Annotated in this window: 85 protein-coding genes, 2 tRNA genes and 1 riboswitch; of the genes, 52 read left to right on the top strand and 35 right to left on the bottom strand. The window is 69.9% G+C overall.

The genetic code is table 11. The features are described from left to right. The first annotated feature begins 162 nt into the window (after positions 1 to 162). Positions 163 to 1,461, top strand: coding sequence for a hypothetical protein (locus AB0J58_RS17075; protein WP_364216354.1), 1,299 nt, complete (start codon positions 163 to 165; stop codon positions 1,459 to 1,461). 74 nt (positions 1,462 to 1,535) lie between these two features. Further along, complete coding sequence (locus AB0J58_RS17070; RefSeq protein ID WP_364216352.1) at positions 1,536 to 1,997, top strand: hypothetical protein; 462 nt, start codon at positions 1,536 to 1,538, stop codon at positions 1,995 to 1,997. 90 nt (positions 1,998 to 2,087) lie between these two features. Here the strand turns inward: AB0J58_RS17070 and AB0J58_RS17065 are convergent, their stop codons facing one another. Beyond that, positions 2,088 to 2,396, bottom strand: a complete 309-nt coding sequence (locus AB0J58_RS17065; RefSeq protein WP_343976451.1) for a YtxH domain-containing protein — start codon at positions 2,394 to 2,396, stop codon at positions 2,088 to 2,090. Between the two features lie 172 nt (positions 2,397 to 2,568). On the opposite strand from AB0J58_RS17065, the gene AB0J58_RS17060 reads away from it, so the two are divergent. The 3 genes from AB0J58_RS17060 to AB0J58_RS17050 all read left to right on the top strand — a co-directional run bounded on the left by AB0J58_RS17060 (position 2,569) and on the right by AB0J58_RS17050 (position 5,073). Then, positions 2,569 to 2,641 (top strand) — tRNA-Asn (locus tag AB0J58_RS17060). A 350-nt stretch (positions 2,642 to 2,991) separates the two neighbouring features. After that, complete coding sequence (locus AB0J58_RS17055) at positions 2,992 to 4,116, top strand: nitric oxide synthase oxygenase (RefSeq protein WP_364216349.1); 1,125 nt, start codon at positions 2,992 to 2,994, stop codon at positions 4,114 to 4,116. Between the two features lie 183 nt (positions 4,117 to 4,299). Further along, positions 4,300 to 5,073, top strand: a complete 774-nt coding sequence (locus tag AB0J58_RS17050) for an enoyl-CoA hydratase-related protein (protein ID WP_364216346.1) — start codon at positions 4,300 to 4,302, stop codon at positions 5,071 to 5,073. Between the two features lie 25 nt (positions 5,074 to 5,098). On the opposite strand, the gene AB0J58_RS17045 is transcribed toward AB0J58_RS17050, so the two are convergent. Next, positions 5,099 to 5,620, bottom strand: a complete 522-nt coding sequence (locus tag AB0J58_RS17045; RefSeq protein ID WP_364216343.1) for a DUF402 domain-containing protein — start codon at positions 5,618 to 5,620, stop codon at positions 5,099 to 5,101. A gap of 52 nt (positions 5,621 to 5,672) precedes the next feature. Next, a riboswitch (SAM riboswitch) is annotated at positions 5,673 to 5,785 on the top strand. A gap of 125 nt (positions 5,786 to 5,910) precedes the next feature. On the opposite strand from AB0J58_RS17045, the gene AB0J58_RS17040 reads away from it, so the two are divergent. The 5 genes from AB0J58_RS17040 to AB0J58_RS17020 are packed head-to-tail and all read left to right on the top strand — an operon-like array spanning position 5,911 to position 12,874. Then, a complete protein-coding gene (locus tag AB0J58_RS17040) occupies positions 5,911 to 7,668 on the top strand; it encodes an FAD/NAD(P)-binding protein (RefSeq protein ID WP_364216340.1) in 1,758 nt (585 codons plus the stop codon). Positions 7,669 to 7,694: 26 nt separating this feature from the next. Continuing rightward, a complete protein-coding gene (locus AB0J58_RS17035) occupies positions 7,695 to 9,320 on the top strand; it encodes an ABC transporter substrate-binding protein (RefSeq protein ID WP_364216337.1) in 1,626 nt (541 codons plus the stop codon). After that, positions 9,317 to 10,288, top strand: coding sequence for an ABC transporter permease (locus tag AB0J58_RS17030; RefSeq protein ID WP_364149117.1), 972 nt, complete (start codon positions 9,317 to 9,319; stop codon positions 10,286 to 10,288). The genes AB0J58_RS17035 and AB0J58_RS17030 overlap by 4 nt, the downstream gene beginning before the upstream one ends. Positions 10,289 to 10,334: 46 nt before the next feature. Beyond that, complete coding sequence (locus tag AB0J58_RS17025) at positions 10,335 to 11,204, top strand: ABC transporter permease (protein ID WP_343976433.1); 870 nt, start codon at positions 10,335 to 10,337, stop codon at positions 11,202 to 11,204. Continuing rightward, on the top strand, positions 11,201 to 12,874 hold the full coding sequence (locus tag AB0J58_RS17020) for an ABC transporter ATP-binding protein (protein ID WP_364216334.1): 1,674 nt from the start codon (positions 11,201 to 11,203) through the stop codon (positions 12,872 to 12,874). Before AB0J58_RS17025 ends, AB0J58_RS17020 begins: the two co-directional genes overlap by 4 nt. On the opposite strand, the gene AB0J58_RS17015 is transcribed toward AB0J58_RS17020, so the two are convergent. Continuing rightward, entirely contained in the window at positions 12,820 to 14,076 is a 1,257-nt protein-coding gene (locus tag AB0J58_RS17015) for an MFS transporter (protein WP_364216331.1), read from the bottom strand. The two genes, AB0J58_RS17020 and AB0J58_RS17015, sit on opposite strands and share 55 nt — an antisense overlap. A 157-nt stretch (positions 14,077 to 14,233) precedes the next feature. On the opposite strand from AB0J58_RS17015, the gene AB0J58_RS17010 reads away from it, so the two are divergent. Together AB0J58_RS17010 and metG are read left to right on the top strand one after the other, a co-directional pair. Then, positions 14,234 to 14,806 carry a MarR family winged helix-turn-helix transcriptional regulator gene (locus AB0J58_RS17010; RefSeq protein WP_364216328.1) on the top strand — a complete coding sequence of 191 codons (573 nt, stop codon included), beginning with the start codon at positions 14,234 to 14,236 and terminating at the stop codon, positions 14,804 to 14,806. Positions 14,807 to 14,921: 115 nt separating this feature from the next. Then, the gene (gene metG, locus AB0J58_RS17005) at positions 14,922 to 16,505 is read left to right on the top strand and encodes a methionine--tRNA ligase (protein WP_364216325.1); all 1,584 of its coding nucleotides are present in this window, start codon (positions 14,922 to 14,924) and stop codon (positions 16,503 to 16,505) included. Between the two features lie 10 nt (positions 16,506 to 16,515). Here metG and galK read toward each other — a convergent pair whose 3' ends face one another. Then, positions 16,516 to 17,634, bottom strand: a complete 1,119-nt coding sequence (galK, locus tag AB0J58_RS17000) for a galactokinase (RefSeq protein ID WP_364216322.1) — start codon at positions 17,632 to 17,634, stop codon at positions 16,516 to 16,518. Between the two features lie 149 nt (positions 17,635 to 17,783). Here galK and AB0J58_RS16995 point away from each other — a divergent pair. Next, positions 17,784 to 17,857, top strand: a tRNA-Ile gene (locus AB0J58_RS16995). Positions 17,858 to 18,113: 256 nt separating this feature from the next. Here the strand turns inward: AB0J58_RS16995 and AB0J58_RS16990 are convergent. Continuing rightward, on the bottom strand, positions 18,114 to 24,758 hold the full coding sequence (locus AB0J58_RS16990; protein WP_364216319.1) for a PKD domain-containing protein: 6,645 nt from the start codon (positions 24,756 to 24,758) through the stop codon (positions 18,114 to 18,116). 1,254 nt (positions 24,759 to 26,012) lie between these two features. Between AB0J58_RS16990 and AB0J58_RS16985 the strand changes: the two genes are divergently transcribed. Further along, positions 26,013 to 26,438 (top strand): cellulose binding domain-containing protein, encoded by a 426-nt coding sequence (locus AB0J58_RS16985; RefSeq protein ID WP_364216316.1) that lies wholly within the window; start codon positions 26,013 to 26,015, stop codon positions 26,436 to 26,438. 146 nt (positions 26,439 to 26,584) lie between these two features. Here AB0J58_RS16985 and AB0J58_RS16980 read toward each other — a convergent pair whose 3' ends face one another. From AB0J58_RS16980 to AB0J58_RS16950, 7 genes are all read right to left on the bottom strand, one after another. Next, positions 26,585 to 29,320 carry a PQQ-binding-like beta-propeller repeat protein gene (locus AB0J58_RS16980; protein WP_364216313.1) on the bottom strand — a complete coding sequence of 912 codons (2,736 nt, stop codon included), beginning with the start codon at positions 29,318 to 29,320 and terminating at the stop codon, positions 26,585 to 26,587. Then, positions 29,314 to 30,093, bottom strand: a complete 780-nt coding sequence (locus AB0J58_RS16975) for a hypothetical protein (RefSeq protein WP_364216310.1) — start codon at positions 30,091 to 30,093, stop codon at positions 29,314 to 29,316. The genes AB0J58_RS16980 and AB0J58_RS16975 overlap by 7 nt, the downstream gene beginning before the upstream one ends. Before the next feature lie 638 nt (positions 30,094 to 30,731). Beyond that, on the bottom strand, positions 30,732 to 33,785 hold the full coding sequence (locus AB0J58_RS16970) for an AAA domain-containing protein (protein WP_364216307.1): 3,054 nt from the start codon (positions 33,783 to 33,785) through the stop codon (positions 30,732 to 30,734). Positions 33,786 to 33,964: 179 nt separating this feature from the next. Then, positions 33,965 to 35,065 carry a hypothetical protein gene (locus AB0J58_RS16965; protein ID WP_364216304.1) on the bottom strand — a complete coding sequence of 367 codons (1,101 nt, stop codon included), beginning with the start codon at positions 35,063 to 35,065 and terminating at the stop codon, positions 33,965 to 33,967. A gap of 9 nt (positions 35,066 to 35,074) precedes the next feature. Next, positions 35,075 to 37,021, bottom strand: coding sequence for a hypothetical protein (locus AB0J58_RS16960; RefSeq protein WP_364216301.1), 1,947 nt, complete (start codon positions 37,019 to 37,021; stop codon positions 35,075 to 35,077). Continuing rightward, on the bottom strand, positions 37,018 to 37,734 hold the full coding sequence (locus AB0J58_RS16955; protein WP_364216299.1) for a TIR domain-containing protein: 717 nt from the start codon (positions 37,732 to 37,734) through the stop codon (positions 37,018 to 37,020). Before AB0J58_RS16955 ends, AB0J58_RS16960 begins: the two co-directional genes overlap by 4 nt. A 23-nt stretch (positions 37,735 to 37,757) precedes the next feature. Then, positions 37,758 to 39,050, bottom strand: a complete 1,293-nt coding sequence (locus AB0J58_RS16950) for a helix-turn-helix transcriptional regulator (protein ID WP_364216296.1) — start codon at positions 39,048 to 39,050, stop codon at positions 37,758 to 37,760. A gap of 423 nt (positions 39,051 to 39,473) precedes the next feature. Here AB0J58_RS16950 and AB0J58_RS16945 point away from each other — a divergent pair, with 423 nt between their 5' ends. From AB0J58_RS16945 to AB0J58_RS16930, 4 genes are all read left to right on the top strand, one after another. Next, the gene (locus AB0J58_RS16945; RefSeq protein ID WP_364216293.1) at positions 39,474 to 39,902 is read left to right on the top strand and encodes a hypothetical protein; all 429 of its coding nucleotides are present in this window, start codon (positions 39,474 to 39,476) and stop codon (positions 39,900 to 39,902) included. Positions 39,903 to 40,189: 287 nt separating this feature from the next. Beyond that, positions 40,190 to 40,363 (top strand): hypothetical protein, encoded by a 174-nt coding sequence (locus AB0J58_RS16940; RefSeq protein WP_364216290.1) that lies wholly within the window; start codon positions 40,190 to 40,192, stop codon positions 40,361 to 40,363. Between the two features lie 333 nt (positions 40,364 to 40,696). Then, on the top strand, positions 40,697 to 41,158 hold the full coding sequence (locus AB0J58_RS16935) for a hypothetical protein (RefSeq protein ID WP_364216287.1): 462 nt from the start codon (positions 40,697 to 40,699) through the stop codon (positions 41,156 to 41,158). Beyond that, a complete protein-coding gene (locus tag AB0J58_RS16930) occupies positions 41,155 to 41,511 on the top strand; it encodes a hypothetical protein (RefSeq protein ID WP_364216284.1) in 357 nt (118 codons plus the stop codon). Before AB0J58_RS16935 ends, AB0J58_RS16930 begins: the two co-directional genes overlap by 4 nt. Before the next feature lie 44 nt (positions 41,512 to 41,555). Here the strand turns inward: AB0J58_RS16930 and AB0J58_RS16925 are convergent, their stop codons facing one another. Beyond that, a complete protein-coding gene (locus tag AB0J58_RS16925) occupies positions 41,556 to 41,756 on the bottom strand; it encodes a DUF397 domain-containing protein (RefSeq protein WP_364216281.1) in 201 nt (66 codons plus the stop codon). Continuing rightward, a complete protein-coding gene (locus AB0J58_RS16920) occupies positions 41,747 to 42,574 on the bottom strand; it encodes a helix-turn-helix transcriptional regulator (protein WP_364216278.1) in 828 nt (275 codons plus the stop codon). Before AB0J58_RS16920 ends, AB0J58_RS16925 begins: the two co-directional genes overlap by 10 nt. Positions 42,575 to 43,065: 491 nt before the next feature. Between AB0J58_RS16920 and AB0J58_RS16915 the strand changes: the two genes are divergently transcribed. After that, positions 43,066 to 43,542, top strand: coding sequence for a hypothetical protein (locus AB0J58_RS16915; RefSeq protein WP_364216275.1), 477 nt, complete (start codon positions 43,066 to 43,068; stop codon positions 43,540 to 43,542). Between the two features lie 11 nt (positions 43,543 to 43,553). Here AB0J58_RS16915 and AB0J58_RS16910 read toward each other — a convergent pair whose 3' ends face one another. Next, positions 43,554 to 45,581 (bottom strand): hypothetical protein, encoded by a 2,028-nt coding sequence (locus AB0J58_RS16910; RefSeq protein ID WP_364216273.1) that lies wholly within the window; start codon positions 45,579 to 45,581, stop codon positions 43,554 to 43,556. A 28-nt stretch (positions 45,582 to 45,609) separates the two neighbouring features. Continuing rightward, positions 45,610 to 45,918: a hypothetical protein gene (locus AB0J58_RS16905; protein ID WP_364216270.1), complete on the bottom strand. Its 309-nt coding sequence runs from the start codon at positions 45,916 to 45,918 to the stop codon at positions 45,610 to 45,612. A gap of 210 nt (positions 45,919 to 46,128) precedes the next feature. Here AB0J58_RS16905 and AB0J58_RS16900 point away from each other — a divergent pair, with 210 nt between their 5' ends. Next, a complete protein-coding gene (locus AB0J58_RS16900) occupies positions 46,129 to 46,440 on the top strand; it encodes a hypothetical protein (protein ID WP_364216267.1) in 312 nt (103 codons plus the stop codon). 139 nt (positions 46,441 to 46,579) lie between these two features. Here AB0J58_RS16900 and AB0J58_RS16895 read toward each other — a convergent pair whose 3' ends face one another. From AB0J58_RS16895 to AB0J58_RS16880, 4 genes are all read right to left on the bottom strand, one after another. Next, positions 46,580 to 47,164 carry an NADAR family protein gene (locus AB0J58_RS16895; RefSeq protein WP_364216264.1) on the bottom strand — a complete coding sequence of 195 codons (585 nt, stop codon included), beginning with the start codon at positions 47,162 to 47,164 and terminating at the stop codon, positions 46,580 to 46,582. A gap of 62 nt (positions 47,165 to 47,226) precedes the next feature. Then, positions 47,227 to 48,000: a hypothetical protein gene (locus AB0J58_RS16890; RefSeq protein WP_364216261.1), complete on the bottom strand. Its 774-nt coding sequence runs from the start codon at positions 47,998 to 48,000 to the stop codon at positions 47,227 to 47,229. 135 nt (positions 48,001 to 48,135) lie between these two features. Beyond that, a complete protein-coding gene (locus tag AB0J58_RS16885; protein ID WP_364216258.1) occupies positions 48,136 to 49,095 on the bottom strand; it encodes a hypothetical protein in 960 nt (319 codons plus the stop codon). Then, positions 49,092 to 49,640 carry an RNA polymerase sigma factor gene (locus AB0J58_RS16880; protein ID WP_364216255.1) on the bottom strand — a complete coding sequence of 183 codons (549 nt, stop codon included), beginning with the start codon at positions 49,638 to 49,640 and terminating at the stop codon, positions 49,092 to 49,094. The genes AB0J58_RS16885 and AB0J58_RS16880 overlap by 4 nt, the downstream gene beginning before the upstream one ends. A gap of 231 nt (positions 49,641 to 49,871) precedes the next feature. On the opposite strand from AB0J58_RS16880, the gene AB0J58_RS16875 reads away from it, so the two are divergent. Then, the gene (locus AB0J58_RS16875) at positions 49,872 to 50,228 is read left to right on the top strand and encodes an MmcQ/YjbR family DNA-binding protein (RefSeq protein ID WP_364216252.1); all 357 of its coding nucleotides are present in this window, start codon (positions 49,872 to 49,874) and stop codon (positions 50,226 to 50,228) included. Between the two features lie 173 nt (positions 50,229 to 50,401). Next, positions 50,402 to 51,190, top strand: coding sequence for a DUF4184 family protein (locus AB0J58_RS16870; RefSeq protein ID WP_364216249.1), 789 nt, complete (start codon positions 50,402 to 50,404; stop codon positions 51,188 to 51,190). On the opposite strand, the gene AB0J58_RS16865 is transcribed toward AB0J58_RS16870, so the two are convergent. Both AB0J58_RS16865 and AB0J58_RS16860 read right to left on the bottom strand, forming a co-directional pair. Then, the gene (locus tag AB0J58_RS16865) at positions 51,181 to 51,534 is read right to left on the bottom strand and encodes a glutaredoxin domain-containing protein (protein WP_364216246.1); all 354 of its coding nucleotides are present in this window, start codon (positions 51,532 to 51,534) and stop codon (positions 51,181 to 51,183) included. The genes AB0J58_RS16870 and AB0J58_RS16865 overlap by 10 nt on opposite strands. 52 nt (positions 51,535 to 51,586) lie before the next feature. Then, a complete protein-coding gene (locus AB0J58_RS16860; protein WP_364216244.1) occupies positions 51,587 to 52,510 on the bottom strand; it encodes a TIGR03620 family F420-dependent LLM class oxidoreductase in 924 nt (307 codons plus the stop codon). A gap of 217 nt (positions 52,511 to 52,727) precedes the next feature. Between AB0J58_RS16860 and AB0J58_RS16855 the strand changes: the two genes are divergently transcribed. Next, on the top strand, positions 52,728 to 53,099 hold the full coding sequence (locus tag AB0J58_RS16855) for a hypothetical protein (RefSeq protein WP_343976357.1): 372 nt from the start codon (positions 52,728 to 52,730) through the stop codon (positions 53,097 to 53,099). A 43-nt stretch (positions 53,100 to 53,142) separates the two neighbouring features. Next, a complete protein-coding gene (locus AB0J58_RS16850) occupies positions 53,143 to 53,349 on the top strand; it encodes a hypothetical protein (RefSeq protein ID WP_364216241.1) in 207 nt (68 codons plus the stop codon). 118 nt (positions 53,350 to 53,467) lie between these two features. Here AB0J58_RS16850 and AB0J58_RS16845 read toward each other — a convergent pair whose 3' ends face one another. The 4 genes from AB0J58_RS16845 to AB0J58_RS16830 are packed head-to-tail and all read right to left on the bottom strand — an operon-like array spanning position 53,468 to position 61,483. After that, the gene (locus AB0J58_RS16845; protein ID WP_364216238.1) at positions 53,468 to 54,700 is read right to left on the bottom strand and encodes a TIGR02679 family protein; all 1,233 of its coding nucleotides are present in this window, start codon (positions 54,698 to 54,700) and stop codon (positions 53,468 to 53,470) included. Further along, on the bottom strand, positions 54,697 to 58,776 hold the full coding sequence (locus tag AB0J58_RS16840) for a TIGR02680 family protein (RefSeq protein WP_364216235.1): 4,080 nt from the start codon (positions 58,774 to 58,776) through the stop codon (positions 54,697 to 54,699). The genes AB0J58_RS16845 and AB0J58_RS16840 overlap by 4 nt, the downstream gene beginning before the upstream one ends. Continuing rightward, the gene (locus AB0J58_RS16835) at positions 58,773 to 59,939 is read right to left on the bottom strand and encodes a TIGR02678 family protein (protein WP_364216232.1); all 1,167 of its coding nucleotides are present in this window, start codon (positions 59,937 to 59,939) and stop codon (positions 58,773 to 58,775) included. Before AB0J58_RS16835 ends, AB0J58_RS16840 begins: the two co-directional genes overlap by 4 nt. Further along, positions 59,936 to 61,483: a TIGR02677 family protein gene (locus AB0J58_RS16830; protein WP_364216230.1), complete on the bottom strand. Its 1,548-nt coding sequence runs from the start codon at positions 61,481 to 61,483 to the stop codon at positions 59,936 to 59,938. Before AB0J58_RS16830 ends, AB0J58_RS16835 begins: the two co-directional genes overlap by 4 nt. 306 nt (positions 61,484 to 61,789) lie before the next feature. Here AB0J58_RS16830 and AB0J58_RS16825 point away from each other — a divergent pair, with 306 nt between their 5' ends. Then, positions 61,790 to 62,332 carry a hypothetical protein gene (locus AB0J58_RS16825; protein ID WP_364216228.1) on the top strand — a complete coding sequence of 181 codons (543 nt, stop codon included), beginning with the start codon at positions 61,790 to 61,792 and terminating at the stop codon, positions 62,330 to 62,332. An 85-nt stretch (positions 62,333 to 62,417) separates the two neighbouring features. On the opposite strand, the gene AB0J58_RS16820 is transcribed toward AB0J58_RS16825, so the two are convergent. Continuing rightward, positions 62,418 to 63,638: a cytochrome P450 gene (locus AB0J58_RS16820; protein WP_364216224.1), complete on the bottom strand. Its 1,221-nt coding sequence runs from the start codon at positions 63,636 to 63,638 to the stop codon at positions 62,418 to 62,420. 458 nt (positions 63,639 to 64,096) lie between these two features. Between AB0J58_RS16820 and AB0J58_RS16815 the strand changes: the two genes are divergently transcribed. From AB0J58_RS16815 to AB0J58_RS16785, 7 genes are read left to right on the top strand one after another with little or no spacing between them, the layout of a single operon-like run. Next, positions 64,097 to 64,915, top strand: coding sequence for a class I SAM-dependent methyltransferase (locus AB0J58_RS16815; RefSeq protein WP_364216221.1), 819 nt, complete (start codon positions 64,097 to 64,099; stop codon positions 64,913 to 64,915). Positions 64,916 to 64,925: 10 nt separating this feature from the next. After that, positions 64,926 to 65,801: an NAD(P)-binding domain-containing protein gene (locus AB0J58_RS16810; protein WP_364216218.1), complete on the top strand. Its 876-nt coding sequence runs from the start codon at positions 64,926 to 64,928 to the stop codon at positions 65,799 to 65,801. 8 nt (positions 65,802 to 65,809) lie between these two features. Beyond that, entirely contained in the window at positions 65,810 to 67,696 is a 1,887-nt protein-coding gene (locus tag AB0J58_RS16805) for a non-ribosomal peptide synthetase (protein ID WP_364216215.1), read from the top strand. Continuing rightward, positions 67,693 to 72,225: an SDR family NAD(P)-dependent oxidoreductase gene (locus AB0J58_RS16800; RefSeq protein WP_364216212.1), complete on the top strand. Its 4,533-nt coding sequence runs from the start codon at positions 67,693 to 67,695 to the stop codon at positions 72,223 to 72,225. Before AB0J58_RS16805 ends, AB0J58_RS16800 begins: the two co-directional genes overlap by 4 nt. Next, positions 72,222 to 73,007 carry an alpha/beta fold hydrolase gene (locus AB0J58_RS16795; RefSeq protein WP_364216209.1) on the top strand — a complete coding sequence of 262 codons (786 nt, stop codon included), beginning with the start codon at positions 72,222 to 72,224 and terminating at the stop codon, positions 73,005 to 73,007. Before AB0J58_RS16800 ends, AB0J58_RS16795 begins: the two co-directional genes overlap by 4 nt. Continuing rightward, a complete protein-coding gene (locus AB0J58_RS16790) occupies positions 73,004 to 74,221 on the top strand; it encodes a cytochrome P450 (RefSeq protein ID WP_364216206.1) in 1,218 nt (405 codons plus the stop codon). Before AB0J58_RS16795 ends, AB0J58_RS16790 begins: the two co-directional genes overlap by 4 nt. Before the next feature lie 31 nt (positions 74,222 to 74,252). Continuing rightward, positions 74,253 to 75,101, top strand: a complete 849-nt coding sequence (locus AB0J58_RS16785; protein WP_364216203.1) for a methyltransferase domain-containing protein — start codon at positions 74,253 to 74,255, stop codon at positions 75,099 to 75,101. Here AB0J58_RS16785 and AB0J58_RS16780 read toward each other — a convergent pair. Both AB0J58_RS16780 and AB0J58_RS16775 read right to left on the bottom strand, forming a co-directional pair. Then, entirely contained in the window at positions 75,075 to 76,325 is a 1,251-nt protein-coding gene (locus tag AB0J58_RS16780; RefSeq protein ID WP_364216200.1) for an FAD-dependent oxidoreductase, read from the bottom strand. The genes AB0J58_RS16785 and AB0J58_RS16780 overlap by 27 nt on opposite strands. A gap of 205 nt (positions 76,326 to 76,530) precedes the next feature. Beyond that, the gene (locus tag AB0J58_RS16775) at positions 76,531 to 78,060 is read right to left on the bottom strand and encodes a helix-turn-helix domain-containing protein (RefSeq protein WP_364216197.1); all 1,530 of its coding nucleotides are present in this window, start codon (positions 78,058 to 78,060) and stop codon (positions 76,531 to 76,533) included. Between the two features lie 346 nt (positions 78,061 to 78,406). On the opposite strand from AB0J58_RS16775, the gene AB0J58_RS16770 reads away from it, so the two are divergent. Further along, positions 78,407 to 80,905 (top strand): glycoside hydrolase family 3 N-terminal domain-containing protein, encoded by a 2,499-nt coding sequence (locus tag AB0J58_RS16770; RefSeq protein WP_364216194.1) that lies wholly within the window; start codon positions 78,407 to 78,409, stop codon positions 80,903 to 80,905. A 65-nt stretch (positions 80,906 to 80,970) separates the two neighbouring features. On the opposite strand, the gene AB0J58_RS16765 is transcribed toward AB0J58_RS16770, so the two are convergent. After that, a complete protein-coding gene (locus AB0J58_RS16765) occupies positions 80,971 to 81,495 on the bottom strand; it encodes a hypothetical protein (RefSeq protein ID WP_364216191.1) in 525 nt (174 codons plus the stop codon). An 86-nt stretch (positions 81,496 to 81,581) separates the two neighbouring features. Between AB0J58_RS16765 and AB0J58_RS16760 the strand changes: the two genes are divergently transcribed. Further along, a complete protein-coding gene (locus AB0J58_RS16760) occupies positions 81,582 to 81,794 on the top strand; it encodes a hypothetical protein (protein ID WP_364216188.1) in 213 nt (70 codons plus the stop codon). A 23-nt stretch (positions 81,795 to 81,817) separates the two neighbouring features. Here the strand turns inward: AB0J58_RS16760 and AB0J58_RS16755 are convergent, their stop codons facing one another. Further along, complete coding sequence (locus AB0J58_RS16755) at positions 81,818 to 82,318, bottom strand: ATP-binding protein (protein WP_364216186.1); 501 nt, start codon at positions 82,316 to 82,318, stop codon at positions 81,818 to 81,820. A 237-nt stretch (positions 82,319 to 82,555) separates the two neighbouring features. Between AB0J58_RS16755 and AB0J58_RS16750 the strand changes: the two genes are divergently transcribed. From AB0J58_RS16750 to AB0J58_RS16735, 4 genes are all read left to right on the top strand, one after another. After that, complete coding sequence (locus AB0J58_RS16750) at positions 82,556 to 83,920, top strand: helix-turn-helix transcriptional regulator (RefSeq protein WP_364216183.1); 1,365 nt, start codon at positions 82,556 to 82,558, stop codon at positions 83,918 to 83,920. Beyond that, positions 83,917 to 84,849 carry an aminoglycoside phosphotransferase family protein gene (locus AB0J58_RS16745; RefSeq protein WP_364216180.1) on the top strand — a complete coding sequence of 311 codons (933 nt, stop codon included), beginning with the start codon at positions 83,917 to 83,919 and terminating at the stop codon, positions 84,847 to 84,849. The genes AB0J58_RS16750 and AB0J58_RS16745 overlap by 4 nt, the downstream gene beginning before the upstream one ends. Positions 84,850 to 84,959: 110 nt before the next feature. Next, entirely contained in the window at positions 84,960 to 86,384 is a 1,425-nt protein-coding gene (locus AB0J58_RS16740; RefSeq protein WP_364216177.1) for a glutamate decarboxylase, read from the top strand. 56 nt (positions 86,385 to 86,440) lie between these two features. Beyond that, positions 86,441 to 87,310 carry a class II glutamine amidotransferase gene (locus AB0J58_RS16735; protein WP_364216174.1) on the top strand — a complete coding sequence of 290 codons (870 nt, stop codon included), beginning with the start codon at positions 86,441 to 86,443 and terminating at the stop codon, positions 87,308 to 87,310. Between the two features lie 173 nt (positions 87,311 to 87,483). Here the strand turns inward: AB0J58_RS16735 and AB0J58_RS16730 are convergent, their stop codons facing one another. After that, positions 87,484 to 88,521: a LacI family DNA-binding transcriptional regulator gene (locus tag AB0J58_RS16730; protein ID WP_364216171.1), complete on the bottom strand. Its 1,038-nt coding sequence runs from the start codon at positions 88,519 to 88,521 to the stop codon at positions 87,484 to 87,486. 159 nt (positions 88,522 to 88,680) lie between these two features. Here AB0J58_RS16730 and AB0J58_RS16725 point away from each other — a divergent pair, with 159 nt between their 5' ends. The 14 genes from AB0J58_RS16725 to hydA all read left to right on the top strand — a co-directional run bounded on the left by AB0J58_RS16725 (position 88,681) and on the right by hydA (position 104,833). Next, positions 88,681 to 89,688: a dihydrodipicolinate synthase family protein gene (locus AB0J58_RS16725; protein ID WP_364216169.1), complete on the top strand. Its 1,008-nt coding sequence runs from the start codon at positions 88,681 to 88,683 to the stop codon at positions 89,686 to 89,688. Beyond that, positions 89,685 to 90,005 (top strand): (2Fe-2S)-binding protein, encoded by a 321-nt coding sequence (locus AB0J58_RS16720; protein ID WP_364216167.1) that lies wholly within the window; start codon positions 89,685 to 89,687, stop codon positions 90,003 to 90,005. Before AB0J58_RS16725 ends, AB0J58_RS16720 begins: the two co-directional genes overlap by 4 nt. Beyond that, the gene (locus AB0J58_RS16715; protein ID WP_364216165.1) at positions 89,995 to 91,458 is read left to right on the top strand and encodes an NAD(P)/FAD-dependent oxidoreductase; all 1,464 of its coding nucleotides are present in this window, start codon (positions 89,995 to 89,997) and stop codon (positions 91,456 to 91,458) included. Before AB0J58_RS16720 ends, AB0J58_RS16715 begins: the two co-directional genes overlap by 11 nt. Continuing rightward, a complete protein-coding gene (locus tag AB0J58_RS16710; protein WP_364216162.1) occupies positions 91,455 to 92,675 on the top strand; it encodes an FAD-binding oxidoreductase in 1,221 nt (406 codons plus the stop codon). Before AB0J58_RS16715 ends, AB0J58_RS16710 begins: the two co-directional genes overlap by 4 nt. Beyond that, the gene (locus AB0J58_RS16705; protein WP_364216159.1) at positions 92,669 to 93,967 is read left to right on the top strand and encodes an amidohydrolase family protein; all 1,299 of its coding nucleotides are present in this window, start codon (positions 92,669 to 92,671) and stop codon (positions 93,965 to 93,967) included. The genes AB0J58_RS16710 and AB0J58_RS16705 overlap by 7 nt, the downstream gene beginning before the upstream one ends. Continuing rightward, positions 93,964 to 96,030, top strand: coding sequence for a hydantoinase/oxoprolinase family protein (locus AB0J58_RS16700; protein ID WP_364216156.1), 2,067 nt, complete (start codon positions 93,964 to 93,966; stop codon positions 96,028 to 96,030). The genes AB0J58_RS16705 and AB0J58_RS16700 overlap by 4 nt, the downstream gene beginning before the upstream one ends. Further along, positions 96,027 to 97,754: a hydantoinase B/oxoprolinase family protein gene (locus AB0J58_RS16695; RefSeq protein ID WP_364216153.1), complete on the top strand. Its 1,728-nt coding sequence runs from the start codon at positions 96,027 to 96,029 to the stop codon at positions 97,752 to 97,754. The genes AB0J58_RS16700 and AB0J58_RS16695 overlap by 4 nt, the downstream gene beginning before the upstream one ends. A gap of 6 nt (positions 97,755 to 97,760) precedes the next feature. After that, positions 97,761 to 99,359 carry an ABC transporter substrate-binding protein gene (locus AB0J58_RS16690; RefSeq protein ID WP_364216150.1) on the top strand — a complete coding sequence of 533 codons (1,599 nt, stop codon included), beginning with the start codon at positions 97,761 to 97,763 and terminating at the stop codon, positions 99,357 to 99,359. Positions 99,360 to 99,433: 74 nt separating this feature from the next. Continuing rightward, on the top strand, positions 99,434 to 100,489 hold the full coding sequence (locus AB0J58_RS16685) for an ABC transporter permease (RefSeq protein WP_364216147.1): 1,056 nt from the start codon (positions 99,434 to 99,436) through the stop codon (positions 100,487 to 100,489). Next, positions 100,486 to 101,355: an ABC transporter permease gene (locus tag AB0J58_RS16680; RefSeq protein ID WP_364216144.1), complete on the top strand. Its 870-nt coding sequence runs from the start codon at positions 100,486 to 100,488 to the stop codon at positions 101,353 to 101,355. Before AB0J58_RS16685 ends, AB0J58_RS16680 begins: the two co-directional genes overlap by 4 nt. Beyond that, on the top strand, positions 101,352 to 102,212 hold the full coding sequence (locus tag AB0J58_RS16675; RefSeq protein ID WP_364216141.1) for an ABC transporter ATP-binding protein: 861 nt from the start codon (positions 101,352 to 101,354) through the stop codon (positions 102,210 to 102,212). The genes AB0J58_RS16680 and AB0J58_RS16675 overlap by 4 nt, the downstream gene beginning before the upstream one ends. Continuing rightward, positions 102,209 to 103,012, top strand: a complete 804-nt coding sequence (locus tag AB0J58_RS16670) for an ATP-binding cassette domain-containing protein (protein ID WP_364216138.1) — start codon at positions 102,209 to 102,211, stop codon at positions 103,010 to 103,012. Before AB0J58_RS16675 ends, AB0J58_RS16670 begins: the two co-directional genes overlap by 4 nt. Positions 103,013 to 103,022: 10 nt before the next feature. Beyond that, the gene (locus AB0J58_RS16665) at positions 103,023 to 103,427 is read left to right on the top strand and encodes a gamma-glutamylcyclotransferase (RefSeq protein ID WP_364216135.1); all 405 of its coding nucleotides are present in this window, start codon (positions 103,023 to 103,025) and stop codon (positions 103,425 to 103,427) included. Next, positions 103,424 to 104,833 carry a dihydropyrimidinase gene (hydA, locus tag AB0J58_RS16660; RefSeq protein WP_364216132.1) on the top strand — a complete coding sequence of 470 codons (1,410 nt, stop codon included), beginning with the start codon at positions 103,424 to 103,426 and terminating at the stop codon, positions 104,831 to 104,833. Before AB0J58_RS16665 ends, hydA begins: the two co-directional genes overlap by 4 nt. A 51-nt stretch (positions 104,834 to 104,884) precedes the next feature. Here the strand turns inward: hydA and ccrA are convergent, their stop codons facing one another. From ccrA to AB0J58_RS16645, 3 genes are read right to left on the bottom strand one after another with little or no spacing between them, the layout of a single operon-like run. Next, positions 104,885 to 106,144, bottom strand: a complete 1,260-nt coding sequence (ccrA, locus tag AB0J58_RS16655) for a crotonyl-CoA carboxylase/reductase (protein WP_364216129.1) — start codon at positions 106,142 to 106,144, stop codon at positions 104,885 to 104,887. Positions 106,145 to 106,193: 49 nt separating this feature from the next. Further along, positions 106,194 to 107,564: an aminotransferase class III-fold pyridoxal phosphate-dependent enzyme gene (locus tag AB0J58_RS16650; RefSeq protein ID WP_364216126.1), complete on the bottom strand. Its 1,371-nt coding sequence runs from the start codon at positions 107,562 to 107,564 to the stop codon at positions 106,194 to 106,196. 6 nt (positions 107,565 to 107,570) lie between these two features. After that, positions 107,571 to 108,134 (bottom strand): amino acid synthesis family protein, encoded by a 564-nt coding sequence (locus AB0J58_RS16645; RefSeq protein ID WP_364216123.1) that lies wholly within the window; start codon positions 108,132 to 108,134, stop codon positions 107,571 to 107,573. Between the last annotated feature and the right edge of the window lie 120 nt (positions 108,135 to 108,254).

Raw genomic sequence — 108,254 nt, 5'->3', positions numbered from 1 at the left:
CCGTGGGGGGCTCTTTTGCTCGGCTAATACCACTCCTGGGGCCCCTCCGGGGGCGGGCCCCGGGAACCTGGCTTCCCGGGGCCCGCGCCGTTTCACCGCCCTTTTTCCCTCGTCCGGAAAGGCGGGCTGTTCTCCCGGCCGATACAGGCGCAGACTGGGCGGATGGAGTCGCGAGCGGCGGTCGACGATGCCGCGCTCGGGCGCGAGGCGTGGTCCGTGCTCGACGCGAACTCGACGGGTGCCGCGACCGTGCCCGCGCCGGGCCTCTATCCGCACCAGTGGAACTGGGACTCCACCTTCGTCGCGATCGGCCTGGCCCGCTGGGACACCCGCAGAGCCGGAACCGAACTGCTCAGCCTGCTGGCGGGGCAGTGGCACACCGGGATGGTGCCGCACATCGTCTTCCAGCCCGCCCACGAGGAGGTCTACTTCCCCGGCCCGGCCATCTGGCGCTCGACGGAGCACCGGGCCGCTCCCCACGGCGTGTGCACCTCCGGGCTGACCCAGCCGCCGCTGCAGGCGCTGGCCCTGTGGTGGGTGTGGCGGCACGCGGCCGACCGCGACACGGCCGCGGCCCTCGTACGGCGGATCTACCCGATGCTGGTCGCCCAGCACGGCTACCTCGCCAGGTCCAGGGACCTGGGCGGGGGAGGGCTGGCCGCGATCGTGCATCCATGGGAGTCGGGGATGGACGACAGTCCCGTCTGGGACGCCCCGCTGGAGGCGCTGCCCCCGGTCCGCCGCGCCTACCGGCGCGAGGAGCCCTCCCAGTGGCAACCCGACAGCCACCACGACCGCTACATGGCGCTGGTCCTGGGCTACCGGGACTCCGGCTACGACCCGGCCTACCTGAGAGACGAGCACCCGTTCGCGGTCGAGGACCCGATGTTCAACGGGATCTGGCTCGCCTCCTGCCAGGCGCTCGCCGAGCTGGCGCCGGTGGCCGGCGCGGACGCGGGTCCGCACCGGGAGGCGGCGGAGCGGATCCGCGCCGCGCTGCTGGACCGGCTCTGGGCCGACGGCGCCTTCCGCGTCCGTGATCTGCGCGCGGGGCGGCTCAGTTCCATTCGTACGGTCGGCTCCTTCGGGCCGATGCTCGACGAGGGGCTGCCGGCCGACAGGATCGCGGAGCTGGTGGTGACGTTGGAGTCGGCGAGCTTCATGGGAGCCGCGGGATACCCGGTGCCGAGCTGTGAGATCCGCGCTCCGCAGTTCGACCGGTCCTGCTACTGGCGCGGGCCGTCCTGGGTGAACACCAACTGGCTGCTGCGGCGGGCGGCGGCGGTGCACGGCCTGGCGGGGTTGGTGCGGGTGCTGGGCTCGCAGACCCTGCGCCTCGTACGGCAGGCGGGTTTCCGCGAGTGCTTCGACCCCTTCGACGGCAGCGGACGAGGCAGCCGGGACTTCTCCTGGTCGGCCGCGCTCACCCTCGACCTGCTCGCGGATACCGTGGAGTGTTGAGGTACGGCCATCGCCGGACACGACACCGAACCATGCGGGGCCGCGCCGCGCCTGTCCACGCCGTGAGGATTCACATGAAGCTCTTCCGCCGCCTGCCCGCCGAGGTCCGCGAGGCCATCGATCCCGGTGACCGGGTGCTCACCTATGCCGAGGGCCCGGACGGTTACGTGATCGCCGCGGACAGGGCGCTTTACCTGGGCGGCGAGCGCCTGCCCTGGTTCTGTGTGGACCGCGGCGCCTGGGACGAGGAGGGCCTGACCGTCGTCACCACCGACGGGCGGTCGTACCGGGCGCTGCTGCCCGAGCCCGGCCGGATCCCCGAGGCCGTGCGGGAGCGGGTGACCGCCTCGATCGTGGTCAACCACTATGTCCCGCTGGACGCGCGAGGGGGAGTGCGGCTGGTGGCGAGGAAGGCCGACGCCGACCGGCTGGTCTGGGAGTTCGTCTTCGACGCGGGTCTCGACCCGGACGACGCCGGGCTGCGCGCCCTCGCGGAGCAGGCGCTTGAGGAGACCCGCAGGAGCTTCGGCGTCTGAGCCGCGGCCCGAGGGGGCCGGACACGCGAAAGGCCCCTGAAGGGGCCTTTCGCGGGATTCTCGGGTGCCGACAGGGCGGCACCCGTGAGATCAGTAGGGCGTGTCGGTCCGCTGTTTCTCCGGCCAGCCGGTGCCCGTGTCGTCGTGCTCGTCGTGCCAGCCGTTCGCCGACTGCAGGAAGGGCAGCCGGTTTCTGGCCGCGTCGCTCACCTTGGTCCTCGCCACGCCGGTGGCCTTGGAGACCTTCGCGCCCATCAGGCCGGCCGTCTCCTGCACGGTGGGGTTGTCGATGACCCGCTGGGCCATCCTCTTGATCTGCTCGTAACGCTCCCGACCGGCGCGGCTCCCCAGGATGTAGCCGGCCGCGAAGCCGATCCCGAACATCAACCGATAACGCATGTCCACCTCCACAAGCATGTTCCGCAGGTCCCTGTCCTGTGATCACCTGCGGATAGCCATTCGTCTCGCACCTACCCCGGACTATCGATGCGACACACACCCATGGAGTGCGCTAATCTATTCCTGCGCCGCAAGGAACGGGGACACCCGATCCGACCAGCGCAAAGCGCAATCCCGTGTAGCTCAATCGGCAGAGCAGCCGGCTGTTAACCGGCAGGTTATAGGTTCGAGTCCTATCGCGGGAGCCGACACCGGAGCCCCGGAAGCCCAGCTTCCGGGGCTTTTGGCATCTCATACCTCGGTTTGGTGGCCTGTTCGTGCCCCGATTCAGCGGACAAACCACGGTGAATCACAGAAAATGAGTGAGGCCCTGCCCGGTGTCGCCGCGATCGCGGCGATGAGCCGGCGCACGGTCGCCGCGGACCAACAGTGATCGCAGCGGGGAAGGGCCGCCGCGTTCAGGGCACCACGCCGCCCGGAACGGCAGTCGTGCCCGTGAGCCACAATGGGTGGTTTTTCTGTGCTGACCTGGCGAAGGTCCCGGCGTGCGCCGGATCCGTTCCCCGAGCCTCCCAAGGCCCCCGGGGTCCCCGAGGTGCCTCCAGCCGACGTGATGGCGGCGGCCGAGGACTACCTGAGGCTGTTTCACGCGGAGAATCCCGGCGCGGGGGTCCTGCGGGAGCGCCTGCGCGAGATCCGGCAGGAGATCGCCGACACGGGAACGTACACGCACACCAGCGGTGAGCTGGTCTTCGGCGCCAGGGTGGCCTGGCGCAACAGCGGCAGATGCATCGGGCGGCTGTACTGGCGCTCGCTGCGGGTGCGCGACCGGCGGCATGTCACCACGGCCGAGGGCGTCGCCGTCGAGTGTGTGAACCACCTGCGGGACGCGGCGCCCGGCCGCCGGATCCGCCCGACGATCACCGTGTTCCCCCAGGACCGGCCGGGGGCGCCGGGACCGCGGATCTGGAACGAGCAGCTCATCCGGTACGCCGGGTACGCGACGGCGGACGGTTCGGTCGTCGGGGATCCCCGCTACGTCGGCTTCACCGCGATGCTGCGCGAGCTGGGCTGGTCCGGCGGTCCCGGAAGCCCCTTCGACGTCCTCCCACTGGCGATCTCGGTCGGGAGCGGGCCGCCGCTGCTGTCCACGATTCCCGGCGACGCCGTGCTGGAGGTCGCGCTTTCGCACCCCCGTCACCCGTGGTTCGAGCAGCTGGGGCTGCGCTGGCACGCGGTACCGGTCATCTCGAACATGTGCCTGGAGATCGGCGGCGTCTGCTATCGGGCGGCGCCGTTCAACGGCTGGTACATGGGCACCGAGATCGGCGCCCGCAACCTGGCCGACGCCGACCGCTACGACCTGATGCCGTTGATCGCCCGGCGTCTGGGCCTGAACACCGGCACCGACCGCTCGCTCTGGCGGGACCGGGCGCTGGTGGAGTTGAACGTGGCGGTCCTGCACTCCTTCGAGCGGGCGGGGGTGACGATGACGGACCACCACACCGAGGCCAGGCACTTCCTGATCCACCTGGAGCGCGAGGAGCGGGCAGGACGGGTCTGCCCCGCGGACTGGACCTGGATCGTGCCGCCCATGTCGGCCTCGGCCACGCCGGTCTTCCACCGCTACTACGAGGACAGGCGGCTGTCGCCGAACTTCGTCCACCACGCCGACTCCCTGGAGCGTGCGCTCGGTCACCGGACCGCGCCGGGAGGTTGATTCAGAGGAGACGTACCGCGTGGTGGGGCGCGCCCCGGCCCGCTCCCGCGGGCCTCCCTCTCCCCGGTCCGCTCGCACCTGCTGACACCGGGAAGGGAAAAGGTGTAGAACGATATTCTGTAGCTCTCCGGGTGGGGAGCTCCTGTGCGGGAGCGCCTCGGGGGCTTCCGGGAGGGAGATGCGATGGTCGACCTGGTGCTGCCGTCGATCGAGCGGGGCGTGCTGACGTTGACGTTCAACCGGCCGGACCGGCTCAACGCCTGGACCGACGAGATGGGCCGCCGCTACTTCGACCAGCTGGCCGAGGCGGAGAAGAACCCCGAGGTCCGGGTGATCGTGGTCACCGGTGCGGGGAAGGGCTTCTGCGCCGGGGCGGACTTCAGGACGCTCACCGCCATCCAGGACGGCTCGTACGCGGGGGAGCCCGACCGGCGCCCCAACACCTTCCCGACCACGATCCGCAAGCCGATCATCGCCGCGGTCAACGGCGCCTGCGCCGGGCTCGGCATGGTCCACGCCCTGGTCTGCGACCTGGTCTTCACCGCCGCCGAGGCCAAGTGGACCACCGCCTTCGCCCGGCGCGGCCTGGTCGCGGAGTACGGCCTGTCGTGGATCCTGCCCCGCCTGGCCGGGCAGGCCAGGGCCATGGACCTGCTGCTCTCCGGGCGCACCTTCACCGGCGCCGAGGCCTGCGATCTGGGCCTGGCCAACCGGGCGGTGCCGGGAGAGCGGCTGATCGAGGAGACCCTGGCCTACGCCCGCGAGCTGGCGACGTACAGCTCTCCGGCCTCGATGGCCGTGATCAAGCGTCAGATCTGGGGCGACTGGCAGCAGACCCTGGAGGCGTCGGAGTCGGCCGCGGCACGCCTGATGGTCGACTCCTTCACCCGGCCGGACTTCGCCGAGGGCGTCGCCAGCTTCGTCGAGCGCCGCGCCCCCGGCTTCCCGCCGCTGTAGTCACGTCGTAGTCACTCCGGCGCTCTCAGCTGACCAGGGCGAGCCAGCGCGGAGCGGTGTCGAAGGGGGCCGTGCGGGCGGTGACGGCCTCCATCAGCCAGGCGGCCGAGGCGCGGGCGCTCCGGACGACCTCGGGCGGGTAGGCGTACCTGACCCGGTGCTCCTCGAACTCGTCCTCGTCGTCCAGGAAGACCCGGCAGGTGCGGCCCTTCGCCGGGTTGCGGCGCGTCCGGATCACGTCGAGGTCCAGGTCGACCATGGTGACCTCGCCGTCGCTCCACCGTGGCACGGTGGAGATGTCGCAGTAGATCTCGTGTTTGTGCGGGGCGGAGTTGAAGGCGGCGGTCCACCAGGCGTCGCGGGGGAAGAGCATCACGAAGGCATGCGGGGAGGCCACCTCGGGTCCGTGGCCCTTGCGGCCGACGGAGTTGGCCGCGCAGCCGGTCCACACCCCGTGCTCGTCCTCGCCGAGCAGGAGACCGCTGTGGTTCCAGTGCAATGACCCGTCGTATTTGCGGTAGACCACCTTCACCGTCTCATAGGACATTCCCCAACATTAAGCCTTGACAGAGATCTATGTATTTCCTACCTTCTAAATAGGTTAAGAGTGTCAGTGCGAAGCCCCGGCTGGCTGACCGGCAACCCTCGCACCGCGGCGGGGTGCCTCCGGGGGAGACCTGGTGGCACGGTCGGCGTGCCGCAAGCGCGGACCCCCTCACCGGGGTCACCGAGACATGTCCGGGAGTGCCACATGTCGAAGACCAGCACACTGAACTGCGCGAGCCCCGTCGCCCCCGACGCCCACGGCCACTACCGGCCGCATCGCAGAGCCGCCGCATGAGCGCCTCGATCGCCGTCGTCGGTGCCGGCCCGACGGGCACCTGCCTGGTGGAACGCATCTGCGCCAACGCCGCCGACCTGCTCGGCTGGCCCTCGCTCGACGTTCACGTGATCGACCCCCACCCGCCGGGTGGCGGCCGCGTCTGGCGCCGTGACCAGCCCGAGCTGCTCTGGATGAACTCCGTGGCCGCCGACGTGACGCTCTTCACCGACGAGTCGGTGCGCTGTGAGGGGCCGATCCGTCCAGGCCCCACGCTGGCCGAGTGGCTCGGCGGGGACCCAGGCACCTTCGCCTCCCGCCCGGCGCAGAACGGCTACCTCTCCCACGTCTTCGGGCACGCGGTGGAGACCGCCCCGCGCGGGGTCCGGGTGCACGTGCATCCGGCCCGCGCCGTCGACCTCGCCGACATCCCCGGCGGCCAGGCGGTGCGGCTGGAGGACGGCCGGACGATCGAGGTCGACGCGGTGATCCTGGCCCAGGGGCACGGCGACGTGACCCCGAACGGGGAGGAACGGGCGCTGGCCGACCTGGCCGTGCGCGGCGGGCTGCGCTACCTGCCCACCGGATACGCGGCCGACCTCGACCTGGACGGCATCCCCGCCGGAGAACCGGTGATCGTGCGGGGGATGGGGCTGGCCTTCGTCGACCTGATGGTGCTGCTCACCTCGGGCCGGGGCGGCCGGTTCGTCCGCGAGTACGACGGGGAACTGGTCTACCTGCCCGGCGGGCGGGAGCCCCTGCTGCACGTGGGATCACGGCGCGGCGTGCCGTACCACTCCAAGACCGGCTACCCCTTCGGGGGAGCACGCCCGCCGGTGCCGCGCTTCCTCACCCGCGAGGCGCTGGGCGAGGGCCCGTGGAACTTCCGCCGGGACGTGTGGCCGCTGGTCGCCAAGGAGCTCGCCTTCGCGTACTACCACGAGCTCCTCACCGCCCACCCCGAGCGCGCCAGGCTGGACTGGGCGGCGTTCGCGGCGGCGTTCGCCGGCGAGGAGTGGCGCAGCCCGGGCATCCGCAAGCTGATCCGTACGGCCGTGCCCCGGCACCTGGACCGGCTCGACCTCGACCGGCTCGACCGGCCGCTGGCGGGCATCGGGTTCGGCGACCGGGCGGGGCTGCAGAAGTGGATGCACGGCTACCTCGCGGCCGACCTGGAGCGGCGCGCCGACCCGGCACACAGCGCCGACCACGCCCTGATCCTCGGGCTGCTCTCCGTCTACGGCGTCCTGGCCGAGCTGGGCGTCTCCGACCCGTGGTTCCACGGGTTCTTCAGCTACCTCGCCAGCGGCCCGCCCGGCCCCCGTCTTGAGGAGTTGCGCGCCCTGGCCAGGGCGGGGGTGGTCACCTTCCTCGGCGCCGACCTCAAGGTCGACCAGCACGACGGGCGCTGGCGGGCGCAGAGCCCCACCGTGCCCGGCGGCGTGACGGCCACGACCCTCGTCGAGGCCAGGCTGCCCGCGCCCAGCGTGAGCCGGGCCACCGACCCGCTCATCGGCGCGCTCCGCGACCGGGGCGAGCTCGACGAGAAGTCGGGGCTGGTGAACGTGCGGGCCGCGGACCGCCGCCTGGTCGACAGGTCCGGCACCCCGCACCCGCGCAGGTTCGCCTTCGGTCCCTGGGTCGTCGGCGGCCAGGCCACCGGCGGCTTCGCCAGACCCCGTCTCAACGCCCCGCTCTTCCGCCACGCCGACGCCCTCGCGCGGATCGTCCTGTCCGAGGCGGTCGGCACCCAGACAAGAAGGCACGTCGCATGAACCGCCAGGTCTCGAAGGAGCAGAGAGTGAAGTTGCGATGGGGCGCCCTGACCCTCGCCGGGGTGCTGGCGCTGGCGGCGTGCGGAGCCGAGAGCGGGGCTCCGGCCGCGGCGGCCGGCGGCGACGGAGGGTCGCTCGTCTGGGCCGTCGAGACGCAGCCGATCACCTTCAACCCGCACCAGTGGGGCCAGAACAAGGCGCGCCTGCTGGTCCACAACCAGTTCGACGCGTTGATCGCCCGAGGCGGGAACGGCGATTTCCTGCCGTGGCTGGCCACCTCCTGGCAGGTCTCCAAGGACGGCCTGACCTACACCTTCGAGCTCCGCGACGACGTGACCTTCCACGACGGTGAGAGGTTCGACGCCGCCTCGGTGAAGGCGAACCTCGACCAGCTCGTCTCGCCCGGCTACAACGCGGCGGTCAGCGCCATCCAGCTGCGCAACTTCGACCACGCCGAGGTGAGCGCCCCGTACACCCTGAAGGTCACGCTGAAGGCCCCGGACGGACTGTTCCTGGACTTCCTCTCCTCCCCGCTCGCCGGCCAGGTCTCCCCGAAGTCGCTGAAGAACGCCAAGGACCTCAAGGCGGGCGGGGTCGACGTGGTCGGCACCGGGCCGTTCATCCTCGACCGGTTCACCCCCGGCCAGGAGGTCCACTACCGGCGCAACCCGAACTACGACTGGCCGCCCGCCGGCGCCGCCCACCAGGGGCCGGCACACCTGGCCGAGGTCACCTACCGCTTCCTGCCCGAGGCGGCGGTGCGGGTCGGCGCGCTCACCTCCGGGCAGGTACAGGTGATCGAGGGCGTGCCCGCCACCGAGATCGGCCTCATCAAGGGCGACCCGGAGCTGACGCTGGAGACCAGCCTCAACTCCGGCAGCGCGTTCTCCTACTACTTCAACGTCTCCCGCCCCCCGTTCGACGACAAGCGGGTCCGCGAGGCGTTCCGCGACGCCGTCGACGTGGACGCCGTGCTCGACTCCGTCTACCAGGGCACCGCCAAGCGAGCCTGGAGCGTCATCGGCCAGGGCAGCCCGCGGTTCTACGACCCCTCGCTGGAGAACACCTTCGGCAACGACCCGGCGCGGGCCAACAGGCTGCTCGACGAGGCCGGCTGGAACGGACGTGACGCCGAGGGCTACCGGGTCAAGGACGGCAGGCGGCTGACGGTCCGCACGGTCAGCGCCGCGCCGTTCGTCCGCGACCGCCGTGACGTCCTCGCCCAGGCCGTCCAGGCGGCGGTCAAACGACACGCGGGGATCGACCTCCAGATCAAGCTCGTGGACCAGGGCACCGCGCAGAAGGCCGCCGACGAGAACGAGTACGAGATCTTCGAGAACTCGCGCGGCGACACCGACGCCGGGGCGGCGCTCAACCTGATCCTGCCGAAGGGCGCCGCGATCAACCGTACGAGGTACGAGAGCGCGGAGCTGGACCGGCTGCTCGCCGACGCGTCGGCGACCTCCGACCTTGCCGAGCGCAAGGAGCTCTACGCCAAGGTACAGAAGATCGTGGTCACGGACGAGGCGCTGCTGCTCCCGCTGTACGTGCCCGCCGACCAGATCGCCTACGGCGCGGGTGTCACCGGCGTCACCTTCGAGCCGGTCTCCGGCACCCCCAACAGTGCCTACGACGTCCGGATCGGGACATGAGCACCCTCACACTCACCCGGCGGCGGGGGCTGGCCGCCGCCGGGTGGCTCGGCCCGGTGGCCAGGCGACTCGGAGCGGGCGTCGCCGTGCTCTGGGCCGCCGCCACCGCGGCCTACCTCGCGCTGATGCTCGCCCCCGGCGACACGATCGACGTGCTGATCGGCGACGGCCTCGACACCCCCGAGCGGCGGGCGCAGATCATCGCCGAGTGGGGACTGGACCGCTCACCGCTCCAGCAGTACGGCGACTACCTGCTCCGCCTCCTCCAGGGTGACCTGGGCCACTCCTACGTCCTGCAGCGCGGTGTGGGGGAGATCCTGGCCTCCCAGATCTGGCCGACGGTCCAGCTGGCGCTCACCGCCGCGGCCTTCGGGGTGCTGCTCGCCCTGGTGCTCGCCCTGGCCACCGCCGGGCGCCGGTCCTGGCTCGGCGGCCTGGTCGGGCTCTCCGAACTGGCCGTCGTCTCGGTCCCGCCGTTCCTCGTCGGCATCCTGCTGCTCGCCGTCTTCTCCTTCACCCTCGGCTGGTTCCCCGTCTCCGGTGACCGGGGGTTCGTCTCGCTCGTACTGCCGGGACTGGCGCTCGGCCTGCAGATCGCGGGGGTGCTCGGGCAGGTGCTCCGCGAGGGCCTGGAACGCGCGCTGGAGGAGCCGTTCGCGGTGACCGCGCGCTCGCGCGGCATCACCGAGTGGCGGCTCGTCGCCGGGCACGCTCTGCGGCACGCGCTGCTCCCCGCCGTCACCCTCACCGGCTGGTTCACCGGCGCCCTGCTCGGCGGCGCGATCATCGTGGAGGCCGTGTTCGGCCGCCCCGGGCTCGGCCAGGTCACCGTCGGCGCGGTGAACAGCAAGGACCTGCCCCTGGTGATGGCGGTCGTGCTGATCTCCGCCCTCGTCTACGTGACGGCCAGCACGATCGTCGACCTCGCCTACCTCGCGATCGACCCCCGCCTGAGGAGGAGCAGATGAAGGTGCCGATGGTGACCCGGCCGCCGTACCGTCCGGGGAGGAGCCGATGACGACGGTCGCCGAGATTCCCGGTGTCGTGACCGCGGCCCCCGTTCCGGTGCGGCGCAGGTACGCCTTCAGGGTGCCGTCGGCGGTGCCGCTGCTGTTCCTGGCGGTGGCCGCGGTCGCCGCCGTCGCGCCCGGCCTGCTGACCGGCGTCGACCCGCTGGCCGCCGACCCGCTGCACGCGCTCGCCGGGCCGAGCGCCGAGCACTGGTTCGGCACCGACCACCTCGGCCGTGACGTGCTGTCGCGCGTCGTCCACGGGGCCGGGCACTCGTTGAGCATCGGCGCCGCGGCCATCGGCCTCGCAGCCGGGGCGGGTGCCCTACTGGGTGTCCTGGCCGGGCTGTCCCCCCGCTACCTCGACGAGCTGCTCGGCCGCCTGTTCGACGTGGTGGCCACCTTTCCGGAGCTGCTGCTCGCCCTGCTGGTCATCGCCGTCACCGGTCCGGGAACCGGCAACGTGATCCTCGCGATCGGCATCGCGCAGATCCCCAACTACGCCCGGGTGATCCGTGCCCAGACGTTCGTGGTGCGCCGCTCCGGCTACGTCGAGCAGGCGGTCACCTTCGGCCTGGCCAGGCCGGTGCTGGTCGCGCGCCATGTGCTGCCCAACGTGCTGGGTCCGCTGCCGGTGCTCGCCACGATCGGCATGGGCACCGCCATCATCGCCACCTCCGGTCTCAGTTTCCTCGGCATGGGGCCGCAGCCGCCCAGCCCCGAGTGGGGCTCGATGCTGTCGGAGGCCCGTGACTACCTGCGCGTCGCCTGGTGGACCGTGCTCTTCCCCGGGCTCTCCGTCACCCTGACCGTCATCAGCCTGACGCTCGTCGGGCGCCGCCTGCAGCGCCGTTTCGAAGGGAGAGACCGATGAGCCTCATCGACATCGAGGACCTGCGGGTCGGCTTCCCCGGGGCCGGGGTGGAGGCCGTACGGGGGGTGAGCCTGTCGATCGAGGCCGGCGAGTGCGTGGCGATCGTCGGGGAGTCGGGTTCGGGCAAGAGCGTCACGGCCAGGACACTGGTCGGGCTGACCGGCCCCGGCGCCTCGGTCACCGCCTCCCGGTTCACGGTCGACGGCCGGGACGCGCTCGGGTTCGGCGCCCGCGACTGGCGGCGGCTGCGCGGCCGGTTCGCCGGGTTGGTGCTCCAGGACGCGCTGACCTCGCTGGACCCGCTCCGCACCGTCGGCGACGAGATCGCCGAGGTGCTCGCCACCCACGACGTCGTACCTCGCGCGGCCAGGAGGAAAAGGGTGATCGAGCTGCTGGACGCGGTCGGGGTGCCGGAACCGGAGGTGCGCGCCCGGCAGTACGCCCACCAGCTGTCCGGGGGGCTGCGCCAGCGGGCCCTGATCGCCTCCGCCATCGCCGCCGACCCACCACTGATCATCGCCGACGAGCCGACGACGGCGCTCGACGTCACCGTACAGGCCCAGATCCTGCGCCTGCTCGCCGCCCGCAAGGCCACCGGGACCGCACTGCTCATGATCAGTCACGACCTCGCCGTGGTCTCCGCCATCGCCGACCGGGTACTGGTCATGAAGGACGGGGTGATCGTCGAGGAGGGGAAGACGGGGCGGGTGCTGGCGCTGCCCCGGCACGACTACACCAGGCTGCTGCTCGCGGCCGTACCCTCCGCGATCTCGCGTGGCACCCGGCTGTCCGCCATCGCCGCCGGGGGCGTCGCGCTGCGCACCCCGCTGCCGGAGCGGACCGTGGACCACGCCGCGCCGATTCTGGAGGCCTCGGGGCTCTCCGCCGCGTACGGCTCGCGCACCGTGGTCGACGACGTGTCCTTCGAGGTCTTCCCCGGCGAGACGCTCGGCATCGTGGGGGAGTCCGGTTCCGGCAAGACCACGGTGGCCCGGCTCGTCCTCGGCCTGCTCGAACCCACCTCGGGAGAGGTGCTGCTGGGAGGTGAGCCCTGGTCGGGCATCCCCGAGCGCGGACGACGCACCCGCAGGCCCCGGATCCAGGTGATCTCCCAGAACCCGCTCGGGTCGTTCGACCCCCGCTACACGGTGGGCCGCCTGGTCGCCGAACCGCTCCGCGGCGCCTCCTCCGGGAGCGGATCCCACCGCGGGGCCTCTTTCGGGAGCGGTTCCCGTCGCGGGGCCCCGGCCTCGTGGCGGAAGGACCGGGTGGCCGAGTTGCTCGACCGGGTCGGGCTACCGGCCGACGTCGCGGGACACCATCCCCGGCGCCTGTCGGGCGGCCAGCGTCAGCGGGTGGCCATCGCCAGGGCGCTGGCCACCCGCCCCGACGTGCTCGTCTGCGACGAACCGGTCTCCGCGCTGGACGTGTCGATCCAGGCACAGGTCCTCGATCTGCTCGCGGAGATCCAGGCGGCGGACGGGACCGCGATGATCTTCATCTCGCACGACCTGGGGGTGGTCCACCACGTCGCGGACCGGGTGCTGGTCATGCGCGCCGGGTGGGTCGTGGAGGAGGGGTACGTGGACGAGGTGTTCTTCCTGCCCCAGCACGACTACACCCGCGAGCTGCTCGGCGCGGTGCCCAAGCTGGTCTCCGCCGGCCCCTGACCAAGGCCGCGGACGTCGGGCAGGAGCAGCACGCCCAGGCAGGAGACGGCCAGCAGCGCCGCCGCCCCGTAGAGGGTGGTCGCCGCTCCCGTCACGCCGGCCAACGGTCCGGCCAGGGCCATGCCGAGGGGCGTCAGCCCGAGGGAGAGCAGCCAGTCGTACGCGGACACCCGGGAGATCGCCTCGGTGGGGATGTGTTCCTGCACGGCCGTCTCCCAGAGCGGGGACATGAACGCCAGGCCACCGGTCGCCAGCCCGTAGGCCACCGCGACGGCGAGCGCGGGCGCGCCGGCGGCGAGCAGGACCAGAGGGAGTGCGCCGAGCGCGAGCGCGATGTTGGCCACCACCAGGGGGCGCCGGGGCCTCGCCCGGAGTGCCAGCAGCGCGCCGCAGAGGGCGCCGACCGTGCCGCCCTGCACGATCGTGCCCCAGGCGAGCTCGCCGCCGAGGCTCGTGACGGCGATCACCGGCCCGATCGTGATCAGGGCGCAGCGGGCCAGGTTCCACAGCGAGTGGCCGATGAGGTTCGTCCAGTACCACCGGTGGCCGCGCAGCAGTGCCCAGCCCTCGGCGAGCTGCCTGACGAACCGCTCGTGCGGCACTGGCGGGATCGGCCCGAGCCGGAGGCGGCCGAGCAGCACCGCGCTGGCGGCGAAGGTCGCGGCGTCCAGCAGCAACGCCCAGCCGGGTCCGGCGGTCAGCGCGAGGGCGGTGGCGATTCCGGGGCCGAGCAGTATGGACCCGCGCTGGGCGATCGCCATGAGCGCGTTGGCCCCGGGGAGGTGCTCGGCCGCCACGGTGGCGGGCACCAGACCGGTCGTGGCGGGCCGGAAGAACGCGGAACCGGCACCGGAGATCGCGGCCAGCGCCGCCAGGTGGACGATGTCGACGGTGCCGGTGACCAGCTCGAAGCCCATGGCGGCGTGGGCGAGGCCGCAGACCACGTCCGCGCCGATCATCACGCGACGGCGTGGCAGCCGGTCGGCCCAGACGCCGCCGGGCAGCATCAGCGTCACCATGGCGATCGACTGGGCGGCCAGCACCACCCCGAGGTCGGTGACCGAGCCGGTCGCGGTGACGATCGCCAGCGCGAGGGCCACCGAGGTGACGGAGTCGCCGAGGCTCGACAGGGTTTGGCCGGCCCACAGCAGGCGGAAGCGGGGGTCCCGTAAGGGGGCCCAGGAGTCTCTCAGGGGGGTCATGGGGGCGAAATTACTACGAAATCAAAATATATGCATCCGTATAAATGAGGGCTCGGCGGAGCGCCGCGTGATGCCGGGGAGGCATCGGTGCACCGGCCCGCCAGGGCCGCCGGGGCCGAGCCGGTCGCCGCGGCGAGGACCGCGTTACCCTGTGGGCATGTCAGAGCCTGACTCCGTCGATCGGCACATCACGCACTGGTCCAGGGAGCTGTCCGACCTCGATCCGCAGATCGAGGGGATCTTCACCCGGATGCAGATGATCGTGCGGCTGCTCAGGCGCAACAAGGACAGGTGGCTGGCCGCCGGAGGGCTCAAGCACTGGGAGTTCCAGGTCCTGCACCACCTGGTCGCGGCCGGGCCGCCCTACCGGGCGACCCCGTCGCTGCTGGCCGAGTGGCTCGACACCCACCCGGCCACGATGACCAACCGGCTCGACCGGCTGGAGCAGGCCGGATACGTCGGCCGCGTGCACGACCCCGGCGACCGCCGCCGCCTGCTCGTCGCGCTGACCCCGGCCGGGCGCGCGATCTGGCAGGAGCGGATGGACGACGGCGGCCTGGAGGAGCAGGCCCTGCTCGCCCCGCTCGACCCCGGCGACCGTGAGCTCCTCGACGACCTGCTGCGCCGGATGGTCCGCGCGGCGGAGGCGGACGGACCGCCGCTCATGCCCGACTGGCCGTCAGGCCCGGACGCGGAAAACCGCATGTCGAAGCGGGGAACGGGTGGTTAGCATGAGAGCATGACCTTCCTGGTGATGCTCTTCCCCGCAGCCGGGGTCACCTGACGTCTTCTTGAGGCCCTGAAACGGGGCCTCGATCTGTTTTCGGGCTCCAGCGGAGGTTCCGATGTCCCGAATCCTGCTCACCACGACCATCCCGTACGTCAACGCCCGTCCCCACCTGGGCTTCGCCCTGGAGCTCGTTCAGGTGGACGTGCTCGCCAGGCACCACCGCCTGCTCGGCGACGAGGTCAGGTTCCAGACGGGCACCGACGACAACTCGCTCAAGAACGTGCGGGCCGCCGAGGCCGAGGGGGTCGCCGTACGGGATCTCGTCGACCGCAACGCCGCCGAGTTCGCCCGCCTGGCGGGACCGCTCTCGCTCTCCTACGACGACTTCATCCGTACCAGCGCCGACCCCCGGCACCGGCCCGGCGTCGAGCGGTTCTGGCGGGCCTGCTCCGCCGACCTGTATCGCAGGCACTACGAGGGCCTCTACTGCGTCGGCTGCGAGCAGTTCTATCCGTCCGACGAGCAGTGCCCCGAGCACGACGCCCCGCTCCAGCGGGTGTCCGAGGAGAACTGGTTCTTCCGCCTGTCCCGCTACCGCGACGAGCTGTACGGCCTGATCGACAGCGGCCGCATTCGCGTCGAGCCCGCCGAGCGCCGCAACGAGATCCTGGCCTTCATCGCCGCGGGGCTGTCCGACTTCAGCGTCTCCCGCTCCCAGGCGCGGGCGCGCGGCTGGGGCATCCCGGTGCCGGGCGATCCCGGACAGGTGATCTACGTGTGGTGGGACGCGCTCGGCAACTACCTGACCGCGCTGGACTACGCGAGGGGAGAGCACGGCCACTGGTGGCCCGGCGCCGACCGGCGGATCCACGTGCTCGGCAAGGGCGTCCTGCGCTTCCACGCGGTCTACTGGCCGGCGATGCTGCTCTCGGCGGGGGAGGTGCCGCCGACGGACATCCTGGTCCACGACTACCTGACCGTGGACGGCCGGAAGATCAGCAAATCGGCACTCTCCGGCGGTCCCGGCCACTCCGGTGACGGCCCTACGGGAACCGAGCTCTCGGCCGTCGACCCGATCGGGCTCGTCGAGGCGTACGGCGTGGACGCGGTCAGGTGGTGGCTGCTGCGGGAGGTGCCCAGGGTCGGCGACGTCGACTTCACCGCGAGGCGGCTCATCGCCCGCCACGACGGCGAGCTGGCCGACGGGCTGGGCAACCTCGTCAACCGGGTGGTCAGCATGGTCCACCGCTACCGGGGCGGGATCGTGCCCGAGGAGCGTGAGACGGCTCTGGAGGAGGTCAGAGGCAAGGCCCGAGACGCGGTGCACGAGGCCCTGGAGGCGTTCGACTTCCGCGCGGCCACCGCCGCCGTCTACGCGGTCGCCGAGGAGGCCAACCGGTACGTCAACCGCACCGAGCCGTGGCGCCTCGCCCGCGAGGGCTCGCCCCGGCTCGACGCGGTCCTCGGCACCCTGGTCGCCACCTGCCGGGAACTGGCGGACCTGCTGGCCCCCTTCCTGCCGGACGCCTCGGCGCGGATCGCCGGCCAGTGCCGGGGAGAGCGGCTCGCCGACCCGGTCCCGCTCTTCCCGCACCACCGCCCCCGGGGTCCCGCCCCGGCCCGCGCGGAACAGCGGCTGACGTCATCCGTACCCTCGCCGCACTCCGACACCGTTCCCGCGAGGAGGTCCGGCGGGTGAGGCGGGTCGCTCAGATCAGTCGCCGTGCTCCCGCCGCCGGGGGCGCCGGATAGATCTCCGGTGCGGCCCAGCCGTGTTCGGCGTAGGCATGGGTGACGGCCTCCCGCACGGACTCCACCCGCTCGTCGGTGACCAGTGCGATCGCCGAGCCGCCGAACCCGCCGCCGGTCATCCGGGCCCCCCGGGCACCGCCCCTGACCGCCGACTCCACGGCCACGTCCAGCTCGGCGCAGGACACCTCGAACTGATCGCGCAGCGACAGGTGGGAGGCGTTCAGCAGGGCACCGATCTCCCGTACCGCCCCGGCCCGCAGCAGCCCGATCACCGCCTCGACCCGGTGGTTCTCCGTCACCACGTGCTGGGTGCGCCTGCGCTCGTCGCCGCTCAGCCTGGCGAGGGCGCCACCCAGGTCGATGATGTCGCGCAGCGCGTCCAGGCCCAGGTGCCTCGCGGCGTTCTCGCAGTCACGGCGGCGGCTGGCGTACTGCCCATCGGCGAGTTCGTGACGCACCCCGGTGTTGATGATGAGCAACTGGAGGCCGTGGCTCGCCAGGTCGAACGGGATGTTCCTGGTACTGAGGCTCCGGCAGTCCATGAACAGGGCCTTTCCCTCCTCAGCGAGGGCCGAGGCCGCCTGGTCCATGATTCCGCACGGCATGCCCACGAAGTCGTTCTCGGCCTTCTGCGCGGCCAGTGCGATCTCCATCTTGGTGAGGCCGAGCTCGTACAGCTCGTTCAGCGCGATACCGACGACCACCTCAAGCGCCGCGCTCGACGACAGCCCCGCCCCCTGGGGCACGTCCCCGTCGATCACCACATCCGCGCCCCCGACCTGGTGCCCGGCCCCGCGGAGCACCCAGAACATCCCGGCCACGTAACGGGTCCAGCCCTCGGCCTGGTCGGGCGTCGCGAGCGCGACCGGCTCGTCCGCCTGCAACGACCGCAGCCGGATCACCCCGTCCTCGCGCGGCGAGACCGCCGCGGTCACCCCCCACGGCACCGCGAACGGCAGCACGAATCCGTCGTTGTAGTCGGTATGCTCCCCGATCAGGTTGACCCGCCCCGGCGCGTGCCACACTCCGGCGGGCTCCGTTCCGTACGACTCCCGGAAAGCTTCAACAACGCGCATGATCCAACACTCCTCAACAAGGCCCACCGTCAGGGTAGCGAGTCCCCGGAGCCGGGTTCCGCCAAAGGTCACATCTTGAACCCGTCCCGCCCGGCAAGTGTGCGAACAGCGCCCACGTTTGGTTGAATGCCGCAGTACGGTGTGCACGAGGGGCGGTAGCTCAGCCGGTTAGAGCAGGGGACTCATAATCCCTGGGTCGCGGGTTCGAGTCCCGCCCGCCCTACCCCTTGTGACCATGACGAAAGCGCCCCTGACCTGCGTGTTCGCGGTCGAGGGCGCTTTTGTCATGTCCGGCTGTCCACGGCTGTCACCGATCGTTTGCGGCCAACCGCGCCGAATACGTGCCGACCGCGCGGCCCCGGTGTACGCGGTGGAAACCGTGGACGATCACGACCCGCCTGCTCGCGGCGACGGCCGGGCTGAAACCGGTGTGGGCCGGCCGGGTGACCGGCCGGCCCACAGGTTCTGTGGTTAACGGGTCAGCCGCTGATACGGATGACGCCGTTCACCGGTGCTGGTTTGCCGCTGTTGTCGTAGATCAGTTCACCCTTCTTCTTCTTCCATACCTTGATCGTCAGCTGGTCGGTGCGGTCGGCCGGCTTGCCGGCGTCGACCGCGGTGATCTCGTAGCTGACCTCGATGGTGCCGTTGACCTTCCCGTTTCCGCGCAGGACAGCGGTACCGCCGTCGGCGACCAGCGCCGTGGCGGAAGTACCGCGCATCGTGAATCCGGGGGCGTTGAAGGTCAGGCCGGTGGTGGGCTTGCCGGCCTTGCGCGGGTAGTGGGCCGAGAGGGCGAAGGTGGCGGTGCCCTCCTTGCCGCAGGCACCCTCCAGCCGGCAGGAACCGGCGGGCACCACGACGGTGCCGTCACCGACCACGGCCGTGGCCGGGGCGTAGACCTCGATGTAGACCTGCTCCCCGTTGACCGTGTCGGCGGTGGCACTACCACCGTGGTTGTCGGTCACGGTCAGCGAGATCGGGTAACGGCCAGGCTTGGTGAACACGTGCGACCCGGTGACCATGCCCGTGCTCTTACCTGCCTTCTTGCCCGCGTTCTTGCCCGTGCTCTTGGCGGGGCCGGCCAGGGCCGCGGGCACCGGCGTGCCGCCGACGCTCCACACAGCGGTGTGGACATCGGCGCCACCCGGATCGGTGAAGGTGGCGTTCAGCCTGACCTCGGCCCCCACCGCCACAGCCGTGACCGGCTGCTCGAAGGTCACCTCGGGGGCGGCGTTGGTGACGTGGACGGTGACCTGGGCACTGCCCGCGGCCCCCTTGTCGTCGGTGACCGTCAGCACGACCGTGTACTCCCCGGCCGACTGATACACGTGCTGGAGCTTGATCTGCCCCGCGGTCAAGGTCAGCGGCTGCGGACCCGCCCCGTCCCCGTAGTCCACCGTGTAGGTCCAGGCGGTGGAGTCGGGATCGGTGAAGGAGCCCGGCGTGGCCCAGACGCTGCCCGCCTCGACGGGGTACGGCGTCTCATCCACCGTGACCTGGGGAGCCTGGTTCGGCGTCGACTCGGTGACCACGGTGGCGGTGAACGTCGCCGTGGACGAAAGGCCGCCGTCGTCGCGGACCGTCACCGTGACCGGGTAGGTCCCGGTGGCGCCCCAGGTGTGCTCCAGCGCGATCTCCTGACCGGTGACGGTCACCGGCTTGACGCCCGAACCGTCGCCGTAGTCGACGGTCGCCGTCCACGAGGTGGAACCGGGGTCGGAGAACGATACGACGCGCTGGAACTTCTTCCCGGTCGCGATCTCGACGTCCGGCCCGGCCGTCACCACCGGCGCCGTGTTCGGCGCCTCCTCCTCGATGACATACGGCACGCCGGCCGCCCCGAGGGCGCCACCGCTGTCGTAGACCATCACCATCGCGGTGCCGGTGCGCGGGGCGGTGAACGTGCGGGTCACTTCGACGGTGCCGCCACCGGGCCGCTGGGTCACCACGGCCTCCACCGGGGGCCCGTCTCCCCACGCCACCTTCGCGGTGTGGGTGTCCTCGGCGTCGGCGTCGGTGAAGGGGATCTTCAGGGTGAACGGCTTGCCCACCGTGGCCTTCAACGGCTCCGCGGGGACCTCGACGACCGGTTCGGCGTTGGTCTTGAGGACGCCGCGACCGGCCAATGTCATCGTGTAGACGACCTCGGTGCCACCCTCCTCGGGGTCTTCCTCGGTTCCCGTGGTTTTCCCGGTGCCCGAGGCGCCTGCGCCGGGCAGGGGGAAGGGGTCTTCGGGATATCCGGTGTCGGGACGGTCGGAGTCACCGGGCATGGTGACGGTGGTGAAGGTCAGCTTCCCAGCCGCGTCCCCTTCCTTGTCCGGGGTGAAGGTCATATCAACAGAGCACGTGGCGCCCACTGCCAGCTCGACCGGGCAGCGCTCGCCCTGCCCGAACGGGCCCTCGGCCGTGATCGTCTTGATCTGCATCGGCTCGCTGCCCCGGTTGGTCAGCGTCGCCTTGATCGGCTGGCTGGTCGATCCGACCTGTACCGGATCCGTCCAGACGATCCCGGTCCTGTCCAGCCAGGGCCGGACCGTCGCCGCCGCCGACGCGCTGTTGCCGTCCGGCTTGGGGTCGGTCACCTCCAGGCTGTAGCCGTGGGCACCGGCCTTGAGCTCGGTCCCGTCGGCGGCATCCGCCGGCACAGTGGCACTCACCTTCACCGTGGCCGACCAGCCAGGCTCCAACACCTTGACCGTGTTGCGGTGCCCACCCTTGATCGGCGTGCACAGACCCCGGTAGGTCTCACACGTGCTCGCACCGGCAGTGTTGGGGGCGGCCACATCCAGCCGCACATCGGTCGCGGCCTCCGGCCCCTTGTTGGTCACCGTGGCCGTCCAGGTCACCGTCGACCCCGGCCCCGGCTCGGCCGGCGACACGCTGTGCGTGACCTCCAGATCCGCCCGGGCGGGACTGGGAGTCAGCAGCAACGACCGCTCCTGCTGGACGAACCCGTCCCCGTCCGGCGAGCGGTCACGCACAAACCCCTGTACCAGGATCTGCCCCGAGGAATTGACATCCCGTACGTTCCACATGCCCACACACGGCGAGGTCGTCTCCAAGGCGTCCTCCGGGCACCACGGCCGAGACAGCTTGTCCGTCAGCGGATACCGCGTGCCGTCCACCCACATCACCAGCGACCGCTTCGAGTCGAGGAACTTGCCCGGCTCGAAACCGACGATCACCCCGTTGTCGTTGACCGCGTTCGCCTCACCCGAACCCAGATCGACCGGCTTGCCGTCCTTCCACACCATGGCGCGCTTGATCGTCTTGTTCTCGGAGCTGCCGCACCGCAACGTGCCGACCACCAGACCGGTGTTGTTCAGATCGCTCGCCTTGCCACCGGTCACGGCGCATCCCTCGACCGTGCCCGGGAGCCTGGTCAGCACACCGTCGGCGTAGACCGCCGGCGCCGTGTCCTTGGGAAGACCGTTGGCATCCCGGCTGAACGTGTACGCACCCGCGATCGCACCAGCGGCGTTGATACGCGAGGTAAAGTCCTGCATGGTCTCGGGTATGTAGCCGACGCCATGATCGAACTCGGAAGGCAGCGCGACCGCGGCCCCCCCGTACCACGTCACGTAATCGCGCAGACCGGCATCGCCGAACACCTCACCGTTGTCGTTCAACGCGATGGCGGTGGCGTTCGATCTCGACGAGCTGTGGCCCGGTTGCAGATCGGTGATGGAACCGTCGTCGGACCAGACCACGGCGTGCCGGGTGTTGCGTCCGTTCACCGAGGTCACGGCCGAGCCGGACACATCCCCAGCCTCGTTGATGCCAAGGGCGCCGGTCTCGCACCTGACCGCGTCGTCGCTACAGGCCAGGCCGCTCAGCTCGGTGGCCTTGCCGTCCTGCCAGCGCACCGCGCGCGACTTGCCGTCCTCGCCGCGCACCCTGCCCGCGACCTGGCCGCGGTCGTTGAGCGCCCACGCCTCGGTCCTGGAGGGGTCCTGGTCGGGCAGCGTGCCGAGCTCGGTCACCTTGAAGGTGCCGAACCGCGCCGTCACGGTGTGCGCCCGGTCCATCGTCAGCGTCAGCGCACCCGGACCCCGCACCTCACCGTCGACCTCCCAGCCGATCGGGACACGCCCGGCCTCGGGAGTCGCGGTCACCTTCACCTTGGTCCCGGCCCGGTAGGTCGGCTGGGCCGGCGACGCCGACACCGAACCTCCCGGCTCGGCCGACAGCGACAGCTCGAACTCCCGCAGGTCCGGCTTCTTCACCTCGACCAGCGACTGCGCCGTGCGCGGTCCCTTGACGGTGTCGGCCTTCACCACGATGGAGTACACATCATCGGGAAGCGCATCGGACCTGGCGCCGTACACACCGTCACCGGCCGCACCGTCATCACTGTCGCCGTCGTCATTCAACGCCAGCTCGTGACGCGCACCGTCCTTACCGATCGCGACGGCCCGCACCGGCACACCGGTGACCGGGCGACTCTCGTCGGTCACCTCGGCGACCACCCGCACCCGGCCGTCATCAGAGGCGTCAGCCTTGACCACCGACACCCGGACCGGGTTCTCGGCGACCCAGGCACCCAGATCGGCCGTCACCGGCGCAGCCGCCGTATTCGTGACCTCCAGCTTCCACGCGCCTGCCTGCGGGGCGCCCACACGCAGCCCCTGGATCGGCTGCTTGGCCGCGTCGCTGCCCGCCGCGTACTGCGCCACCGCCTTACCGGACGGATCCCGCAGCAGCAACCCAACCGTCGACGGCAGGACAGCCGTGACACCGAACGCCGAACCCTGCGGCACCTCCAACGGCACGGCCACCGTCTTCCCCGGCTCCACCGAGGTCGACGGCGTGGCGAACATCGAAACCGGGTCCGTGCCGCCATCGGCGGAGGCCCCGGCCTTCGCGGTCGCCTTGGCGTCCGATCCGGTAGCCGCCTCCTTCTGCAGCTCGAGGAGCTCCCCGTCCTCGGGCGAGCCCGGCTCCGTTGCCAGCCGCGGCTTGACAAAGGAATCGAAGTCCGACTGGGACCCGGTCATCAACGTGTGAATCGTGCCGGTTGTCGGCATGTCGTTGTAGTACCGCGCGCTCCACTTCGGCACGATCAGGTCACCGTCGGGGAACGTAGTGGAGCCCGTGACGCTGGGCGGGGTGCAGGGCACGGGCCAGCCCACACCCACCAGGTTCGAGGGCGCCACGCCCTTGAGGTTGACGTACGCCTCGTTCAAGACCTCTTGCACGTATGTCGTGGTGTTCTCCCGCGTGGCCGGCCAGTAAGGAACCCCCAGCGGGTTCCACCCGTACAGCAAAACGAGCATGTCCGCGCACGGGGTCCCCCTGTTCGGGGTGCCCATCTGCAGCATCCGGTTGATCACCGGCTTCTTGTCCGGCGTTTGCGGCATGCCGTCCTGGATGTATCCCCGGCTGATCAGCCCGCCCATCGAATGCGCGATGACATCGACGCGAAACGCGCCGGTTTCCTTGCGCACGTTTTCGACGTACTTTGCCATTTCGGCGACGTTCTCGGGGAAATCCTTGGTGCGCTCGAACGGCTCCGGCAGGTTACCGGTGCTAAGCGTGCCGCCGTCGCTGCCGAATGCGCCGTCACCGACCGCGTACACCCCCAGTTTGGGGTGCATACCGGTCAGAATCGACTTGGTGGAATCCCATGAACTCTTCGCGTCGGACTTCCAGCCATGCGCCAGGACAACGGGCTTCGGCAGGACATTGAAGCTTTTCTCCTGGAAGTCCTCGGTAGAGTTTTCGACCTCCAGAAACGCCTTCAGATAGCGTTCTATTTTTGGTGCCTTTTTTTCCCAGGCAATCCCCGATGTCGACCAGTAGCGGTAGACGGTGGCTGTTTCCTTCGGGGCGAGCTTAAGCTTGGTCGTCTTACCAGGCAGCATGGCGGCGCTTTTGCCACTCTCAACCCCATGGCCGAAGTTGAGCTTCGCATCCAAGGGGAAAGAGCTGGGGTTGCTCACCTTTGCCGTGATGCGCATCTGATTGCCGTCGATCACGCTATCGGCTGGGACCCACTCCTCGGACGGGTACTTCTGCGTCTCAAGAGTGAGCGATTCGATGACGGGGTCCCCTCCCACATCAAGCAGGTAGAGGTGGTAGTTAACCCCCGGATCTTCTGACCCGGTATAGCCGACCAGGACGACCTGGTTATGGTCGTTGATGGCGACGGCATACTTGAAGTGTATCGTCTGCGACAGGTAGCTCAGGTTGATAGACCCATTGTTGTAAAAGAGAGCCGCCTCACTCTGGTCTTTTTCGTTGAACAGTACCCCGACGCCGACGCCGCTGTTGTTGATCGCGAACATCCTGCCCCCGGCGGTGGTGGACTGCACACGGGGTTCGCCTTTCGCATCCCAGATGACGGGGACAGCGTTACGGGGAATGCCGTTCTCTATCTTTGTCGCCCAGCCGGCTACCTCGCCCCTGTCGTTGACATCGTAGGCCATGGTAGGCCAATCCTCGTAATACAGCATGTCCCGCTCGAGATTTACGGGTTCACCAGGCTTGGTCCGGAAGGCATTCGCCGACCATATGTCATCTCTTTTATTGAGGTAACCGACGACCGAACCCTGGTTGTTCATCCCCTCTGCCTGGAACATCTTCAGGTCAGGGGGTTCCAGTCGTAGCTTCGAGCCATCGGAGTCCACTATCGATTCCGCATGCAGAATCTGCTCCTTATTGTTTACCGCCACCACGCCATAAAGGCGTTTGTCTCCTTTCTTGACCGTACCGTCTTTGTAAGAGAATTCGAGGTTGGGAGAGTCTCCCCGCCTCTCCTTCTTGTACCAGCCGAGCACCTTGCCGTCGCTGTTCACGGCCTCGGCGTAGCTGGGGAGATCCTTGTTGCCGAGGAGCGTGCTGACGTCGGTTCTCGTCCCGTCAGGTGAGATGACGATGGCCTTCTGACTGATGCCAAGCCCGGAAGGCGAACCCAGGTTCGCGACGACCCGGCCAGAGTTGTCGATTCCCGCGACACTCCAGCGCCAGCTGCCCCAGTGGGCGTCGAGGCTGCCCAGATCGGTGATCTTGAAGGGCTCGTCCGCCATCGCGGGCTTCGGGTCCGGAGCCGGCGCCGAGGTGGAGGCCTGCGCGGGCAAGGGGATGGCGAGAGCGCCGCCGACCACCGCGGCGATCACAGGGAGCGCGATCCGCCGAATGGAAGCGGGATTGAATAACTTGAGCAAAGATAGCTCCGAAACTATGGCCGTACCCGACAGGTATGGCCAGGGGGGTGTTGAGTACACGACGCGTAGCGAATCGAATACTCGATAACGACATGATCGCGGCCGGTGCCGGAGCACTCAGCCGTCTTGGCAGAAAAAACGGTTTCCCTAACCGCGTACAGGTTCAACCGGACTCGGCCCGCCGGCTCGTGTCGCTCTGCTTTGCGCACCCGGGACAACAAAAACCAGACGGACGGTTCCAGCTCTACGTGCGCCCTCGGCGCAAACACGGTTCGAAACTTCGTGACAGGTGTTCTCCTGATATAGGGGTAGGTTGATTCAACGCTCATCATGAGTGGCCGGACTTGTGAGTGACATGTGAAGTCTTGTGGCCCGTGGACACCGCCGCGCATCGCACATGACCAGGCCCAGGGCGGGCCGGGCCTGGTCCGAGGACCTACCCGGTGGTTGTCCGAGCTTTCGGCGATTCCAGGCCGGGTGTTCGCGGGCCTCGTCGTCGTTTCCGAGGCTCGTGGGGGTCCAGGTCAGCCGTTGACGTAGAGGACGCCGGTCATCGGCGCGGGTTCACCGCTGTTGTCGTAGATCCGCACCTTGACCATCGGGTGGTCGATGCGGTCGGCTGCTCTGCCCGCGTCCACCGCGATGATCTCGTACGTGACCTGGATGGTGCCGTTGACCTTCCCGTGCCCGCGCAGGCCCGCGTGTGCCCGCCTTCTGCAGGTGCTGTCCGGTAGGTCCAGGAAAGTGAGTCGGGGGAATCGAGGTGGGTGAAGTCGGGGTGCCGGGTGAAGGGGCCCACACCGACGACAGCGCTTCACGGGTCCGTGGTTCCGCACATCCGAAGCGGATGATGTCCGGGATCCACCTACGGCGAAAGATACGCCGACGACTTGTGAACAACTTGCGATGACTTGCCGGAGCATCACAAGCCCCCGGAGGGGCAGTGGGAACCGCGCCCGGCCGGAGATCCGGGCGGTACGAAACCCCTCGACCGTATTGCTGAATCCTCCCCGCCGGAGCAGGCCACGGGGAGGTCCGTGCTGTCCCGCGAAGGTGGTCGCGGGGGCTCCGGCCTGGGAGATCGGCTCTGTGATCAACTCTTGGTAAAGAAGTCGAGGGGAGTGTGAGCAGGCCAACACCCCTCTTGACCAAAACTATAAGGATTCTGTAGAAAACTCGGTAAACCTAGTTGGGGGGAGCTCGAACATGCGACATCGGCGGATCGGCGTCCTGGCCGCGGCGGTTCTGGTGCCGGTGATCATCGCGATCCCGGGGATCGCGACCGCCGAGGCGGTCGGGGCCTCCGCGTGCGAGGCGACGTACAGGGAGGTCAACTCCTGGTCCTACCGGGAGGACGGGTCCCGGGTGACCGACAACATGGTCAAGATATCGATCAGGAACACCGGCACCTCGACCATCGACGAGTGGCGGCTGGACTGGACGTGGCCGGGCAAGCAGAAGGTCACCGTCTCACTGGCCGGCCGGATGGACCAGTCAGGGGCCCATGTCACCGTGCACAGCAACGGGTCGTGGAATCCCGTGAAGCCGAACGCCGTGGTCCGGCAGGCCTTCATCCAACGAGGGGCCTCCGCCGTCCCTGTCCCGGTCGTGACCTGCACCCCCGTCCAGTAACACCTCGGGTACGGACAGCCTCCGGCGGGAAGCGCCGTCCGCACCCGACCTCCACCCGTGGAGACGGGCGGCATCATCCCCCGAGACGAGCCGGCAGGGTCAGGCGACCTTCGAGGCGGGAGCCTTCCAAGATCTTCAGCGCACTTCTATCCGCCTGCCGCGGGCAACGCGTACACGTTGCCGTTCGAGCCGCCGACGTACACGAGGCCACCTGCCACCACAGGTCTGGTTTCGATGGTGCCGCCGGTCTGGAAGCTCCATCGCACCGTGCCGGTGGCGGCGTCGAGCACGTGAAGCGTTCCCTCGTTGTCTCCGACGTGAATGGTCCCGCCTTCCGCCACGGGGCCGGAGGTGAGGCCCTTTCCCAACGGGAAGCTCCATCGCACCGTGCCGGTGACGGCGTCGAGCGCGTACAGCCTGCTGTCGTCGCCGGCGTATACGAGTCCCTGGGCCACCGCGACGTCCCACTTGAAGCCGGGCCTGTCGCCCTCGGTCTGGAAGCTCCACAGCCGCGTGCCGGTGGCGGCGTCCAATGCGTATGTCGTGCCGTCCTTGTTGCCGAGGTACACGGCCCCGCCGGCCACCACCGGACGGAAATCGACGGGACCGTCGAGCCCTGAGCTCCATCGGACTTTCCCGGAGGAGCCTTCCAGCGCGTGCACCTCGCCATCGGTGCTCGCGGCATAGACGACCCCGCCGGCTCGCACCAGATGAGTGTGGTCTTGTCCTCCGCCGGCCCGGAGACGCCACTTCTGGGCTCCCGAGGTGGCGTCCAGCGCATACACCATGCCATGGTCGCTGCCGACATGGACGACTTCGCCGACCAGCACGGGATCGGGGTTGAGGACGTCGCCCTCCGGCTGGAAGCTCCACAGCCTCTTACCGGAGGCACCGTTCAGCGCGACGACCTCGGCACTCACGGACCAGGCGGGGTTCCTGGTCCAGACGTAGAGGCGGCCCGCCGCGACCACGAGGTCGCTGTACACATCGATCCTGCGGCTCCACCTCATGCGGCCGGTGGCGGCGTCCAACGCGACCAGCCTGCCGGAAGTGTTCGCCGCGAACACGGTGCCATCCACCACCACGTGATCGAACAGCAGGGAACCGCCCGTCTGGAAACGCCACCGCATCGCGCCGGTGGCGGCGTCCAGCGCGGACACCGTGCCATCGCCACTTGTGGCGTAGACGACACCGTCGACCACCACCGGCTCGGCATGGACGACCGCGTCGGTCGGATGGTTCCAGCCGCCCTCGCGCGCGGGGCCGGGAGCGCGGACGCCTGGCTGATAATGTGCGAGCAGATTGCCCTGTAGCAACGGGGAGATGAGCCGCACCGCCTGTCGGGAGAGCGAGCTCAGCCGGACGATGACGGGGCCCACGTTGATGATCGTCGCGCCGTAGAACCCGTTCGTCTCGGCCACGGTATAGGAGAGGAAGCCCGGGCTCTCCGTGGTGGGATCGAAGGCGTTGGCCTCTTTGATAACGCCGACCTCGGCGGTGAACAGCTTTCGCGCGCCCGCGTTCGACGAGGACACCCATTCCACGGAGAGCGAGACGACGACGCCGTCGTCAGTGGGCGGTATCCAGTCGCATCTCTCCGGCTTCGGCGGTTCTGTTCCCACAGAATCGTCCGCTCCGGGAACCGCGCGGTAGCCGTCAGCGAGGACGGACAGATCATGGCCGGTAAGCAGGGCGCAGGCATCCGGCCAGGCGCTCGCCGAGACACCGCCGAAGCGGGTGGGCTCGCGGGAAAGCCCGTAGCTCAGCTTGTACGCGGTGATCCGGCCGTCATCGGGGACATCGCTGTGCACGAAGGCCATACCCCGGATCGACCCGACAAGGGACACACGATGGTAGGGCAGGTCGAGCGGCAATCCGCTGAGCCGTCCGGTGCCGGAGTCGACGGAGAACAGGTAGGCGGGCAACGGCCATCCGTTGTCCAGGAGGGCCCCGCGGTGGCCGGCTGCCCCGGAGTACGAGCCGGCGAGCAAGGGCGGGCTCCAGCGGCTCGGGTTCATGACGCCCGCAGCCTCCGGGCCGGTGGACAGCAGGCGGCCGTCCGCCCCGTAGAAGAAATCATCGTTCCCCACCGAGGCGTGAACGTATCCCTCCGCATTGGCCGTAACGCGAATCGCAGCGTCTCCGCCCGGCGGCGAGGAGAACGACGACAGCAGGCGCGTCCAACCGTGCCGCAGTGTGCGCGGATCCATCGAGGTGAGCCGCAGCTTGTTTCCCGCGCAAGAGCTGAGCAGCGCCACCGATCGGGCGGTTGCCGCACCTCGCAGGTGGCAGCCTCGCGGATACGTCACCCGTGTCGTGGTCGCCCCGGTCCGGAGATCAAGAGCACGGATGTCGAGGGGCTCGGCCGACCGCTCCAACACCACGATGCCGCGCTCGGTCACCATGATCCGCGGACCCCGGTACGCGCCGATACCTTCCGTCCGGGGCTGATGACTGGAGACGGCGATCGTGCGCCGCCACAGCGCGGCGCCCGTGGTCAGATCATGGCCGTCCAGGGCGTGGTCGACTATGTCCGGCGTTCCTCTCGACACGACCAGCGTGTCCGCCGCGATCCACACGCCGGTGATGGGCGCGGTGAGAGCCGGGTCGGCGGGGACGGTGCGCCGGAGCTCACCGGTGCGCGGATCGTGGATCCGCACGGTGCCCTGGCGCGTCGCCACGGCGACCGCGTGGTCGGACACGGCGTAGCGCGGAGTCTCGAAGAACGGCTCGCCGGTGTCGGTGTCCGCAGGCACCGACCACGCCGCACGCCACTCGACAGGCACGAGCGGGAGCCGCGGAGCGGACGCGGCCGGGCAGGCCACCAGGACCACCGCGAGCAGGACCCCTGCCGCGCGGCGACGCCCGCGCACGGTCAGCATCCCTTGGTCTTTTGGATCTTCCGCTCGATCACGCATGCCTGGCCACGAGGGATCGGCTGCCAGACACGGAGCGGGGAGAGGGTGTAGTAGGTGCGGTAGGCGTCGGCAGTGCCGGTCACCCGGAACGGGTTCTTGTCCGGCCCCTCGATCGTAATCTGCTCGGTTCGGTCCTCCGCGAGCACGGTGACCAGGAGATCGAACTCGTAGTACGCCGCCGTGCCCTTGATCGACATGGAGAGCGTGACCCGCTCGCCCCGTTTCAGGTCTATCTGCTTCTTCCTGAAGTACGAGGTGTCAGGGTCCTTGGCGGTGGCAAAACGGGGAGCCGGCTCATCGAGATCGGCGGAGAGTTCGATGGTGTCGACCTCTCCGCCGGAGGTGTAGACCAGCACCGCGCCGTCCGAGACCGACTTGCGGTCGAGGACGCGCGGCTTGATGTCGATGATGCGCAGGCTGCTGCGGTTCCCGATGAGGACGACGGTGACGTCCACCTTTTCGAGGGGGGCCCGGTGATGGCGCGCCATGACGGCGTCATGGCGCGAGCCGGACGCGCTGCTCAACAGAACCGCTCGCTCTCCCGGATCGGTCACCGGCTCCCTCAGGGCAGTGTCCTGCGTGGAGTAGTCGACGGCTACGTGGCCGACCTTGATCGGAGGCTCTCCGCTGATCCGGTCGACCGCGTCGGGTCCGCGTGCGTTGAACCAAGTGGTGAACACGACACCGATCACTGCGATGATCACAGCGCTGAGGATTCCCGCCAGCCACGTCCGCATGGCTTTCCATCGCCCGGATCCGGCCGGCTCAGCCTCCTTGGATCGAGGGGCGGGAGCCGCATTGGCTCGACCGGATTTGGCACGCCTGTTCTGGCGTGCTTTGACCATGGGACGCCCCCTATCAACAGCGAACGGCAGCTGACTCTCCCTCGCTATAGCTATATACTCATGAGGCTGCGCGATGTTGAGCTATTTGGGAATTTCTCATGCGAGAGGCCTGGTTCTGGAGGGCCTCGCGACGGCTCAGACCCGCAACGCCCTCTTTATGCGCCGGACGACCTCGCCGGGATTATTCATGCAAAGCCCGCCCGATCGCCTCGTGGGCGAAAAGGTCTTTGTTCGAGCTCGGACGGGCCCTTACTTCGTCTTCCACGGGGCAGCACCATGAATTCAAAGACGGCCTGTTACGAGCGGTCAAGGTCGTCGCGGTCGATGACTGATGCGGTCGTGTCGCGGTATCTCGACCGAGCTTCGAAGTTGAGGTTCTCCTGAGCGGTGCGGTAGCTGATCTTTAGCCGAACAACGTTGAAGATTCCTCGTGACCGCTGTTGAAGTATCCTCATGCTGCCACCGGGCCACTTGCGGCTGGGGCGCAGTCCCGCCCGGCGGTGCCGGGTCGATCGAGTTCGTCAACACTGTCAGTGCGTAGCCGGAGGAAGCCAGCGCTGGACCAGGTGCCGTGGGACAGCGGCATCGACATGCCACAGCTTCCTTGACCCGTGCCACTGGGGACGTATCCCGGCGGTCTGTAGCGCGTGTTTGAACTCGTCTTTCTTGTCGAAAGAGACCTGTATGTAAAGGCGTCCGTCCAGCACATCGCCAGATCTGACATCGGGGGCCGAATTCGGCTCCGGCGATGTCTGCTTCCAGGTACGGGCAGGACGTTCCATTCGTGCGCGGTCGACGATGTGACGGACTTGCCTGCAGGAGAACGGGTCGGTGATCCGTATCATCAGGTCGGTGGCGCCGGTGTTGGCGAGAAGGTTGAGCGAGCCGTGCCACAGCACGGTGTCGTCGACGATCATGACCTTCTCGTGCATGCGCTCGCGTACTGCGACCAGACAACCGGCGGCCTCAAGGTCTCGTACCAGAGCACGCTTGCGCGGATCGTCGCTCTGGTCCCGAGTGTGGACGGTGACCTGCACTCCGCTGTTGATGCGCGGGGTGAGATGCCGCAGCCATCTGCTGACGGGGGCAGGGTCCAGGAAGGCACAGTAGATCTCGATGCTGCGCTGAGCTTGTCCGATGTCCCATGCGATGGCGCGGGGCACCTCGTCGGCGGGAAAGAACGCAGGCCGGGCCAGCTCGTCCTTGTCCAGCCCGGCCAGGTCGGCCGCGGAACGGAACGGGACGAGGTCGTCCACCGAGAGCAACCGCGCATGGCGCTCCAAGTGGGTGAGCATCCGTGCGGCCTCACTACCTGGACTGAGGTTCTCGTGCAGGAACCGGGTGTCGGCGACGACGACGAGATGGTCCTGCGCCCGGCTGAGGGCCACGTTGAGCAACCGGGATGTTGAAGACGACAGGCCGGAGCCCTCGTAGAAGTAGCCGAGTCTGTCGCCCGCTCCTGCCACGGTATCGATCACCACAAGGGGACGCTGACTGCCCTGGAATCGGTGGACGGTGTCCACCAGCCCTTCGTAGCTCTCGCCGAACCGGTAGGTCAGGCTGTTCCGCAGTGCTTTTACCTGGTCTCTGAACGGAGCGATCACAGCCAGCCGGTCGGCCGGTCGCTCCCCGGTGGCCAGGCCCGCCCACTTGCGAGCGGGCAGGACCTCGTCGTACTGCAGGCCTCGGACAAGCTCGTGAATGACCGCTTCGTGCACCGGGTTGGTCTTGTGCCCGTTGCGGCGGCCTTTCGGGTTGGGCAGGCGGCGCGGGGTGGTGTCGACAAGGATCAGCGGGCCGTCGATCAATGGCGAGTGCGGGAGACGGCTGCGGTCACCGCGCCCGGTGCGCAAGGGCGCGTCGGGGTAGGCGACGACATTGACCACCTCGCAGATCGACGGGCGCATACGGTACTGCGTGTCCAGGCAGACCATCCGCCGGTCCTGACGGGCCGATCCCGCCGAGTCCACCAGCCCGGCCGTGGCGAAGACATCGCGGTCCATCCAGAGCTCGGCGTGCTGCCTGTCCTCGAGGGAGGCGTCCCGGTCGCCGGAGGACCTGGTCACGGCGGGCAGCTGCCGGAAGTCACCGGCGACGACGACCCGCCGGGCGGCGAGCCCGGCGGCACACCAGGCCGAAGGGGTGTTCACCATCCCGGCCTCGTCGATGACCACCACGTCGATCGAGTCGAGCAACTTGCGGGACTGCACCGCCTTGGCGACGGTAGTGCCCATGACGTGGCAGTTGCCCCGGACCACTTCGGTGATCTTCTGCTGTTCCTGCTCCAAAGCGGTGAGTTGCTGTTGAAGCCGCTCGATGGCGTCCCGAAGAGGACCGGGCGGGGGAACTCCCCGCAGGCGGCCATGCAGCACGGCCAGCTCCGGCTCAAGTTTGGCGACCTCGGTGGCACGGTTTCGCTGTACGGTCAGCGCGGCGTGCAGCTGCTGGTCGAGCGCGGCGACGGCGTTCCGATGTGTCCAGTGCACGCGGCCGAGGTCGTCAAGCTTGGCCTGCTTCTTCTTGGCGAAAAGCCCGGAAGGGGAGCCGATCTCATGGATCTGTTGCTCGATCCTGGCGAGGGCGGCCTGCTCGGCCTGGATCTGCTGTCGTAGGGCGACGGCGTGCCGCCCGGCCTCGTCGTGTCGCGTGCTCAGGTCCCGCAGCTCGCCTGAGACGCGCTCGGCCTCGGTGTGGAGCGCGAGGTCCTGACGCGCCGCGTTCAACAGTTCGCGCGTTTCGGTGATCCGCGCGGTGATGGCGGTGGCCATCCGTCCGGCGACCCGTCCGGCGTTGATCTGGTCGCCGAACCTGGTGGCCAGGGAGGCGAGCTCGATGTCTCCGGCGCGCTGTACGAGCCCCGTGTCGAAGCCCTCCTCACCGGAGAGCAGGTCACAGATCCGCTCCAGCGCCTGGTCCACGGCGACCTTGGTCGGGGCGACGAAGAGCACCCGCATCCCCTGCCGGTAACAGCCCTCGACGATGGAGGCGACAACGTCGGTCTTGCCGGTTCCCGGCGGTCCCCAGATGAAGGTGAGCTCGCTGTCGAGGGCCTGCTCGATCGCCTGTCGCTGCCGGGGATTGAGTTCGCGTTCGCGATACCCTCGGATGAAACGTTCCGGGGTGGCACAGCGGCTGACACGCGGACTTCCCTGGCCGATCATCCAGCCCGCCGTGGTGAGATTGACCAGACCGTCGCTCCCCCCGGCGGACTCCAGCCGCTCGGCGAGGGTCTCCATGCCCGCCGACTCGTCCTTGCGTAGCTGAGCGTTGCCCGGCTGGCTGCCCAGATCGGCCGCGGTGCGGACCGTGACCTTGCCGTCGGGCATCCGCACGGCCTCGGCACTCACCCACGGGGCGCGGGAACGCGAGAGCCGGACGAGCAGTTTCTCTCCGGAGAACGCGTCCTTCCAGCTCCTGCAGGAGAACAGGTACTCCCAGATCTCCCCGTCGCCTCCGACCCTGCGCCCGGCGGTCAGCGAGACCTTCTCCCCGTCGCCGTCGCTGCGAAGCTCGGCAGCGATCTCCAGACGTACGGCCTGCAAGAGATCCTCGACGGGAAAGGGTCTTTGCTGAGTGCCTGTCATCGCGCTCCCTCTGGGGGTAAGGAGATCGGCGTGCCGGTACAGATCAGAAACGTACCCGTGCTGAACAGGAGTTGAGGAGTGTCCGGGTCAGTCCGGTAGCGGACAGAAAGATCTGCCGTGTCCTCGATCTGCCTTCAAGAAAGGTATTAGGGATCACTGTGGTGAACATCACGGCTCGCTCATCCGGGATCGTCGGTGTACGGTCCTTCGTCTAGCTGGTCGGGGGGAGGAGTCGCATCGTCGGGGACGAAGGCGCTGGGCGCGTCGAACCGGCGTACCAGGTCGTCAGCCGCGTCCTTCCTGCCGTGCTTGACGAGATAGTCGGCCACCTGCCGGGTGAACAGGGCACGCTGCGGGTCACCGTCTGGAAAGTCCGTCACCTCCAGGAACGCCTCGAAGTGGTCGACGACGGATGATCCGTGTCCCGGATCAGGTGTGGGCGGCTCGTCGTCCACTGGCTGTGAGGGGGGCGGCAGCAGATACCGGAAACATTCGGGGATGTCCTCGTTGTTCGCGGCGGAGGAGAGCTGGGCGAGGATGCCCAGGTCCTGCACCACCTTCTCCACGCGATCGTCGTTCCTGGCGAGCCACCAGACCACGGCGCTACCGGGGTCTTTCAGCACCTCCTCCCCAAGATACTCCCGCTTGCTCTGCTCGTACTTCCTCTCGTGCTCCCAGACCGCCTTGTTCTTACGCACCTCGGCGAGCTTTTCCAGTCGTTGCCGATCGTGATCGGAGAGAGTGAGCGTGACCGACTCGGCCATCACCCGCACGCATCCGCCGTCGTCCGACCGCATCCTGCTCAGTGCACCGTTCAACTCGTGCTGAACGAGCGAGGCCCTGCCGGGGAGCCGGTTCTTCGTGATGTTCATGGCACGATCCAGGATCGTGTCGACCGCCAGGCCGCCGAGGTTGGCGACCGGCTCATCCATTGCCCTGCCCTCCGAAGACCACCGCACCGTCGCCGAGAAGAGGAAGTCGTAGTCCTCCTCCATGCTCGGCAGCGCGACTTCGACGATCCGCCGCTCCCGAGGCTCTATCGGTGGCGGTGGAAGGTAGGTCGTCTCCACCGATCGCGCGGAATCCGTTCCGCGGCCGGTTACCCTCATGGTCAGGACCACGACGATTCCGGCTACCACGACAACCATCACCCACGCCCAGGGCGGTAGTGGGGCGAACAGAATGAGCCCGGCGAGAATCAATCCCGCGAAGGCGACAAAGTAGATCGTGACCGTCCTGCGGCCGGAACCCATGGTGTTGTCTCCCTGATCTGTTGTCACGATGGCGGCTCACACGGCCCCGATAGCCATGGAAAAGTTGATCTTCCGTAGCACGCGATCGGTGAGAAAGGCCTGGCGTTCCTGTCCGTCCGTCCCGGGGCGGGCCAAGTCTCGGGTGATGACATGCAGGCGGGCCAGGAGGTCCGCACGTTGCCCGCAGCCGGCGACGAGCGTGTCGAGGAGATGCTCGCGATGTGGTTCATCGTCGAAGGCTGTCCGGATCCAGCGCTCCACCTGCGTGCGCCAGACCTCGTACGGACGCCGGTGAAGGGCGATGCTCCAGCCGGTGATCAGCCGCTCCCTCAGGTCGGGGTCGGACAGAGGTGCGCGCATGCGTGGCCCGGTGGCTGTGAGCGGTGCCGGATCGGCGAACTCCACGAACAGGTCGGTGTCGATCGGCCATTCCTCCAGTTGGAGCCGCTCAACCAACCGCTCCAGCATCCGGACCCGGAGTTGGGCGTCGGCGCCCACCAACTGCACGAGCGCGTTGTGGGCATGTGTGGTTCCGCGCTCCCTACGCGCCAGGTGATGGAGCCGGACCATGGCCTGGTCCGGGTGGCGCACGGCCATCACCTGCCAGCACGCCACGACGAGCACCTCGGTGAGCCCCCTGGGCAGGTTCGCCTCACGCGACCATTCGTAGATCTTCTGCCGGAAGAACCGGCCGTGCTCTTCGTGCTGGAGCCCGTGCCGCAGTGCCTGAATGGCCGCGCCCATCCGGAAGCTGTTCCCGGTGTCCTTCGCGCACTGTGATACGAGGGTCGGCAGGAGGTCCCGGTACCTGTCGTGCAGGCACAGCTCGGCGAACCGCTTGATCAGTTTGTCGCGGTCGTCCGTCTCCAGGCCCGTCAGGCCCACGACGTCACCGACCCATTTCTGGATGGGCTCCCGTAGTTCCGGTCGGTGGGTCCAGAAATGGGTACGGACCGCCGAGTCGTATCCGAGTTTGTCGAACCGCACCTGGCCGGAGGCGTCGGGTGCCGCCCCGATCTTCTGAAAACGGGCGGCGAGGTCCGTCCACTCCAGCAGAGGGCGTTCGTCCTGCGGGTACTTCACCCCTTCCAACATCGCGGCGGTGGCTCGGTGGATGACGTCGATATGAGCTCCGTGCAGCATGGCCGTGGCCAGCAGCAGCGCTCGCTGTGGTCCCTTGCGCAGTTTGACGAGATCGTCGGCGACGAGCTTGCCCTGGTGGTTGTCCAATGCGGCCAGGGCGCTCTCACACCAGGCGGCGAATCCGCCCGCTGATCCCGCCGTTGCCCGTGCCTCGACGACGAGGGCGGCGAAGTCGGCGATCTCCTGCATCGAGGGGTTCTTGAGCAGGAAGTCCGTGGTGGCCTGAGGCGCCGAATCGGTTTCGGCTACCGGGATACCCTCCATGCGCAGATAGCGCTGGAGCACCCCTATGCCTGCTGGGCGGGTGATCTCGACGCGGTAGGCGCCGAGATCCGCCCCGAGCCGCTCAACTCTCCTGGTCGGGAGTACCGCCACCAGGTGGGCACCACGCTCGTGCACGACCTTGCGGAGGTCGGGAAGCTCGCCTTGGACCTCGGTCCAGACCTGCTCACTGGTGATCGCTGACAGGTCCACCAGCACCAAGGCGCCTTCGCCGACCTGGCTGGTTTTCAGATAGGGGGGTTTGTCCTTCAGTAGGAGCTCGTGGAACGTCTCGCTTCCGGAGTACAGCTCACCCAGGAGAATCCACGCGGCGGTCCTTCTTCCGGTGCCCGGCGTTCCATCCAGGAATACGGTGCCGTTGGATTCCAGGACCGCACCCGCCCTGGTGAAGCCTCCGGGAGAAAGGAAACGTTGCCGGAACCATAACAACTGGTCATCGGCAATGCGCCGGGGATCCTTGCCCGTGGCTTCGCCCAGCGAGATGATCTGGTTGCCGTTACCCGTGTGCACCGCCGCTTCACGGCCGATGAAGACGGAGGATCTGATCTGGTCGCTCAACGGCCGTTCTCCTCATTCTTGTGGGAGTCGCCGAACTGGTGACCGATTCCTCCGTGGTTGTCTCCGGCGACGTATGCCGCCCTGTCTCCGGAGAAGTGCTGGATGTTGCCCTTACCGGTGTGGAACATCCCGTGGTCGCCCTTGATGACCGTGCCGACATCGCCGGTGGTGATGTCGCGGCCCTGGATGGCCGTGCCATGAACGTCGCCCGCCGAGTTGGCGACGGAGCCGGGGGGCGGCGGCTGAGGGGCCGGGCGTTTCGTTGTCCTGAAGGACGGCACCCAATCGGCGAGCCTGGCGACGAGGCGGGTGAGGTCCGCCTGGAGGTCCTCCAGATCCACGTGCACCGACTGAATCTCGGTGAGCCAGGCCAGCTCCACCGGCAACTCCGCCCGGCCTATCCGTTTTGTCCTGTGTCCTTCGAGAACCGGCACGACCGGTATGCCGAGGGCGAACGCCTCAAGGAGCTCCCGGCGGACCCAGTCGCCCTCGTCACGAAGTCTGGGGGACTGGGTCCAGTTGGGGCCGATGACGGCGAGAAGGACGGTACTGCGCCGCACGTTGCCGAGCAGTTCCTCGGGAAAGCGTTGGCCAGGTTTGATGGACCTGGTGGCACGGAAGATCCGTTCCTCTCCTCCGAGAATTGCGGACAGTTCCTTTTCGAGGAGAAGAGCAGTCTTCTCTCCGTCTCCGGTGCGATAGTTGATGAACACGTCGGGCATGGTGAGTTCTCTCTCTACGGGACGATGATCTGCAGGGTCGTGCTGAGTTCAGGAGTGAGATCGCGCACCGACCGGTTCCGTCGGTGACGAGCCAGGGCGCGGGCGAGGTTGCGCAGGTCCGCGGCGATGGTGGCCGAACGCACCGTGACAGCACTGTCGAGTAGTCGGCCGGCCACGTCGCACGCATGGTCGATCTCCCCGGCAGCGGCGTGGGCGAGCGCGCAGCGCACTCCGTAACGGACCTGCGTGCGCAGTGCCTGGGGCGGCACCTGCGCCAGCTGCGTTTCCATGATTTCGGCGGCTTCGGCCGGCCACCCCAGGTCGTAGAGGCACCAGCCGGTGATCATCGCGACCGGGTCGGACAGGTTGGTGGTGCCGATGACGGGCGCGTCAGAGTCGGATGCGTGTCCGACGAGCAGTGCACGCGCCCGGTCCAGGCTGTGCATGCAGGCGTCGTAGTCGCCCGCGAGCGCGTGGCCCTGCGCCTCCCGTTGCGCTGCCAGACCACGGATCCGCGGCGGGACCTTGCCGTTCTGTGCTTGCTGGGCCAGTTCAACGGTCTGGGGAGCATCCTCGCGGTAGAGGGTGACCAGTGCCCGGCGGACCAGTCCGTAGGCGGCAAGGTCATGATCACCACCGACGGCCGCCAGGTCAACGGCGCGTTGTGTCCACCACAGCGCCGCCTGTTCGTTTCCCGTCTCCTGCACCAGCCAGCCGACATACTCGGCGTACCGGGAACCGAGCCTCAGCAACCCCTGACGGGTCTGAGAACCGGCATGGGCGGACAGCTCCCGGAGTGTATGGGTCTGCGCGATGAGCGCAGGGAGTAGGAGTCCTGGACTGACTGTCTGACCGAGCTGCCGATACTGGTCGAACAGAGATCGGGATACTCCCAGGAGCGTCGTGTCCTCGGCGCCGGATGGGGTTGCCGGGCCGCCGATGCTCATTCCCGCGATCGAAGCCGCCCCCGCTGCCAGTGCCTGTCTCCGGCTCATGGGCTGGAACCGGTTCTGCCCGTCTGAGGACAACCGCATCAGCCACACCTCATCCTCGTCACTGCTCTTCTCCTGTACGAGTTCTTCTTTGGGAGGCCGTTCGCGGACCAGGGCGGCGAGCTCGCCTCCGGCGTCAAGCGCGACGTCGCAGAGGCGGCCCAACTCGCGGCTCGGTGCTTTGATACCTCGTTCGACCTTGCTGAGCTGGCCTTTGCTGTAATGAGCCAGCCTGGATAAATCGGTAAGGGTGAGATCGGCGGCGATACGCCGTCTCCGAAGTTCCCTGCCGAAGGTGATTGGCTGCTGGACCACATGAACCTCCGTCACCGCCTGTCCGAGCAGCCGTGAATCACCGCTTGCAAGACTGTGTTAGCCGATGTCGGACAGACAAGACCTGTTCCGGTGTTTCCCGTTTCCAACTCCGAAGGCAATAGGAAACGGCCGCTCTTGTCCAGGCTGCTTCAAGTGCTTCTCTGGGAGCCGTCCCTGCTCACGAACATCGGTCAACCTGCGGGATCCGCATCGGCTGTCGGCCCGGAATCGGTCACTGGAAAACCGTAAATAGAACTTACCGAAAGGGGTGATTTGGTCACTATTTGAGTAGATTTATCACTACAAGAAAGGAAAAATGACTCGCTGACCGTAGCGAAATAGCTGTCATGGAGGTGGTCTGTCGGAGGAGGAACCCTTTGAAATCTCTACGCGCGTTTCGTCTGGGCCTCGTAGAGTCTGATCATGATCGAGTCGACTCCTCCCCTCGGGGCATTTCGTTTCCTTCCCGTCCCCTGGCCCGACTCGGGTGCCGGCACGTGGGCGAATGACCTGGAAGAACGTCTGGTAGCGCTGGCGGGCGAGCATGGCTTCCAGCCCTCACATGCCACCAAGGGCGACCTTGAACTCGTCCACTCCGGTCGCCGCCAGATCGTCTACCTCAACCGCAAGAGACTTCGGCGACAGACCATCGCCGTGATTGTGTCGCCCTGGGTGGGGCTGGACGAACTGCGTGCCATCTCAGGAGTGACCTTCCCGGGGAAGTTCTTCCACAGCTCCAACATGCGGACGTTTCCCAGACGGCTGAACCACGGGGAGGATGAGATCCCGTACGGATACTCGCTGGAGTGCGTGGACCTCACCGTTTTCAGCCGCCTACTTGACCAGCTCTGACGATCGTCATACGGGCAAACGAGGTCGCGGCGTCGGTTCTGCCTGATCTGGCCGGTACTGACCTGGGAGAGCTCGGCAGACCGTTGGCGTGCGAGGACAGGTCCTCTGCCCGGAGCGACGCGTTAAGGCAGTACCGGGCGACGGATTCTGCCGGTGGCGCGGTGCACACTGGGCGTGGTTCTCCCCGTTTCCTGGAGGTCTCAATGGCGAGGCGCAGATCACCAGCACGGAGGCGCAGCACCCGCCGGAGCCGGAAGAGGAGCGAGGGGAGCACCTGGTGGCTCCTTGTGCCGCTGGCCGCGGTTTTCGCGGTGCCCGTGGTGCTCGACATTTCAGCATCCACCTGGATGGTGCTGCTCGGCGTCGTGATGATGCTCGCGGTTCTGCTGGCCGCCGTCGTTCTGGCGATCGCCGTATGGGCGCGGCCTATCGTGAGGAGGCCTTACGGCGGGCCGGAGTGAAACGGCTGGACGCACGCCGGTTCGAGGAATTGGCGGCCGAGCTGCTGCGCCGTGACGGCTTCGGCCGGGTCCGCGTTGTCGGCGGTGCCGGTGACGGGGCGTGGACGTCCTCGGTGTCGCACCGGACGGTCAGACGCACGCGATCCAGTGCGAGTACTACACGCGACCGGTCGGTCTCGGCGCGGTGCGTGACTTCGTGGGCGCTCTGCAGGCGAGGAAGTACCTCGGTCACCAGGGCATCCTCGACCGGGAGGCGGAGCCTGATGAACTTGCTGGTCTGCTTGGAGGAATGGCAGCGTTTACTTCGGAACGTGTTCCGAAGTATGGTTGGGTATGGCCATGCCGACCGTGCCGTTCTCCGACCTGTCGAAGCACTCCAAACGGGTCGCCGAGATCATCGACCGCTTCCATCGCGTGCGCGTCACACGCCGCGACGGAGAGGACCTGTTCATCTCGGTAGCCCGGCATGACCATCAGCGAGAAGAGACCGCGGACATCGCGGCCCGCATGATCGCCGCGCTGCTGGCCAGCGATGAAGGCACCCGCGCCGTCCTGCACGCGCTGCCCGAGGTCTTCCCATGGGTCCGGCATCTCTCCGCGGCGGAGACGCAGGAGTTCGTCCGGGAGCTCGTCGACGCCACCCGGGACTCGGTTGATCTGGACGTCCACTCCACGCTGCACCGGGTCATCGTCGAGTGGCGCGCCACCGCCCGCATCCTGGCCGATCCCGAGCTGACCGCGCGGCTCACCCGCGCGCTGCCGGACGAGGATCACGGTGAGGTGGCCGCGCCGTGAGCCCCAAGCGCGGCGACGCCGTGGCTCCACCACCGATCGGCGACGAGTGGCACCTACGGTTCGCCACCGGTGAGGCGGCCAAGGGATGGATCGATCTGTGCGCGGAGGCGGCCGGTAACACCCGGCGCTGTTTCGAGGCGTTGCGCGATGATCCGCTGTCGCAGCGGGATCCGGACCGCCAGCACCGGCTGCGTGGCCGCCTCGCCACCGGGACGCTGGGAGGCCGCGAATACCCGCAGTGGGAGTACGAGGTCACCGCGGGCGGCAGGGTGCGCTACCTCGTCGACGAGTCCCGGAGAACCGTCCATCTCGTCTACGCCTCACCCCGCCATCCCAAGGACACCGACACTTGAACTCATTCGGGGCACCTAACGCCTCGATCTGGGCCGAGATCAGATCAGCGGTCGAAGTCGCCGGTTTTGATACCGCGGATGAAGGTGCCCCATCCGGTGGGGGTGAGGAGTAGTTTGGGGCCGTCCGGGTCTTTGCTGTCGCGGACCGCGATGACTTCGGGCAGGTTGGCGGCCACCTCGACACACTGGCCGCCGTTGTCCGAGGAACGCGATGATTTCCGCCAGATGGCAGCGCTCAGGTCCATTCCCGCTTCACTTCCTCGATTTTTTTGAGGGATATGTGCTCAGGATAAGCCCATAGCCGTATCGCCTCATAGCGCTTCCAAATGGAAGCCACAAGATCTTGGTTGTTCGTGATGTGTCCCTGAGCGGGTGAGTCTGAATGGACAACGTCCGGTTCCCCGTTCGGAAGCTCGGCGATCATGAAGGCTCCCGCCAGGCCCGCCACGCACTCCGAATCGACGACCTGGATGGAGATGGCGGACCGACGTGCGGTCTCCAGTAGATGACCAAATTGCTCTTGCATCAACTCGGGGTTACCGATCCGACGACGCAGCACACCCTCATCGATAAGAGCGAGGAGCGTGGGCGCATCTTCCTGATCAAGGATCCGTTGCCGCTGCATGCGGGCTTCGACACGCTGCTCCAGCTCTTCGGACGTGATTTGGGGCCCTCGGCTGAAGAGATACCTGGCGTATGCCTCCGTCTGGAGCAGGCCGGGCACCAGGAGGGGATCCCAGGAGCGGATGACGAGAGCTCTGGGTTCGATCTCTTCGGCCCAGTTCCAGAACCAGGCTGGTCCTCCGGGCTGGGCGATGATGTGCTCGCGTATCCCCGTGAAGGAGATGCCGTTGGCCTTCCCATAGAGCTGGTCCAGTCTCTCGGCGTCGGACTTGGACGGTGTTCGGCTGGCGCTCTCCAGGCGGCTGATCTGGGTCTGGGTGCAGCCGAGGCGTCTGGCCACCGCGGTCTGCGAGAGCTGTGCGGCCAGACGCAAGCGGCGCATCTCGGCGCCGAACCGTACCCGGGGGGATCCAGGGTCGAGAGATGGCGCATTATCCATTGCATTTCCTCCCGAATTAGGAAAAACGGACCTAATGTCCAGCCGGTGATATTGAATCCAGTCCGGGTAAACCAACGGCTGTCATCATCCGCTCTAGCCTGGGCTGCCGATCCGGTAGCAGGCCGACTACTGGTAAGGCATTCTAAGCACAGAAATCCTGCTCGCGAAAGTTTTATAAGGAAGCGGTAATCCACTTTCTTGGCCGGAGGTGAATCGAGTCGGACATGAATGAGATAGCTCTCTTTCGGTCTCCCGTCGTGGGCGCAGGAAAACATTCGGAAGGTGAAAGTATGACGACGAGCGAGCTGTCGGCCGAACGGATCGTGGCTCTGAACCGCGAGGGCATGCCTCTGCCCTGGCTAATGGCAGCGGTCGGCGTGACCTGGCAACTCCCCTTGGCTGACGAACGAGTATGGGAAGGGTGTGGCGAAGGCGGGCCGGGTAGGTAAAGATTGGTAGGTCCCGGCGTTCACTGTCCCTGGAGGTCCTGAATGCGCTTCACCCGGTTACTCGCCGTCGCTCTGGCGCTGGTGATGGTGGCCTCGGGATGTACTTCCACCCCTTCCCTGAAGGACGCAGCAGCGGAGCTACAGAAGGACACCCAACGCCTGGAAACCGACGACGTCTTTAAGAGCCCGAGCAAGAAACTGCGTATCCTGCAACGCCCCGACAAGGACATCCCTTGCGACAAGGACAAATTCAAAAGAGTGCTTCGAGCCACGGCAGACTACGAGCGTAAGACCTCTGATGTGGACGGCCATCTTGATTTGGCTCAAGGGCTGATGGAGAACACGCTTGTGCAAGTGCTCGGATATGAACTTGATTTTGATTTCAGTCAGACAGATGCAGCGGATGGACGATTCATCTACGGCACGAAGAAGGATCCGGAGATCAAGGTGACTGTGTATGTGGCTCCTGATGCCCCTACTTGGCGGCTACATGCGATGACCGCTTGCCTACCGCGGTAAGGGATATTTGCTTACTTCCAGATCCTTATCTGTTCCTTGGCGTGCTCGCTCGTATGGAATCGCGTTGCATCCTCGATCTTGTCATCAAGCTTGCCATTGCCGTCCATCCAGCGTTCATAAGGCACTAGTTTTCCCCGCAGTACTTGCTCCCACTCTTTACTGCCTCCCTTGGCTTCTAGCTTTGCCTCTGCAAGAAGTTCGTCGTAGGTCTTGAGATCACCGGTGCTCTTGCTAATGAGCTCGGCAGGAGGTTCGCTCGCCGGGTAACCGGCTTGGTGAAGGAGATGTGCTATGTCGTACTTCTGGCGCAGGACAAAGTCCGATCGTGCCCCGGTGGCCTCCTCGACTCGCGTCCCGAGACTCTCTACCCAGTCGTCGAGCAGAGTACTGACACCGTACGCCTTGGTCAGTTCCCATCCTGTCTCGATAGCATGATGGGCGAGGGGCCCCGCCAATGGAATGCTGTCGACTCCAAGGGAGACAGTGTTTTTGGCGATGTCGCGAACCAGATCGTAGGTGGCGTCTATCTCACCGCGCACGTCCAGTGTGGCCTTGAACTCCAGACCCGCGAGGTCGCCGAACATCTTTGCAATTTTTTCGAAGCGGGCATCTTCTGCTTGTGCATCAAGTTGAGCGGCGGCTATCAGCGTGTCGTATCGGAACTTACCGGCGGCCGTGTCGAAATCGTCCGTGAGTTGCTTTTCTCCGACAAAGGTCTGCATGAAGCGATAGGTGTCGCCGGGGCTGAGGTAGAAGGACGGGTTCACATTGGGAAGGGGAGTCCAGTTTGCCGGGGCGCCCATTCCGGAGGTCCGGTCCACGGCTTTGTCGAACCGGGCGCCCGAGGCCAGTTCATGGACATACGACTTTGCTATCACGCTCATGGAGTCCATGGCCGGTCTCGGAAGGTCGGAGCCGAAGGCGGCGGCGGCACGGATGGCGTCGAAGGCGAAGGCGGCGGCCTCCAGGCTGTGCTGGCCTGTCTTCTCGGTCTTGGCCTCGGTGCCCGCTTCCATCGCCCGGCCGAAGGCGTCGGCCACCTCGTCCCCGGTGCCCACGCCTTTGGCGTAGTCGAGAAACAGCTTCATCTTGTCGACCTGGCTGAGCTTGACGTCGGCCCCGCCCATCTTGGCGAAGGCGTCCCGTACGGCCGTGCCGTCTCCGTCGAGCACCTCCAGCCCCATGGCGACCAGGTCGTCAGGCAGGTCGTACTTCTTGCCGCCCAGGGATCCGGCGCGCCACTCCTGCCCGGGTCTCTTCGCGAACTCGTCCAGGACCAGGGAACGGGCCGCCGCGCTGCGGATGGACGAGGGGGCGTTCGCACCCTTGAGCAGCGCGAGCCGGTTCCACGCGACGATCTTGCCGTCGACCGGTTTGACCAGGTCGTCTCTGACCTTGGCGAAGGCCGGAACGAGAGTGGGAGCGTTCAGGGCTGCGCCGAGGGCCTTGCTGAAGGCGGCCAGGTCCTTCTGGGCGGTCCTACTGCCGGTGACCGCGATGATGCTGGGCAGCGCGTCCCGGACCTTCGGGGACAGCAGGGCGAAGAAGGCTGCGGCGGCCTGGGGGTTGTCGGCGAGTTTGGCGACGTCGTCGATGTGCTCGTGGATGAGCTTGGCCTGCGACTCACCGTGGAAGTTCACCAGGATGTCCTCGCCGTACACCCTGGCCAGGCCCTGGGCGATGTCAAAGTCCTTCAGCTCGTCGGGGAGCCGGATGAGCCCCTGTCCGCCCGCAGCCATCGAGATCGCGCCGCCCGCCGCGCCGCCCGTCGTGTCCCCCGCCCCGCCCAGCTCTGGGGCACCGTTGCCCAGGGTTTTGATCAGGTCGATCCGGCCGTGCAGCATGGAGACCTGCCTCCCGCCCCAGTCGGCGATGTCGGTGATCTCCCGGAGCGCGGGGGTGCTGATCCCGTACCGGCCGAGTTTCTCCTCGAACTCCCTGCTGAACGCGGTCAGCCGGTCGGCGGCGCCGCGCAGGGAGGTGGCGAGCTGACCCAGCTGTTCGGGGTCGATGCCGCAGAACTCGGCGGTCGGTGCCATGGAACGCTCCCCCTCATGGTCATGGCGGTCACGTGCGTCCGGCCAGCTCTCGGCGCATGGCGTCCGCCTCCGCCTCGGTCACCAGCGGGGGAGAGCGGCGCAGCTCCTCCTCGACCGCGTCCACCACGTTCTGGGCGAGCCGCCCGAGCCGTTGATGCCGGTCTTCCAGCTCGGTGGTCCAGGTGGTGGCCGTCGGCCCCGTCCACACCTGTCCCGACCGCATCGCCGAGGAGGCGTGCTGGTACGCCTGCCGCACCTCATGAGCCCGGTATTCGGCTTCGACGAGCAATTGCCTCAGCCGTTCGTGCCGGGGACTGGGCACCATCCGCTCGGCCACGCCACCCCGTCCTTTTCATGACCCCGTGCTGAAGGAAAAAAGTCGCATACCAGATTAGGTATTGATCATCTAAATCGGCAAGTCCGGTACCCGGCCGGCATCGCACTTCCGCCAGGGAAGCCATGGCCACCCGAGCGGGCGAAATCGATATTTCGGTCATTCCCCCTCGTGCTGGAGCGACTACTCCACCCGACACCATCGGAGTAAAGGATGACGCTGTTCGAAAAGCACATCGATACGATAGAAATCGCCGTCAAGGCCGCGTACTGGATGTGTTTCGTCGCCGGTTTCGTGCTGCTCTTCGCCGGTCACATGACCGTGCTCATGGCCATCGCGATCGGCGTCATGTGGCTGTCCCGCGCCACCCTGCGTCATATCAAGGAGACTCGGACACGCTGGGACGACGCGACCGCCGAAGAACTGGAACTACGGCGTGAACAGCAGCACGCGCATCGTGAACGAGAGCTGCGCCTCCAGATCCGGCGGCTACAGCGGCCGGAGGGGCGTGGCGATGGCCCGTGAGTCCTGTCTCCCGCCTTTCGGGGAGCGCCTGTGGAATGTCCCCGGCATGGGCGATGACGAGGCCCGGATCCGACGCGAGCCTGAGAGCCGAGTGAGGTGGCCGGGTTCCACCGAACCACCGGTGACAGTGCCGCGAGTGTCAGGCCCTGTTTCGCGACATGCTCTCCAGGGCGTCGCGGGTGTCCATGAGGGCGAAGCCGAGCAGGTTCAGGCCTCGCCAGGTGGTGGCGGAGGTGGCGCGTTCGTTGTCGGCGGTCAGGCCGATGCCCCAGATCCGGTCGACGGGGCTGGCCTCGACCAGCACGCGGGCCCGGGTGCCGAGCAGGAAGTCCTTCAGCTCGGGGTGTGCGCCGAACTTGGCGATGTTGCCGCGCACCACGATCTCGTAGCGGTGCTCGTTCCAGATCGCCTCGTCGAAGCCGCGAACCTCGCGGCCGAGTCTCTTCGCCTCGCCGGGGTGCTCGGCGGCGAGGACCCGCGCCGCGGTCTCGTCGTCGCCGAACAGCCACGCCTTGTGCGCCATCATGTAGTGCTCGGCGGACCGGAAGAGGTGCCCCTCCGTGGTGAAGGCGACCTCCCACCACTGGCTGAGGCATCCGGCGCCGACCCCGCCGTCACGTGGCGGCCGATGGCCCCAGAAGAACAGGTAACGCAGCCGCTCGCCGTCTTGCTCGGCGGTGACGGCTTCGGCGACCGAGCGGGGAAGTCTGCTGAGATCGGACACCGGTACACCGTGTCATGGTCGATCATTGTCCGGCTAGCCGGTTTTCCGTACGCGAGTGATCTTCAGAGGAGTTTCGGGGGACGGCGGATGGCGACCGGCAGGAGCCTTCGGATGGCGTCGGCGATCACGGTGTCGACGGCGAACCGCTCCTCCAGCCAGGCCAGGGTGACCCCGGCGGCCCGCCTGTTGTGCTCGTATCCGGGAACCATCTCGGCCAGCGGCAACACGTCCGGCGAGTACGCCTGCTCCACGCGCCGGCTCGGCTCGAACGGGTCGCGGCGGTGGTGCGTCCGAGCGGAGGTGAGGTGCAGCAGGGCGATCACCCGATCGACGGCGAACGACTGGATGAAGCGGGCCGCGGCCAGCCGCTCGCCGCGCAGTTCACGGTGCAGGCCGACGTAGAGGTTGGTCAGGGCCTCGTTCAGGTGGAACTCGACCGTGTCGTGCCACGGGCCGGCGGGTGGCGTTCCGTAACCCGCCAGGTCGGCGGGTGCGTCGTCGCGCCGCCAGACGACCCGCGCGCCGTGCAAGGGGAGCAGGGCCAGCTCATCAAGCGTGAAGATCGCGTACTCGACGAAGATCCCGTCGGTGAACAGAGCCTTGCGCCCGTTGCGGTCGTTGCTGAAGCTGTACGCCACCGGGCAGGGCGCCTGCAACCAGTCGATGGACTCCAGGTAGCGGGGCTTGGCGGCGCCCTCGACGACGACGAAGAAGTCCAGGTCGGAGTGTTCGTCGAGCCGGTCGTGCTCGGCGCCGGCCGAGCCGAGGCCGAGCAGCGCGAGAGCGTCCCCGCGGGTGGCCAGGTGGGCGGCGAGGTCGTCCAGCCGTCGCAGCATGGGGTGCATCCACGTCGTCCCTTCGTGAGAGTCGACGTTTCAGCCCGTACAGCCCCTGTGGCCGCCGAGGTCGCGACACCTGCTCCTGCGAGCGTCGGCGAGGCGGCACATGGATGTCAAGTGACGGCGCACGACTCAGGAGGCGGGCGGTGGTGCGCTTCCGTTGTGGAACGGATTCTCGGGCAGACGCTCTGGCGTGACGAGCAACCGGATCACGCCGGCCTTCACCTGCCACGCGTGCCAGACGATCCAGCCGCGTCCGACCCGGTCCGCGGGTAGCGGCTCGAAGGACAGGCCGCCCGTCTCCCCGTCCGCCCGGATGAGGCTGAACACCGCGGTCAGCTCGCGCTTGCGCGCCTCGGCCAGCATGTCGTGCACGGAGCGGCCGTCTCTCAGCCGGACCCCGGCGAACATCTCACCCGGGGCCAGGGCCGCGTCGAAATTCGCGTACTCCTCTCCCGGCTTCGCCTGGCGCCCCAGCCTGACATTCACCCCGCCGGCGAAACCGGCGGGGATCCGCATCACCATGACGCAGTGGCTGCTCCGTCCCGGATGGCATCCCCTGGGCGCCGTCTCCACCGAGAGGGCGACACCCCCGAATCGGGGGCCGGAGGGGTCTGGTGTGCCCCGCGGGTCGGGGTCGGGAGAGTCCTTGCCGGTGATGACCATCCCCAGGGTCTTTCCCACCGTGCCCGGCGAGACGGGCACCGGGCGCAGATCGACGTTCAGGCCGACCGCGTGGAACGCCTCGGTGTACCTGTCGTAGTCGGCGAACGGATCCTTGATGCGGGCGACGTAATGGTCACCTTCCCGGTGGATCTCCACCGCGGAGTTGGCGTAGGAGGTGGCCGCGCCGCCCCCGTCCTCCAGCAGGCTCGGCCCCACGACGATGCCTGCCGCGAGCACGGCCGCGGCGGCCAGGAGTGGCACGAGACGACGCGGGCCGCGCCGGAGAGGGGTACGTCCCGGCTCCCGGGCCGTGATCGAGGTCAGCAGCGCCCGTGCCCCCGCACCGGACGCGTGGCCGTCCGGCTGCCCGGGTTCGATCCGGGACAGCGGCCTCAGCAGCTCACTGATCTCATCGGCGTTCCTCACAGCGACCTCCCCGCCGGAACCATCCGGCTTTCCGTGGTGGACCGGACACCGGCTTCGTCGAGCGCGCGGGAGAAACGCCTGCGGGCACGGTGCAGCCTGATGCGTACGGCGTTGCGTGACAGACCCAGCATCGTGGCGATCTCCTCGCGTCCCAGCCCCTCCCAGGCGACCAGCGAGAGGAGCTCACGGTCGTCATCGGACAGGCTCCCGAACACCTGGGCGATCACGCTCAGCTCGACGCCGTTGTCGGGTGAACTCCCGTAGAGGTCGGCCATCTCGGTGTCGAGCTCGACGCTGCGCTGCCGGCGCCGGGCCGCGCTCCGGCGGTGGCCGGCCAGCACCTTGCGCGCCACGCCGTACAGCCAGAGCCTGGCCTCCTGCCCCGGTGGCAGCTCGCTCACCCGGCGCCAGGCGATGGTGAAGGTCTCCGCCACGACGTCCGCCGCGTCCTGCGGCGAGTCACAGCGGCGCACGGCGTAGGCCGTGATCTGGTGGTATGTCTCCCGGTAGACGGCCTCGAATCTGGCCAGCCAGTCGTCATCCATGGGCGCTTCCCAAGGCAGGTCTCCTTCGCGGGTACGAAAAGTGGACACTCCCTACATGGCGCGGACGGTCCCATCATTTCGCGCGGATTCCAGAAATCTGATGAACGCGATCGTCGGCGAGGACCGGCTGACGGTGGAGCAGTTCATTCCAGTCGTGCGGTGAGGTTTCGGAACCCACCGCTCAGATCGGTCACAGCTCGTGATCCTCCCATCGTGAAGTACCGTCTGGTCGTGACCGATGATCCGCTGGAGTCGCTGCGCCGGCTCTGTCTCGCGCTCCCCGAGAGCACCGAACGAATCAGCCACGGTGGGCCGGCCTGGTTCGTCCGGGGCAAGAAGATGTTCGTGACGTACACCGACCGTAACCACGACGACCGGACCACCTGCTGGTGCGCCGCTCCGCCCGGTGTCCAGGAGGCGCTGCTGGCCGAGGACCCCCAGCGCTTCTTCCGTCCGCCGTACGTCGGTCATCGTGGCTGGCTGGGGGTCTATCTCGACGTCCCCCAGGACTGGACCGAGCTCGCCGAGATCGTCACCGACGCCTACCGAACCGTCGCGCCCAAGCACCTGGTCGCCCGCCTGGAGTGAGCGCGGCCTGGGCGGTCACGCACGGGCGCTTTCCACGGCAGGTCTCCTTCGTGGGTACGAGAAGTGGACACTCCCTACGTGGCGCGGATTTCTTGCGGATCCCGGAGATCCTCGAAGCCTCGCGCGTCCGGCGGACGCGCGTGGTTCACAGTCGCGGACGTCGAGAATGGGGCATGCCTTTCACGCTGAGCCATACCGTTGCGATCCTGCCGCTGCGGCGCCGGCTGCCCCCCTCGGCGTTGGCGGTCGGTGCGATGGTGCCCGATCTGCCGTACTACCTGCCGTTGCCCTTCTCCGCCAACACCACCCACGGCTTGGTGGCTCTGCCGGTCGGAGTCGCGGTGCTCGTGGTGTTCCAGTTGCTGCTCCGTGCGCCGTTGACGGCGCTGGCCCCGGAAGGGGTACGTGACCGGCTGCCCGATCGGGCGCCCCTCGGGAACGGGGTCGCGGTGTCGGCCGCGCTGCTGATCGGGATCGCCACGCACCTGGTGTGGGACGGGTTCACCCAGGTGGGCGGCTTCGCCGTGGTGCACTGGCCGGCGATGCGCGTCTCGGTCGTCGGGGCGCACCGGGTGTTCAACGTGGTGATGTACGTCAGCTCGCTGGGCGGGCTGGTGGTCCTGGCCGGTTGGTTCGCGCTGTGGTACCGGCGTGCCGTCGTCAGGCCGGGGCGCCTGCCCGGGGTGCCGGGACGGGTGCGCGGATGGGTCCTGGCCGCCGGGGTGGGCGCCGCGGTCCTCGGCGCCGCCGTACTGGGGAGTGGCGACCGTGCCGCGGTGAGCCTGTACGACCTGGTGCGCTGTGTGATTCTGGGCGGGGTCGGTGGGTTCGGCGCGGTACTGGTCGGCTACACGGTCGCGTGGTACGCGTGGTCGGTGTCGCGCTCCCGTCGGGGCACGCCGACACGAAGCGGGGGCAGATCCGAGGGGCCGGGCGCGTCCATGAAGCGGGGTCAGACCTGAGGGTCCAGGCGCGTCCTGACCGCTTCGAGCACCTGGCTCTTCGACGGGTTCACCATCGCCTTTCCGGCCACGGTCACGGTCGGTACCGTCTCGTTCCCGTCCGCGACCGAGCGGACGAACGCCGCCGCCTCGGGATCTCCCCAGATGTTGACCTCGCTGTAGCGCAGCCGGGTGAGACGCAGGCGGGTGCGCAGCCGCATGCAGTACATGCAACCAGGCCGCCAGTAGACGACCACGCCCTGGTGGTCGGCGTCCTGGTACGACGTGGCCCGGCCACGGCGAGGCAGGTTCGTGATGACCAGCACAACGAACACGATGATGAGGACGAAGGTCGTGGGGGACATGGGAGCAGTATCTCAAGTCCCCCCGATCTCACCTCCGGCAGACGGGTGGTGGTCAGCCGATGAGGAGGGGAGCCAGCAGTCGCAGCTGTTCCAGTTGCTGATCGAGTGTCCGGGCAAGGGGTTGCACGGCGACGTGGTCGGCGCCGGCCGGGTAGTGGGCGCGGACACGTTCGGCGACGATCTCCGCGTCCCCCGTGGGCACGATCGCGTCGACGAGCGCGTCACTGCCGCCCTCCTCGAAGTCCGCGTCGGAGAAGCCCAGGTCACGCAGGTTGTTCAGATAGTTGGGCAGGGCCAGGTACAGGGCCATGTAGTGGCGCGCGGTGGCACGGGCACGCTCGGAGTCGGTGTCGACCACCACTGCCTGTTCTGGAGCGAGGACGGGGTCGGGACCGAGGATCCTTCGGGCCCTGGCGGTGTGTTCGGGGGTGACGAAGTAGGGATGAGCTCCCTGGGCACGGGTCGCGGCCAGCTCCAGCATCTTCGGGCGCAGCGCGGCCAGCAACCTCGGCGCCTCCTCCACCAGGGGCGCGCCGAAGACGGTGGCGTCCATGGTGTCCAGGTAGGCGCGCATGGCGGACACCGGTCTGCTGTAGTCGTGCCCGCGACTCGTGACCAGCGGAGCGTGGCTCACCCCCAGGCCCAGTACGAAGCGCTCCGGCCACGCGTCGACCAGGGTTCTGGCCCCGTTGGCGGCGGCGGTCGCGTCTCGTCCGTAGATGTTGGCGATGCCGGTGGCCAGGATCAGGCGCTCGGTGGCGCACAGCAGCACCGCGGCGTTGGCCAGGGCCTCCTTGCTGTTCGGGGTCTCGCCGAACCACAGCGTGGAGTAGCCGAGTCGTTCGATCGTGGTGGCCGCGCGCCGCGCCTCGGCCGCGGGCGCCGCCGAGATCGACCCCAGCCACACACCGGTGCCGCCGAGGCGCCGCTTGAGCGCGGGCAGGTCCACAGGGGGCGGTGCCGTGCGTTCGGACATCTTCGCGTTCCTTCCCGGACTCCTGCCGAGATCGACAGAGGATCCTCAGGTTGACCGAACGCCACGGAGCCGAGGGCTCCGGGCTGCCGGGTTCGGTGGCCCGGTCTCCGTCACCAGGGTCCAGGGGGCTCTGTACCCGGTGGCGGATCAGGGAATCGGCCGCCGACCTGCGACGGTGGACGCTCGCGGGCGGCCGGGCCGGGTTACCTTGGGGGAGATGGAAGAGAACCGGGCCCGGCGGGTGGTCGACGCGTTGCGTGACCGTGGCATCAACGCTCAACTGGCAAGAGGCGGCTATCAGATGGGGGTCCGGGTCCTGTTGCCCGACGGCCGCGAGGCCGACTGGGACACCGACGGTACGGCGGGGCTCGAAGCGCTGGTGATGCGGAACGGGATGCTGGTCGGTTTCGTGCCGGTGATCGAGGGGTCCGAGGACTTCGACGAGCAGCAGGTGGTCGACGCCATCGCGCGGACCGACTACGACCAGCCCATCGCCAGGCAGCGCGCGGTGGCCCCGCCCCCGGCCGAGCCGCTGCCCAGGGTGGGCGGCGTCTTCCGCCGTTTCCTCGACGGCTTCCGCTATCGGTGACGGAGACATGCCGACCGTTCCATGGTGAGACGGGACCCTGACGATGAGCGAATATCAGTACTACGAGCTCCCGGCGGTGGATAGTCCCCTGGACGCCCACGAGCAGGCCGAGGTCCGTGCGCTGTCGACTCGGGCCCGGGTCACCGCCACCAGCTTTACCAATGAGTATCACCGGGGCAACTTCCGCGGCGATCCGCGCCGGATGATGGAGCACTACTACGACGCATACCTGCAGGGTTGGGATCGTTGAGCGCGGGGCAGCATGCCCTGGCCGGCTTCCTCCGTCTTGACACCGACCTGTTCGCGGTCGCGGCCGAGGCGAGATGGGCCTCTGCGCCGCGAGGCCGCGCCGTCCGGTTTCCGGCTCGTCATCGCCGGTCGGCGGCCAGATCCGTGAGCAGGTCGCTCAGCACCAGTTCCTCCTCCACCCGCACGGCCCGTCGTGCCATCGCGGCCGAGAGCCCCGGATCCCAGGGAGTCGGCCGAGGGCGGCCGGTGAGGGGACTCCGGGAGGCCACCGCCTCGTAGGAGGCGGTGTCGTAGCGCCATGGCCGCCAGCCGAACCGTTCGTGGACGGCTGCGGCGATGCCGACGCCACCCCAGTCGAAGTCACCGTGGTAGGCGAAGGTGGTCCCCCCGGCGGCGAGCAGGTCGAGCAGGCGCCAGACGGCCGCAGAGGGTCTGCCGCTGACGCAGACCAGGCCGGGGCAGCGCGGTCCGAGCTCGTCCGCGGCGGCGGTGACCACCACAGGGTTCTCACAGATCCGTACCAGTCCCGCGGTGAAGGGCGTCTCGTGGCGATGTAGCTGGCGCAGGGTGAGCACGCATGGCTCGCCCGCCTCGCGGGCGGCCGCGAGCATCCGCCCGGTGGGGGTGCGGTCGTCTCCGGGCAGCCCCAGGCAGACGACGGTCGAGGAGAGGTCGTCGAGGTGAACTCCGACACCGGCCCACGCCCTTCTACGGGCGTCGGCCGTGCCCTCACCGGCATAGGGCAGGCCGACCAGGGCGCGGGCGGCCGACATCGCCAGTGTGGCCAGTGGCCGCCCCTCGTCGAGGGCGTGCGCGTCGCCGCAGCTCTCCGCCGCCAGACGGCCGATCGGGATACCCGGGTGCGGCAGGCGGCGCAGCACCTCGGCCAGCCTGTCCAGCAGGACGCGGGCCTCGTCCGGGGCGGGAGCGCTCCGTCGCACCTGACCGGTGGCGTCCAGCCATGAACGCCAGCCGTGCAGTTCCGGGCGGCCGGCCACGACCGTGTCGAGTTCCGCGAGGGCCCCGCGCCAGGCCGCTTCCCGTTCGGCGTTCTCACGTGGTAGGTCGCGGACGGGGCCGCGAAGCAGGACGACGGCGGCGGCCAGGCCGTCGCGGCAGGCGCCGCTGGAGCGCAGGACGCGGTCGACCTCGTCGAGGGAGACCGACAACGAGGTACCGGTGCCCGCGCGGCGGCCCAGCAGCACCTCGATCGCGCGGCGCTGCTCCGGCGAGGCCGCACCGAGGGTGACCGTCCCGGTTGGCGGCCTGCCCTGTTCGAGGCGGCGGCGGACCCGTTCGACGAGCCACCCGGTCTCCTGGGTGCCGAGCAGTCGTTCCAGCCGGTCGCTCAAGTGAACAGCCCTTCTGGCTCCTGCTCGGGGACGACCGCGGCGGGGCGGGGATCGGGCCGTTCCATTCTGCGACGTTCCCGGCCGTCCCAGCGCCATGCGGTGACCAGCACGGCGTCGACGCCGTCGTGCCTGGACAGCTGGCAGATCGCCAGACCGGGCACCTGCGGGTAGCAGCCCCACTCCCGCTCGCTGGTCATCACCACATCCATGTCGAACGTCGCCAGCAGCCCCAGGCACTTGGCACGCGAGTCGTCGTCAACCCCGGCGAACGCCTCGTCGAGCGCCACCAACCGTGGCGCGTGGGGGTTGCCCGCCGACTTGTAGTGGGCCGACGCCGCGGCGAACAGCGGCATGGACGCGGCGAGCACCCGTTCGCCACCCGAGGCCGGTCCGGTGGCGGTGCGCCACTGGCCGTCCTGCAGGCGCTGAATCGCGAACTCGTGCCAGTTCCGGTAGTCCAGCGCCCTGGTGAGCTGCTCGGTCCGGCCCACGGCCGGGTTGTCGGCGTACTCCCTGGCGATCTGCTCCTGCAGGAAGGCGCCTACCAGGGCGCGGTCCTCGACAGACCAGGCGTCCACCGTCTGGCGAAGCTTCTCGCGGATCCGGTCGAGCCCGTCGGGGGCATTCCTGGCGATCTTCCAGACCAGGCGCAGTCGCATGCCGGTGGAGGTCGGGCGGGACTCCAACTCGGTGTTCATCTCCCGCACCTCGGTCTCGGCCGCGGCGATCAGCTCGTGGAGGGTTCCGGCCACCTCGTTGAGGAGGTGGTTCTCCAGCAGCTCCCGTTCCTTGGCCGACAGCAGCTGGGCCCGGTGCGCGGTCTCCTCCGACAGCGCCTCCGCCAGGCCGGGGATGTCCCTGGTGTGCCCCTGGAACAGCACTTCGACGATCATGACCCCGTCGCGCAGGGTCAGCCCGACCGAATGCCCATGCCGGGCCATGGCGTCGGAGAGCAGCTTGTGCTCCTCGGTGACCCGCTTCTGGATCCGGTCCCACAGGTTGTCCGCGTCGTCGACGTCCTCCAGTTCGGTGTTGACCGCGCGGGCCAGCAGCACCGCGGGGGTGGCGGCCCACTCGGTGCCGGAATCGGGAATCTCCAGCGAGGGTACGGCGACATGCAGCAGGCCGGTGGTGGCGAACGCGCGGAACTCGGCGATCGCCGCGTCGCGTACCAGCCCCGCCTGCTCGATCTCGCCGCGCAGGGCGCCGAGTGTGCCCTCCGCCTTGCCCTGCTCGACCAGGGCGGTCTGCTCCTGTCGCCGCGCGGCGCGTTCGGCGGTGTCCCGCTCCTCCATGGCCTGCCGAACTTCGTCGAGGTGCCGGTAGAGTTCCTCGACACCCGCTCCGGCGGTCTCCAGCAGCACCCGGTACGCCTCCGCGGCGGCCTCCGCCCCCTCCCGGGCCCGCGCCGCCCGTTCGGCGGCCTCGGTGTGTCGTTCGCGGGTCAGGGACAGCTCCTCGGCCGTCTCCGTCGCGGCCTCGCGTGCACTGAGCATCGTCTCGGCCACGGGCCAGAGCCCGGCCAGTGAGAGACGGTAGCCGGCCACCCCGGTCCTGACCGACGCCAGCTCCGCCGCCTCGGTGGGCAGGCCGACATCTCCGGCGAACTCGTCTGCCAAGGTCAGGGCCGTCTCCACCTCCACCTGCCGCGCGCTCACCACGCCGAGCGCCACGCGGTGCGCACCGTCCAGCTCGCGCCGTCGCTCATGCTCGCCCGCCAGCTTGACGTGCGCCTCGCGCAGCCGTGCGTCCGACGGCAGCGCGCGATGCTCCTCGGCGAGCGCGCGCTGCCGTGCGGCAAGAACGTCCAGCCCTCCTCGAAGTTCCTCCAGCCGCTCGCGCTGCCGGTTCAGTTCCTCCTGGAGCCGGGCCAGACGTGCCCGCCTGGCCGCCTCCCGCGCGCCTTCGCCAATGTGTTCGGCCCTCTCCTTGTGCCAGGCCCCGGACAGGACCCCGTTGGTCCAGCGACCGTCCGCCGCGACCCAGGTGGCCGCACCGGGCCCGAGCCCGATGGCGGCGAGCACCGCGTGCACGGCGGCATCCGGCAGCGCGGACGCCCGAGGGTCGGCGCGGTCGACGGCGGGACGGAGTACGGCCGAGCAGGAGGGGCCGGCGACGGGCGTACCCGTGAGCAGGACCGTGTCGTCCTCGGCCACGAGCGCACCCGCCGGAGTCACCCAGGCGTCCAGGATGCCCGCGGCCTCCAGCGCGGCCTCCAGCCCGGCCCGCTGGTCGCCGGGGATCGCCTCGGCGAAGTCGACCACCCTCCACAGCGGCGCGCCCGGGCGGTCCGCGCGCGTGCCGGGTGCTCTGGTGTACGGGATGGGCGGAGCGTCGTGACCGCCGGACTCCAGCCGGCTGATCTCCTCTGCCAGGTCCGCGGCAGCCTGCCGCCGGGCGCGCAGCTCCGCGTCCAGCCCTGCCTGCTCGCGGCTCAGCTCGGCGGTGGCCGCTCGGGCGGCGTCGTCGACGGCGGTCGCCGCGGGGTTGGGACCCTCGGTGGTGACCGCCCAGGACTCCAGCGCGGCGAGTGCCGAGTCCGGGTCGTCGATCCGCAGTTCGACCACCCCCGCCAGGTAACCGAGGTAGGAGCTGGCCAGCTCGCCGGCCTGCCCCTCCGCGGCCTGCTCGGCGGTGGAGATGCGTTCGGCGGCGGCCTGGAGCTCATGGGTCAGCCGGTCGGCCTCGGCGCGGGCGGTATCGAGCCTGGTCCGGGCCCGGGCGGCGGCCTCGAACAGGCGATCCAACTCGGCCACCGCCTGTGATCGCCGGTCGGCCAGGGTCTCGGTGGCGCGGCGGGCTTCGGCCGGATCCTTCTCCCATCGGGCCACGATGTCGAGATGGGCCCGTTCGCACCGGGCCTGGTAAGCAGCCGACGAGGCCGACTCCCGAGCCGCGGAAAGCTCACGTGCGACCTGGGCGGCCCTGGCCTCCGCGGCCTCCGCCCTGGTCCGGCGGCGGCGTACCTCGGTGGCCAGGTCCTCCATCGCGCGCTCCTGGACGCGTGCGTGTCCGGCCTGCCGTCCGGCCTCCTCACCGATCTGTGCGAGTCGCTCGGCATCGCGCATCCGAGGGCTCTTCTCCAGGGTTTCCTTCCTGGCCTCCAGCCGTGTTCGTGTCGCCGCCAGCCCGGTCAGTGACTCCCTCGCCGCCTGCAGGGCACCCTGCGCGGCGGCGCGGCGGCTCTCGGCCTCGTTGAGGTCGCGGCCGAGATGTTCGTAGCGGCTCTGGGCGGTGCGGGGCACCGCGGCCTTGCGCTTGGCGGCGATCCGCGCGTATCTGCGGTAGTGGGTCAGGAAGTCGGTCGCGGCGCCGCGGGCCTCCTCCAGCGCGCCCAGGGCGTCGCGCTCCTCGTCGAGCCCGTGGAACGCCTCGGCCACCGTGCTGATCAGGATAGGGCTCAGCGGAGGGAGCGCCTCGGTGAGCGCACGGGAGAGCAGCCTCTCGTCCGGTTTCTTGGACAGCTGCGGCTGGCGGAGCTGGATGAGGAGATTGACCAGGGCCTCATAGCGGTGTTCACCGAGCCCGAACAGCGCCTCGTCCACGGCCCTGCGGTAGTCAACGGCCCGGTCGTAGACCATGCCGTGCCCGTCGACGGCATCGCGCAGCTTATCCCTGGTGAGCGAGACGCCGGTGGGGGAGAGCAGGTCCAGCCCGGCGCCGACCCGCTGAGGGGTGACGAAGAACCAGTGCCTGACGATGCCGCGATCTCGCACCGCCTTCAGGCCGCAGCCGATCGTCCGGAACTCCACGGTGCCGTCGGCGGCGCGCCGGCCGAACTCCATCCAGGTGTAGCCGAGCCGCTCGGGATGCGGATGCCTGCCGCCCAGCAGCAGGTTCCACTCCATCCGCTTCTGACGGTCGCCATCGGGCTCCACGCGGTGTGGCGCGAGCTCGCCGTCGAGCAGGAACGGCAGGGTCAGGGCGAGGACCTTCGACTTGCCCGTTCCGTTGTTGCCGCGCAGTAGCAGCCGTCCGTCGTGGAAGTGGAATTCCTCGACGTCGTAGTGGAACATGTCGACGAGCCCGGCTCTGAGGGGCTTCCAACGCTCCGAGGTCGGAGTCGGATGTGTCATCGCCGGATCTTTCCAGGTTCGCGGACAGTTGGTTCTTCGAGGGCGTAGCGGACGATCGCCGGGAGAGAGCGCACATGATCTGGGCGGACCTCGACCAGCCGGAGCGCCACCAGTTTGTCCAGTGCGATGCTCAGCAGTTCCTCCTCGGCACCGGGTTCGGTCACTCCCTTGCGCCAGAAGGAGGCATGGGCGGCCGCGGCTCCACGTACGAAGGCGCGCAGCTCTTCGGTGCCCGCCTCGCCGCAGGCGGCCAGGTGCTCGGCCACCAGCAGTGTCACGTGCCCGTCGGTGCGCTGCTCGGGCATGCGCACATCGGTCAGCTCGTCGTCGGGGTCGACCATCGCGATGCCCTCGGCGCGGATCTCGGGGAGCAGCCCGGTGGCCTCCTCGATCCTGCGGGTGATCGCCTGGCGCTGGGAGACGAGGTAGGCGCGCTCTGCCTCGTCAAGGTCGTCGTAGTAGACGACGGGATCTTCCAGAAGCCTGCGGGTGAGCCTGCGGCGCATCGCCTGGTTGCGCAGGTCGTCGGTATCCGCGACGGGCTCGGCGGTCAGTTCGGTCAGCCGGTCCTCGAAGCCGGTGGCATCGATGGTGGAGGGGCCGCGCGCCGGAGTGAGGAGCGTGGCGAGCACCGGTCTGTGCACGTCGTACAGGACGTCACCGGTGGCCGACAGGTAGGCGTCCTCGTCGCCGGCGACCCTGCGGAGCGCGCCCCAGTCGAGCAGCGTTCGTACGACGGCCACCAGGTCGGCTCGCTCGGCCCGGCTCTCCAGGGTGAAGGCGAAGTCGAGCCCGGGTTCGGCCGCCGCGTTGAGCACCTCCTCCGCGAGCCGTCCGAGCGTGGTCTGGGCGTCCGCCCGCTCCAGTACGGCGAGGGCCAGGCAGAGCAGCACGTAGCGGCGGCGTCCGAAGGGCTCCTTGGACCGGCCGCGAGCCGGATGGGTGGCGTCGGCGAGGGTCGGAGCGGTCTTGAACAGCCGGGCCGTTTCCGCGTCGGCCAGTAGTCGCCAGCCGGTCTCCCGGTTCAGCCAGTCACGCAGCTCGGTCAGGTGGCGGCGGACGAGCACGAGCCTGTCCGCGTCGTTCTCGGCGGTGAGCAGCGGCTTGACCAGCAGCGCGCGGAGCGCGGTTCGCCGCTGCGCCCGCTCCTCGTCGCGGATCACGAGGCCGCCATCAGATCGATGATCTCGATGAGATGCTCGGGGCCGGTGAGCGTCCCGTCCTCGGTGTGGATCTCGATCTGATCCCCACCGGGGACGAGCGAGAGCCGCACCTCCATCGAACCGTCGCCGGTCACGGTCTTGACCTCGATCTCGCCGGGTGAGCGGGCGGCCAGTGCGTCGCCGAGCAGCGCGAGGAAGAGCCGGAACGCCCGCGGGTCGAGGATGCCGAGCTCGGACAGGAGAGCCGGTCCTCCGCAGAGCATGGCGCGGGCCTCGGCGGTCTCCGCCGCTTCGCGTTCCGCCCGCTTCAGCAGGAAGGCGCGGGCCTGCGAGCGGTCCCGCACCCGGTTCGGTTTCCCCCGTCGTTCGTAGGAGCCGGTCCTGCGTAGCTGCGGGGAGATCCGGACGGGTGGAGCGGCGCGCCACGGTGTGTTCGGGGCCAGGTCCTCCTGTCGCCAGGCGCTCTCGGTCTCGGCGGTGACGGTGAGGTGCCGCGTGGACGACAGGCCGAAGGCGGCGCGCCATAGCCGGTGTGTCGCCGCCTCGTCCGGTGCCTCGGCGAACCAGCGGGCCAGGGTACGGAAGTCGGCCGAGCGGTCGGAGCGGCCCGAGCGACGTTCGTTGATCAGACCGACCGCGTCGATGAGCTGCTTGATCGCGGTGATCGCCGCCTGCCTCAGCAACCGGGCCTGCGAGGGGCGGCCGGTGTCCTGGGAGACGAACCAGTCCTTCAGCCCGCGCCAGCGGTTCCGCCACGAGCCGAGCGCCGCGGCTTCGGCCCTGTCGTACGCGTCGGCCGCATCCGTTCCCTCCGGTACGGCGTCGGCGGCCTCTCGCCGCGCGGCCAGCCGCAGCAGCCTCTCGTGGTCACCAGCCTCCAGCTCGGTCAGGAGCGTGGCGATGCGGGCGCCGGAGTTGGCGAGATCGGCGATGAAGCGGTTGATGTAGTCGATCAGTTGTTCCTTGTAGGCGACGAATCCGTCCACGTCGCCGTCGGAGAAGTCGATGGCGCGGCGCAGTGACGCCATGAATGCCTGGGCGTTGTCGGCGAGTGAGGCGAATCGCTCGGCCAGGGAGAGCAGCAGCAGATGTGCCTTGGCGGGGTCGGGATCGGCCTGCTGCGTGAGCGCCGACAGGGATCGGAGCTGTTCGGCGATGTCACCGAGGGCCACCGACTGCAACGCGCCTCGGCGGCCGATCGCCTCCTCGTAGAAGGCGATGGCCTGCTCTGCCGCCTGACCGGCCGCGGTGAGCTGGAAAAGGAATCGCTTGCGGTGGAAGTCCTCGACGGAGGTGACCTTGCCGGTGTCGGCGTCCGCGCGCAGATTTCCCCATTCGGTCAGTTTTTCCAGGGCCTGTGCGAGCTGATCGTCACTGTCCCTGCCGAGTTCGGCGGCTACATCCTCGGGCCGTAGATGCACGACGAAGCGTTCCTTCGCTCGCGCGAACGCGCGCAGCACCTGACGATAGAGCGGCGCGTTCGGTGTGCTCAGGTGGGTGAAGGGTTGGGGGTCTTGGTGGTTCGACTGCGGCGGATCGATCACCAGGATATTTTGCCTGATCGGAAGGGCCGGATGTGCCGATATGGCTGGCATCGAGGTCTTAGGGATACTCGTGAGCGTGTCGGCGGGCGTCCGGAGCTCGTGGGTCCCCGGTGGCCCGCGCCCATGATCGGAGCGAACTGGTCGTGACGACTTTCATTCAAGTATGAACATCTCTGATTTTTCGCGAATAGTCCGATTGTGTGTTTTTCTGGCAGCTGCCAGAATTTCTCGTTCTTTGGTTTTTTTGTTGCTTCGCTACGGGTATTTCGGCCACGGAAGTAGGTCGTCCTATGAATGGAGCAAATAATGGCTATAGACGCTATTGCCCGCAAATCGGACCACTGGTTCAAGCTGGTCGACGTCAACGGAGACGGCAGGATCCAGCACAGTGACCTGCAGGCTCTGGCGGACAGGACCCTCAAGCACTTCGGCTACGAGAAGGGATCCGCCAAGGGACGCCGCCTCACGGAGGCGTACGACCGGGCCTGGGTGGCCATGGCCGAGGCCATGGACGCCGACAGGGACGAGGAGATCTCCAAGGAGGAGTTCCGCTCCTACATGGAGAACAACGCCAAGAAGGAGAACGCCGAGAAGCTCCTTCGCCCGGTGACCGATGCCGAGTTCGCGGCGGCCGACGTCGACGACGACGGACTTCTGTCCCCATCCGAGTACGCGAAGCTGCTGCAGGCCTGGGGGCTGTCCAGCAGCGAGGCGGAGAAGGGGGCGGGCAATGTCGACACCAACCGCGACGGCCAGATCAGCAGCGAGGAGTACTTCAGGGCCTGCCGTGACTTCTTCGTCGGCGAGCTCACCTCCCGTACCGGCCAGGTCTTCGGTCAGGTGAAATAGCCGGGGTGACGAGGGTGGCGGTCGTGCGGTCGGCGACCGCCACCTTTTTCGCGCGGTCCGCCTCCGGCGAGTGCCGGGTGCGGCGTCACCGGGTGACGGGCAGTGTCTCCACGCGGCGGATCAGCAGATCCGAGCGCCACGGCAGCTCGTCGTCCGAGACGGCGAGGCGCATCGGCGGGCCCTCCGACAGCGAGGAGATCGCGACCCCTATCAGCATGCGCACCAGGGGCGCCCCCATGCAGTGGTGCGTTCCGTACCCGAAGGACAGGTGCGGGTTGGCGCCGCGGTGGAAGTCGAGCTCGCCCGGGTCGGCGAACACCGACGGGTCGCGGTTGCCCGAGGGAAGGGCGGGTAGCACCTGCTCTCCAGCGCGCACCAGCGTGCCGCCCACCTCCACGTCCTCGGTGGCGTAGCGGGCGAAGGTGACGTGCGAGGGAAACGGCGCGTAGCGTATGAGTTCGTCGACGGCCGCCGGGATGAGACCGGGATCCGCGCGCAGCTCCTCCAGCTTCCCGGGTGAGGTGAGCAGGAGATAGAAGGCGTTCGTCAGCTGTGTCGAGACGTTGTCGACCGCCAGCAGGATGTCGTTGACCAGTTCCTTGATCTCCGCCTCGGCGAGCCCCCCGTCCTCGGCGGGAGCGCCGTCGGGACCCTCCTCGTCCAGGGCGTGGGCGAGGACGCTGACGAGGTCGTCCCTTGGCTCCGCGCGCCGGGCGGCGATGAGCCGGTCGGTGTAGCGGGAGATCTCCTCGACCCTGGCCTCCACGACGTCGGCCGCCAGCGCGGTGCTCGCGAACCCCTCGAACCAGTTCAGGAAGATCGCGAGATCCTGCTTGGGAATCCCGATCAGCGGGCACAGCACCTCCACGACCAGCGGCTTGATGTAGTCGCCGACCAGGTCGTGCGGGGGAGGCGTGTCCGCGAACCCGGCCATGAGCGTAGCGGAACGCCGCTCGGCGATCGATCGGAGCAGGTGGATCCGCTCGGTGTTGAACCTGAGCCCGCTCGCCAGCACCCGCCGTAGCCGGGTCTGCTGCGGCGGGTCGGTGTTGAGGATGCTGTCCTGGAGCGGCAGGACGGTGAGGCGCGCCTCGTCGCCGCCGGCGGGGGGCGTCCGGACGAAACGGCGGTCGCGCAGCACCGAACGCATGTCGTGGTAGCGGGTCACCAGCCAGGCGTCGTCACCGTAGGGCGGGCGGACCCTGGTCAGCCCCGGCCGCTCGCGGCACCGCGTGTATTCGGAGTCGACGTCGAGACGGATGGGCTTACCGAAAGGGTAGTCGACGGGCTCGGGAATGATGTCCACGGTCTCTCCGGTGAATGACTCGGTTCGCTGGCTTGGGTTCAAGTCCGGAACCGGCCACCGCGCCGGACCTCGGCGTCGCCGTTGACACCCGTCAGCCTGAGTCGGTCATCCGTTTTGTGGGCAATGGTGCCGTCGTTTGGTTCACCATCCGCGGAGGCGGCCCGGCTTCCGTAGCGGAGTTACCCGTGGGGCGGGAAAGGCAAAACCAAGAAAGACGGATCCCCCCTTTGTCGATAAATGGTTTTATGGCGAAAGAGGGGCGTGCCGGTACCGCCGTTCGTGGAAGTGTTGACCCGAGTGGGTGGAAAACCGATATTCGAGGTCGTCGACTGTGTCGACCCCCGCTGCTACTGTTTCGCTCGGCCGGGGAATTGATTCGATCGGCAATTTAAGCTTATTGGCGCCGGTTCGGGAGGTTTCTCATTTCTGGTCTGAACGGTGAGGACTCCGAACTCCGGGTGGACGCGGGAAACGTCAGAACGGCTCCCTCGGAGATCGAGTCGACCTACAACGAGATCGCCGCACTGGTGGGCGAGACGGCGGGGCCCGACCGGCACTACGGCTTCTGGGCGGGGCCCGACGACGACACCACGATCTCCGAGGCCACGGAGCGGATGACCGACTTCGTGCTGGCCCGGCTGGACGTGGGTCCCGGCTCACAGGTGCTCGACGTGGGCTGCGGCAACGGCCGTCCGGCGGTGCGCCTGGCCCGGACATCCGGGGCACGGGTCGTCGCGATCGACATCGACCGGCAGGCACTGCGCAACGGGGCCGAGCACGCCGCGGCGCACGGGATGGCGGAGATGGTGGACTTCCGGCGCGTCGACGCGCTGGACCTGCCGTTCGCCCCCGCCTCGTTCGACGCGGTGCTGGCCTTCGAGGTCACCCCGCACTTCGACATCGCCGATCTCTACCGGGGCATCGCCAGGGTGCTGCGTCCGCGGGGGCGCCTGGTGGTCGAGACGCCCTACCCGCGGGTCCCGATGACGGAGGAGATCCGCGGGCGCATCGGCCCCTATCTGGCCATGCTGAACGCCGTGTCGCTCGACACGCCCGAGGACCACCTGTCGGCGGCGCGGGAGGCGGGGATGGCGATCACCGAACTCGTCGACATCACGGAGAACGTGCGCGGTTCCTTCCCCCGGCTCGTACGGGCGCTCCGGAGGCGGCTTGAGACCGGAGCCGGCGCCGAGCTGCTGCTCGACACCTTCGCAGCCTGGGCGGACGCCACCGAGGTCGGTGGAGTGGTCATGACCTTCAACAGGATGGAGCACTGACATGGCGGACATGACAGTCATCGGAACCGGCGTGATCGGTTCCGCGGTGGCGCGGGCCTGCGCCGACTCCGGCCTTGAGGTCTCGGTCTGGAACCGCACGCCCGAGCGGTCGGAGAGGCTCGCGGGAAGGAACGTCCACGTCCACGAGAAGGCGGCCGCCGCGATCGAGGCATCCCCGATCGTACTGTTCTGCCTGCTCAACTACGAGGTCACCCACCGGGTCCTGGACGAGGCCGCGGCCGATCTCTCCGGCAGGCTCGTCGTGCAGAACGCCAGCGGCGTCCCCGACGACGTCACCCCGCTGCGAGCGCGGGTCGAGGCCGCGGGAGGCAGATACCTGGAGGCGGCGATCCTCAACTATCCGGACGCCATCGGCACCGAGGACTGCTTCACTGTCTACGGCGGGGCGGCCGAGGACTTCAAGGAACTGGCGGGCGTGACCGAGGCGCTCTCCGGCAAGCAGGTGCGTCTGGGCTCCGACCCCGGTTACGCGAAGGCCTACCACGTCGTGTCCAGCGCCTTCTACTACGCGTTCGTCAACGGCTTCCTGGAGTGCTCGGCCATCGCGGAGAGCCTGGGCGTCCCCCTCAACGACTTCGCCGAATCCGTGCCGCTCTACGACCCCGGTTTCCAGAACACGATCGGCGTCGGCCTCGGGCTCATCGCGCGCCGCGACTACACCTTCGAGCAGGCTCCGCTGACCTCGCACCTGGACGTCCTCAACAACCTGACCGGCATCGCGGAGCGGGCCGGGATCGACCAGTCCTACCTGGGCGTGATGCGCGAGCGCGTGCTGAAGGCGATGGAGCAGGGCTACCGGCGCGAGCACGTGGCGGTGCTCACCGAACAGTTCCGCAGCCGCCGAGCGGCCGTCCATAACCGCTGAGGGGAAACATGCACGGGTTTGAACCGGTCGGCGGCGCGGCCGGTGCCGACCGCCTCTTCGAGAGATGGGCCGAGGCCGCGCCCGAGCGTGACGCCCTCGTCCACCCGGGCGGGCGGATGACGTACGCGGAGCTGCGCGAGCACGCCACGGTCCTGGCCGGTGAGCTCATGGCGGCGGGGGTGCGGGCGGGCGACACGGTGGGGGTGCTGATGGAGCGCTCCTTCCTGCTGCCCGCCGTGGTCCTGGCCATCTGGAAGGCCGGTGGCGCCTACGTGCCCCTGCCGCCGTCGCACCCGGTGGGACGGAACGAGCTGGTGCTGTCCGACACCGGCACCCGGATCGTCGTCGCCGACCGGGACCCGGAGGAACTGCTGCCGGGATGTGGCCTGCGCTCCGTACGGCCGGGCCTCGAAAGGCCGGAGCCCGCCACGGGATCGGCGAGGGGAGACGCCGCACCGGCGACCCGGGCCGACGGCCTCGCCTACGTGCTCTACACCTCCGGATCGACCGGTGCGCCCAAGGGTGTGCTGGTGGACCACGGCGGCGTGACCAACCTGGCGGAGGGGCTGCGGCTGCTCTTCGGCGACCTCGAAGGGGCCCGCGTCCTGCAGTTCGCGCCGTTCACGTTCGACGCCTGGGTCTGGGAGTTCGCGATGAGCCTGCTCAACGGCGCGACCCTGTGCGTCCCCGAGGCCGGGGTGTCGCTGTACGGCCGAGAGCTGAGCCGCGTCCTGTGCGAGCTGGACATCACCCACCTGTCCGGCGCTCCGTCGCTGCTGGCCACCCTGCCCGAGGACGTCCCGGTGCCGGTGACCACCCTCACCTCGGGCGGCGAGGCGCTGCCGGAGTTCCTGGTGGAGCGGTGGGCGCCCAGGGTACGCCTGTTCAACGCCTACGGTCCGACGGAGGCCACCGTGTCCGCGACGGCGGGGCGCTGCCGGCCGGGGGTGGGCAGGCCGTCCGTCGGACGCCCGCTGGCCGGGGTCGAGGTCCACATCCTCGACGCGGCGGGTGACCCGGTCGCGGAGGGGGAGACCGGCGAACTGTACGTCGGAGGACGCGGTGTGGCGCGGGGATACCTGAAGCGGCCCGACCTGACGCGCGAGAGGTTCGTCCCCGACAGGTTCGCGGGGCGCCCGGGCGCGCGCCTGTACCGTACCGGCGATCTCGCCCGGCGGCTGGGAGGGGGAGAGATCGACTTCGTGGGGCGGATCGACGAACAGCTCAACGTCCGGGGATACCGGATCGAACCCGGCGAGGTCGAGGCGGCCCTGATGCGCCACCCGCGCGTCACCGGAGCGGCGGTGACCACCACCGGTGAGGAGACCGGAACCGCCAGGCTCACCGCGTACGCGCAGCTCTCGCGGGGACCGGGGGTTCCCGCCGGTGAACTGCGCGAGCTGCTCGCCGGCCAGCTCCCCCCGTACATGATCCCGTCGCTCTTCGTGACACTGGACCGGCTTCCGCTGACCCCCCACGGCAAGGTCGACCGCGCGGCGCTGCCGAGCCCGGCGGGCGGCCGGCCGCGGCACGGCCACGCGGTGTCCTCACGCCGGGGAGAGCGGCCGGGAGAGCGGGAGGTGGCCGAGATGGTGGGGCTGCTGCTGGGACTCGACGAGGTCGGCGCGGAGGAGAACTTCTTCGAGCTGGGCGGGACCTCGGTCGACCTCGTCACCCTCCAGGCCGACATCCACGAACGCCGGGGGGTCCTGCTCCCCGTCGCCGACCTCATCGCGGCCCCCGACGTGCGGTCGCTCGCGGCACTTCTCGACACGCGCGCCGGGGACCGTGACCGGTCCGGGCGAGACCTCGCGACGGCCGCCGCGAACAGGAGGAACCTGCTCGCCGGAAGCCGGTCACTGGAGGAACGCCGCTGGAAAGGACGACAGAGTTGAAACCGACGAACGCGGACGGCGCCGACATCGCGGGTGCCGGCGTCTCGGGTGCCGACATCGCGGTCGTCGGCATCGCCTGCCGCTTTCCCGGCGCGCGCGACACCGCCGAATACTGGCGCCTCATCGCCGAGGGCCGCCGGGGCATCTCCGAGCTCACCCCGGACGAGCTGCGGGAGGGCGGGGCGAGCGAGGCACGCCTCGCCGATCCCGAACTCGTTCCCGCCGGTGGCATCCTCTGGGACGCCGACCGGTTCGACGCCGCCTTCTTCGGCTACCCGGCGCGCGAGGCGGCCCTCATGGACCCGCAGCAACGCATGTTCCTCGAAGCCGCCTGGCACGCCCTGGACGACGCCGGCCACGCGCCCGACCACTTCCCCGGCAGCATCGGCGTCTACGCGGGGCAGACCCTCGGCACGCACCGGGACAGGGACCGCGGAGCCTTCCTCGGCACCTCCGCGGACCTCCTGGCGGCCGCCGACGACAAGGACTTCCTCTCCACCCGGGCCTCCTACAAGCTCGGCCTGACCGGGCCGAGCATCACCGTGCAGGCCGCCTGTTCCACCTCGCTCGTCGCGATCCACCTCGCCTGCCGGGCGCTCATCACCCACGACTGTGACATGGCCCTGGCCGGCGGGGTCTCCTGGACGCCGCTGCGCAGGCAGGGCTACCTGCACCAGGAGGGCGGCGTCTGGTCCGCCGACGGCCATGTCCGGTCCTTCGACCGGGACGCGTCGGGGTTCGTCCCCGCGGACGGCCTCGGGATCGTGGTGCTGCGCAGGCTCGGGGACGCCCTGGCCGACGGCGACCGCGTCTACGCGGTGGTCACCGGAAGCGCGGTCACCAACGACGGTTCGGACAAGCTCAGCTACGCGGCACCCGGTGTCCGCGGCCAGCAGGCCGCGGTGGAGGCCGCGCTCGCGGTCTCCGGCGTCGACCCGGACACCGTCGGCTACGTCGAGGCCCACGGAACGGCCACGGCGCTCGGAGACGCGGTGGAGGTCACCGCGCTGACCCGGGCCTACCGGGCGGCGGGGGCGACCGGGCGCGGATACTGCCGGCTGGGCTCGGTGAAATCGAACATCGGGCACACCGACGCGGCAGCCGGAGTGGCCGGTTTCATCAAGGCCGCGCTGATGGTCCGGCACGGCCGGATCCCGCCCAGCCCCGTCGTCTCGCCGCACCCCAACCCTGAGATCGACTTCGAGACGAGCCCGTTCCGCCTCGCGGTGGAGCAGGAGGACTGGCCGCTCACGGATGTTCCCCGCCGGGCGGCCGTCAGCTCCTTCGGCATCGGCGGCACCAACGCCCACGTGATCCTTGAGGAGCCGCCGCCGCGCCCGCCCACCGCCCCGGCCCCTCCGTGGCAGCTCGTCGCGCTGTCCGCGCGTGACGAGACGGCCCTCGCCGAGATGGCCGGAGCCTGCGCGGACGCCCTCCGCGACGTCTCCGATCCCGAGTTCGCCGACCTCGCCCGTACCCTCGCGGCCGGCCGCCGCCATCTCCCCTTCCGGTACGCCGGAGTCTTCCGCGACCGCTCCCACGCCGTGGCGGAGCTGCGCGGGCGCGCGACCGGCGGAACCGCCCCCGCCGTCCGCGCGGGCAACGCCGACGTGGTGTTCATGTTCCCCGGCGGAGGCACGCGGTATCCCGGGATGGGGCGCGAGCTCTACCAGGAGGAGCCGGTCTTCCGCGCGGCCGTGGACGAGTGCCTGGAGCTGCTGCCGGACCGCTCCGCCGCCGGGCGGTTGGGCGCCCTGTGGACGGACGAGCCCGGCGCGGCGCCGGTCCCCGTCTCGGACACCCTCCCGGACGGGGAGAGCGATCCCGCCCTGGCGCTGCCCGCCGTGTTCGTCATGGAGATCGCGCTCGCCCGGCTCCTCATGTCGCGGGGGGTGATCCCCGCCCTGCTGATGGGGCACAGCCTCGGTGAGTACGCGGCGGCCTGCGTCGCGGGTGTCATGTCGCTGCGCGACGCCCTCGCCGTCGTGTCCAAACGCGGCGAGCTGCTGGCCTCGCTGCGCGACGGGGCGATGCTGGCGGTTCCGGCCTCCGAACGGGAGGTCGAGCCCTTCCTCGGAGAGGGGGTGTGCCTGTCGGTGGTCAACGGCCCGGCGTCCTGCGTGCTCGCCGGCCCCGCCGCCTACATCGCCGAGGTCAGGGAACTGCTGGACCGGCGTGGGATCACCGGCCGCCTCCTGCCGCTCGGCACCGCCGCGCATTCGGCCCTGGTCGACCCCGTACTCGGGGAGTTCCGCGGCTTCATGGCCGGGATCGAGCTGCGCGCCCCCTCGATGCGCCTGGTCTCAGGCGTGACGGGGACCGGAGACGCCGACTTCGCCGACCCCGAGTACTGGGTCACCCATCTGAGGGCGACGGTCAGGTTCGACGCCGCGCTCGGCCACGTCCTGGCCGACGGGCCGAAGATCCTCGTCGAGGTGGGTCCCGGTACGACGCTGAGCACGCCGGCCCGGGCGAGGGCGGGCACGGACTCCGTGGTCGTCAACGTCACCCGCCATCCGCTGGAGGAGCGGGCCGACCGGGAGGTCCTGCTCCGCGCGCTGGGCCGGTTGTGGGAGGCGGGCGTCGAGGTCGACCTGCCCTCGCTCTGGCCGGAACGGCGGCTCCGGCTGCCCGCGGTGCCCTACCCCTTCGCGCCCACCGTCACCCGCCCGCCGGACCCGGCGCGCGGCACGGAGCCCGCCGCCTTCTCCGGTGCGGAACGCTCACCCGGCGGCCTGTACGGGGTCACCTGGAAACGCGCCGTGGAGGTGCCGGCGGATCCGGGGCCGGAGGTGCGGGAGCACCGCTGGATCGTGCTCTCCGACTCGTCGTCCCTCGCCGAGGCGATCGTCGCGAAGCTGGCGGAGTACGGGGCCACCACGGTGGTCGTCACCCCGGGGCGGGCGTTCCAGCGCGCGGCCCCGGACCGGATCACGATCGACCCCGGGTGCGGGGAGGACTACGAAAGGCTCCTGAAGACGGTGGAGGCCGACGCGGCCGGACCGCCGCGGATCGTCTGCCTCTGGGGAGCGTCACCGCTCTCGCGGACCTGCCCGCCGCTGGGCCACGTCGTCGGCCTGGCCCGTGCCCTGAGCGGCCGGCCGCGGGCCGATCTCTCCCTGGTCACCAGGGGGGCCCTGGAGATCACCGGGAGCGAGCGGCTCGACCCGCGCGAGGCCCTCACGATCGGAGCCGCGGGGCCGCTCCGCCATGAGCTGGCCGACGCGCGCATCCGGCTCGTGGACCTGGATCCCGGTGACGGAAAGGAGCACGGGACCCGAGCCGCGGAGCTCCTCGCCGAGCTCTGCCGCCCCTCACCCGAAAACCCGGGTGAGGACCCGGTCGGCCTGCGGGCGGGACACCGCTGGCTGCGCCACTTCGAGCCGCTGCGGGTGACACCGGGAACGGGCCCCCGGATACGCCGGGGCGGGACCTATGTGATCACCGGGGGGACGAGCGGGATCGGGCTCCGGCTGGCCGGGCACCTGGCGGACACGTACTCGGCCCGGCTCGTCCTGATCGGGCGCGGAGCGTCCGGGGAGTTCCCGCCGCGCGGTGGCGAGGCGACGACTCTCCTTGAGGGCCGGGGAGACGAGGTCCTGGTACGCGGCGCGGACGTCGCCGACGCCCGGCGCCTCAGGGAGGTTCTCGACGAGACGCGGTCACGGTTCGGCGAGATCCACGGAGTGATCCACGCCGCCGGTGTGCCGGGGGGCGGCATGGCGGAGTTCCTGACCGAGGACGACGTCGCCGCCGCGCTGCGGGCCAAGACCGAGGGGACCTCCACCCTGGTCTCCGCTATCCGGGAGGTCGGCGCGCTTCCCGACTTCGTCGCGCTGTTCTCCTCGCTGGCCTCGTTCTCCGGGGTTCCCGGACTCACCTGCTACGGGGCGGCCAACGCCTTCCTCGACACGTTCGCCCTCTGCGCGCGGCGGGACGGCCTGCCGGTGCTGTCGATCAACTGGGACCGCTGGAACGGGGTGGGAATGGCCCGTGACATGGAACGGCGCCACCGCGAGCTCACCGGTGAGGGGCTGAGCGGCGGGTTGAGCCCCGAGGAGGGAGTCGCGGCCTTCGAGAGGTGCCTGGCGGCCCTTCCCCTGGGACAGGTGGTCGTCTCCTCCCGGCCGCCGGAGGGCGCGGGGCAGGCCGCGCGGCGCTCCGCCGTGCCCGCCGCCCGGTCACGGCCGCCTCGCCCGCGCCACCCCGCCGCGCCGTCCGCCGGCGGCACCGACGAGTGGAGCCCGCGCGAGCTGGAGCTGCTGGCCGTCTGGCAGGACGTGCTCGGCGTCGACACGATCGGGAGGCGCGACGACTTCTTCCTCCTGGGCGGTCACTCGCTGAGCGCGCTGCAGGTGGTCCAGCGCTGCAAGGAGCGATTCGGGGTCCAGCTTCCCGTCAAGGCGCTGTTCGTCGCTCCGACGATCGAGGGCCTGGCGAAGGCACTCGCCGCGACCCGGGCGGACGGCGAGGGAGAGGCCGGGGCGGGTGGTCCGCGCCCGGTTCTCGAAAGGAGCGATCTGTCATGACCGAGACGATCCCAGCCGATCAGTGCATGTGGCTGCGCCGGCGGCAGGTGCTCGCCGAGCCTCGGCTGCGCCTGGTCTGCTTCCCCCACGCCGGGGGGTCGCCGAGTTTCTACCGGGGATGGCAGGACCACCTGCCCGAGGACGTCGAGCTGTCCGCCGTGTGCTACCCGGGCAGGCAGAACCGCATCAACGAGCGGCCGATCGACCGGATGGAGCCTCTCGTCGACCAGGTCTGCCGGGTGCTCCTCTCCCTGCTCGACCGCCCGTTCGCCCTGTTCGGGCACAGCATGGGCGCCGTGGTCGCCTACGAGGTCGCGGTCAGGCTCGCCGTGGAGCACGGGATCTCCCCGGCGTCGCTGCTGGTGTCCGCGCACGCGCCGCCGCACCTGTGCGCGAGCGACGCGCGGCGGATCCCCATCGGCGACGACCAACTCGCCGAGCAGGCCGCGGCCGCGGATCCGGCGCTGCTGCGCTTCCCCGAGCTGATGGACCTGGCGATGATCGCGCTGCGGGCGGACCACGACCTGCTGCACGCCTACCGGCCCGCCTCCACCCCGAGGATCGCCGCTCCGATCACCGCCTACCTGGGGACGGACGACCGGCGCGTGAGCCACGACGAGATGCGCGCCTGGAACCGCGTCGCGGCCGCGGGGTTCGAGCTGCTGACCTTCCCTGGGGACCACTTCTACCCGGTGGGCGCGGAGGCGGCCCTCGTCACCGACATCGTGACCCGCCTCGGCGACACCGGCGTGCGGCGACTCTCCTCCTCCCCGCACGCGTGACAACCGTGATCGACGACAGCCCGCCGGTGCCGCTCTTCGTCCGCCGCTCCAGCGTCTGCCCCCTCGACCCGGCCGAGGAGTTCGCCCGGTTGCGGGCCGAGGAGCCGGTGGTCCGGGTCACCCTCTCGACCGGGGCGAGCGCGTGGCTGGTCACCCGCTACGCCGACGCCCGCCGCGTGGTCGCGGACCAGTGGCGATTCAGCTCCAGGGCGGCGGTCGACGGCCCGATCCCGCCGCCGGAGCCGCCGGGAGGGTTCCCGCCGCCGCGCCCCGGCTTCTTCTCGACGTACGCCCCCCGCGAGCACGCGCGCCTCCGGCGGATGCTCAACGCGGAGTTCGGTGCCCGCCGGCTGCGGGCGCTGCGCCCGCGCGTCGAGGCCGTGGCCGACGAGCGGATGGCGGCGATGCGCCGCTCCGGGCCCGGCGCCGACCTGATCGCGGACTTCGCGCTCCCGGTCCCGGCGCGGATCTTCCTCGAACTCCTCGGAATCCCCGAGCCCGACCGGGAGCACCTGCGGCGCAACGCCGACGTCCTCCTCGACTTCGCCCCGAGGCCGCTGGAGCAGGCGGCCGCCTTCGCCGAGCTGGACACCTACCTGAGCGCGTTCGTCTCCCGGTGCCGCCGCGATCCCGGCGACGGCCTGGTCGGCAGGCTGATCTCGTCGTACGGCGCGGATCTCTCCGACGTCGAGCTGGCCGGGATCGCCGCCCAGTTGCTGCTCGCGGGGTACGCGACGACGGCCGGCACGATCGGGCTGGGAGCCCTGCTCCTGCTGCGCCACCCGGACCAGGCCGCGGCGTTGCGCGACGGTTCAGCCGACGTGGACCGCGCGGTCGAGGAGATGCTCCGCCACCTGTCGGTGGTCTCCTTCGGCAAGGTCTTCACCGCCGAGGAGGACGTCACGGTCGGCGGCCAGGAGATCCGGGCGGGGGAGTACGTCCTGTGCTCCCTGCCGTCGGCCAATCGCGACGCCGTCCTGGGGCCCGACGCCGACCGCTTCGACATCACCCGCGAGCCGCTGCCCCATCTCGCCTTCGGGCACGGCGCCCGTTACTGCCTGGGCGCCGAGCTGGCCAGGCTGGAACTACGGGTCTGCGTTCCCCGCCTGCTGAACCGCTTCCCCGGCCTGCGGCTGGAGGTCCCGTTCGAGGAGCTCCGGTTCACCCCGATGAACGCGGCCTACAGCCTCGAATCACTGCCGGTGTCCTGGTGACCGGCGAGCCGGATCGGTGTACGGAGGAAAGATGCCCAGCACGCCCTGTCCCGCCACGGGTTCCTACGACTACCTGGCCTCGCTGACGGAGAAGGTCGGCGGGCTCGACCTGCACTACGGCTACTGGTCGGGGCCCGACGACGACACGCCGATCGAGGAGGCCACCGACCGGCTGACCGGGGTCGTGGTCGACCGCCTGGACGCGCGGGCCGGTGAGCTGGTGCTGGACGTGGGTTGTGGGAACGGGCGTCCCGCGGTGACGGTGGCGGAACGCACCGGGGCGCGGGTGACGGCGATCGACGTCGACGAGCGGGCGCTGGAACGAGGGAGGGCGTGGGCGCGCGAACGGGGCGTGGAACCGCTGGTCTCCTTCGAACGGTGCGACGCGCTGGCCATGCCCTACCCCGACGGCGCGTTCGACGCGGTGCTGGTCTTCGAGTCGACGCCGCACTTCGCGCCGGAGCCGCTCTTCGCCGAGCTCGTCCGGGTGCTGCGGCCCGGTGGCCGGTTGGTGGTGGAGGCCCCGTGCCTGCACGTTCCCGTCACCGGCGAGCTGCGGCCTCGGCTGGCGGCGTACTTCGAGATGTTCCAGGTCCACTCCATCGAGCAGGCCGGGGCGTATGTGGAGATCCTGCGCGCCGCCGGTCTCGGCGTCGACGCCGTCGAGGACCTCACCGAGTACACCGAACCGTTCTACCGGCGGATCCTGGAGCGGCTCGACACCCATCGCGCGGAGCTGGCGGCCGAGTACGGCGCGGGGACCGTGGCCTGGATCCGCGACGGCATCGCCGACTGGGCCACGATCCCCTCGGGCAGTGTTCTGATCACCGCCCGCGGGCCGAACCGTCCCGCCTCAGCGGACGGGGTCGAAGTCCCGTAGGGCCGCGGGCTGCTTTCCGGTGGTGATCTGCTCGGCCAGCATGCGACCGGTGACCGGTCCGTGGGTGAACCCCCACATGCCGTGGCCGCCGGCGACGTACCTGCCGGGGGCGCGGGTGGCGCCGATCAGCGGCCTGCCGTCGGGGGTGACGGGGCGCGGGCCGACCCAGGTGTCGGTGCGCTCCTCCCAGGAGACGCCGCTGAGCAGCGGCCGGGCGGACGCGATGATCGCGTCGACGCGCCTCTGGTACAGCGGGGCGTCGGCGTCCCGGAACTCCATCGTGCCGGCGACGCGCAGCTTGCCCTGGTAGGGCGTGCAGGCCACCCGCACGGCGGGCAGGTAGATCGGCCCGGGCACGGGCTCGTCCGTCGGCACGGTGAACGAGTAGCCGCGTCCGGCGCGTACCGGAACCCGGACGCCCCAGGAGGCGCCGAGCTGGTTCAGCCACGCGCCGGTGGCCAGCACGACGGCGTCGGCGCTGACGGAGTCCCCGTCAGCCGACCGGACGGCGATCCCGCCGGAGTGGGAGTAGACGTCGATCACCCGGAAGCCGGACCGGATCGTGGCGCCCCGGGCGGCGACGGAGCGGGCGAGCGACCGGGTGAACTCCCCGGGGTCGACGTAGCGCTGCCCGTCCAGCCGGATCCCGGCCCGCGCGCGCGAGGAGAGCTGCGGCGCCTGCCTGCCGAGGTCGTCACCCTCGAACGCGCTGTACTTGATCTCCAGGCCGGACTCGTTGATGCGCCGAAGCTCGTGCAGGAGCGCCACCGCCTGCCGCGGGGTCTCGAAGGCGGCCATGATCGGGGCCTCGACCGTGGGGGCCTCGACGCCGTTCGCGGTGAGCACGTCGAACGCCTCCAGGCACTCCTCGTTGAACGGGAGGTTGGCCCGTACGGCACGGCCCCAGGACTTCCAGCTGCAGTTCGCGGCGAACCGGGTGAGGAACGACAGCAGCGCCGGGTCGGGGGTGGCCGGGATGTGCAGTGGGGCGCTCGGGTCGAGCAGGGAGCGCAGGCCGTAGCGGAGGACGCCGGGCTCGTTCAGCGGGATGGCCAGCCCAGGGGAGAGCCAGCCCGCGTTGCCCCACGACGCGCCCGCGGCCACGTCGTCCCGGTCCACGACCGTGACCTCCACGCCGCGCTCCTGCAGGAACCACGCGGTGGACAACCCCACCACGCCGGCGCCGATCACCACTGCCGTACGCGGCCCACCGTCGATGCCCATGACCATTTTCTCCACTCTGATATTCATTGCCTCTTTCGAGGATCGCTGGCCTGGCCGGAGAGTGGTGTGTGCATTTCGGACAAGCGCAATGGTGTGTTTTGTCGTGCGAGGACAAGCGCCGGGGGCTGGGCCCCGGATCCGGCGCCCACCGCCGCTCCCTCCTCCGCTCCGCGGGGCACCGGCCGGCCGGTGCCCCGCCGCGGGTCTAGGTCCGGCCGACGGCCAGCGCGATGATCATCGCCAGCCGCTTCTCCGGCAGTTCGAGCTGGAGGTTCGTGATCTCGGCCATCTTCCGCAGCCGGTAGCGGACCGTGTTCGGGTGGACGCTGAGGCGGCCGGCGGCGACGGCCAGATCACCCTGCGCCTCCAGCCATGCGCGCAACGTCGCGATGTACTGGGTGCCGTGCTCGGAGTCATGCCGGGTCAGCTCGGCGACCGGCCCGCGGGCGGGGGTACGTCCCGCCGAGGCGGCGGCCCGGAGGCGTTGCAGCAGGATCTCGTCCCACGCCTCGTCGTAGACGACCGCCGGGGCGCCGGTGGGCCGCACCGCCCGGAGGGCGAGGCTCTCGTCGGCCTCCTGCCTGCTCGCGGCCAGCTGGGCGGGTCCCGCAGGGCCGCCGACACCGGCGAGCACGGTGACCCGCCGCGGCAGGACGTTCGCGATCGCGGCGAGCCAGTCCAGGGCGGGCGCGGCATCGTTGTCACAGGGCAGCACCGTGTACAGGGTGTTGCCGAACAGCGCGCTCCGTCCTGCCCGCGACCAGCCGAAACCGGTGGTCGCGCGTTCGAAGGCCAGCAGGATCGCGGCATGCCGCTCCTCGGCGATGTGCGCCTGGAGCGCGATCACCCGGAACCGCTCCCGGGGCAGGCCGAGCCTGCTGATCACCGCGGCCGTGTCGGCGGTCCCCTCCAGCAGTTGGATGACGAGATCGGACTCCACCTGACGCTCCAGGTCCGCACTGACCCGGGAGCGCAGCAGGTGCAGCGCGACCGCCCGCGCCCCGTCCTCCAGGATGGTCCGGCGCGTGTCGGACAGCGGGCTCTCGCACTCGACCCAGATCGATCCCAGCAACTCGCGCCCCGCCCGCACCGCGACCACCATGCGGCCTCTGAGACCGTGTGCCGGTGAGGGGTCGACGAACAGCGGCTCGTCGGAGGTCGCCAGATGGGCGAAGACGCCCTCCCGCTCGAACAGCCGGCGCATGGCGTCCGGCACCCGCCTGCCCAGGATCGTCTCCAGCCTGGCCGGATCGGCGGTCTGCTGCGAGCCGGAGTAGGCCAGGACCCGCGACATCTGGTCCTCGATCGTCACCGCGTAGCCGAGTTCGGCCGCGAGCGTGTCCGCGAAGGCCAGCAGATCGTTCGGCCCCCGCCCGGTCTGGCTGCCTTCGAGCACCAGGCCGTACACCACGCCGAGGAGCTGGCTCCAGGACACCGCCGGTTCGACGAGCAGCACGGCGATCCCGTCGGCGAGGGCCTGTTCCAGCGTGCCCTCGTCGAGGGGAGGGGTCCCGTGCACCAGCACCGTGACGGCCCGCGCCGCCCGTGCCAGGCGTACGGCGTCGGACGCCGACTCCACGCCCACCGCCAGGAACACGTCACCGGTCGCGGGGCGGGTGTCGGTCGGATCATGCACCACCACGCTGCGCAGCTCGACGTCCCGCGACGCCGGAGCGCAGCAGAGCCGAGCCCCGTAGCCGCCGAGAACGTTCACCAACCGGTCCAGCTTCAACATCTACGCGACCTCTGCATGCTCTCTGCCGTGCCCGCCTGCCGGCGGGCTTGTGGCATGAACACCGTTCTAGCAGTTCGACGGTACGGCGATCCGGTGGGAACCGCCGAGGGCGGGGTCCGTCGGTGCCTGGTCCGGCGGTGAAATTTTCACCGGGCGGCGGACGGGCCGGGGTGAGTCCGTCCAGGTGGCCCGGTGAGTGCCGGGCCGGCAGGCCGGTGGGGAGGTGGAGGTCCCTTGGCCCGCGGGGGGCCGCATTCTATGGTGCGAGATGTGGGAGCGCTCCCACAATGGCCGGCGCGAGCCGTCCGACCCGCTTTTCCGGAAGACCTCCCCGAAGGGGCCCGATGTGCGCACCTCCCTCCTGACCGATCGGCTCGGCCGGCCGGGCCGCCGTCTCCGCGCCGGGCTCGCCGCGCTGCTGCTGGCGGCCGGGATGTCCGTCCCGGCAACGGCGACGGCGACGGCGTCGGCGGCCGTGAATCCCTACCAGGATCCCGGCCTGCCGGTGGCGACCAGGGTCGCCGACCTCCTCTCGCGGATGACGCTGGACGAGAAGATCGGCCAGATGACCCAGGCGGAACGCGGCTCGGTCGGCAACTCCGACGTCACCACCTACCGGCTCGGCTCGGTGCTGTCCGGCGGCGGTTCGGCGCCCTCGCCCAACAACGCCACCTCCTGGGCGAACATGTACGACGGCTACCAGAACGCCGCCCTCGCGACGCCGTTGGGCATCCCCATGATCTACGGTGTGGACGCGGTGCACGGCCACAACAACGTGGTCGGCGCGACGATCTTCCCGCACAACATCGGGCTCGGTGCCACCCGGGATCCCGCCCTGGTGCAGCAGATCGGCCGGGCGGTCGCCGAGGAGATCACCGGGACGGGCGTCGACTGGAACTTCGCCCCTTGCGTCTGCGTCGCGCGCAACGACCGGTGGGGCCGCACCTACGAGTCCTTCGGGGAACTGCCGGAGATCCCTTCGTCGATGACGAGCTTCATCACGGGCACGCAGGGTGCGGCGCTGAACGGGCCGGCCTCGGTGCTGGCCACCGCCAAGCACTATGTCGGCGACGGAGGCACCACGAACGGCGTCGACCAGGGCGACACGCAGCTGACCGAGACCGAGCTGCGGGCGATTCACCTGCCGCCGTTCAGGGCCGCGGTGGAACGCGGGGTGGGGTCGGTGATGGTCTCGTTCAGCAGCTGGAACGGCAGCAGGCTGCACGGGAACCGGTATCTGGTCACCTCGGTGCTCAAGGACGAACTGGGCTTCACCGGTTTCGTCGTCTCCGACTGGAACGGCGTCGACCAGATCGACGGCGCCCTCGGGCTCTCCGCCGTCGACGTGCGAACCGCGATCAACGCCGGCATCGACATGGTGATGGAGCCCGAGGCCTGGCGGCAGTTCATCGACCTGCTCCGCGCCGAGGTGCAGGCGGGGCGGGTGCCGCTGTCCCGCGTCGACGACGCCACGAGGCGCATCCTGACCAAGAAGTTCGAGCTGGGACTCTTCGAGAGGCCACTGGCCGACCGGACCTACACCTCAACCGTGGGCAGCGGCGCGCATCGCGCCCTGGCCCGCCAGGCGGTGGCGAGGTCGCAGGTGGTGCTGAAGAACGGCGGGAATATCCTGCCGCTGGCCACCGGCGGCGGCAAGATCTTCGTCGCGGGCAGGAGCGCCGACAACATCGGCCACCAGAGCGGCGGCTGGACGATCTCCTGGCAGGGCTCGTCGGGGAACATCACCCCCGGCACCACCATCCTGCAGGGGATCCGCAACACCGTCGGCTCCGCCACGACGGTGACCTACAACCAGAACGGCAGCGGCATCGACTCCTCCTACCGGGCGGCGATCGCGGTGGTGGGCGAGACCCCGTACGCGGAAGGTCAGGGAGACCGCACCGGGGCCATGGGGCTGGACGGCGCGGACCTGAACACCATCAACACGCTGCGCGCCTCCGGGGTGCCGGTGATCGTGGTCCTGGTCTCCGGCCGCCCACTGGACATCTCCTCCCAGCTCTCCGGGTGGAACGCGCTGGTGGCCTCCTGGCTGCCGGGCACCGAGGGGCAGGGCGTCGCCGACGTGCTCTTCGGCCTCACCCAGCCCACCGGCAGGCTCCCGGTGACCTGGATGAACAGCGCCGGCCAGCAGCCGATCAACGACGGGGACGGCAAGACCCCGCTCTTCCCCTACGGATACGGGCTGATCTACGAGTCCGCCGCGGACACCAGCCCGCCGACGGTGCCGGGCACCCCGACGGTGTCGAACGTGACCTCGTCGTCGGTGAACCTGACGTGGACGGTGTCCAGCGACAACGTCGGCGTGACGGGTTACGACGTGGTGCGGGTGCAGGGCACGACCGAGACCACGGTGGCGACACCGACGACCAACTCGGCATCCGTCACCGGGCTGGCGGCGAGCACCGCCCACACGTTCGCGGTGTACGCGCGTGACGCGGCGGGCAACCGCTCGGCCCGCTCGGCCGTGGTGACCGCGACCACGGGTGGCGGTGGCGGCGAGGGCGGCACCTGCAAGGTCACCTACACGGTCAACGACTGGGGAGGTGGCTTCAGTGCCAACCTGACCATCGCCAACACCGGCACCTCGGCCGTCAACGGCTGGACGCTGCGGTTCGCCTTCCCCGGCGACCAGAAGGTCACCCTGCCCGCCTGGTCGGCGACCTGGTCGCAGTCGGGCGCCGTCGTCGCCGCGACGAACCTGTCATGGAACGCGAACATCGCGCCCAACGCCTCGACCGGCATCGGGTTCAACGGCACCTACACCGGTGCCAACCCCAGGCCGACCGAGTTCACCCTGAACGGCGCGCCCTGCACCGTGGGCTGACCCGCGCCTCCCCGCGGCCGACCGGCGGACCCACGCGGCCGAACGCGTGGGGCCGCCGGCCCCGGTCACCTCCCGGTGGTCGCCTCGATCCTCACCGCCACCCCGCCCTGGAGCATCACCTTGGCGTTCAGGGGCTTTCGCGCGTTGAGCGCCCTCTCCAGCTGTGCCGCGGTGCACCTGTGCGGGACCTTGCCCGTGTCGCAGATCGTCCCCCGCGCGTCGAGCACCACCGCGTCCGGGCTGAGCATGACCGACTGCACATCGCCGTCGCCGGTCTGCACGGTGATCCAGCCCGGCTGTCCCGGACTCGTGCCGAGTGGTCCGAGCAGGTAGACGGCCGGTCCGGTGTCCCCGGCGCCGTCACCCTGCTCGTCCCCCCCGGGCTCGGCGGGGGAGTCGGTCGAGTCCGCCGGAGACGAGGGCTCCGCGGTGACGGTGACGGTGACGGCAGGGGCGGGGGTGCTCTCGGATCCGGTGGGAGAGGCGGAGACGGCCGGGGCGGTGGAGGAGGCGGACGAGCCGTCCTCCGCCGAACAGGCGGAAAGGCCGGCGGCGAACGCGGCCACCAGCAGGATGTGTGTCATCTTCAACGACCTACTCATAAGCCGCAACACTCCCACGGAGTCCGGCACAACAACGAACCCACCGAGATGTTCCCGATCAAGGTGATCCGCCGGTGCCTGCTGCGCGGTGTGCACTGCCGAAGGCACGGCCGGTACGCCGAGGGGGCGCGGTGGGCGCGGTGGTGCGGCCGGCCCTGGGGGTGCTGTGCAAGGAACCCGGCCGCCACGGCGAGGCCGAGACCCACTGCCGCGGAGCGCCGGCCCGCCTGGAGCGGCACGAGGTGGAGCGCCTGTCCGCGCTCCTGAGGGCGAGGTCCGGGCGGTGAGCCCGTGCCCCGCCGGGGCGCGCTCACGTCCGGGGACGGTGCACCGGAAGGTCGAACCAGACACCGGTTCCGATCTGCCCGGTGCCGCACAGCCGGGTCCAGCGCGCCCCGCAGCGCCCGGAGGTGTACTCCTCGACGATCCGCAGGCCCCGCCCGCCGAGTGACAGCTCGTCCACGTGGCCGGGGAGCGTGAACGGGCGGCGCAGCAGACGCTCGATCAGCGGGACCCCGCCGCCGGCGTCGGCGACCTCGGCCCTGATCGGCAGCTCGCGGTCGTGTAGGACGCGCAGCTCGTAGGGGCCGGGGGCGTAACTGCCGGCGTTCGTGGCGAGCTCGGTCACCACGACCTCCAGGTCGGCGACGTCGTCGGGGGCGAATGGCGGCCGGGACAGCAGGTCGTGCAGCAGCTTGCGGGCCCGGCGGGCGGCGTTGCCCGGGGGGAGGCACCAGGCGGTCACTCGAAAGCGTCCGCGGTGCCTGCCGCGCACGCCGACCTCCAGAGCTGGAGCGTGCTCGGTGAGCATCGTTGCTCCTATCGAGTAGGACACCAGGGCCGCGGGATCGCGCTCGCTGGTCTGAATCCCCCATCCTGAGGGACAAGGCCGATATACGGAGAGTCGCAGGACCAATACTCTCCGCAGATCGGTCGGGTGATAGGTCGAGCCGATCATCTTGGGTGATCGGTCGCACCGATACGGCTCCGGCGACGTCGTATCGCCGGTTACCTTGGCGGCAAGGGAACTCGGCCGTGGGAAGAGCGGATGAACGTCAGCAACGCGAACGCGCGGGAAGTCGACCCCGCACTCTGGGAACGCCCGCAGATGCGACAGGCCCTGGCCGCCCGCGACATGGCCACCGTGTACCGGTTACTGCAGCGGATCGGCGTCTCGCAACGTCACATCGCCGCCCTCACCGCGCAGTCCCAGTCGGAGATATCCGAGATCCTCAAGGGTCGCCAGGTGATGGCGTACGACGTGCTGGGCCGGATCGCCGACGGCCTGGGCATTCCCCGTGGCTACATGGGTTTGGCCTACGACGCCTCCTGCACCACACCGGTCCCGGCGGCCGACCAGCGCGACGACTCCAACGAGGACGAGCAGGTGCGCCGCCTGCTCGCGCACGCCGCGCAGGTGACCATCGGCGCGGCGTCCGGGAACGCGGAGGAGTGGACCGAGCCGGTCACACCCACGGAGACCCCCGTCCCGCACCGCATCGGCATGGCCGACGTCGAGCAGATCGAGACGGTGACCCGCACGCTGCGCGCCCTGGACTACCGGCACGGGGGCGGGGTCTGCCGCGACGCGGTGGTGGCACAGCTGGCCTGGTCGCAGCGGCTGCTACGGGCCTCGTGCCCGGAGTCGGTCACCCTCCGCCTGCACCAGGCACTGGCCGACCAGCACAACCTCGCGGGCTGGACCTCCTTCGACGTCGGCCTGTACGGCTCGGCCAGAAGCCACCTGGCCCGCGCGCTCGAACAGGCCAAACACGCGAGGAACTCCTCGCTGGCGGCCAACGTCCTGTACCGGATGGGCCGTGTCCACCTGCACTGCGACCGCATCCTTGACGCGCTGCGGTTCTTCCAGCTCGGACAGATCTGCGCGCAGGACGCCAGCTGCGAGCGGACCGTGGCGATGCTCTTCGCCAACGAGGCGTGGGCCTACGCCCTGCTGGGCGACAGCGATCTCGCGCTCAAGTCGATCAACCGGGCGGCCGACGAGCTGGCTCGCGCCCGTGACCGCGAGTCCCCGGCCTGGGTGAGCTTCTTCGGCGCCGCCGACCTCGACGCCACGAGTGGCATGGTGCACGCAGACCTCGCCGAGACCCACCTCGACAGCCACCTCGGCATCGCCGAACGCTTCCTCACCGACGCGCTCGGGCAGCGCGACCCGAGCATGGCCAGGAGCAGGGCCTTCGAGCTGACCGCTCTGGCGACGGTGCAGCTCAGAGCCGGTGACATGACCGCCGGGATCGCCAACGGCAACGAGGCGGTCACCCTGGCGACCGAGATCCGCTCAATGCGGATCACCGACCGTCTCGCGCCGCTGCAGGCGGTCGCCATGATGCGGGCGCACGCCGGTGACGCCCAGGATCTCGCCCGGCGCATCTCGGTGGTGCGTGCGGCATGACGATGACCACCGACCACGCCGCAGAGCACGCCGCCGGTCAGGCAGGCGGTCTCACCCGCGATCGGCTCCACTCGCTGCTGGCATCCGTCTGTGACCGGGCCGGGCTCGCGTCCGGTGACGCCGAGCTGATCAAGTTCACCAACAACGCGGTCTTCCGCCTGCGCCGGGCGCCCGTCGTGGTGCGCATCGCCGGATCCTCGGCCGCCCGCTCGCGGGTGCCGACCGTGGTGCGGGTCGCCCGCTGGCTGGCCGACCACGACTTCCCCGCGGTACGGCTCCTGCCGGGCTGCGAGCAGCCGCTCCAGGTGGAGGGCCACCTGGTCACGCTGTGGAAGCACGTCCCCGAGGTGGGCCCGCGCCCCGGCGGCGGCGAGCTGGCCACCCTGCTCAGACGCCTGCACAGGTTGCCGGACCCGCCGGTGGACCTGCCGGAGTGGGCCCCGATGGCCGAGGTCCGTCAGCGGCTCGCCGAACCGGAGGACCTGTCCGCGGGCGACCACGCCTTCCTGCTGGACGAGTGCGACGAGGTCGAGGAGCGGCTCGCCGCGCTCGACTACGCGCTCCCCGCCGGGGTCATCCACGGTGACGTGTTCATGGGCAACGTCATCGCCGGGCCCAGGGGGCCGGTGCTGTGCGACTTCGACAGCACCGGGACAGGCCCGCGCGAGTGGGACCTCGCCCCGGTGGCGGTCGGCCGCCTGCGGATGGACTACCCGGCCGACGAGCACACGTCGCTCGCCGAGGGCTACGGCTTCGACGTCACCCGCTGGCGCGGTTTCCCGGTGCTGCGCCGCCTCCGCGAGCTGAAGCTGGTCACCAGCGTCCTGCCCGTGCTGCGCAGCAACCCGGGTATCCGGTCGCAGTGGGAACACCGCATGCGCAGTTTCAAGGCCCGCGACCAGACGGTCAGGTGGCAGCCGTACCGGTGATCGAGTCGGGCGGATCACCGGCGGCTGGTGTCGTACGGCGGCTGCACGGGTACCCAGCCTAGGGGGAAAGCCCAGGTGAGGGCAGTGGTCGGTGGGGGAGGGGTGGGGCGATGCCGCTGAGGCGGCCCGGTCACACCGGGCGGGGAAGCCGCGATCTGGAGGTCAACCCGATCTTCAGCCGGGAGCCGCTCCGGGTCCCGCGCTACGCCATGCCCGACGGGGAGATGGAGCCGGAGACGGCCTACCAGCTGGTGCACGACGAGCTGATGCTGGACGGCAACGCGCGGCTGAACCTGGCGACGTTCGTCACCACCTGGGCGGAGCCGCAGGCGCGGCGGCTGATGGCCGAGTGCGCCGAGAAGAACATGATCGACAAGGATGAGTATCCGCAGACCGCGGAGCTGGAGATCCGGTGCGTGGACATGCTCGCCCGGCTCTGGCACGCCGAGGACCCCCACCGCGCGGTGGGCTGTTCGACGGCCGGGTCGAGCGAGGCGGCGATGCTGGGCGGCCTGGCGCTCAAGCGGCGCTGGCGGCACCGGCGCCAGGCGGAGGGGCGCCCGGCCGGGAGGCCCAACCTGGTGATGGGCGTCAACGTGCAGATCTGCTGGGAGAAGTTCGCCGACTACTTCGACGTCGAACCCCGGTACGTGCCGATGGAGGGCGACCGGTACCACCTGAGCCCGGAGACCGCCGTCGAGCTGTGCGACGAGAACACCATCGGGGTGGTGGCCATCCTGGGCTCCACCTACGACGGCAGCTACGAGCCCATCGCCGACATCGCCGCGGCCCTGGACGACCTGCGGGCCCGTACCGGGCTCGACGTGCCGATCCACGTGGACGGCGCCTCCGGCGCGATGATCGCGCCCTTCCTCGACCCCGACCTGCACTGGGATTTCCGGGTGCCGAGGGTGGCGTCGATCAACACCTCCGGGCACAAGTTCGGGCTGGTGATGCCGGGGGTGGGCTGGGTGCTGTGGCGTGACTCCGAGGCGCTCCCCGACGACCTGGTCTTTCACGTCAACTACCTCGGAGGGGACATGCCGACCTTCGCGCTGAACTTCTCCCGCCCCGGCGCCCAGGTGGTCGCGCAGTACTACAACTTCCTGAGGCTGGGTTTCGACGGCTACCGCCGGGTCCAGCAGACCTGCCGGGACGTGGCGACCCGGCTGTCCGGGGAGATCGCCAGGCTGGACCGGTTCGAGCTGGTCACCGACGGCGGCCAGGCTCCGGTGTTCGCCTTCCGGGTACGGGAGGGAATCGACAACTTCACGGTCTTCGACGTCTCCGCCGCGCTGCGCGAGCGCGGCTGGCTGGTGCCCGCCTACACCTTTCCGAAGAACCGCACGGACCTGGCGGTGCTGCGCGTCGTCGTCCGTAACGGTTTCAGCAACGACCTGGCCGACCTGTTGCTGCAGGACCTGCGCCGGGTCCTGCCCCGCCTTTCCGACCAGGACCGGCCGCGTCACACCGCCGAGGAGGCCGGTGGTTTCGCGCACGGCGCCGGGGCCGTGCGGTCCCGGCACCACGGCTGACGGCGCCGGGCCGGGTACGGGCCGGAGCGGAGACGACGGAGAAGGAGGACCTTGGGATGTGCCGTCTGTTCGGCCTGAGCAGCACCCCTGAACGTACGCGTGCCACCTTCTGGCTGCTGGACGCCCCGGACAGCCTGAGTCGCCAGAGCCACCGCGACCCCGACGGGACCGGGCTGGGCTACTTCGACGCCGACGGCACCCCGCACATGCACAAGGCCCCCATCGCCGCCTACGAGGACCGGTGCTTCGCCGAGGAGGCCAAGGAGGTGGAGTCCGGCACCTTTCTGGCGCACATCCGCTTCGCCTCCACCGGCGACCTGGAGGTGCGCAACACGCACCCCTTCCTGCAGGACGGGCGGCTCTTCGCGCACAACGGGGTGATCGAGGGCCTGGACGACCTCGACGCGGAACTGGGGAGGGACCGGGAACTGGTCCGGGGGGACACCGACTCGGAGCGCTTCTTCGCGCTGATCACCCGTGAGACCAGGGCGCACGGCGGCGACGTCGCCGCCGGCATCGAGAGCGCCGCGCGCTGGGTCGCCAGGAACCTGCCCGTCTACGCCCTCAACCTGGTCCTCACCACACCGCGGGACCTGTGGGCGCTGCGCTATCCCGACACCCACGAGCTTTACGTGCTCCGGCGTGCCGCCGGCGGGCAGCACGGCGTCCGGCACCTCGACCACAGCGGCAGCAACGACCGGATGCGTGTCCGCTCCCGCGACCTGGCGGGCGTCTCCGCCTCCGTGGTCGCCAGCGAACGTATGGACGACCATCCCCACTGGCACCTGATGGAGCCCGGAGAGCTGTTCCACATCGGACCGGACCTCAGCCCCACCCGCCGGGTCGTGCTGCCGGAGGAGCCGGCCCACCGGCTGGGCCTCGCCGACCTGCGCCCGGAGGCCGCGGCCTCGCAGCGCGCCGACTGAGCTCGACGCCGGCTGCGACACCGGCGACGGGTCCTTGCCTGACCGGTGGTCCCCGCCACCCGGATGCCGTCCCTCATCGGGTTCTGACCGTCCTCCGGGTAAGCCGGCGGAGGCCGCGCTCGCCGCGTCCGGGGAAACCCTCGCGCGGACCGGTCCGCGGCGGCCGCCGGCGCCTACCCGGCGGACGGCTTCGCGCAGGACGAGCGCAGGACGAGTTGGGCGCCCACCCGGTAGGCCCGGCCTGCCCGCCCGGTCCGTACCGGAGCCGTCGACCGGTCGGCCCGTTCGATCTGCTGGAGCAGCAGGTTCATGGCCAGATCTCCGAGTTCGCTGGCCCCGTTGTCGACGACGGTGATGGGCGGCTGCCACCAGCGCAGCCAGGGGATGTCCTCGTAGCAGATCAGCGAGAGCTGCTCGGGAATGACGATGCCGGCACCGACGAGGGTGGGCAGCATGCCGAACACGGCCTCGTGGTTCGCGGCGAACAGCGCCGTCATCTCCGGGTTGCGGCGCAGCAGCCGCTCTGTCGCCTCGGCGCCGAAGGCGGAGTCGAACGGCCCGCGTTCGACGAGTGACTCGTCGACCTGATGGCCGCGTTCCCTCAGTGCCTGCTCGTAGCCGGCGAACCGCTCCAGGCCGGAGTTGGCGCTCAGCAGGCCGCCGATGAAGCCGATCCGCTCGTGACCCAGGTCGAGCAGGTGTGAGGTGGCCGCGTGGGCGCCCTCACGGTCGGAGGCGAGCACCGACGGCGCGGCGCTTTCGGCGGCGGCGCGGATGACGTTGACGACCCCGATGCCCTCGGCGAGCAGCGCGTTGGCCATGGCCGTGTTCCTGCCCGTGCCTATCATGATCAGCCCGTCCACCCCGTGCGCGGCGAGGGTCCGGAGGAAGGACTCCTCCCGCCGCGGGTCCGCGTCGGTGATGCAGAGCATCACCTGGTAGCCCTCGGCCGCGGCGCGACGCTGCACGACCTCGGCGATGGTGTGGAAGGACGCGTTGATGAGGTTGTTCAGCACCAGTCCCACGACATGAGACTGCTTGGAACGCAGTGCGCTGGCCGCGCGGTTGGGGCGGTAGCCCATCCGGTCCGCGACCTCCTTCACCGCCACCCGGGTCTCCGGGGCGATCAGCGGTGAGCCGCTCAGCGCGCGGGAAGCCGTGCTGCGTGACACCCCGGCCGCGGCGGCGACGTCCTTCAGCGTGATCGCCATCGTCCTTCTTTCTGGGATCGATCCCATCCGGGGGAAAATTTTGCCACAAGATCATGAACTCTTGGTGAGGTGTCGGGAAATTTACCCAGGTTAAAAACATATTTCAGCCTTGACCTGAATCTCCCGAGTACTGCAACCTAATGCAAGCGATCCCAAAAAATGACTACAACATTGATCTCCGGGGGTTCCATGGACCGCGACGACGTCACCTGGCACGGCTACTGGCCGGCCGCGCCCACCCCTTTCACCAGCGAAGGCGAGCTGGACGAGGACGCGTGGCGTGCGCTGCTCCGGCTCTATGCCGCCCAGGGCGTGCACGGGGTCCTGGTCAACGGGAGCACCGGCGAGTGGTTCAGCCAGAGCGCGGCCGAACGCCGCCGGGTCGCCGAGATCGCGGTGTCCGAGCTCTCCGGCAGGGTCCCGGTGATCGTCGGCGTCACGGCCTACACCGCCGCGGAGGCGATCGGGTTCGCGCGGCACGCAGCCGAGGTGGGCGCGGACGGCGTGCTCGCCACGCCCCCGCCGTACGTGCACCCGGGGCCCGAGGACATCCTCGCCTTCTACCGGCAGGTCAGCTCCGCGACGGAGCTGCCGTTCATGGTCTACAACTGGCCACGCGGGGTGGCCGTCGACATCTCCGCCCACCCCGGGCTGATGTCCGGACTGGCCGACCTGGACAACGTGGTGGCCATCAAGGACAGCACCGGTGACTGGCTGCGGATGCTCGGCACCGTGGAGGAGGTCGGCGACCGGGTTCGGGTGTTCGGCAGCTTCCTGCACCGGCGGGGCCTCGCCGTGCTGCTGGAACTGGGCGGGGACGGGAACATCGACGGCGGCGGCATGGGCGCCCCGTTCGCCGTCCCCTACTACGAGGCGGTCGCGGCGGGGGACCGCGAGGCGGCGCGCGGCTGGGTCGACCGGTACGCGGGGCTCTCCTCCCGGCTGATCAACCCCGACTACAGCGGCGTGTACGGCGCGCCCATCGCCCAGCTCAAGGCCGCCATGGCGATGCTCGGCCAGCCGGGCGGGCACGTCCGCCCGCCGCTCCTGCCGATCACGGACCCGGAGAGGCTCGACGCGATCGGCGCCGTGCTGAAGGAGTCCGGCCTGGTCGAAGCCCTTTCCGGGGACAACGCGGACACCGTCTCGGGGCGGGCCGGGCGATGACGACGGCGCAGGGCCGCACCGGCCGGCATGCCGGGCCGAGCCGGGCCCCGCAAACGGAGATCGTCGTCGACGGCGACCCGGTGCGGGCCGTCGACGGCATCAGCCTCGCCGCGGCCCTCGTCGGCGAGCGGCGGTGGAGCCTGCGGCGCAATCCGGTGGGCGGCGACCCGCGCGGCCCGTTCTGCGGGATGGGCGTGTGTTTCGAGTGCGAGGTGACCGTGGACGGCCGTCCGGGGGTCCGCGCCTGCATCACCAGGATCTATGCCGGCATGCGGGTCGAGACGGCCGCAGAGGGAGAGGCTCCGCATGACCGCTGAGCGCAGCGCGGCCACGTACGGCGAGGTCGTCGAACGGGATGTCGTGATCGTCGGCGGCGGCCCCGCGGGGCTCAGCGCCGCGGCCCGGCTCGCCTCCGCCGGCCTGGCCGTGACGATCCTCGACGAGCAGCCGGAACTGGGCGGGCAGTACTACCGGCGGCCCGCGCCCGCGGTGGCGAGGCACTGGGGCGACCACCGGCCCGAGGGCGGCCGGCTGATCGCCCAGGTGCGCGCGGCCGGCGTCGAGTGCCGTACCGGCCATCTGGTCTGGGGCGTGGACGACGACGGGCGCACGCTGCTCGCCTCCGACGACGCCGAGCATCCGGTGCGGTTGCGCGCCCGCCATCTCGTGCTGGCGACCGGCGCCTTCGAGCGGGTGTTCCCCTTCCCCGGCTGGCAGCTTCCCGGAGTGACCACCCCGGGCTTCGCCCAGCACCTGGCCGCGAGCGACCACACCACCATCGGGGACCGGGTGATCCTGGCCGGTTCGGGGCCGTTCCTGCTGCCGGTCGCCTGCTCGCTGATCGAACTCGGCGTGAGCGTGGCGGGCATCGCCGAGGCGGGCAGGCCGTACCGGCCGAGCCTGCGGGCGCTGGGCACGCTCGGCCACCCCGCGCGACTGCGCGAGCTGGCCTCCTACGCCGTGCGGCTGGCCCGCGCCCGGGTGCCGATCTGGCAGGAGACCGTCGTGCTCCGCGCCGACGGCCGCGACCGGGTCTCCTCGGTGACCCTCGCCGCCGCGGCCAGGCCCACGCGTCCGGTCCGCACCGTCGAGGTGGACGCGCTCTGCGTCGGGTACGGCTTCCGTCCCCAGACCGACCTGGCCCGCATGCTGGGCTGCGAGGTGCGGATCGACGTGGCGAGCGGGGACGCGGTGCCGGTGACGGACGCGGCGGGACGCGCCTCCCGGGCCGATGTGTACGTGGTGGGCGAGGCGGCGGGGATCGGCGGGGTGCACGCGGCGAAGGCCAGAGGGCTCGCCGCCGCGCACGACATCCTGGCCCGTGAGGCCCACGTGGCCGTACCGGTGTCCGAGGCCCGGCGGGTGGCGTCGGCCAGGCGCCGCCTGGAACGTTTCACCGCGCTGACCGACTCCCTCTACCCCGGCCCGGCGGCGCTGCTCGCCACGCTGGCGCCCGCACTGCCCGCCGACACCATGGTCTGCCGGTGCGAGGCGGTCCGCGCGGAGGAGATCCGCGCCACCGCCGCGGGAAGCGCCGACGGCGACCTCAACGCCACCAAAGCCTGGACCCGCGCGGGAATGGGCCCCTGCCAGGGCCGGGAGTGCGGATTCGCGGTCGCCGGACTGGTCCGGTCCGTCATGCCCCGCCGGGGCGCGGGCGACGGCGAGTCCCGGGTGGAGGTCTTCCCCTCCCGGCTGCCGGTGCGCCCCGTCCCTCTCGCCACGCTGCTGGAGCTGGCCGGACCGGAATCGCAGAAAGGCGACGCATGAGCACGCGGACCGCGGACGCGGTGATCGTGGGAGCCGGGGTGCTCGGCGCCTCGGTGGCCAGCCACCTGGCCCGCAGCGGCCATCGGGTGCTCGTACTCGAACGCGGCGCCCCCGGCAGGGAGGGCTCGGGCACCACCGCCGGCAACCTGCACATGCAGGCCGTGCACACCAAGCGCCCCGGTCAGGCGGTACCGCTGGACAGCGCGCGGTTCCTGCCGCTGCAGCGCGCCGCGAGCGACCGGTGGGAGACGCTGGAGGAGGAGCTGGAAACCTCGGTGGAGGTCCGCCGCACCGGTGGTTTCACCATCGCCGAGACCGAGGAGCAGTACCAGGAGCTGCGCGACAAGCACGGCTGGGAGGCCGCCGCCGGGATCCACACCGAGATCCTCGACGGAGACGCCGCGCGGGCCGCGCTGCCCCTGCTCGGACCGACGGTGGCCGCCGCCACCTGGTGTGACCTGGACGGCTACGCCAACCCGCTGAAGGTCACCCCCGCCTACCTGGACTCGGCGGCCAGGCACGGCGGCCGGACCGTGGCGTTCGCGCCGGTCCGGCGGATCACCCGCAACGGCGACGGCTGGCGGGTGGTCGCCGGGCGCGGCGCCGCCGAGCGGGTGGTGGACACCCCCGTGGTGGTCGACGTCGCGGGGCCCTGGCTGGGGGAGATCGCCGCCCTGGCCGGGATCGCGCTGCGGATGACACCTGTGGCGATCCAGATGCACGCCACCGTGCGCTCCTCGGCCACCATGTCCCACCTGGTCCAGCACATCGGCGAGGGACTGTCGGTGAAGCAGGTCGCCGCGGGCAACCTGCTGATCGGCGGCGGCTGGCCGGCCCTGAGCATGGACCTGGCCGGCCGGAGCGACACCAGCCTGGACAGCCTGGTGGGCAACGTCGCGCTGGCGGTCCGGGTGCTGCCGTTCATCCGGGACCTGCGGCTGCTGCGGATGTGGGCCGGGCCGCTCGCGGCCACGCCCGACGAGATGCCGGTGATCGGCGAGGTACCCGGCGCCCCCGGGTTCTACGTGGCCGGAGGCACCTACGCCTTCACCTTCGCCCCGCTGTGGGGGGAGACGCTGCGCTGCCTGATCGAGGGGAAGCCGCCGCCGGTCGACGTCTCCGACCTCGGTCCCGGCCGGCTGATGGAGCGGTGGGGTCAGGAAGACAACGGCCCAGAGCAGGAAAACCACCAGGACAGAAGGAGTAAGCGGTGCTGACATCACCTCGGCTGCGGCCCACGTCGGAGCCCGAGACCATCTGGTTGACCGGCGGGCACGTCGTGGACGTCCGATCAGGACGGATCCGCAGGAACGCCAACGTGCTCGTCGCGGCCGGCCGGATCGAGAAGATCACGGCGGACGCCCCGCCCCCGGGAGCACGGACCGTCGAGCTGGGCGGCAGGTACCTGATGCCCGGCCTGATCTCGGTGCACACCCACCTGTCGGTGCTCTACCCCTTCTCCGCCACCGACGAGTCGGAGAACCCCGGGCTGTCCGCGCTGCGCGCGCTGTCCCGGGCACAGGACGCCCTCGTCGCGGGGGTCACCACGATCCGCTGCGTGCACGAGCAGAACCGCGCCGACCTGCTGGTGCGCACCGCCGCGGACCAGGGCTGGGTGGCCGCGCCGCGGATCGTCGGAGCGGGCCGGGCCATCTCCACCACCGGCGGCCACGGCAAGGGCGCCGACTGCTCCTACGCCGACGGGCACGACGGCTTCCTGCGCGCGGCCAGGCAGGAGCTGGACGCGGGCGCCGACCTGCTCAAGATCTTCATCACCGGCGGCATCGCCCACCAGGGCGAGTCGTTCACCGGCGCGCAGATGACCGCCGAGGAGATGCGGGCCGTGGTCCGCGCCGCCGAGGAGCACGGCAGTTACGTGACCGCGCACGCCGGCGCCGGCTCGGCGATCCGCGAGGCGCTCGCCGCCGGAGTCCGCGGCTACGAGCACGCCTACGACCTGGACGACGACACGGCCAAGCTGATGGCGGACCGGCGGGTGTTCCTCACCCCGACCCTGTGCGTCACCCGCTGCCCCGACTGGATGGCCGAGCACAGCTTCACGCCCTGGCAGATCGAGCGGGCGGTGGAGGTCGGCCCCGGCCACCTGGCCAGCATCCGGCGGGCGGTCGCGGCCGGCATCGCCGACCCGGACGACCCCGGCGCGCCGGGCATCACCATGCTCGCCGGCACCGACTACCCGCCGGGCGAGCCCATCGAGGACACCGTCGTGGCGGTCCGCGAGATGGAGTTCCTCACCGACGCGGGCCTCAGCCCCCTCCAGGCGGTACGGGCCGGCACCTCCGAGGCCGCGCGCCTGGTCGGGCTGGCCGGCCAGGCCGGTGCCGTCGAGGAGGGCTACCTCGCCGACCTGGTCGTCACCGAGCGCGATCCGCTGAGCGACGTCTCCGCGCTGCGCCGGATCCCCTTCGTCATGCAGGCCGGCCGGATCGTCCGTGACGATCTGCCGGTCGTCCCCGCCCCGCAGCAGGTCCCTGGAGGTGCCCTGTGAATTCCCCCGACACCCCGGCCGGCCGTACCCGCTTCGCCGTGGACATCGGCGGCACGTTCGTCGACGCGATCGCCTACGACGAGGAGACCGGGCAGATCCGGCTGCACAAGGCCTCGACCACCCCCGGTGCCCCCGAGCAGGGCGTCCTGGACGCGGTGGGCGGTCTCGCCACCCGGCTGGACGGGGTGGAGGCGTTCGTCCACGGCACCACGCTCGGCCTGAACGCGATCCTGCAGCGCCGCGGCGCGGACCTCGGCATCATCACCAACGAGGGCTTCAGGGACCTGCTGGAGATCGCCCGCGCCAACGTCCCCGGCCAGCACATGTACGACTTCTCCTACGCCCCGCCGCCGCCACTGGTGCCGCGCCGCCGGCGGATCGGCGTACCCTGCCGGATCGACGCGCAGGGCGACGTGGTGCAGGACCTGGACGAGGACGCCGTGCGCGAGGCCGGCCGGATCCTGGTCGAGGAGCAGGGGCTGGCCTCACTGGCCATCTGCTTCCTGCACTCCTACGCCAACCCCGAGCACGAGCGGCGGGCCGCGCGCATCCTGCGCGAGCTCTACCCGGACGTGTCGATCTCGGTCTCCACCGACATCACCCGCGAGTACCGCGAGTACGAGCGGACCAGCACCGTCACCCTGGACGCCTACATCCGGCCGGTGCTGAGCGACTACATCGGCACCCTGGAGGCCAGGCTGACCGAGGCGGGGCTCACCCACCCGCTGCACATCATGCGCTCGGGCGGCGGTGCGATGACCGCGGAACTGGCCCGCCGCGCCCCGCTGATGACCGTGCTGTCCGGCCCCGCCGGGGGAGTGGTGGGCGCCTCCTTCCTGGCCCGCGAGCAGCGGCTGCCCAAACTGATCTCCTTCGACGTCGGCGGCACCAGCGTGGACTGCTGCGTCATCGAGGACGGCGAGCCGGGCGAGGTGCACGAGGCGGGCATCGACGGCTTCCCGCTGCTCATCCCGATCTTCGACATCCGTACCGTGGGCGCGGGCGGCGGTTCGATCGCCTGGATCGACGAGGGGCTGCTCAAGGTCGGCCCGCACAGCGCCGGCGCCGTGCCGGGGCCGGTGGCCTACGGCGCGGGCGGCACCGAGCCGACCGTCACCGACGCCGCGCTGGTGCTCGGCTACCTGGACCCCGCCGCGTTCCTCGGCGGCGACATGACCATCGACGCGGACGCGGCCCGCGCCGCGATCGAGGCCAAGCTGGCCGTTCCCCTCGGGGTGAGCGTGGACCAGGCCGCCGCGAGCGTCTTCCGGGTGCTGCTGGCCCGGATGGTCGGCGCGCTGCGCGAGATCACCGTGGAGCGGGCGCTGGACCCGCGCGAGTTCGCGCTGCTGGCCATCGGCGGCGCCGGACCGCTGCTCGGCCCGATGCTCGCCAGGGAGATGGGCATCGCCACCACGATCGTCCCGCAGGTGCCCGCCGCGTTCTCCGCCTTCGGCATGCTGATGTCCGACCTGGAGTACGAGTTCGCCGCCACCGTGCTGCGCTCCCTCAGCGACGACAGCCTGGCCGCCCTGGAGAGCGAGTTCGCCGACCTGGAGGCACAGGGCGACGAGGTGCTGTCCGCGCAGGGCATCAAGCCGGAGGACCGCACCCTGATCCGCAGGCTGGACATCCGCTACCACGGCCAGGAGCACAGCCTCGGCATCGACCTGCAGCCCGGCGACACCGCCGCGAGCGTGCTGGCCCGGTTCAACGCCCAGCACGAGGCGCGCTACGGCCACGCGATGGCCGACACCGGGCAGATCCTCACCCTGCGGGTGCGGGCGGTGGGACGGCTGGCCAAGCCGGCGCTGCGCGAGCTGGCGCCCGCCGGGCCCGGCGGCCCCGAGGCGGTCGGCGAGCGGCCCGCCTTCGACGTCGCCACCGGCGAGACCGCCGTGTTCCCGGTCTACGACCGGACCACCCTGGCGCCCGGCCACGAGGTGAGCGGCCCGGCGATCGTCGAGGAGGGCACCTCGACGACGGTGATCTTCGGTGATCAGCGGCTCACCGTCGACACCTATGGACAGCTGCTGGTGACCGGTACCGGAGGAACCCTGTGAACAGCCCTGAGCGCCTGGACGGCGCGACCGTCGAGGTGATCCGCAACTACCTGGTCTCGGTGGGCGAGCAGATGCGCCGCACCCTGGTGCGGGCGGCCTTCAACCCGGTGATCTACGAGGTGCTCGACTTCGGCATCTCGATCTACAACGCCGACCTGGACCTGACCGCCGAGGCCGCCGGGATCACCTCGTTCCTCGGGGCCAACGACCACGCCATCGTCAAGGGCGTGGAGTACGTCGGCCGGGAGAACTTCGCGCCCGGCGACGTCTACCTGCTGAACTACCCGTACTGGAGCGGCGCGCACTCCTACGACGCGATGCTCTTCGCGCCGGTCTTCCGCGACGGGCACGAGGGCCCCGCGGCCTACCTCGCGGTGCGCGCGCACTGGATGGACCTTGGCGCCAAGTCCCCGGGCTACGTCCTGGACTCCACCGACATGCACCAGGAAGGCCTCATCTTCCCTGGCACCAAGATCGTGAGCCGCGGCGAGGTGGTCCGCGACATCGTCGAGCTCATCCGGTTCAACTCCCGGCTGCCCGACCTGACCATCGGCGACTTCCACGCCCAGCTCGCCGCCCTGCGCACCGGCGAGAACCGGCTGGCGCAGGTCTGGGAGAAGTTCGGCGGCGAGACCGTCGACCAGGCCGTCAGGCAGGTCATCGAGCACGGTGAGCGGGTCGCCCGCAAGGCCCTGGCCGCGCTGCCCAACGGCACCTGGACGGCCTTCGACTACTGCGACGACGACGGCATCACCGAGGACCTGATCCGGATGGAGGTCAAGGTCACCATCGACGGCGACCGGATGGAGGTCGACTTCAACGGCTCCGACGGCGCGGTGGCCGGCCCGGTCAACCTGCCGATCGGCTCCACCGAGAGCCTGGGCAAGGCCATCTTCAAGGAGCTGACCACGCCCAGGGAGCCCTCCAACGCCGGGCACTACCGGGCATTGGAGATCAAGGCCGATCCCGGCAACTTCTTCCACGCCGTCTACCCGGCCGCGACCTTCACCCAGTGGAGCGCCATCGTCGCGTTCGAACTGATCCACAAGGCGCTGGCCCAGGTGATGGACTCGATCCCGGCCTCCTCCGGTGGCGACGAGCCGGGCTTCATGGCGCTCGGCCACGACCCGCGCACCGGCGCGGACTTCGTGATCAGCAACAACGAGGGCATCGGCTGGGGCGCGCGCAAGGACCGCGACGGCGCGAACGCCCAGCAGCACCCCTCCCAGAGCGTCGTCAGAAACACCCCCGTCGAGGTGCTGGAGCACAAGTCCACCGTGTTCCACGAGCGGCTGGAGCTGATTCCCGACTCCGGCGGCGCCGGCCGGTTCCGCGGCGGCGTCGGCGTGCTCAGGCAGGTCCGCTACCTCGCCGACGGCGAGGTGCTGTCGATGAAGAAGAAGAGCAAGACCCGGCCCTGGGCGCTGGACGGCGGCCAGGAGCCCGAGCCCAGCGAGATGGTGCTGTGGCCGGACACCGACCGGGCCAAGCGGGTCGGCATGTACCGGGCCGCCATGAAGGCCGGCGACCGGTTCGTGAACCGGACCGCCGGAGGCGGCGGCTACGGCGACCCTCTCGACCGCGACCCGGCCGCGGTGGTGGCCGACGTGCTCAACGGCTACGTCAGCGCCGAGGCCGCGGAGCAGTCCTATGGCGTGATCGTGGACGGCGACGGCTGGCGGCCCACGCCGGCCAGGGCCGCCCGACTCAAGAGCGAAGGGTAGACGACAGTGCATCGACCCCCCGCCACCCCGGTGGCACGTGGCCGCAAGGGCACGCTGGGCCTGACCTCAGTCCTGCTCGTCGGCGCGCTGGCCCTCGCGGCCTGCGGCCAGAGCGCCTCGGGCGGCTCCGGCGGCTCCGACGTCCGCAAGCAGACACTGATCATCGCGGAGAACGAGCCGCCGGCCACCTTCGACCCGGTCCAGGCCGACAACTCGACCGTCGACGAGGTGTCCATCCCCGCCTACGACACCCTGGTCAAGTACGGTAAGGGCGGCGTGCTCGCCCCCGCCGTGGCCACCGAGTGGACGTTCTCCAAGGACGGCAGGACTCTCGACCTGACGCTCCGCGACGACGTGACCTTCCACGACGGCACCAAGCTGACCGCCGCCGACGTGAAGTACACGATGGACCGGATCAGCAAACTGCAGATGGGCGTCGCGTCGCTGCTGACCGCCTACGACTCCGCCGAGGTCGTCGACGACACCCATCTGACGATCAGGCTGAAGCAGTCCTACGCGCCGTTCCTGGGTGCGCTGTCGCGGGTCTACCTGCTCAACTCCAAGCTCGTCCAGGCCAACGCGGGCTCCGACGACGGCCGCCAGTGGCTGGCGGCCAACGGCGCGGGATCCGGGCCGTACAAGCTGGCCGGGTACACCCCCAACCAGGAGGCCAAGTTCACCCGGCACGACGGCTACTGGGGCGGCTTCACCAACCAGGCCAAGGACGTGGTGATCCGCTACCTGCCGCAGGCGACGACCCAGAAGACCGCGCTGAGCAACGGTGACGTGGACATCGCGATGGACATCGACCCCAACGACTGGGCCGGTCTCGAAAGCGCCGGCCACGTGGTGGACAAGGCCGACACCAACGTGCAGCTCTACACCTTCTTCAAGATGAAGGACTCGCCGACGGCCGACAAGGCGCTGCGCGAGGCCATCACCTACGCCTACGACTACGACCAGCACCAGTCGGCCATCCTCAAGGGCGCGGGCAAGAAGGCCGCCGGCGTGCTGGCGGGCACCATGGCCTGCGCCGACCCCACGGTCGCGCAGGCGGGCTACGACCTGGAGAAGGCCAAGAGCGTCCTGGACGCCGCCGGTCTGAAGAACGTCACGCTGACGATGAGCTACCTCAAGGCCACCGCCGAGATGGAGCAGGCGGCCACGCTGCTCCAGTCCAACCTCGCCAAGATCGGCGTGAAGGTCGAACTGTCGGCGGTCACCTACCCGCAGTACGTCGAGATGCTCAAGAGCAACGCGACCACGCCCGACCTCGGCATGATCTACGGCTTCCCGCCCTACCCGGACCCGGACTCGGTGCTGTACCTGCAGTTCGACTCGAAGTTCATCAACAACGGGCAGAACAGCGGCGGCTATGACAACCCGAAGGTCGACAAGCTGGTCGAGGACGCTCAGAAGCTGACGGACATCGAGGCCCGCTGCGCCCTCTACAAGGAGGCCCAGCAGACCATCGCGGCCGACCACCCCTCGATCAACATGTCCAACCCGCAGTACGTGACGGTTCACCGCAAGGGGCTCACCGGCTACGCCTATGACCCCGCGCACCACCAGACCGTGGACGTCTACCAGGTGCAGGTCGGCTGACCCGCCGGGCTCGGCGCGGACCGCCGCGCCGAGCCCGCCCATCATCGGAGATCACCACTGAGGGGAGGTACCCCATGGCTCGTTTTCTGCTACGGCGGCTCGTGACCAGCGTCGTCGTTCTGGCAGGCCTGGCCGTCGTCACCTTTCTGATGACCCAGGTACTGCCCGGCGACCCGGCCAGGACCGCCGCAGGGCGTAACGCGACCGCCGAACAGGTGGCACAGGTACGGATCCAGCTCGGCCTCGACCAGCCTCTGTGGCAGCAGTTCACGGGGTATCTGGACCGGCTGCTCCACGGCGACCTGGGCATCTCGGTGTTCACCCAGCGGCCGGTGCTCGACGACATCGCCGCCATGCTGCCCTCCTCGGTGGAACTCGTGCTCGCCGCGATGGCGATCAACATCGTGGTGGCGGTACCGCTGGGCGTGTACGCCGCCTACCGCCGAGGCCGGTCGGCCGACATCGCGGCCCGGCTCATCGCCCTGCTGGGCGCGGCGGTCCCGGTCTTCTGGCTGGGCCTCATGCTTCAGCTCGTCTTCGCCGCGGAACTCAGGCTGCTGCCGCTGACCGGCCAGCTCGCCTTCGGCCAGGACGTGCCGAGGATCACCGGGATGACCTCGCTGGACGCGCTGCTCGGCGGGAACCTGGCCGCCTTCGGCGACGCCCTGCAACACCTGATACTTCCCGCCCTGACGCTGGCCGCCTCGTTCGTCGCGGTGGTGGCCCGCACGGTGCGCTCCTCAATGATCACCACGCTGGACTCCGACTACATCACGCTGGCCCGGGCGACCGGCGCCTCGGAGTTCCGTGTGGTGGTACGGCACGGCCTGCGCAACGCCATGGTCCCGGCCAGCACGATTCTCGGCATGCAACTCGGCTGGATGCTCGGCTCCACGGTCCTGGTGGAATCCATCTTCGGCAGGACGGGCATCGGCGCCCACGCGGTCGCCGCCGTCCTGCAGAGCGACCTCTACACCGTGATCGGCACGGTTCTCGTGATCGGAGTGGTCTTCGTGGTGGCGAACATCGCCGTGGACCTGGTCCAGCTCTGGCTCAACCCGCGGCTGCGCAGGACGAAGCGCCGCACGGGCGAGCCGGCCGTACCCGCTCTCGCGGAGGTGAACGCGTGAGCGCCGGCGCCACGGCGCACGCCGGCACGCGCCGCCGCGTCCTGCCCCGCGTCCCGATCGTCGAGCGCGCCGCGGTGACCGTGGCCGTGGCGATGGTGCTCCTCGCCGTCGTCGGGCCGTTGATCGCGCCACACGACCCCTACGCGGTCGACCTGTCCAAGGCCCTGCTGTCCCCCTCGGGCGACCACTGGTTCGGCACCGACGCCAGCGGCCGTGACGTGCTCAGCCGGGTGCTGTCCGGCGCGCGGGTCACCCTGCCCGCCACGATGATCGTGATCGTCGCCGCGGCGCTGTTCGGGACCGTGGTCGGCACGGTCGCCGCCCTCGGCGGGAAGGTCGTCGACGAGGTGCTGATGCGGATCACCGACATCGGCCTCTCGCTCCCGTCGATCATCCTGGCCCTCGGCCTGGCCGCCGCGCTCGGCTCCGGCCTGCAGTCCGCGGTGATCGCCCTCTCCCTCACCTGGTGGCCCGGCTACGCGCGGCTGGTGCGCACGCTGGTCCGCGACGTCAAGGACGCCGAGTACGTCGACGCGGCCAGGATGCTCGGCGTCTCCAGGACCCGCCTCGTCTTCCGGCACATCCTGCCCAACGCGCTGAACACCCTGTACGTGCAGACCACGCTGGACGTCGCCGCGGTGATGCTGGTCATCTCCGGCCTGTCCTTCGTCGGCGTCGGCGCGCAGGTGCCGTCCGCCGAATGGGGGGCGATGATCGCCGCGGCGGCCAACAACCTCACCAACGGCTGGTGGGCGGTGGCCTTCCCCGGCCTGGCCATCATGCTGACCGCGATCTCCTTCAACCTGCTGGGCGACTGGTTGCGGGTGCGCAACGACCCGACGATCCGCGAGGGGGCCGGCCGATGACGGACACACCACTGCTCGCCGTACGAGATCTGCGGGCGAGTTTTCCCGGGCCCGAGGGGCCGGTCGAGGTCGTGCACGGCGTCGACCTGGAGCTGGCCCGCGGCGAGAAGGTCGCGCTGGTCGGCGAGTCCGGCTCCGGCAAGTCGGTCACCGCGCGAGCCGTGCTGCGGCTGGACGCCGGCGCCACGCTGACCGGGCGGATCGAGCTGGACGGCACCGACCTGCTGGCGCTGCCGCCGCGCCGGATGCGCGAGATCCGCGGTTCGGGGGTCGGCCTGGTCTTCCAGGACCCGCTGGCCTCGCTCAACCCGGTGATGACGATCGGCTGGCAGATCACGCAGCCGCTGGTCATCCGAGGGGTGTCCAAGAAGGTCGCCAGGCGGCGCGGTGTCGAGCTGCTCTCCCGGCTGGGCGTGCGCGACGCCGAGCAGCGTTTCGACGACTACCCTCACCAGTTCTCCGGCGGGATGCGGCAGCGGGTGGTGATCGCCATCGCGATCATCGCGGAACCCGCGCTGCTCATCGCCGACGAGCCGACCACCGCACTCGACGTGCGGGTCCAGGCGCAGGTGCTGCGGCTGCTGCACGAGCTGGCCGACGAGCGGGACATGGCGGTCCTGCTGATCACCCACGACCTGGGCATCGTGGCCGGGTTCGCCGAACGGGTGGTGGTGATGCGCCACGGCCTGGCGGTGGAGAGCGGCCCGGTCGAGGAGATCTACGCCCGGCCCCGCCACCCCTACACCAGGGCGCTGCTCGCGGCCGTGCCCCGGATCGGGGGCGACCTGTCCAGGCCGCTGGCCACCGTCGGCTCCGCGGTGGAGACGGCCGAGGAAGGGACGGTGAGCCCGTCATGAGCGAGCCCCTGCTGCGGGTGCGGAACCTGGTCAAGACGTTCGAGGGCAGGCGCGTGCTGGACGACGTCTCCTTCGACATGATGCCGGGCGAGGTGCTCGGCCTGGTCGGGGAGTCGGGCTCCGGCAAGTCCACCACCGCGCGGTGCGTGGCGCGGCTGACCGAACCCGACTCCGGCCGGGTGGAACTCGGCGGGCGCGACGTGCTGGCGGCCGGCCGCGGGGAGCTGCGCTCCCTCCGCCGCGAGATGCAGATGGTGTTCCAGGACCCGTACTCGTCGCTGAACCCCCGGATGACCGTGGCCCAGTTGCTCGAGGAGCCGCTCGCCGTGCACGGTCTCGAACCGGACCGGCGCCGGCGCAGGGAGCGCGCGGCGGCCCTGCTGGAGACGGTGAGCATGTCCGCCGAGCACCTGGACCGCTATCCCAGGTCGTTCTCCGGCGGGCAGCGCCAGCGCATCGCCATCGCCCGGGCCCTGGCGGTCGAGCCCCGGCTGCTCATCTGCGACGAGCCGATCTCCTCCCTGGACGTCTCGGTCCAGGCCCAGGTGCTCAACCTGCTCCGGGACCTGCGGCTGCGGCTGAACCTGTCGATCCTGTTCATCGCGCACGATCTGGCGGTCGTCTACTACCTCTGCGACCGGATCGCGGTCATGGAGCAGGGACGGCTCGCTGAGATCGGCACCCGGGAGCAGGTGTACGGGGCGCCGGAGCACCCCTACACCCGGTCGCTGCTGGCGGCCGTCCCGATCCCCGACCCCGCCGCCGAGCGTGCCCGCCGCGCGGCCGAACCCCAGTACTGAAGGAGGACCCGTGGAGAATCTGCGGATGTTCGTCAACGGCCAGGCGATGTCGGGCGGCAGCCTGAACACCGCGCTGAGCGGCGCCCGGTTCGTCGGCCCCGTCGAGACCGCCCCCCGCTACCGGTTCTACTCGGTGCGCGACGAGTTCCCCGGCCTGTACCCGGTGACCTCCGACGGGCACGCCGTGCCCGGCGAGCTGTACGAGGTGAGCTACCGGATCCTGCGCGAGCACCTGCTGCCGAACGAGCCCGAGGAACTGGAGCTGAGCGTGATCGAGCTCTCCGACGGCAGCGGATCGCTGTCCATGCGGATGCGCGACGGGGCGCTGACCCTGCCGGGGGTCACCGATATCAGCACGGCCGGCGGCTGGCGCGCCTATCTCGCGTCCGGCCGGACGCAGGGCGCGACCGGATGAGGGACGCCGAGCTGGTGGTGCGGGGCGGCACGGTGGTCGAGGCGGGCTGGTCCGCCCCCGCCGACGTGTTCGTGGCCGGCGGCGTCGTCGTCGCCCTGGCCGAGCCGGGCACGCCCGCGCCGGGCGGCGCGACCGAGGTCGACGCGACCGGGCGGCTGGTCATGCCGGGCGGGGTGGACCCGCACTGCCACGTCGGCTTCACCTCCGGCGACTTCACCTCGCTCGACGACTACACCAGGTGCACGACGGCCGCGGTGTTCGGCGGCACCACCACGATCGTGGACTTCGCCATCCCACGGCCCGGCCAGGCACCTGCCGACGCGGCGTACGCCCAGCGGGCCAAGGCCGATCGGGGACTGTGCGACAGTGCCCTGCACGCCTGCGTCGTGGAGTGGGACGAGACCGTGCCCGACCAGCTCGGCGCGCTGGTCGCGGACGGCATGCCCACGGTGAAGATGTTCACCACCTACCGCGGCGAGACCATGGCGGGCGAGGACACCATCCTGCGGACCATGAGGACGCTGCGCGACCTGGGCGGCATGGTGGTGATCCACTGCGAGGCCAACCACATCATCGAGGACACCCAGGAGCGGTGCGCGGCGAGCGGCAGGATCGGCGCCGAGCACATGGCCGCGACCCGTCCCGAACTGGCCGAGACCGCCTCGGTGGCCGAGGTGCTGGCCATCGCCGAGTCGCTGACGGCACCGGTCTATTTCGTGCACCAGTCCACCGCCGAGGCGGTCGAGCTGGTGGCGGCGGCCAGGCGGCGCGGCGTGCCGGCGTTCACCGAGTCGGTCGCCCACCACCTGGTGCTGGACGACGGCAACTACGACGGCCCCGCCCCGGAGCGGTTCGTCTGCTGCCCGCCGCTCCGCTCCCGCCAGGCCGTCGACGCGCTGGGACGCCACCTGTTCACCGGGGAGATCACCACGATCGGCAGCGACCACTGCTGCTACGACGTGGCGCAGAAGGAGTCGCGGCGCACCGACGTGCGGGCCATGCCCAACGGCCTGCCCGGGGTGGAGACCCGGCTACCGGTGATCTTCTCCGAGTACGTCGCCGGGGCCGGGCTGCCCGCCACCCGGTTCGTCGAGCTGACCGCCGCCAATCCGGCCAGGACCAACGGCCTGTACCCGCGCAAGGGCACGCTGATGCCGGGTTCGGACGCCGACATCGCGATCTGGGATCCGGCCGCCCGGTGGCGGGTGAGCGCCGGCGACCTGCACATGGCGACGGACTACACGCCGTACGAGGGCATGACCCTGACCGGCAGGCCGCGGACCGTCCTGGTCGGCGGCCGGGTGGTGGTCCACGACGGCGTCCTGATCGACCCCGTCCCCCGCGGCCGGCACCTGTCCGCCGGGCCGATCTCGCTCACCCCGGCACTGGGGCGCACGGCCCCGTGACGACATCGCCCCGGCCGGTGGTGGTCACCGGCCGGGGCGTCTCGCGGCCCGCTACTCGGGCTTGGCGCCCACCAGGGCGACGGAGTTGCCGAAGACCTGCTCACCGCGGCCCATCTCGGCGTGCACGCGGGGGAGGTCGGTGAACTCCACGACGCGCCCCAGGCACGGGTCGATCTTTCCGGCGATGACCAGGTCGTTGTAGGCGACGGCCTGCGCGTCGTTGGTGCCGTGGCTGCCCTGGAAACGCTTCTGCCGGGTCCAGTGGTAACGCAGGTCCACCATGGCGTCGAAGCCTGTGGTGCCGGCGCAGATGACCACCATGCCGCCGGGCTCGCAGACCATGATGCTGGTCGGCACGGTGGCGGCGCCCGGGTGCTCGAAGACGATCGCCGGGTCCTTCCGCTCGCCGACGATCTCCCAGATCTTCTTGCCGAAGGCGCGCGCCTGGCCCAGCCACTCCTTCTGGCCCGCCTTGTCGTCGACCAGCGGCGGGATTCCCCAGTGGCTGTAGTCGCCGCGCTTGATGTAGCCGAGCGCGCCCTTGGCCAGCGCGTACTCGCCACGCTCGTCGTCGGAGACCACCGCGACCGGCTTGGCACCGGCCAGGTTGGCGAGCTGGATGGCCTGCGTGCCGAGACCGCCGGAGCCGCCCCAGACCAGGACCACGTCGCCCTCCTGCACGGTGTTCCCCTCGAAACCGTGCAGCATCCGGTAGGCGGTCGTGCCGACCAGGGTGGGCGCCGCGGCCTCGGCCCAGGAGAGGTGGCCGGCCTTGGGCAGCACCTGGTGGGCCTGCGCCCGGGCGAACTGCGCGAAGGACCCGAAGTTCGTGTCGTAGCCCCAGATCCGGGCGGACGGGGCCACCATCTGGTCCTTGCCCCGGAGGATCCAGGGGTCGTTCTCGTCCCAGTAACCGGGGTGCACGATGACCTCGTCGCCGACGGCCACATTGGAGACCTCGGAGCCCACGGCGTAGACGATGCCGGACGCGTCGGAGCCGCCGATGTGGAAGTCGTAGGGCTCACCGGCGCGCTGGCGCAGCCCGATGACGTCGACGGGGTAACCGCGGGCCGCCCACACGTTGTTGTAGTTGACCCCGGCCGCCATAACGGCGACGAGGACCTCGCTGGGGCCGAGCGGCGGGACCTCGATGTCCGTCTCGACCTGGAATGCCTTCTCCGGGTCGCCGAACCGGTCCTGCCGTACGACCAGCGCGGTCATCGTCTTCGGAACCTCGCCGATCGGCGGCAGTTCTCCCAGCGGGACCGCCCTGTCGGTCGTGCTGACCGATTCGCGCTTCATCTCGGACATGCGTATTCCTTCGTACGTTGAAATCGAGAACTACGGGCCGGGTGACCCGTCAGGCCTGCTCCGCCGCCTCGTCGGCGAGGGGCAGCACCTTGTCGAGGACGTCCACCGCGAAGTCGATCTCCTCGCCGGTGATCACGAGGGGCGGGGTCAGCCGGAGCACGTTGTTGTTCGCCGACAGGTACAGCCCCAGCTTCTTCGCCGCGGCCACCACGGCCGTCATCGGTGCGGCGGCCGCCCCGGTGGCGTTGAACGGGACCAGCGGCTCGCGCGTCCCACGGTCGGAGACCAGTTCGAGTCCGTAGAACAGGCCGCGGCCCCGGATGTCGCCGATGCTCACGTGCCTGTCGGCCAGCCGGTCCAGGCCGAGGCCGAGGCGCTCGCCCATCTCACGGGTGTTGGCCAGGATGTTCTCGTCCTGCATGGCCTTGATCGACGCCACGCCGGAGGCGCAGGCCAGCGGATGGCCCGCGTAGGTCAGCCCGCCCCAGAACTTGTTGACCATCAGCCAGTCGGAGATCCGCTGGTTCACGACCATCGCGCCGAGCGGGACGTAACCGGAGTTGAGGCCCTTGGCCGTGATCAGGATGTCGGGGGTGACGTCCCAGTGGTTGCAGGCGAACCATTCCCCGGTGCGGCCGAAGCCCGCCATCACCTCATCGAAGATGAGGATGATTCCGTACTTGTCACACACCTCGCGGATGGACCGTAGATAGCCCTCGGGCGGGTAGATGAGCCCGTTCGTCCCGGTGACGGTCTCCAGGACGACCGCGGCGACGGTGTCCGGGTTCTCGTACTGCAGGATCTCCTCAAGGTGCGGACCGCCGGAGCAGACGGGGCACGGGTCGGGGTGGCCCACCGGGCAGCGGTAGGTGTAGGGGTCGAACATGCGCACCACGCCGAAGGAACTGGGCTCGGCGGCCCAGCGTCGCGGGTCGCCGGTGAGCGCCATGGCGCCCGCCGTAGCCCCGTGGTACGAACGGTAGCGGGCGACGATCTTGTGTCGCCCGGTGACGTGCCTGGCCAGCCGGACGGCGTTCTCGTTGGCCGCCGCGCCGCCGGTGGTGAAGAAGGTCATCTTCAGGTCGCCGGGGGTCAGTCCGGCGATCAGCTCGGCGAGCTCGGCGCGTGACCGCTCGGCGTAGTTGGGACCGATGTAGCACATCCGGTCCGCCTGCTCCTTGATCGCCTCGACGATCCTGGGGTGCTGGTGTCCCAGGTTCATGTTGACGAGCTGCGACTGGAAGTCCAGGTACCTGTTGCCGTCGTAGTCCCAGAACCAGGAGCCCTCACCGCCGGCGATGGGGGCGGCGTTGACGCTCCCCTGCGTCGACCAGGAGTGGATGACGTACTCCCGGTCGGCGGCCTTGATGCGGTCGGCGGTCCACTCGTTCGTGTCCACGACCCTGTCCGTGATGGTCATTCTCGCCTACTGTCCTGCGGTTTCCGCACCGAAGACCGCCAGCCGCGCGAGCGGGCGACCGGCGCTCGCCGCGACGCAGCCCACCAGGATCTCGCCGGGCAGCGGTGCGCCGGGGACCTGCAAGGTGATCGTCTGGTGGTGTGAACGGGTCTTCGAGTCGGTCTTGTGCTTGAGGGGCACGTCGATGGGGTCTCCGGGCAGGCCGACCTTCTCGGCGGCGGGCAGGAGTTCCGTCCCGCCCGCGGCGTTGCGGAAGACGTTGCCGAAACGCAGGTTGTGGATGAGCGCGGAGCCGTGCTCCACCTCGCCCGCGATGCCGACCAGCGCCACCTTTCCGAAGGCCTCGACCTCGGTACCGAGGAGCTCGACACAGGCCGGCCCCACCAGCTCGCCGATCTGCTCGCCGACCTCGTCCGCCAGCGTGACCAGGTCTTCGACGTACCCGCTGCCGTAGGGGTTCTCGATGACAATGCCGACGAAGGCCACCCGGTGCACGGGGTCGACCTCACGGCCGTTCTCAAGGTGGGTCTCTTCCAGGTGCCGGATGGTCTTTCTGACCTTGATGCTCATGTTCTCCCCTTTAATGGTTCATCTATTGAACCAGCGGTTCAGATGGTATGCAAGTGGTGCCGTGGCCTGTCAAGAGTTGACCGCCGGTCCCCTCGCGCGCCGCCGCGGGTTCGCGGCGGC

Origin of the sequence: Streptosporangium sp. NPDC049644 (assembly GCF_040675205.1) — a bacterium.
GTDB lineage: Bacteria > Actinomycetota > Actinomycetes > Streptosporangiales > Streptosporangiaceae > Streptosporangium > Streptosporangium fukuiense.
This window is presented reverse-complemented; position numbering and strand designations above follow the sequence as displayed.

Excerpts from the sequence above, each read along its gene's own strand:
- AB0J58_RS16740 (WP_364216177.1), top strand. The coding sequence starts at position 84,960 with ATGCCGCTGAGGCGGCCCGGTCACACCGGGCGGGGAAGCCGCGATCTG.
- AB0J58_RS16785 (WP_364216203.1), top strand. The coding sequence starts at position 74,253 with ATGCCCAGCACGCCCTGTCCCGCCACGGGTTCCTACGACTACCTGGCC.
- AB0J58_RS16945 (WP_364216293.1), top strand. The coding sequence starts at position 39,474 with ATGATCGAGTCGACTCCTCCCCTCGGGGCATTTCGTTTCCTTCCCGTC.
- AB0J58_RS16880 (WP_364216255.1), bottom strand. The coding sequence starts at position 49,640 with ATGGATGACGACTGGCTGGCCAGATTCGAGGCCGTCTACCGGGAGACA.
- AB0J58_RS16650 (WP_364216126.1), bottom strand. The coding sequence starts at position 107,564 with ATGACCATCACGGACAGGGTCGTGGACACGAACGAGTGGACCGCCGAC.
- AB0J58_RS16810 (WP_364216218.1), top strand. The coding sequence starts at position 64,926 with ATGACAGTCATCGGAACCGGCGTGATCGGTTCCGCGGTGGCGCGGGCC.
- AB0J58_RS16780 (WP_364216200.1), bottom strand. The coding sequence starts at position 76,325 with ATGGGCATCGACGGTGGGCCGCGTACGGCAGTGGTGATCGGCGCCGGC.
- AB0J58_RS16775 (WP_364216197.1), bottom strand. The coding sequence starts at position 78,060 with ATGTTGAAGCTGGACCGGTTGGTGAACGTTCTCGGCGGCTACGGGGCT.
- AB0J58_RS16750 (WP_364216183.1), top strand. The coding sequence starts at position 82,556 with ATGAACGTCAGCAACGCGAACGCGCGGGAAGTCGACCCCGCACTCTGG.
- AB0J58_RS16865 (WP_364216246.1), bottom strand. The coding sequence starts at position 51,534 with ATGTCCCCCACGACCTTCGTCCTCATCATCGTGTTCGTTGTGCTGGTC.
- AB0J58_RS17050 (WP_364216346.1), top strand. The coding sequence starts at position 4,300 with ATGGTCGACCTGGTGCTGCCGTCGATCGAGCGGGGCGTGCTGACGTTG.
- AB0J58_RS16725 (WP_364216169.1), top strand. The coding sequence starts at position 88,681 with ATGACTACAACATTGATCTCCGGGGGTTCCATGGACCGCGACGACGTC.
- AB0J58_RS16915 (WP_364216275.1), top strand. The coding sequence starts at position 43,066 with ATGCGCTTCACCCGGTTACTCGCCGTCGCTCTGGCGCTGGTGATGGTG.
- AB0J58_RS16645 (WP_364216123.1), bottom strand. The coding sequence starts at position 108,134 with ATGAGCATCAAGGTCAGAAAGACCATCCGGCACCTGGAAGAGACCCAC.
- AB0J58_RS16825 (WP_364216228.1), top strand. The coding sequence starts at position 61,790 with ATGGCTATAGACGCTATTGCCCGCAAATCGGACCACTGGTTCAAGCTG.
- AB0J58_RS16715 (WP_364216165.1), top strand. The coding sequence starts at position 89,995 with ATGACCGCTGAGCGCAGCGCGGCCACGTACGGCGAGGTCGTCGAACGG.
- AB0J58_RS16735 (WP_364216174.1), top strand. The coding sequence starts at position 86,441 with ATGTGCCGTCTGTTCGGCCTGAGCAGCACCCCTGAACGTACGCGTGCC.
- AB0J58_RS16745 (WP_364216180.1), top strand. The coding sequence starts at position 83,917 with ATGACGATGACCACCGACCACGCCGCAGAGCACGCCGCCGGTCAGGCA.
- AB0J58_RS17020 (WP_364216334.1), top strand. The coding sequence starts at position 11,201 with ATGAGCCTCATCGACATCGAGGACCTGCGGGTCGGCTTCCCCGGGGCC.
- AB0J58_RS16980 (WP_364216313.1), bottom strand. The coding sequence starts at position 29,320 with ATGCTGACCGTGCGCGGGCGTCGCCGCGCGGCAGGGGTCCTGCTCGCG.
- AB0J58_RS17070 (WP_364216352.1), top strand. The coding sequence starts at position 1,536 with ATGAAGCTCTTCCGCCGCCTGCCCGCCGAGGTCCGCGAGGCCATCGAT.
- AB0J58_RS16900 (WP_364216267.1), top strand. The coding sequence starts at position 46,129 with ATGACGCTGTTCGAAAAGCACATCGATACGATAGAAATCGCCGTCAAG.
- ccrA (WP_364216129.1), bottom strand. The coding sequence starts at position 106,144 with ATGTCCGAGATGAAGCGCGAATCGGTCAGCACGACCGACAGGGCGGTC.
- AB0J58_RS16970 (WP_364216307.1), bottom strand. The coding sequence starts at position 33,785 with ATGACAGGCACTCAGCAAAGACCCTTTCCCGTCGAGGATCTCTTGCAG.
- AB0J58_RS16985 (WP_364216316.1), top strand. The coding sequence starts at position 26,013 with ATGCGACATCGGCGGATCGGCGTCCTGGCCGCGGCGGTTCTGGTGCCG.
- AB0J58_RS17045 (WP_364216343.1), bottom strand. The coding sequence starts at position 5,620 with ATGTCCTATGAGACGGTGAAGGTGGTCTACCGCAAATACGACGGGTCA.
- AB0J58_RS16910 (WP_364216273.1), bottom strand. The coding sequence starts at position 45,581 with ATGGCACCGACCGCCGAGTTCTGCGGCATCGACCCCGAACAGCTGGGT.
- AB0J58_RS16710 (WP_364216162.1), top strand. The coding sequence starts at position 91,455 with ATGAGCACGCGGACCGCGGACGCGGTGATCGTGGGAGCCGGGGTGCTC.
- AB0J58_RS17040 (WP_364216340.1), top strand. The coding sequence starts at position 5,911 with ATGAGCGCCTCGATCGCCGTCGTCGGTGCCGGCCCGACGGGCACCTGC.
- AB0J58_RS16870 (WP_364216249.1), top strand. The coding sequence starts at position 50,402 with ATGCCTTTCACGCTGAGCCATACCGTTGCGATCCTGCCGCTGCGGCGC.
- AB0J58_RS16840 (WP_364216235.1), bottom strand. The coding sequence starts at position 58,776 with ATGACACATCCGACTCCGACCTCGGAGCGTTGGAAGCCCCTCAGAGCC.
- galK (WP_364216322.1), bottom strand. The coding sequence starts at position 17,634 with ATGCGCGTTGTTGAAGCTTTCCGGGAGTCGTACGGAACGGAGCCCGCC.
- AB0J58_RS16675 (WP_364216141.1), top strand. The coding sequence starts at position 101,352 with ATGACGGACACACCACTGCTCGCCGTACGAGATCTGCGGGCGAGTTTT.
- AB0J58_RS16805 (WP_364216215.1), top strand. The coding sequence starts at position 65,810 with ATGCACGGGTTTGAACCGGTCGGCGGCGCGGCCGGTGCCGACCGCCTC.
- AB0J58_RS16755 (WP_364216186.1), bottom strand. The coding sequence starts at position 82,318 with ATGCTCACCGAGCACGCTCCAGCTCTGGAGGTCGGCGTGCGCGGCAGG.
- AB0J58_RS16795 (WP_364216209.1), top strand. The coding sequence starts at position 72,222 with ATGACCGAGACGATCCCAGCCGATCAGTGCATGTGGCTGCGCCGGCGG.
- AB0J58_RS17010 (WP_364216328.1), top strand. The coding sequence starts at position 14,234 with ATGTCAGAGCCTGACTCCGTCGATCGGCACATCACGCACTGGTCCAGG.
- AB0J58_RS16975 (WP_364216310.1), bottom strand. The coding sequence starts at position 30,093 with ATGCGGACGTGGCTGGCGGGAATCCTCAGCGCTGTGATCATCGCAGTG.
- AB0J58_RS16850 (WP_364216241.1), top strand. The coding sequence starts at position 53,143 with ATGAGCGAATATCAGTACTACGAGCTCCCGGCGGTGGATAGTCCCCTG.
- AB0J58_RS16720 (WP_364216167.1), top strand. The coding sequence starts at position 89,685 with ATGACGACGGCGCAGGGCCGCACCGGCCGGCATGCCGGGCCGAGCCGG.
- AB0J58_RS17030 (WP_364149117.1), top strand. The coding sequence starts at position 9,317 with ATGAGCACCCTCACACTCACCCGGCGGCGGGGGCTGGCCGCCGCCGGG.
- AB0J58_RS16730 (WP_364216171.1), bottom strand. The coding sequence starts at position 88,521 with ATGGCGATCACGCTGAAGGACGTCGCCGCCGCGGCCGGGGTGTCACGC.
- AB0J58_RS16890 (WP_364216261.1), bottom strand. The coding sequence starts at position 48,000 with ATGCTGCGACGGCTGGACGACCTCGCCGCCCACCTGGCCACCCGCGGG.
- AB0J58_RS17015 (WP_364216331.1), bottom strand. The coding sequence starts at position 14,076 with ATGACCCCCCTGAGAGACTCCTGGGCCCCCTTACGGGACCCCCGCTTC.
- metG (WP_364216325.1), top strand. The coding sequence starts at position 14,922 with ATGTCCCGAATCCTGCTCACCACGACCATCCCGTACGTCAACGCCCGT.
- AB0J58_RS16685 (WP_364216147.1), top strand. The coding sequence starts at position 99,434 with ATGGCTCGTTTTCTGCTACGGCGGCTCGTGACCAGCGTCGTCGTTCTG.
- hydA (WP_364216132.1), top strand. The coding sequence starts at position 103,424 with ATGAGGGACGCCGAGCTGGTGGTGCGGGGCGGCACGGTGGTCGAGGCG.
- AB0J58_RS17075 (WP_364216354.1), top strand. The coding sequence starts at position 163 with ATGGAGTCGCGAGCGGCGGTCGACGATGCCGCGCTCGGGCGCGAGGCG.
- AB0J58_RS16855 (WP_343976357.1), top strand. The coding sequence starts at position 52,728 with ATGGAAGAGAACCGGGCCCGGCGGGTGGTCGACGCGTTGCGTGACCGT.
- AB0J58_RS17065 (WP_343976451.1), bottom strand. The coding sequence starts at position 2,396 with ATGCGTTATCGGTTGATGTTCGGGATCGGCTTCGCGGCCGGCTACATC.
- AB0J58_RS16920 (WP_364216278.1), bottom strand. The coding sequence starts at position 42,574 with ATGGATAATGCGCCATCTCTCGACCCTGGATCCCCCCGGGTACGGTTC.
- AB0J58_RS17025 (WP_343976433.1), top strand. The coding sequence starts at position 10,335 with ATGACGACGGTCGCCGAGATTCCCGGTGTCGTGACCGCGGCCCCCGTT.
- AB0J58_RS16925 (WP_364216281.1), bottom strand. The coding sequence starts at position 41,756 with ATGGACCTGAGCGCTGCCATCTGGCGGAAATCATCGCGTTCCTCGGAC.
- AB0J58_RS16670 (WP_364216138.1), top strand. The coding sequence starts at position 102,209 with ATGAGCGAGCCCCTGCTGCGGGTGCGGAACCTGGTCAAGACGTTCGAG.
- AB0J58_RS16860 (WP_364216244.1), bottom strand. The coding sequence starts at position 52,510 with ATGTCCGAACGCACGGCACCGCCCCCTGTGGACCTGCCCGCGCTCAAG.
- AB0J58_RS16935 (WP_364216287.1), top strand. The coding sequence starts at position 40,697 with ATGGCCATGCCGACCGTGCCGTTCTCCGACCTGTCGAAGCACTCCAAA.